Below are 115,343 nucleotides of genomic sequence, written 5' to 3' on the forward strand. Positions count from 1 at the left end.
CCTAGTGGAAACGACAGTGTCCGAACTGCCTAAGACCAACTCTTCCGTAGGGATGGATGTCGGGCTGAAGGATTTCGCTATCTTGTCAGACGGAACGGTATACGAAAACTTAAAGTTCTTTCGATCGATGGAGAAAAAGTTAGCGAAAGCAGAACGGATTCTTTCAAGACGGAAGGAATCGGCTCGTAAAAGGAAATGTCCATTGAGCGACGCGAAAAATTATCAGAAACAACGGATCGTAGTCGCACGCATCCACGAAACGATCGCCAATAAAAGAAAAGATTACTTGCATAAACGATCAACCGAAATCATCAAAAACCACGATGTCATCGGAATCGAGGATTTGCAGGTAGCCAAACTGCTCAAAAATCCCCAATTGGCGAAAGCAATAAGCGACGTGAGCTGGGCACAGTTTCGTTCCATGCTGGAATATAAGGCGAAATGGTATGGCAAACACGTGGTAGTCGTTGGAAAAACATTTCCTTCCAGCCAGCTTTGTTCGGGATGTGGGGCTAGAAATCAAGAAGTGAAGCATCTTGCCTTGCGTGAATGGGACTGTCCGAATTGCGGATGCCATCATGACCGGGATCTGAACGCGAGTATAAACCTTAAAAACGAAGCCATAAGACTTCGAACCGCAGGGACTGCGGGGATCGCCTAATCCATAACTAGTGGTTACGCTGGTATTCTTAGGAATCTCCCCCTTCTAAACGCAGTGAAAGTGGGAGTAGTTCAATTCGGAACGTTAGGCGCTTTACTTACATATGCTACATAAAAGGAAGTGATGAAAATGCGTAATGAAAAGCCGTTGCTGTTCATCTCCAGCCCGATTATTAGAAAATATCGGTATATACCTATAGTTGAAGAAGAAAGCACATCCGTTTTCGAGCCGGAACACTCAAGAGGATCAGAGGGCCCCGTAGTCTTACCTGTTACGGAAAATGTGTCGGTGCAAGAGTCGCCAGAGATTGAAAACGAATTAGTAGCTACTCAACTGATCCGCCAAAGCTTAGAGTACTTGCACCACCCATTCCGTAAAGAATTATATGCTCCATTAGAAATCATCACGGAAAAAGGCAGTATCAAAGGAAAGTTGCATGGTATAGAAAATGAAGTTGTCTGGATCAACTCGAACAAAGAAATAACCTCAGTCCGTATGGAAGAAATTTTAGATATCCTCTGGAAACAGCAATCATTCACTATTTAATTCTTACTATTAACAAGAGGCTGGTACAAAACCTCAAAAGGTATGAAGGAAAAGACACCTTCATACCTTTTTTAATTCACTGAAAATTATTTAAAAAGTTTAATTAGTTAGTAATCAAGAGTGTACCGAAGCGGAAAAAGGCCGACTCCTGCGGGATTCAGCGCGAATGTTGAGACCCCGCAGGTAGCGAGAGCCGTTACGAAGGACGGCTTTTGCGATTAAAAGCGGAGCGTTAAGAGCATGTATTTGCACTTAGCGACGAGGAGGCTCAAGCGCGCCCCGCGGAAAGCGCGCCTTTTGTAGCGTAGGGGAACGGACTGTTTTTTAAGTTTTGTCCAAGCCTCTTGTTTTTTCGTTGATGTAGAAAGCGTTCACCTGAAAGGTAGTTCAACGACGCCCCTGCATTCCATACATTTCTTTTGCTACATCAAAAAAGACGAACCCTATTACTGCAGGGTTCGCCATTTAGCATTGCAAGAAACAAATCAATCTTCATCGCAGAAATCGATAAACACATCATCGATACACTGAATGCCGCAGAAGCAGCTCAAATCAACCGTCAAGCATGTATTCGTAGGTCCAAAACCATTCACCTTACAAATTTTTTCATAACAGATTTTTCCGTCCGTCGTAATATCAAACGGGTGTCCGTTATACAAAGGCTGCAATACTTGAATGGTAGCACAGCAAGAATCAAACACGGTCTGTACACGGAAAAATACGGAAACACAGCTCGTATGCTTATGATGTGTCGATTTATGATTAGCTAGTGTCTCTTCTGCTGTCATTTTAGGATAATGCTTCCGTTTACCACCTCTAAATACGGCCTTGAAATAGTCCCCGTTACCCGTTAGCAAACTGAACACGCGTGTGTTGACGCGGCCTCTAACCGGGCTGACCAAACTGCCAAGCGGTGCCATGAAACAATCTGTATCACACTCTACACAATCCACTTCCGGACACGTATTCTGGACGCGTTGGATAAAGCGCACTACTTCACAAATACAATTCGACTTATGACAGCCATCATGTTTGCTGTCTTTTTTTTCACATCCCACTACTGTCCACCTCCTGTTTGTCGTTCTCTATACTTTATGCATGGGTAATCGACATGACAGGGCGCTTTCCTCAATATGCATAAATCCGACATAAAAGATACATGCTAGACAGAAGGGAGGCGTCGCATTTGAAGAAACTAAGTATAGTATTACTTATTCTTGGTCTACTCACTGGTTGTAGTGAGAAAGGAACGTATATTAAAAATACTACTCCATATGATGAACATTCGTTAGAGAATGTTTTGATGAGTAATGAACATGTCAAACTAGCAAAGGTACTGCTATATGAAGATGAGTTGCTAGCAGGGATTCGTGTCAATACGTTTTCCCGATTTCAAAAGAAAGCTATTGCCAACAAAATTCAAAAAAAATTGGAACGTGAGTATCCTGACTTAAAAGTCACAGTGTCGGCAGACAGTAAAATCTTATTGGAAACGGAGAAGCTGATCAATAAAAAAAGTGAGAAAAATTATCGAAAGAAAATTGATAAAATCAAATCAATCGAAAAGGAGCAAACCTAATGCAACAGGAAAAGTATGCCCAAATAGAGAAAGAGTTATCACCTAAACCACCCATTATGAAAAATGTCATTAAAGCTTTCTTGATTGGTGGTTTGATATGTCTAATTGGCCAATTTATTGCACTTTTTTATATTACGTACTTTGACTTTACGGAACGCACAGCGAGTAATCCAACTGTTGCCACAATGATTTTCATCGCCATGTTGTTAACGGGTTTTGGACTATATAAAAAGATTTCCCAATTTGGCGGGGCAGGTGCGGCGGTACCGATTACAGGATTCGGCAATGCCGTCGTCTCGGCTGCTATTGAACATAAATCGGAAGGATATGTACTAGGTGTTGGCGGGAATATGTTTAAACTAGCTGGTTCAGTTATTTTATTTGGTGTCTTTTCTGCCTTCGTTGTAGCGCTGATCAAGACTATCTTAGTGAAATTTGGTGTGGTCTCATGGTAAAACGGGGCGTGTTAACCTTTCATTCCAAGCCAAGTATTTATGCAACAGGTGTAACGGCAGGTCCATTGGAAAAAAAGAAAAGTGTGTTTGCGCAGCAATTCGACAAATCGTACGAAGATGAGCGTTGTGATTTGCCGACGAACGAAGACGGACATAAGCAGCTAATGTATGATGCTGTATTGATTGCACTGAGTAAGGCGAAGAAACAGCCGGAGAAAATTGATTTCTTATTAACTGGTGACTTAGTCAATCAAATGACGCCTTCTAATTTCACAGCCCACGCATTAGCTATTCCGTATATTGGTCTGTTTTCCGCTTGCGCTACTTCTGTTTCATCTATGATTACAGCGGCATTGCTCGCGGATGCGAAGCATGCAAACTGGATCGTGGCGGGTTCTTCTAGTCAACATAATGCAATTGAACGGCAGTTTCGATATCCGGTGGAGTATGGTTCACAAAAAGGAGCAACTGCACAGTGGACGGTCACAGCGGCTGGTGCTGTATTGATTGGACAACATAAACAAGGCACCCCAGTGATTGACTGTGCCACTGTAGGAAAAGTGATAGATATGGGGATGACGGATCCGTTGAATATGGGATCTGCAATGGCTCCAGCAGCCAGTGATACATTGATGAATCACTTAACAGGACATGGTAAAACGGTCGATGATTATGACACGATCATCACGGGGGATTTAGGAAGTAATGGTTTCAAAATCTTTAAAGCGTTGGCAAATGAAAATGGTTTACCGCATACGAAAAACTTTCGGGATGCCGGAGAAGAATTTTATGGTAATGATCCGTCCTTTAAAGCGGGAGCAAGTGGATCTGGTTGTTCAGCAGCGGTGTTTTTTTCCGATGTGTATCAAAAATTGCTGACCGGAGAGTACAAGCGGGTTTTATTACTAGCGACTGGTGCCTTACTATCCCCTTTGTCATTTCAACAAGGGGATACAATTCCGTGTATTGCTCATGCTATTGAACTCACAATGGAAGAGGTGACGGCACCATGATATCTATATACATTACATCATTTATAGTGGGTGGCTTGATTTGTGTCATCGGGCAACTGCTGATGGATGTCGCAAAGTTAACGCCTGCTCACACATTATGTTCACTGGTTGTAGCAGGATCGGTGCTGGATGGTTTCGGCTGGTATGAACCGTTTATTGATTTTGCTGGTGCTGGCGCTACGATTCCCATTACTTCATTCGGGAACGCATTGACACATGGCGCGATGGCGGAAGCCGAGAAACACGGCTTTGTCGGTGTAGTAACGGGAATGTTTGAAGTGACAAGTTCGGGAATCAGTGCGGCAATTATTTTCGGACTAATTGGTGCATTGCTCTTTACTTCAAAAGGAAATATTTAAACTACCAAAACGCCCTCTCCAATTCATTCTCCTCTGCATATAGTAGAGAAGAAAGAAAGGAGGGGTTTTTCATGTACGGATGTTATCCATCTCAAGGTGGTTACGGATACGGCGGAGGATGTGGCGAACGATATGGCGGTTCTTCATTCGTCTTGATTGTAGTTCTGTTTATATTATTGATTATTGTAGGCAGAAGCTATTTCTAAGGAGGAGAACTGCATATGAACGATTCATTCTTTAAAAAAATAGAATCTAAAACGGGTGTGCCGATGGAAGAAGTCTTCGCATTAGCGAATGCCATCCAATATGCCGATTTTAAAGATGAAAAACAAGTAAGAAAAATCATTCGAAAAGTTAGTCAAGTAGCTAAAAAAGACGTGCCACAATCAGTAGAAGATGAACTGGTTAACTCCATCCTGACAAGTGGAAAAGGATTGAATTTAAACGACATATCACAAATGCTAGGTGGTAAGTAAAATAAACTTACTAAAACATGTTTATACTTCTAGCTAACTGGGTAAACTACTAATGAAACTATATTTAATAGGGGGTGCACATCATGGGTTATATCCTACCAATACCAAATTACCAAGCGCAACAGTATGCAGAACGTATGAATAACGAACGTCATAATTTTGCTTATATCGGACGCGTAAATCCTGTGCGTCTGGAAAATGAGGAATCAAGCTATTGGGAAGATGTTCTGGCAGATGAGGAAAGACGTCGTGAAGAGCAGATGAAACAACGAAAAAATCGTGCACCTCAACCTTTAGTTAAAAATGGATTTATTGCGCCAAATCCAGCCCAATTCTCACCTGAAATTGCAGAAGTTGTAGGAAAGGGCCAATCGATTAACGCATATGTCTGACGCAAGGAAATACCCCTTACCACTAGAGTGGCAAGGGGTATTTTTTTCTGTGCAATCAGTCGTTTAACAAACTTTTCTCCATGGCGCGATGAGGAATATCAGCGTCCATGAATTCGGGCGATGTTACGACGTAGCCTAGCTTTTCGTAAAAAGGCACAGCATAGGATTGCGCATTCAGAATAAGTTTTTTCATAGAATTCTTTCGTGCATGTTCTTCTAATGTATTCATAATTAATTTTCCAAGATGTTTACCGCGATGTTCAGGTAAAATACAGATTCTCTCTATTTTACCGTGTGCATTTACCAGACCTCTCATGCGGCCGGCACCGATTGGTTGATCTACTTCATCGTAGACAACGAAGTGGATAGCTTCTTGATCGTGTTCGTCCAACTCAAGGATCAGCGGGACTCCCTGTTCTTCCACAAAAACTTTCTTGCGGACGGAATACGCATTCTGCCGACCTTTTTCATCTGAGACGATTTTTACTGTAATCTGCAAATCAAGACTCACGATCAAGACGGAACGTTTCATAGACTGTCCACGATCCGTCTTCTAGTTGATAAAGTAAATGAATCCGATCGATGACTTCCGTGTGGTCTACACCTACCATCTTCATTTGGTTAATCACATCATCGTGTTCACCAGAAGTCAGGTTTTGCGCAATTGTAACATGCGGAACAAAAGCATAATTGTTTTCATCGTGATAGAAGTTTACATTTAAATCCTTATGCAACGCGAGAATTTCATCGTTCGGTACAACTTTAAAGTAAATCGTGTTCGTCGTTGGTGCGAACGAGCCAACTTTTGTAACTTTCAACTCAAAAGGGCTGTTTTTAATGGTAATTTCTTTTAACGCATTTGCTACTTCTTCAATTTCCTTGTCATTCGCTTCGAATGGATCTTTCAGCGTCATATGAGGTGTGATCAGCGAATAATGCGGATCATATCTCATCCGATAGCCGTTTGCTAAATCTTGAAGTTTTTTTGAAGGGAATGCAACAATACCGTATTTCATTTAAGTTTGCCTCCTTGTGAATTGACTGAATTTTAGGTACATCTATTTTAGTATATCAGAAAATAGTCCAACATGTCTCTTTCTATTACTAAAGGCTATTTATTTCAATCAGCGCACGGCGAATATCAGGTTGCCATGATTTCCATGTATGATCTCCATCCAGCTCTTCATAATAGTGAGGAAATCTTTTTTCTTTAATGATTTTATGCAGCTCGCGGTTAGGTGTTAGAAAATCCAATCTGCCGTCAGCAGTTGTGGGTACATCAGTTTCTTTATCACCGATCACATGGTAAATAGAAAGGTTTGCAGGGGTTTGATTGGCTTTAACTGCTTCGAGTACGTGTTCATTAACGAATGGTGAATGCAATACTACATTTCCAAAGCAGTTTGGATATTTTAAAGCGGTCAATAAGGAAATCGATGCTGCCAGTGAATCGCCCATCAATATTCTTGAAGAGCCCATTTGGTATGTTGGGTAGGTTTCATCAATATACTGAATTAACTCGTGCGCTAAAAAGCGGATATATGCTTTGTGTCGATCACCTTCTGGATGATACATACGTCTGCGTTCTTGCACCGTTTTGTATGGGATTCCTACGATGATGACCGGTTCAATGATTTCTTCTTCCATTAATTCATCGGCAATTCGACCAATCCGTCCGAGTTGAAAATAATCTTTGCCATCAGATACGAGCATGACATTATGTTTGTATAAAGGGGAGTAGCGTGATGGCAAATATATCAATAGTTCCATTTCTTCTTGTAATTCATTACTGTAAAAACGAATTTCTTCAATTTTTCCTGGATTCATTTTGTAGGACCTCCATAATTAATGTACACTTACTAAATATCATACCGATAAATAACAGTGTAAAGCTAGTGAAAACTATTGCGCATGAAGAGAGAGAGGGGAAATAATATGGATGAAGGTAAAAACATTGTTCATTCGGACGTTGTGACTGCGGCAACAAAAGACGCGTTGATCCGTCGTGGGGTTAAGATTGAAGATATTGCAAAAATTGTGTATGAACTGCAAGTGCCTTATAACAAAGGTTTGTCACTCGAACAGTGTATCGACTCAGTAGAAAGCGTTCTTCGTAAACGTGAATTGCAACATGCCATATTGGTAGGAGTTGAATTGGATGAAATTGCTGAAAGAGGTCAATTATCGGGACCGCTTCAGCAAATCGTTGAATCAGACGAGGGGTTATTTGGAGTGGATGAAACGATTGCATTGGGTGCGGTATACACGTATGGATCAATCGCCGTTACTACATTCGGTCACTTAGATAAGAACAAAGTCGGCATCATCAACGAATTGGATACAAAAAAAGGAATTGGTATCCATACGTTCTTAGATGATTTAGTGGCAAGTGTGGCGGCTTGTGCGGCATCTAGAATTGCGCATAGAACGCGCGATTTGAAAGAAGCAGGCCTTACGTTTGAAGATGTACAAAATGGCAAGAGCTCATAATTAAAACGAACTGCTCTAGATCATCATTTCTAGCAGCAGTTTTTTTGTTGTAGATGAAATTAGTCAGTGCGTCTAGGATTACGGTTCTGTTATGAGGATGTGGTAAGCGGTGAGAGTGGAGAGTCCATTAGAACCACTACCTCAACCACGGCAGTCGCCTTCGCTGGAATAGGTGTTGGGCAACACCTGATAAAGGCTATATATTTACGGGGGTCAAGAGCATAAAAGGAACAGGAAATAATATATAAATTATTATTATATTGACAAGTTAAAGCGCTTTCATGGTAGAATGGTAGTGTCTATGACTACAAAATGTAAAGGGGAGATGGTCACATGAAGAAAAATTCACTTCGCCTACTGGCGTTAGTTTCCATGCTTGCGCTTCTTGTGCTCGCAGCTTGCGGTAACGATGAAAAAGCCGACGGGAACAAAGATGCAGACGGAAACAAAGATGAAGGTAAGACAGAGCAAGACTACAAGTTCTTGAGCTTACTTACTGGGGGAACACAAGGCACTTATTATCCATTAGGTGGATCTTTTGCTGAATTCATTACTGAAGAGACAGGAATCAAGACGACTGCTGAAGTATCTCAAGCATCTGCTGCGAACATGACAGCACTTAAAGATGGAGATGCAAACATTGCATTCGTACAAACTGACATCGCATACTACGCTTCTAAAGGTGAAATGATGTTTGATGGGGATGTAATTGACGACGTATCCGCTATTGGTGCACTTTATCCGGAAACAGTTCAATTGGTTACGTTGAAGAAAAACAATATCAAGACATTTGAAGACTTAAAAGGCAAAAGTATTTCAATAGGAGCGCCAGGTTCAGGAACAGCTGCTAACGCTGAGCAATTGCTTGAAATCCATGGTTTAGCTTTAAGCGATATCAAAGCACAAAACTTGGACTTCGGTGAGTCACAAGAAAGTCTACAAGCTGGACAAATTGACGCTGCATTCATTACAGCTGGAACTCCAACAGGTGCTGTTGAAGGTCTAAACGCTACTTCAGAAGTTTTCGTTATTCCAGTGGAAGAAGACAAAGCGGACGAATTAATCGAGAAATATCCATATTACACTAAAGAAATAATCCCTGCTGGAACGTATGGTTCCAAAGAAGAGACACCTGCAGTATCAGTAGGTGCAATGCTTGTGATGCAGAACGATATCTCTGAAGAACTTGGTTACCAGATTACAAAGGCAATTTATGAAAATGCTTCGAAAATCCAACATGCTAAAGGTGCTTTGATTAAAGCGGAAAACGGTTTGAATGGAATTGGTATTCCTGTACACCCAGGTGCACAGAAGTACTTTGACGAAGTGAACAAATAAACTGAGTAAGTTATCTGATAGAATCATGGGGGACGGTCAAGCGAGAGCTTTGTCCGTCCCATTCTTACTTTTTCAAATATAATTAGCGGAATACATAAACTATTTAGCCGTTTGTATGTAATGAAACAGAAAGGATTTAGCGGATGAAATCAAGAAAAATCGTTCTTCTGCTGACGTTTCTTATCGGAATTGTAATGCTGATCATCTGGTTTTATCCGTATAGACAAATGATCATACTTGAAGAGGTTCGGAGCGAACAACCAAAAGCGTATTATCTTCCATTACACGAGAATAGAAATTTTCAAATTCAATATATTCATTCAATCCATTTATCCAATGTGAAAGAGCAGTATCGCATTACCGACAATGGAAAGCTCCGTTTCGAATTTATGCAGTATGAAGATGTAGCCATCGGTTTGCCGGGTTATGCAGAGGAAGGCGAAACCCTGCAAGTAGAAGATGGTGTTTATACGCTTACATTCGAAAACCACGTAATAGACTCGTTTGTTCTCTACGTAGGGAGGGTGAATACAGATCTGTCTTTGCGATATGAGCAACAAGATTATCATCTAAAAGAATTTCTTCAAAAGGGGCATTCTTATGAATTTCATGTGGCGAAGGTTTCAAATTATAAGATGTTAAAAGGAGTCAGATTAAATGAAAAATAATAAAGATCGGGAAAAAGATATTCCCGCTATCTCTGATGAAGAAATGGGTACACTTTCTGAACAAGAACAACTCGAAATTCTTCAAAAGTACGACCCTGAATCCAATACGAGAGATCTGAAAGGTCTTATCGGGAAGATTGTATTTTTCGGTTTGTTAGCATTTTCAATTTTCCAGCTGTATACAGCGATTGGAAAACCATTTACAGCTCAAATCCAGCGATCGATTCACTTAGGATTTGCTCTATCACTTATTTTCCTATTGTTCCCTGCTAGGAAAAAGATCGGTGTGCGTCATGACAAAGTTCCGTTTTATGATATTATTTTATCCTTATTGGCGATAGCAGTTGGTTTATACTGGCCACTATTTATCGACGAACTAGTATTTCGTGTGGGGCGTGTATCCGATGTCGATTTAATTATCGGTATTTTAGCGGTTCTCCTCACACTAGAGGCAGCGAGACGTGCGGTAGGAATGCCGATCACAATCATCTCCGTAGTGTTTCTGGTTTATGCGTTCTTTGGACCTTATTTCCCAGGGTTCCTTGCACATAGAGGGCAAAGTGTGGAAAATCTCGTTCAACTCATGTTCTTTACAACGGACGGGATTCTCGGTACGCCCATTAGTGTATCCGCCACTTTCATCTTCGTCTTCCTGTTGTTTGGAGCGTTCTTAGTAAAGACTGGTGTTGGTAACTACTTTAATGACTTGGCGGTAGTATTGGCAGGACGTTTGACTGGCGGACCGGCAAAAGTCGCTATTTTCTCAAGTGCTTTGCAAGGTACAATTTCAGGTAGTTCTGTAGCAAATGTCGTGGGATCTGGTTCGTACACGATCCCGATGATGAAGAAGCTAGGGTACCGAAAAGAATTTGCAGGCGGAGTAGAGGCAGCTGCGTCTACAGGTGGGCAGATTATGCCACCCATCATGGGGGCCGCTGCATTCCTGATGGTTGAATTTATCGGCGGCGTTACGTATTGGGAAATTGCCAAAGCAGCAGCTATCCCTGCGTTGCTGTACTTCACCGGAATTTGGATCATGACCCATTTCGAAGCAAAGCGTGTTGGTTTGCAAGGGATGGATGCCTCGCAAATTCCTAATCGTAAAGAAACGCTAAAAAAGATTTATTTATTACTACCAATTATAGGTATTATTGTCTTCCTATTAATAGGTATTCCGACGATGAAAGCGGCTTTACTCGGTATCGTATTAACCATTGCAGTAAGTGCAATTAGTAAAGAAACGAGAATTGGCTTTAAAGATATGATTGAGGCGTTAGTAGATGGTGCCCGTACAGCATTGGCTGTAGCAGCTGCAACAGCTTGTGCGGGTATTATTGTCGGTGTTGTCGTCAAGACGGGTCTTGGGCTTAGCTTGGCAACCGGCTTGATCTCGGCAGCTGGCGGTAACATCTTGCTCACATTAATTTTCACGATGTTCGCGGCAATCATTTTGGGGATGGGCTCTCCAACGACGGCAAACTATGTTATTACATCTACAATCGCGGCCCCTGCTATCATTACATTATTGATGCTAGATGAGCCTACAGGTGCAGCTGTGCCGATTGTAGTGGCGGTATCTGCACACTTATTCGTATTTTACTTTGGTATCATTGCGGATATCACACCGCCTGTTGCACTCGCTGCCTTTGCAGCTTCTGGTATTTCAGGTGGGGATCCGATCAAGACTGGTGTCACTTCCGCAAAACTAGCAATTGCTGCATTCATCATCCCGTACATGTTCGTCTTTAATCCGGCGATGCTGATGCTCGACTCGAGTATACTAGAGATTGTTTGGGTGACTGTGACCGCCATTATTGGTATGGTCGCAATCGGGGCGGGGATCATTGGCTTCTGGTATAGTAAACTGAACTGGATTCTGCGAATTATCACGATATGTACAGGCATGTTGTTGATCTACCCAGAAACTATCACAGATATTATCGGTTTAGTATTATTCATCGTCTTGCTGGTGTCTCAGTGGATGGGTAATAAGAAAAATAATTCGCCAACATTGGCTTCAAATTAACTAATTTCTAAAAAGACTTGCCAGCTCGAAATGGAGCTTGCAAGTCTTTTATTTTACTGATGAAAGATAAGAATTTTCAGAAAGTTACAGGCGCTCTTACATCTCTACAAATCTAGTTGGGTGAAAAGAACTAGACTAAATAGAATTTTTACTAGAGGACGGGTCTAATATATATAAGGATTCCCGTCGAAACTTGAATTTTAAAACACATGATAAAATTAAAGTCAAGAAGCCGAAGGACCAAAAATCAGTCAAATTATTTTGGACTAATTACGCAGTTTTACCAACACGAGTTATGTATATACTACATATAAGCGAATCAGTCATAACGAATAAACTATATAGATCGGTACAGAAACCAATCAAATCAAAAAGGAGAGAAAATACTATGAGTACACAAGAAACATGGTGGGAAAACGTTTTTGAAGGGCACTTGGCACATGGTTTCAACAAAGAACGTATGAGTGAGCTGGATCATGAAGAGTTTTTATATTTTGAGAATGAATCAACAGAAGAACAATTAAACCCTATGCAGTAAGGAAATGGAGGAGCGTCTCTAAATAGTCTAATAAACGTCCATAAAAGTCGATAATTTTTCTAATGGTATAGAAAAATTATCGATTTTAATTTCTTTGTTTACAACAAGGAAAGATAATGTTATTATAGTATTTGTGCTTGAGAGCCTAACTAACTCATTTCAACATGCACATCCTAGTATGATCGATTCCGTAGCTCAGCTGGGAGAGCGCCACCTTGACAGGGTGGAGGTCGCTGGTTCGAGCCCAGTCGGAGTCATAGGTGCCAAACCTAAGTTATTTACCGTAGGAACACGGTTTATAACAATAAACAGTCCTATTAGACCGAATGTCTAGGGGCTGTTTTTTTATGTCTAGATTTTTTCACATGTACTGTCAAATGATATTCAAGCGCACCATCCGTCATGCGGTGTATAGTGATAATACGAGCACCTATTTAAATAAGCAGGAGGGCTAACATACAATGAAAAGAAAACAGATTACATCTAATGTACAAAAATATACAGTGGAAGAACAGATAGAGCTCTTGCCGTATTTATTGAAGGTTATGTCAAAAAGCAGTAGAAATTCGGTGAAATCCATTCTTACACGTGGCCAAGTTATGGTGGATGGTCAGATGACAACAAAGCATAATCAGCTATTAGCGCCTGGACAAAAGGTGGAAATACAAAGCAATAAAACGGCTATAAATGTCTCGAAATTAGTCGGTGTATCTATTCTCCATGAAGATGACGATATTATCGTGATCAATAAAGATGCAGGCATTCTTTCTGTAGCTTCTGAAAAAGAAAAAGATCAGACTGCCTATAGAGAAATCACAAAGTATGTGAAGAGGAGTCATCCTGAAAACCGAATTTTTGTTGTGCACCGTCTGGATAGAGATACATCGGGTGTGATGATGTTTGCTAAAAACGAAGAAACCCAGCAAGCGTTGCAAAGTACATGGAATGAATTGGTAAAGGAACGTTTGTATACTGCGCTTGTCGAAGGGAAAGTACGTACACAATCAGGAACTATTTCGTCTTGGTTAACGGAAAATAGTGCATTCAGAGTATATTCAAGCCCAACTGACAATGGAGGACAACATGCCATTACACATTATAGAAGAGTACAAGCGAATAAAAGTTGCTCATTGTTGGAAGTTCTTCTGGAAACCGGCCGAAAAAATCAAATACGTGTGCATATGGAAGAATTGGGTCATCCAGTGATGGGTGACAAAAAGTATGGTGCTACAGGCAACCCTTTGCGTAGAGTGGGACTTCATGCCACAGCTTTGTCATTTATACATCCACGTACAGGGGAATTAGTTCGATTTGAAGCGGAAGTACCGCAAATCTTCATTACGCGCTCAAAATAAATAATGGTTCATTTTGCAGTTCCTTAGGATATCCAAGGAACTGCTTTTTTATGTGATTTCATTCAAATGTATAGTTGAATGGCTAAATTGACAAAATATCTTGAATTGCATATACTAAAATTAATCAATCAAACGGACGGTTGAATGATGAAAAGGTAAAATGAACGAATTTTTGAGAGGACTGGTCACATGGCTTCTGAGAAAAATGTCTATCGCCTACAAAATTTATCGTGCACGAGTTGTGCTGCAAAATTCGAGAAAAATGTCCGGCAGATTGATTCTGTGAAAGATGTGCAGTTGAACTTTGGTGCATCCAAATTAACCGTTGCGGGAGAGGCTTCTATTTTACAATTAGAAGAGGCAGGTGCATTTGACGGTATTAAAGTGTTCCCAGAAAAACAGCGGATCAGTAAACAACATACGCCTTTTTGGAAAAAACGTGAAAATCAAACGACTATTGCTTCGTTAGTTTTGCTACTAGCAGGGTATGCAGTATCTACCGCAAATGGTGATCATAACTGGCTGTCGATCGCTCTGTTTCTCTCTGCCATTATAATCGGTGGATTCAGTTTGATGAAGGAAGGATTAACGAATCTTTTTAAACTTGAATTTGATATGTCTACATTGATGACAATCGCAGTCATTGGGGCTGCACTCATTGGTGACTGGGCAGAAGGTGCGGTCGTAGTGTTCCTCTTCTCTGTCAGTGAAGCATTAGAAAGTTACTCGATTGATAAAGCGAGAAACTCCATTACGTCATTAATAGAGATCGCCCCTACAACTGCAATTGTACTTCGCGGAAATAATGAATTTGAAGTAGATGTAGAGGATTTACGAATTAATGATGTGATTTTGATTAAACCGGGACAAAAGATTGCGATGGATGGTGAAGTGATCCAAGGTGACTCATCCGTTAACCAAGCCGCCATTACAGGTGAGTCTGTGCCCGTACACAAAGTACTTGGAGACGAAGTGTTTGCAGGTACCTTGAATGAGGAAGGTGCAATGCAAGTCCGCGTGACGAAACTAGCTGAAGATACTACGATTGCCAAAATCATTCACTTAGTAGAGGAAGCACAGGCGGAAAAAGCACCGACACAACAATTTGTCGATCGCTTTGCGAGATACTATACGCCAGCTATTTTAGTTATTTCTTTACTGATTATGATCATACCGCCACTTTTAATCGGTGGAGTATGGGGTGAATGGTTCTATAAAGGTCTTGTCGTATTAGTAGTTGGCTGCCCTTGCGCATTAGTCATCTCCACGCCTATTGCGATCGTTACCGCGATTGGGAACGCTGCACGCAATGGTGTATTGATTAAAGGTGGCATTCATTTAGAAGAAACGGGACAAATCAACGTGGTAGCATTTGATAAAACAGGTACGCTGACTGAAGGACGTCCGGAAGTAACAGATGTCGTGTCGGTTTCTTCATTAACAGAAGATCAAATAGTGCAACAAGCAGCTTCTATCGAGAAGTTTTCCCAACATCCATTAGCCTCATCGATTATGCGGGCAGCGGAGAAATTACCGCTTGGATTACTGTCGGTACATCAATTCCAATCCATTACAGGTAAAGGCGCAAAAGCTATGATTGGAGAGCGTGTAGTGCATGTGGGCAGTCCTAATTTATTCCGGGAAATGAACACAGTGGCAAAATCCATTGAACAGCAGATTTTAGCGTTTCAGAAACAAGGTAAAACCGTTATGCTCGTCTGGTCTGAAGCGGGTTTAGAAGGAATAATAGCAGTAGCTGATCAAGTGCGTAAAAGTAGTGTGAAGGTTATCCAGAAGCTTCATGAGATGGGTAAGAAGACGGTGATGCTAACGGGTGATAATCAATCGACCGCTCTAGCAATTGGAGGGCAACTTGGGTTATCGGAAGTCAAAGCAGAATTATTACCCGATCAAAAAGTCGAGATGATTAAATCATTAGGTCAATATGGTAAAGTGGCAATGGTGGGTGACGGAGTGAATGACGCGCCAGCATTAGCTACGGCAAATGTCGGTATTGCAATGGGAGGTGCGGGAACAGATACTGCACTTGAAACGGCAGATATTGCATTGATGGCAGATGACTTGGAGAAACTTCCCTATACGATCAAATTAAGCTCGCGCACGAAACAAATCATTGTACAAAATATCTCGATCGCTCTTGGTTTGAAAGTGCTTGCACTACTTCTCATTATTCCAGGTTGGCTGACATTATGGATGGCGGTCATGGCAGATATGGGTGCGACGGTCATTGTCGTATTAAATTCATTACGACTCATGAAAAGTAAAATATAAAATACGTAGAAACTTCAGTCGAATCAATCGTCTGAAGTTTTTTCTATTGAATAAAATGGTAGACTGATAACAACAACAATCATGAGGAGTGTGGATAATTTGGCAATGACCAGTCTGGAACTTGAAATGATTATGAACAAACAGAAGCAATATTATGTATCAGGAGTAACGCGTAGTATTTCATTTCGAAAAATGATGTTGGAAAAGCTATATAAAGCGATTCAAAAGCACGAGAAAGAAATTTCGGAGGCATTGCATGAAGATCTACACAAACCTCCGCTCGAAGCCTATGTAGCAGAGATAGGCTTTGTGTTATCCAGTATTACACATATGATGGATCACATGGAAGAATGGGCAGCGCCTGAAAAAGTTAAGACACCACTCCATTTACAACCGGCAACGAGCTTTATCGTGAAGGAACCATATGGCACTGTATTGATTATCGGACCCTTTAACTATCCGTTCCAACTGTTGATTGATCCGTTAATAGGCTCGATCGCAACGGGGAATTGTACAGTGTTGAAACCTTCGGAAGATGCGTTGCATACAGCTGCTGTCGTGGACAAAATCATTTCAAGTATATTTCCGTCGGAGTATGTAACCGTTGTGCATGGTCACAAAGAAGAAACACAACTGTTACTTGGCGCACCATTTGATTATGTATTCTTTACCGGAAGTGCAAAAGTAGGAAAAATCGTCATGAAAGCTTGTGCGGAGAGATTGACTCCGTTGACACTAGAATTGGGCGGAAAAAGTCCAGCCGTTGTCGATCATACCGCAGATATCAAAAAAGCGGCAGAGAAGATTGTTTGGGGTAAGTATATGAATGCAGGTCAAACATGTGTAGCACCAGACTATGTATTAGCTGACGTTTCGATTTACGATGAGTTGTTAACTGAAATGAAGAGCGCCATCCAACGTTATTACGGGAAAAATGCACAGAAGAGTGCTGACTACGGTCGCATAATTGCGGATCGTCATTTCGATCGGCTGGCGAAAATATTAGAGCAAGATCAAGCATATATCGTAGAAGGCGGCAAGACAGATGCTGCGGATAAATACATCGAGCCGACAATTTTAGCGCTTTCGGACTGGAATAGCGCAAGTATGCAAGAGGAGTTATTTGGGCCGATCTTGCCTGTTCTTCCGTATGATAATTTAGGTGTGGCCATGCAGCAAATTAGCATGTTACCTAAGCCGCTTGCTGCATACCTTTTCACTGAAAACGATGAGGCAGCCAATCATTTCATCGAAGTATTGCCTTTTGGCGGTGGTTGCATCAATGACACCATTTCACATGTGGCCAACATTCATTTACCGTTTGGCGGAGTAGGACCTTCTGGAATGAATCAATACCATGGAAAAGCAAGTTTTGAAACATTCTCCCATTCGAAATCCATGATGAAAAAGAGTACCGCAGTATCGGTGCCTATAGCATTTCCTCCATATAGAGGGAAATTGTCAGTAGTAAAGCGTTTCATTCGCTAACTGTAAGGAAATTCAAACTATTGAGATGCACTTTGCTGTCTTTTGACCAGCAAAGTGCCTTTGTGATCATCGATGATCTTGTTACAGATCAACATCATTTAAGTAACGGACAATAGGAGTAAATATTTCGGCATGATATAGAAACTTCATGCTATATTCCATGCTGGATGTGAAAAGAAAAGATGCGTATAATAGGAATGATAGATACATTCTATAACACTTCATTTTCCAGAATAAAAAGCCTTTTTGAATTACTATTCGCCTTTTTGTTATACTTACACGAGTTATTCACCAACGTATTGGAGGAAGCCAAATGAACACGAAAGATTTACTATCTGTACTACCTGTAAAAACAATTAAAGGGACATTACCTGAAAATATAACAGACGTAGCGGTCGACTCAAGAGCTGTTCAAGATGGAGGGGTATTTGTTTGTCTAAAAGGTTATACAGTGAATGGTCATCAATTCGTCAAGAGTGCATTGTTAAGTGGCGCACGTGTTATTATCGCATCAGAGCCTATCATAATAGATGAAGACCGTACAGCGGTCGTCTATGTCGAAAACACATCAAAAGCGATTGAACTATTGGCCTCTAAGTACTATCAGTATCCTTCGAAACGTATGAAAATGATCGGTGTTACGGGAACCAATGGAAAAACGAGTGTCGGCAACATCATTCATGACATGCTGCGACAGGCTGAAGAAAGGACAGCTGTTTCTGGTACGATTGGTTTTAAATTAAATGACATCCTCTATGAAACGGAAAATACAACGACTGATGTTTTGACTACTCAGCAGATGATTGCGCAAGCAGCAAATGAAGGTTGCGAATCGATGATCATGGAAGTGTCTTCACACGGATTAGTTGAAGGACGATTGGCAGGAACGGAATTTGATATCGCGATCTTCACTAACTTAACGCATGATCATTTGGATTATCACAAAACGATGGAGAATTACAGTGCAGCGAAAGGTTTACTGTTTGCACAATTGGGTCAGCAACTTGATCAACAAAAGTATGCAATCATCAATGCTGATGATCCATGGAGCAGTAAGATGATCGAAATGACATCATTCCCAATTTACACATACGGTATTCATGTGAAGTCTTCATTCCAAGCAACAGCGATTGAAATGCAGTCGAACTTTACGAAATTCCAATTGCATGCGCCAGATGGAACGTTCCCCGTTACGATGCCGTTGATTGGAGAGTTTAACGTCTATAATTCGTTGGCCGCAATTGCAGCGTTATATGCGAAAGGAATGGCCACAGAAGACATTTTACCGCTACTGGCGAATGTATCGACAGTGAAAGGCCGTCTTGAAAAAGTGGAAACATCTTTACCACTGACCATTTTCATCGATTATGCACATTCGCCGGATGCGATTGAAAAAGCGATCGCTACAGTGCAACCCTTAAAAAAGGAAGGCAACCGTCTATTATTCTTAATAGGAACGGGAGGTAATCGAGATCGTCTTAAGCGCCCAATCATGGGAGAAAAAGCGGCAGCAGCAGATTATGTTGTCTTTACGACAGATGATCCACGAGACGAGCCATATGAGTCGATCTTATCGGAACTTAGTGCCACTATGCCGCATAACCAGTACGCATGTATAGGGGATAGAGAAGAAGCAGTGCGTCATACTATTGAGCAAGCAAATGCGGGAGACATCATTATATTTGCTGGAAAAGGTCACGAAGACTTTCAAATTATCGGCAATACGAAATATGCGCATTCGGATGCAAACATTGCACTTGAAGAAGCAACCAAAAAGTTCGGTGACACACCCATCAATAAGTGAAGTGCAGTTTGAATTTGAGAGTTTATAGTTTTTTAGTCAATTCAATGAAAACCATTGAAATGCATTCCTATTCTCTCTATGATAGAAAACGTAAGCAAAAGGAGAGTACAATGGATGCAAAAAAATAGACATGATGAAATCACATCGCGGCGAACGTTTGCGATTATTTCTCACCCCGATGCCGGTAAAACGACAATTACTGAAAAGTTACTATATTTTGGCGGAGCGATTCGTGATGCTGGTACAGTTAAAGGAAAGAAATCAGGAAAATTCGCTACGTCTGACTGGATGGAAATTGAAAAACAACGTGGAATATCTGTCACTTCTTCCGTTTTACAATTTGACTATGCAGGCAAACGTGTCAATATTTTGGATACACCCGGACACGAAGACTTCAGTGAAGATACGTATAGAACATTAATGGCAGTGGATGCTGCCGTCATGATGGTTGATTCAGCAAAAGGAATCGAGCCACAGACCATTAAATTATTTAAAGTATGTAAAATGCGCGGAATTCCTATCTTCACATTCATTAATAAAATGGATCGCCAAGGTAAAGAGCCTTTGGAGCTAATGGAAGAACTAGAAGAAGTGTTGGAAATCCAATCTTACGCAATGAATTGGCCCATTGGTATGGGGAAAGAGTTCCTAGGCATTTACGATCGTTTCAATGAACGTATAGAGCTAGCGCGTCCGAATGCAGACGAGGAACGTTTCCTTCCAATCGACGAAGACGGCGAGCTTGCAGTAGAACACTCCATGAAAGAGACTTCTTACTATAAGCAAGCACTAGAAGATGTCATGCTATTGAATGAAGCTGGGAACGACTTTGATGAAGAACGTATCGCTAAAGGCGATTTGACACCTGTATTCTTCGGTAGTGCGTTGACTAATTTTGGTGTTCAGACATTTTTAGAAACATTTTTACAATTCGCACCTGAGCCTCAACCTAGGTTAACGAAAGATGCTGAATACGTAGACCCTGAGTCTGAAGTTTTTTCAGGATTTATCTTCAAAATTCAGGCTAACATGAATCCTGCACATCGGGATCGGATTGCATTTGTTCGAATCGTTTCTGGTGAATTTGAGCGTGGCATGACGGTAACGGTTCCGCGTCTTTCTAAAAACTTCAAGTTAACGCAAACGACTCAATTCCTTGCAGATGACCGCGAAACTGTCAATCAGGCAGTAGCAGGCGATATTATTGGGTTATATGACACAGGTAACTACCAAATTGGTGACACGGTCATCAGTGGTAAAGCAAACTTTCAATTTGAGGCGCTTCCACAATTTACTCCCGAGCTTTTTGTTAGAGTAAATGCTAAAAACGTCATGAAATCCAAACAGTTCCACAAAGGAATCTTACAGCTTGTGCAGGAAGGAGCTATTCAGTATTACAAAACATTGCATACGGAAGAAGTCATTCTCGGTGCAGTGGGGCAGCTTCAATTCGAAGTTTTCGAACATCGTATGAGAGCGGAATACCATGTGGAAGTCCAGATGGAGACAATGGGATCCAAAGTAGCGCGCTGGATTGAAAACGAAGAAGATGTAAAAGAGACCATGGCAGGACAGCGTGCATTACTCGTAAAAGATCGATATGATCACAAAGTTTTCTTGTTTGAAAACAGTTTTGCGATGCGTTGGTTCCAAGATAAATACCCGGATATCAAACTGTATAACCAATTATAAATTGTAAAATATATGGCCCGGACGGATTCATTATAATCCGTCCGGGTTATTTGTTAAAAATGTGAATATTTTTTGTGTGTATTCGCTATTATTCGAGCAAATTACGGTGATAATACGCTATTCAGGTGATATGGTGGAAAGATGAAAAGGTTTCTCCAGCTGGAGCGCTGAAAAAGAGAGGAATAGATCAATGAAGATTAGTAGTTTTTCGGTCAAACGACCCGTTTTTACGTTAGTCACTATGTTTCTTGTCATTATTTTAGGTGCAGTATCCTTCTTTAAAATTCCCGTTACCTTAATTCCTGATCTAAATCCGCCGGTAGCGGTAGTGGTTACGAATTATCCGGGTGCTTCACCAACGGAAGTAAGTGAGAAAATCACTAAACCGTTGGAAGAAAGTTTATCGACAGCTCCTGGCTTAAAGTCGATGCAGTCTTCTTCTCGAGAAGGAGCCAACTTAGTATTCTTACAATTTGACTGGGATTCTTCGATTGATGACGTCCAAATGGATATCCTCCAACGGATTGATCAAGTAGAAATGCCTGATGGTGCTAATAAACCACGTTTCATGAAGTTTGATCCCTCTCAATTCCCGGTCATCCAATTATCTTTGCGATCCGTCGATCAAGATACGAATATACGGAAGATTGCAGAAGAGCTAGAGAAAGAATTACGCCGTATTGAAGGTGTAGCCAGTGTCAACGTGTCAGGTAAAATCATTGAAGACGTTCAGGTTATTTTAGATCCTGATAAATTAAAAGAATTTAGTTTAACGCAATCCGATGTCGTGCAAGCAATACAAGCTAGTAATGTATCTATGCCAGGAGATCCGATTGACACGAGTGATGGTAGAAAGTTAACTACAAGAATCTTAAGTACTGTACAAAATATCTCGGATGTACGAGGTATCCAAATAGGCGCTAATCCTCAGACAGGTGACAAAATCAAAGTCTCTGACGTGGCGGATGTTGCTTTGTTGGAGCCGGAAGTACAGACAGAAACACGAGCCAATGATGAGCAAGCTGTATTATTGTCTGTACTTCAAGAATCAGGAGCAAATACTGCAACTGTATCTAAAGAGTTTAAAAAATCATTGGATAAGTTATTGGAGAAAGACGCATACAAGGATATTGAATCTGATGTGATGTTTGACCAAGGGGACTATGTACAGATTGCCATTGGCAATATTGGTCAGTCATTAATTCTTGGTGGTTTGTTCGCTATGCTCGTATTATTTGTTTTCTTACGTGGAATTAAGAGTCCCATCATCATTGGAGTAGCGATTCCATATTCGGTTATTGTAACATTTGTTCTCATGTATTTCGCAGACTTCTCGTTAAATATCATGACACTCGGTGCACTTGCTCTAGGGATCGGGATGTTAGTTGATAATGCCATTGTCGTAATAGAAAATATTGAGCGTCATTTAGCAATGGGGAAAACACCAACAGAAGCAGCGAAAGATGGTTCTAAAGAAGTGGGCGGGGCGATAACCGCGTCTACGTTAACTACTCTAGCTGTTTTTGTACCGATTATTTTCATTACGGGAATCATTGGTCAAATCTTCACGGAGTTCGCATTAACGATTTCATTTAGTTTATTTGCGTCGTTAGTTGTTGCACTGACTGTCGTGCCTATGCTTGCGAGCCGTTTGTTGAAAACACCTGATGAAGAAACACTCGAGAAAAAGAATCGTGTGAAGAAAAATCAGAGATTCGAAAAGTCCGTCGAGTGGGCTTTAGGCCATCGTCTACTCGTGTTACTACTCACAACCGCTTTACTAGTAGGAAGCGTATTCGGAATTCTAAAAGTAGGAACGGAATTCCTGCCTGCTACGGACGAAGGATCTTTCAGCGTCAATGTAAAGTTACCAAATGGTGCTTCACTCGATGCGACAAACGATGTAGTAAAACGAATTGAAGAAGAAATGAAGAAACAAGACGACGTGGAAGTGTATGTCAGTTTAGTCGGCGGAACTCAGCAAAGTATGGCCCAAGGTGGATCAGAAAGCAATATGGCAGAAGTGTATGTAAAACTGATCCCACTAGAAGACCGTGACCGCTCTGTCTTTGAATTTGTAGACAAAGTACAACCAGTCGTAGAAGATGAAATCGGCGATGACGCAGAAATCAGTTTCAACATGCAGACTGCTGCTGGCTCGAGTCCAAACACCTTATCATTCTCCTTACATGATACGAATGAGGAACGGTTAGGAAAAGCGGTATCAAAGCTTGATGAGAAATTGAGTGAAATGGATACTGTAACTGACGTCAAAAATGATTTGGTAGATACGGTAGAGGAAATAAAAATTGAAGTGGATCGTGACAAAGCTTCAGATGTCGGATTGGCTCCATATCAAATAGCGCAAACGGTTAGTGACGTTACGCGAGGTGTCTTTGCTTCACAAATCGTCTTTGAGAAAACAGGCGAAGTAGTTGGAGTGAACGTTAGCTATGATGAACGTTTCCGCAATAGTGTAGATAAGTTAAAGGAATTGGAATTAAAAACACCGCTGGATACGTTTGTTAAATTGAAGGACATAGCGGATGTGGAAATCGCAGAAGGTCCTGCAACGATTGTACGTGTAGATCAAGCACATTCAGTCGCATTTACTGTGAAATATCTATCCAATGAATCATTGGGAGATATGACGAAAAAGGTGAATGATATTGTAGAGGACCTCGATCTACCAAGTGAAGTAGAACTTTCATACGGGGGAGATCGCGAGTTATTTGAAAATGCGATTAACGATATGTTATTGGCGATTATACTGGCAGTGATATTGGTATATATCGTAATGGCTGCACAGTTCGAATCGTTTAAATATCCATTCGTTATCATGTTCTCTGTACCTCTTATGTTAATCGGTGTAGCCTTAGCGTTATTCTTCACGAATACACCAGTTAGTGTAACAGCAGTCATAGGTCTTCTCATATTGGTTGGGATTGTGGTCAACAACGGAATTGTGTTAGTTGATTACATCAATCAGCGTAAAGAGGCAGGACTTAGTTCGTATGATGCCATCATGTCGTCTGTACGTGACCGTGTGCGTCCAATCCTCATGACAGCCCTCACAACTATATTGGGCTTACTACCGTTAGCGCTAGGCCTCGGTGAAGGTTCGGAGTTGAACCAACCGATGGGGATTGCAGTAATTGGCGGATTGATCAGTTCCACGTTCTTGACATTGTATATTGTTCCCATCATTTACAGTTTGTTGGACCGGGAGACGCGTCGAGGTAGGAATACGCCGAAGAGAGAACACGCTGTAACGGAAGATCAGCCTGTTAAGATAACGGAAACTGTAACCGTGACAGTAACGGAAACTGTAACGGTTAGAGAAACCAAATAATGCATACTGCCGGCAAATGGAACTTTTCGTTTGTCGGCTTTTTTTATTATATTGAATAAATCATGTCAAGGAAAAGTATAGTGGTAGGAGTAAACTATACAATGGACAGTACCCACGCGATACGCTTACATGTACATCAAAATAGTTATGCATACTAAATTGAATAGCTCTACAGGCATCGCCTAAATCATTTGCAAATCAAAGTTATCATGTTATAATACTTTAAAAGTATCCGATAACTTAATAACTTTTGACGCAATGTCAAGGGGGAGTAGCTATAGGGAAACCTATTTCATAATCGTCAATACGTGACCGCCACAATGGTCATCGGTTATGATAGCTGGATTTTGAACGTAAAATTCCAACTTAGCGAGACCTTTGCCTAATTATTAGGTGAGGGTCTTTTTTATTTTGTAGAAAATAAGGAGGCATTATGTTGGATCCGATTTTATTAGAATATGCATGGGTACTCCTAGTATTAATTGTACTTGAAGGCCTATTAGCAACAGACAACGCGGTAGTAATGGCAGTAATGGTAAAACACTTACCGAAACTCCAACAAAAGAAAGCATTATTTTATGGTTTGCTAGGGGCATTCGTCTTTAGATTCACTGCACTATTTATGATTACGTTTTTAGTGAAGTTCTGGGAGATACAAGCAATCGGTGCCATTTACTTATTGTTTATATCCGGTAAAAATATATACGATAAAGTGACCCATAAGCCAGAAGGGCATCCGAATAAGAAACCTAAAAAACAATCCGGTTTCTGGATGACTGTGTTGAAAGTGGAACTGGCAGATATTGCGTTCGCTTTGGACTCTATGCTTGCGGCTGTTGCGCTTGCCGTAACATTGCCTGAGTTAGGTGACTTCCATATCGGTGGCATTAATGGTGGGCAGTTCGCTGTGATGTTGCTAGGTGGTATGATTGGTTTAGTCATGATTCGATTTGCAGCGAAACAATTTGTGGTAATGCTTGAAAAGTATCCAACCTTGGAAACTGCAGCATTCTTAATTGTCGGATGGGTAGGTGTAAAGCTAGTTGTATTAACGCTGGCACACCCTGCGCTTCTCATCATTCCAGAAGCATTCCCACACTCTACAATGTGGAAAACAACATTCTGGGTTGTGTTATTAATCTTAGCTATCGGCGGATATCTACTGGCCGTTGCCAAATCAAAAGTGAAAGCTAACAGATAATACGAAAGCAGTCTCTTCCGTTGAACGGAAGAGACTGCTTTTTTGTTGCCTCAGTTTAGAAGTGTATAAAGAGTGTAATGTTCTATATATAGCTATCTTTTCATTAAGGGATTTGATAAAGTAGGAAAATGAAGTTTCCGTTATGAAAGGAATTTGAAAAAGATGAGGCTTTCCAGGGAAGTTTTTCATAAGTTTACGCCAGCACAGATTATCGCCTTCTACTACTTTTTGGCAATTGCATCTTCTTTTGTCTTGTTAAACTTGCCGGGTGTCTATAAACCGGGCGTGAAGGTGGCCTTTATAGATAGTTTATTTACGGCTGTGAGCGCCGTGAGCGTAACGGGCTTGTCTTCTATTAGTATCGGAGAAACGTACTCTGTATTTGGTATTTGCATGATCATGCTCGTCCTTCAGCTCGGTGGTATTGGCATCATGTCATTAGGAACATTTTTCTGGCTACTTGTAAAGAAAAGAATTGGCATGAGAGAGCGGCAACTGATTATGGTGGACACGAATCAGTACACATTACAAGGTGTCGTTCAATTAATACGTCAAATCATCCAAATTATCGTAGCCATTGAGATTATTGGCGGTGGTATTTTAACATTATATATTTATCGTTCTTACAATTCATTTAGTGAAGCGTTGTTGAATGGCATGTTCATGGCGGTGTCTGCAACTACGAATGCGGGTTTTGACATTACGGGTTCATCGATGATACCGTATCATGATGATTACTTCGTGCAACTTATACTAATGATATTAATTATTTTAGGTGCTATTGGCTTTCCGGTTCTGATTGAAGTGAAGAGCTTCTTTTCGAAAAAAGTGCCGCATTTTCGCTTCTCCCTTTTCACTAAGATTACGACCGCGACATTCGGTATTCTGTTACTCGCAGGTACATTCACTATTTGGGTGTTGGAATCATTGAATTCATTTAAAGGAATGAGCTGGCATCAGCAATTTTTCACGGCGTTATTCCATTCAGTTTCTGCACGATCGGCGGGTCTTGTGACGTATGACGTAACGCAATTTAGTGAAGCAACAGATATTTTTGTCAGTGCGCTCATGTTCATTGGTGCTTCGCCCAGTTCAGTAGGTGGCGGTATCCGCACGACGACCTTTGCTATTGCGCTATTATTTCTCATTAACTTTGCGAAGGGGAATGACGTTATACACGTTTTTAAACGCCAAATTAAACTAATTGACGTATTCCGATCGTATGCAGTCATCCTCGTAGCGTGCTTTATGGTGTTGGCGGCATTATTGTTGCTATTACTTACGGAGCCTGGAATACCTGTAATCCCGTTGTTATTTGAAATCACATCCGCTTTCGGAACGTGTGGCATGTCACTTGGTATTACAAGTGATTTATCAGTGTTCGGTAAAGTGATTATTATGGTGCTAATGTTTATCGGTCGAGTAGGTTTGATATCGTTCATCTATACGATAGGTGGCAAATCGAATAAAACGCCTTATCATTACCCAAAAGAGCGTGTAATTATTGGTTAATAGGAAATATAAAACCGCAGCAAGCGAATTTTCGCATGCTGCGGTTTTATTATAGATAAACGGTGTCTAGTGCTTGTTCAGACAGATGGTAGTGCTGTGCTTCTTTACCTGGTGTGTATTGGACAATCAGATAACCGGGATCTTTTATTACGGATAGATCTTCTTTTAATTTAGCAGAGGTCTTTGTGATGAAAACTTGCTTTCGAATCGTTCTTTCAGTGTAATCCATTGACTCAAACGTATCACCAAGCAAATGTGGGGAACGTAAGAGTAATTGATAGACCTCTTTTAACTCTTCTTCAGGCACACCAGAATTCCACCAGATCTTTCTTGGCAAAAACTTTTGATGAAGTAAATAGTCCATCTTCAATAGACTTTCTGCTATAGAAGTATCGATTTTCAATACTTCTTTTAGGAAGCGTTCCAAGCGAGTGAATAAGTCTTCGAACTGATGACCGATTCGTGACCAACCTTGCTTCTCCCAAAATGCTCCGAATAATTGGAAGAAGTCAAATGGTGTATCGACCAATTCTGTGACAATATACTCCATAGAGTGTATGAATCGACCTGAATTCCAATATTTCTCGAGAATGTCTTCTGTTTGCTTAATCTTCAGCATATCATCAAAGGACAGGACATTATTTGATACAATTTCATAAGGGGCGGTGTCGATGTAACGATAACCATATTGCTCTGCCTGGATACGTAAACCGGTTCCGCGTAGTAGCTTCAAAAAGCCTAACTGTAATTCTTCAGGTCGTAAAGCAAACACTTCGTTGAACGTATCACGGAAAGATGCATAATCTTCTTCAGGCAGTCCAGCAATCAAATCAAGGTGCTGAGCAATTTTTCCGCCTTCTTTTACCATAGTGACCGTTCGCGATAACTTAGTGAAATTTTGTCTTCTTTTAACCAATTCATTGGTTAGGTCATTGGTAGATTGGACACCAATTTCAAATCTAAACAGGCCTTTGGGTGCATTGTCATTTAAAAACTGAATCACTTCTGGTCGCATGATATCACCGGTGATCTCGAATTGAAAGACGGTTCCAGGCAAATGTTCATCTATAAGAAACTGGAACATTTCCATTGCATAACTTCTACTAATATTGAATGTACGGTCGACAAATTTAATCGTTTTTGCGCCATGTTGCATCAAGTAGCGAATGTCTTCTTTTATGGCCTCTCGATTAAAGTATCGAACACCCACTTCGATTGAAGAAAGGCAGAATTGACAAGAGAATGGACAGCCGCGACTTGTTTCGATATACATTACACGATTTGTGAGATGTGGAATATCCTCCGGAAAACGAAAAGGGGAGGGCAGTTCCCGAAGATTCAATTTAGGACCTGGAGCTGTAATCTTTAATTTTCCTTCTGTACGATAGGCAATACCCTGTACAGAAGAGAGATCAGTTTGTCCATCGACTGCTCGAAGTATATCCTTAAACGTCTTTTCGCCTTCTCCTATCGCAATAATATCAATTTCCGGTACTCTTTTTAACCACTGATCATAGTCATACGTTACTTCAGGTCCACCACAAACTATAACGGTTTTAGGACTTGTCAGTTTCAGCATACGAATTACTTTTATAGTTTCTTCTATATTCCAAATATATACGCTAAAACCTACGACGTCTGGAGAATGTTGATATAGCTCCGAAACGATAGAGAGCGTAGGATCATGTATAGTAAATTCGGCCAGTTCACAATGAAATTCAGGTGCTGCATAAGCTTTCAAATAGCGAATTGCAATATTGGTATGTATATATTTAGCGTTTAATGTAGATAAAATGATGCTCATGACAAAACTCCTAATCTCAAAATAATATAAGTAGTTGAAAATAACAAAATAGACTATAAGCCTATGTGAACAAGTACGTCAATATGGCATAATAAGAATCAATCAGAATTTACTTCCAAACGAGAAAAAACATTACAAGTAAGTAATTGATAGTTGCTATTTTATGGGGGGGACTGCTACAGTGTCAAAAACACTAGATATCAATCGTTATCTAGAAAGTTCACTTTTTAAAATCGTCTTAGATGAAGAGGGCGATATACTTAATATGACGGAAGCTGTTAAATTACTCATGCCTAAAGATTTCATACCACACCATATATCTGAAATATTTGATCATAGTTTGTTGGAACAAATAGAGAAGCGTTTGTTTCTGTTGAAAACAGAAACGACAGCCGATCAAACTGTATTGACTGGTCATCTAATTATGCCGAATAACAATCGTGAACCCTGTTATATTATATACCAACAATATAACGGTAGGGCGCTTTTAACAATAAAAATAGGTGAACAAAATCATAAATTGCATCAACTTTATGAAAGTGCCTATTTAACGGCGACTATACCAATGGCGCTAGTGAATGAATCGGGGTATATCGTTTCAACCAATGATTTATTTTCAGAAATATTCCCAGATCAAAATTCTAGTGAACTGTTACATCTACAAGATCTTTTTAATTTAATGGTTCCAACCTCTTCTTTTTCTTTTGAAGAATATATTTTAAAAGCTCTAACACAAGGATCTTCGACAGTGAAAATGTCTTACACATTTAAGGAAATACAGCGTTACCAAGACGTTAGTTTGAAACTGGATTGTAAAACACAAATGTTCATTTTACGAATTGTAGATATTACTGAACAAGAACGTCTATTTGAGCAACTAGCGCACTCCGATCAATTAAGCACAACTGGAGAAATTGCTGCAAGCATTGCACATGAAGTACGCAATCCGATGACAACATTACAAGGGTTTCTTCAACTACTGGAACACGAAGTAACTGGAAATGCACAAATGTATGTAAACGTAATTCAAGATGAAGTCAAACGTATGAACGAAATATTGAACGAAATGCTCGCACTATCAAAACCAACTGTTGACGAAATCACTGTATTTTCATTATCCGTTTTAATAGAAGACGTACTTATATTGCTTCGCCCTAAAGCATTGTTGGATCAAATTCATTTAGTAAATGAATTTAATGCTACCGGGTCATTATTAATTAAGGCCAATCCTAACCGTATTAAACAAGTATTCATTAATCTTCTTAAAAATGCAATGGAAGCGATGAGTACAAATGATACGTTGTCTGTCTTGATAAGCGAAGGTGATCAGCAGAATGTAGATATCTTTATATCCGACACAGGGAGTGGAATGGAAAAAGAGATGCTTGAAAATTTATTCTTGCCATTTATTACAAACAAACCGGGAGGAACCGGTTTAGGACTTCCATTTGTTAAGAAAACCGTTCAAGAGTATGGTGGATCTATATCCGTTACTAGTGAGATCGGCAAAGGCACGGTTTTCCATTTATCATTTCCACAAATTTTCGTATCGTGATCAGAATGATTGAAAGTCCATATAAAAGAGGCCAATCCTATAAGGATAGGCCTTTTCTATATGGGTATATCACTTGATTGTAGCTGCCATATTCTTAAAGTCTGTTACATGTTCGTTGTCTTCTTGAGCGTAAATGCTTACACGAATTAACTTGTCTTCACGTTCGATGACATAGCCTGTAAAATAACCTTCAGGAGAATCAACTACTGCTCCTTTAACAGACAGGATATCATCAGCTTGTGGAAGATCTGTTTGCTCTGTTATCTCAACAGGTGTTCCACTGTTACTTGAAGCCGTCAACAATTCTTCCATATTTTCATAGAGTTCATCAAAAGTATAGGATTCCTCATCTTTAGGCATAGTTTCGATTCGCATGAATATTTCGCCGTCTTCTTCCAGATATAGACTATCTCTGCCTGGTTCTTCACTTGTAAGTTTATATCCAGGGAGTACCTTCATCGAGTAATCTTGTTCATCGCTTGTTGTTTCCACAGCATTTTTCATTGCATTGTCGTCTGTTCCTACTTCAGTGTCTGTTTCATTTTCTGCTTCATTCTCGGAAGAAGTGCTATCTTCCACATCCGTTACGGGAGCAGCAGGTTCTTCGATAGCATTACCTGTTGTATCCTTTTCCGGATCTGCATCAGATGTTCCGCATGCAGCAAGCATGATAGTGGCCGTCAGTGAAGTGAAAATAATACGCCATTTGTTGTTCATATGGTACCACTCCTTCTTATACTATTCTATTCTATTGGACGGATCACAGCGAGGAATGTTTCCTTCTTGCGAACTACTACTCAAAATGATATAACGTTTATGATTGATGACTGTTTTCTCCTGCATGACCGATTCATCGAAGTCTTTCATATACGTTAAGTCTACAATTACAGAGTTTTCGTTCACTTTTTCCACAATTCCTTGTAAGCCTTCCTTGAATTCTATAATATCACCTATTTCTGCAATCGTCATTCTAACCATCCTTTCTTCAATCATCATGTACTTTAAGCGAAACAATGAATCATACTATTGGGAATTCCTTTATAGTTTGCCCTATAATCTTTAAAACGTAAAGTCTTATTTTAAAAAATCAGGCAAATATACATATATAACTATTGTCACAAAATGTCGACAATCTTTCGGTTTAATAAAATTAAGTTGTTGGTATATTAAATAATAGAGTAATTATAAATGGAAGGTGTGCAACTAGTGCATAAATGCAATGTAGAAATTGAACGTGTGAGAAAACAACTAATCCAAGTCGCAGAAAAATATGGTATGAACGCTGAGAACACCATTGAACTTAGTCGTAAATTAGATGTATTGATTAATGAATTCAACGAGAAAAAAGAAACACAATCACCTTGAATTAATACCAAATTGAATGTTTAACTTAAAATAAAAGTGGGAACAATATAAATGAACACAGCAACATTCTCATTTCCCCCTTTTGTGGACCAATCTTGTATTGGTCCTCTTTTTTATGTCTGCCCAATTGTAAAAATATTTGAACTTCTGTACGATGGACATAAACATATATCATGAGGAGTGGGAATATGCAAAAAGAAAAAATTTCATTTATTGGTACAGGTGTGATGGGTTCTAGCATTATTAAGCATTTGCTTAACGCATCTTATGAAGTAACCGTATACACTAGAACGAAAACAAAGGCCGAACCATTGATGGCTTTAGGAGCTAAATGGGCTGATCACGTGGCTGAAGCTATTAAAGATGTGGACATTATTTTCACGATGATTGGCATGCCAGCCGACGTGGAGGACGTGTATTTTTCCCGTCAAGGTATATTTGCAAACAGTCGCCCTTCTCAGACTGTAGTGGATATGACAACTTCAAGTCCAGAGCTAGCCGTTGCCATTGCAGAAAAGGCTGCATCACTACAAATAAATGCACTTGATGCACCTGTATCTGGTGGAGATATAGGCGCTCGAAATGGCACACTTTCTATCATGTGTGGGGGTCAAAAAGATTTATTTGAAAAGCTGTTACCAGTTATGTCTGTTTTCGGCAAACAAATTGTCTATCAGGGACAAGCGGGAGCTGGGCAACACGCCAAAATGTGTAATCAAATTACTGTCGCTGGAAATATGATAGGAGCATGCGAAGCGATTGCATACGCTATGAAGTCAGGTCTTGATCCGGACACCATGTTACAATCCGTCACTTCGGGTGCAGCGAATTCCTTTAGTTTATCGGATCTGGGTCCCCGAATTATTAACGAGAATTATGAACCAGGATTTTATGTAAAACATTTTGTAAAGGATTTAAATATTGCCTTACAGGAAACAGAAAGACTGAACCTGAAATTGCCGGGATTGCAGCTAGCTCGCGATATGTATACGGAATTACTCGCAAAAGGTTATGGGGAAAAAGGAACACAAGTTTTGATTAAAAAGTATATAGAGTGAAATATAAGCAAATCATAGGAGCTTCTTTATATATGTCGTCTTAAGAATCCAAACGAACAAATTGCGAATGATTTATTGAATGTTAAGTATGCATACTTACTCACTTATTGCACATGCTCATTCATATAGTATGTGCGAAAAGGAGGGAGTTATGATGTGGGATATTTGGTTGTGGCCTATGGTGTTTGTAACCGTCATTATGCTAGGGATCGGAATAGCTGGGGTAGGAAAAATGAGTCGTGCATTCCAGTTAAATGAAAAGGATCGTATACCGAATGTTGTAGCGAAGCATCCATTTACAATGAATCCCTTACTGTGGATTATCATTGTCGCTTCAGTTTTTATCTTTATCATCATTTTTTATTACTGGGCCTCTTTCTATTAAAGAAAGAGGTTTTTTGTTTTGTGAATCCGCTTTCTTTTGAGGTGAGAGATGGATTTTTGTGGTATGATGGATGGGAAGCAGTGAACGGACTTTTAGGTAAATGTATGTAGATGAAGAACAGAAGGAGCGATCACCTATGGTTTCTATAAACAATAAAGATTTTCTTACCGCACCCATCGTAGACCAAATTATTTCTTCGGAAAAAGTTGCTCACGTGCAAATTGGCAATAACGCAGAGCATGCGCTACTTGTTTTGACGAAGACTGGCTATTCCGCGATCCCTGTACTGGATAATCAGTATCATTTGAAAGGGCTCCTTGGGATTGGGATGATTACAGATTCCATTTTGGGCATGGAACGTATTGAATATGAGAGATTAGAAGATATAAAAGTAGATGAAATTATGGATACAAATCTACCAACGATTCGTGTCAATGACCGTTTTCAACGTGCTGTCGATCTATTGATTGATCATCCATTTCTCTGTGTTACAGAAGAGGATGGAACATTTGCAGGTATTATTACACGACGTGTGATTATGAAAGAGTTTAAAAAATATATTTACAATGTATAATGTATGGATGTGGATAAAACAGTGAAGCGAATATATCGGTAAAATATAAAAGGGCTCCGATAAAGGGGTCTTTTTCTAATAGATGGAGTTGAAATAGCTGTGCGTAAAGAAACTAATCGGCCCTTTGTACTTGCTGCTGTTATGCTCGCTATGTTTGTGGGAGCAGTTGAAGCGACTATTGTTACCACTGCCATGCCGACGATCGCTTCCGAATTAGGTGGATTTTCACGATATAGTTGGATATTCTCATCTTATTTATTAATGAGTACCGTGACGGTCTTGATTTATGGAAAGTTAGCCGATTTATTTGGTCGAAAACCGATTTTTTTTATGGGCTTAACCATTTTTTTAATTGGTTCCATACTTTGTGGATTTGCTACCACAATGGAGCAATTAATTGTCTATCGTCTCATACAAGGTTTGGGAGCAGGAGCTGTTATGCCAATTGCGACTACAATTATTGGCGATATTTATTCAACGGAAGAACGTGCGAAAATACAGGGGTATTTGTCGAGTGTGTGGGGCGTTTCTGCAGTTTCGGGCCCTGTCATTGGCGGATTGCTTGTACAGTACGTAAGCTGGCAATATATATTTTGGGTGAACGTACCGCTCGGACTACTTTCAATGGGTGTCATTTATTTCTTTTTATATGAACCAAAAGAAACACAAAAAGCTTCTGTAGATTACAAAGGTGCTTTTTTTCTAACATCTGCTTTGGCGACCATCTTAATCTGGCTAGTAGAGGGAGGTCAAGGATTTGGACGTCTTTCAGCTTTCGGTATAGCATTGATCGTAGTTTCAGGGATTTCATTTTGGTTATTTTTTAGACAAGAAAAGTTGGCGAAAGATCCACTTATTTCTTTTGGTATATGGAAAAACCCCGTTATTTTATATGCGAATCTCGTCTCGTTGACTACTGGAGTTATTTTAATAGGGGTTTCTTCTTATTTACCTACCTACGTATCTGGAGTCATGGAACAACCAGCAATCATAGCAGGTTTCACATTAACTGCCATGTCAATTGGTTGGCCTTTAGCTTCCTCGTTGGCAGGGCACTTACTCATACGATTCGGTCCATTTCTCGTATCGTTTGCAGGTGGTGTGTCCCTTGTGATTGGCACCATGATGTTTGTCTTCATGAACGCGACGCTAGGGCCGGTATGGGCGGGGTGTTCAAGTTTCTTCATAGGTGTCGGAATGGGGCTGACCAATACATCCTTTATTGTGACGATTCAAGGAGCTGTGCCGCGCGCACAAAGAGGTTCGGCTACCGCAGCTAATATGTTCATGAAGAATTTTGGCAATACGATTGGTGCTGCTGTGTTTGGTGCCATTTTGAACGCTACACTCATTACCTATTTTGCCAAAGAAAAATTGCCCTACACGATTGATAATGTAAATACATTGTTAACCAAAGATGGTCGTTCGATGATTGCATCACAAGAGCTAATCAGTTTACAAAATGGTTTGGATAGTTCGTTGCACGGGGTGTATATTGCGATTGCCGTATTTGCAGTCATCAGCTTATTGTTGATTTTACGAATTCCACGAGGGAAGGTGCAAGATCATGTCAACAATTGAGTTGGATATCATCAAAGCTTTGGCTGAAGAAGGTAATATGCGCAAAGCGTCAGAGCGCCTTCATTTGTCTCAGCCTGCTTTGTCACAGCGCCTCCAGACGATTGAAAAAGAATGGGGCATGCAGTTGTTCATACGTTCGCAAAAAGGCTTGGAACCGACACCAGCAGGCGAACACGTCATCAGCTATGCGAAGGAAGCATTGGCGAAGAAAGATGAGACGATGGAATTGATTGCCTCACTCGAAGATAAAGTACATGGAACATTGAAGATTGCTTGTGCCTCTATAATCGGTCAAACTTGGTTGCCCCAAGTATTGAAAGACTATGTAGCACTTTACCCCGACGCTAAAATTTCATTGATGACAGGATGGAGTTCAGAAATTTCCAAAGCATTGTATGAAGGGGAAGCGCATATTGGTATTGTTAGAGGGCAAACAGACTGGAAAAGTAATCGCGTCTATTTATTTCGTGATCAGCTCTATCTAGTAGATTCTGAAATCTCTACAATTGATGAATTAAAAGACACCAACCGTCACTTCATTCAGTATAAAAGTGATTCAAACTATTACATGGAAATCCAGCGCTGGTGGAATAAGCACTTCAATCAAAATCCAAGCCGTCAAATCGTAGTGGATCAAATTGAAATGTGTAAGCAACTCGCGTTGAAAGGTATAGGTTATGCTATATTGCCTTCTATCACATTGTCAGGCGATGAAAAAGTCAATCTGATCCCGTTGCTCAATAGCGAAGAAGAGTTTGAGCTGACACGTGATACATGGCTGATTGGCTATAGTTCTACTTTTGAATTGAAGCAAGTGAAGGCATTTGTAGATATCGTGCAGGAATATGCAGAGTTATTAAGAAAAGGTAAATAAAAAGAGGCGGGGACAAAACCTCAAGAGGTATGAAGGAGAAGACACCTTCATATCTTTTTTAATTCACTGAAACTTATTTGTAAAGTTTAATTAGTTAGTAATCAACAGTGTAGCGTAGGGGAACGGACCGTTTTTTAAGTTATGTCCCAGCCTCCTTAAAAGAAGACAAACTCTAGGCGTTCTAGAGTTTGTCTTCTTTTTTTCTACGATAAAACGTTTCTAATTACTGCGGCTAACATGACCTGTATTATGGAGTTCTCGCAGATTCAATAAGTGGCTTGTTGTTTCTAGCCCAGTATAAAGCGAGGATAAAGCAGAGTAAGAGAATGATTGTGCCGACTATATAGGGAGACTCCATATTCCAGTCGAATATGTATCCAGCTGTAGCGGGTCCAATCATGTTTCCTAGACTCATATAAGCATTCATCATACCGGCTGCGTAACCTTGTTCTTTACCGGCTAGTTTCGAAACTAAGGTGTTGACTGCTGGTCGCAATAATGAAGTGGCGGTTGAGAAGATCGTTGACACCAAGAGAATAGTGAAGAATGTATTCACGAATAAAATGCCTAACATTGCGAAAGCAGCTAAGACTAAATTGACTAAAATAATACGCATTTCGCCAAAACGTTTGAACAAACGATCGATGACAAATGTCTGGATGATGACACCTACAAATCCGCCAACTGTAATAATGACAGCGATTTGAGCAGGCGTATAGTTATACTTATGATCCACATACAACGAGATGGTGGATTGGAAATTAGCTAATCCGAATGAAAATACAAACATGACAATCAGCATAATGAAATAAGAAGTTTGTGTAGATCTACGCATTTGTTGGAAGATGTTTTCGTTCATTGTGCTTCCTTGCAGTACAGGCTTAGGGTTAGGTAAAAGCAATAAGGACACGATCGCCGCTAGAATAGACGCGGATGCAGCGAAATAAAATGGGAAATATAAGCTGATTTTAGATAAAAAACCGCCAATTCCAGGACCAATCATAAAACCTAAAGACATTGAAGCGCCAAGTAATCCCATTCCGCGACCGCGGGTTTGAGTGGATGTAATATCCGCTACAAATGCCATAGTAGGCGGAATAATAAAGGCGGCACCTAAGCCGGAAAAGAATCGTGCGAGATAGAGCATCCATAGTTCAGTTGATAAACTAAAAGCTAATTGAGAAAGTCCATAGATAATTAAGCCGAAAATAATAATGCTTTTTCTGCCGTATTTGTCTGAAAGATTTCCTGCGATCGGAGAGAAGATAAATTGGGCAAAAGAGAACATGGCAATCAATAGGCCGAGTGCGCGTCCTGCGACTCCGAAAGTACCTAAGAATTCAGGCATAATGGGGATGATCAGGCCGACACCAGCCATTGCGATGAACATGTTGAACATTAAAATATAAAGTGCGATTTTTGTAGGTATTTTGTTCATTCGGCAGCTCGCTTTCTAAAAACTTTTTACTAATCGTATCATAAATAAATTGGCAATGTCTGTCTCATGCTTGCTATAGGGTATTATGAGGAGAAGGCAGAAAAAAACGACTCCTTTTAGAAAAGAGTCGATGATACAATTAATCTTCTTTTTTCATTTCATCTAGCACACGATTAACACGTTTTTCTAGCATTTTCATTCCACTACCGCCAGCTTGGAAATGGCGTAATTGACCATCTTTGTCAAAGACATAGTAGGCAGGGACATATTGGTTTTCAAATGCATCGTTTAACTTCAATTCGCTATCAACGAAAATAGGTTGTGTAATATCATGCTCAGCTGCTACTTCCTTGATTTGTTCCAAATCGACATCGTCTTCTGAACGAGGCATGTGTATGGCTACCACATTTAGTTCTTCTTTGTATCGATCTCTGAAATTGTTTACATCCGGCATCGCTTCTTTGCACATGTGACAACTTACAGACCAGAAGTGGATCAATGTCGGTTTTTCTCCAACAAGTTCCGATTTAGAAGTTTCACCATTCAACCAAGTAGTAGCACCTTGAAGTTCAGGCATTTGCTCACGTAATTTCATCAAGAATTCCTCCTAGCTAAGTGGGTGTATATAGTATGTGATAAAAAAATCCCCACGAATAGTGTAACGCGTGGGGATGGTTGTCCAAAAATTAAAGAGTTTTTTGACCTGGACGCCAGTTTGCTGGGCAAAGACCGCCAGTTTGTAGTGCCTGTAGTACACGAAGAGTCTCGTCCACGTCACGACCGATGTTGTTATGGAATACTGTCTGATACTGAAGTTCGCCTTCAGGATTGATGATGTAAAGGCCGCGTAATGCAATACCTTCTTCTTCGATCAATACACCATAGTCGCGTGAAACAGAGTGGTTAGTATCTGCTGCTAGTGGGTATTTTAGTTGTTCAAGACCATTGTCTTTACGATCAGTGTTGATCCAAGCGAGGTGAGTGTGGATAGTATCAGTAGAAACACCGATTACTTCTGCATCCAAGTCTTCGAACTCATCGTAACGATCCGACATTGCAGTGATTTCTGTTGGACATACAAAAGTGAAGTCCATTGGATAGAAGAAAAGAACTGTCCATTTGTCGTTCTTCATGTTTTCTTGTAAACTAACTTTACCAAAAGATTTGTCAGCTAGTACTGCTTCCATTGTGAAATCTGGAGCTTGTTTACCTACCATACGCTCAGCCATTATATAAAACCTCCAATTAGTCTTTTGTACAACAACATGACTGTGTTGCACAAGTATAATTAGAATAACAAAGTTTCATGTGAAATTCAATTAGAATGACTCGAAGATAATAATAATTATTATAAAGAGCGATACACTTCATATATTTAGGATTTGAGCATCTGATTACTCAAAGTCTTGTTTACAGTCAGAAGGTTTTACTGGTCGTGTTTGACATGTTTTGCAATTAGGATCACAAATCATTTCTCGCCATTCATTGCAATCTTTACAGTAACGTGCGTCAAATTCATCGCTATAATGTAATGGCTCCATGCACTCTACGCAATGAGAGGCCATCTCTTTCCATGTTCGGATTTTTTTATTATTTACTAGAAAAATTCCTTCTAGATGATTTTCTCTTGTTGCGGATTCGTTTTTTCGATTCCGCTTGGCATCAGAGTCCAAATAAAAAAATAAATGGTCTTCCAACTGAATCCCTCCTCAATATATGGTTTCATTCTACTATGTCATCTGCGAAAAAACAATAATCATGACTATTTTCCTGTAGGCTGTTTTCTGATTCTACTTATAATAGATAGTTGATTTCACCAACATTTTGTGTATAATGAGTGAGTTTACAACTGTTCATTCATTACAAGAAATAATATGTTTAGGCAAGGAGGAGACGTATTGACTACTAACCCGATTATTCGTTTTGAGAATGTTACAAAACGCTATAATGAATCTACAACTGTCCTCGATCGTGTTTCATTCGAAATGGAACGCGGTAAGTTTTATACATTACTTGGACCTTCAGGCTGTGGAAAAACGACTATTTTACGTTTAATTGCCGGATTTACGGAAGCGACAGATGGGGGAATCTTCTTTAATGGAAAGAAGATCAACTCCGTACCCGCAAATGAACGCCAAGTGAACACGGTATTTCAAGATTACGCATTGTTTCCTCATTTGAATGTGTATGAAAATGTTGCATTCGGTTTACGTATAAAAAAAGTGAATAAGAATGAAGTGGATCGCCGGGTAAAAGAAGCGTTGAAGTTCGTGAATCTAGATGGTTATGAAACCCGTGAAATTACCGAAATGTCAGGTGGGCAGCGTCAACGCGTGGCCATTGCTAGAGCGATCATCAATGACCCTGAAGTGATTTTACTGGACGAGCCATTGTCGGCGCTAGATTTGAAATTACGTTCTGAAATGCAATATGAATTGCGAGAGCTCCAGCAGCGTCTAGGCAAGACATTTGTTTTTGTTACGCATGACCAGGAAGAAGCACTTGCGATGTCCGATGAAATTTTCGTCATGAATAATGGAGAAATTCAACAGTCGGGAACACCAATTGATATTTATGATGAGCCCATCAATCGCTTTGTGGCAGACTTTATTGGTGAATCGAATATAGTAACTGGAAGAATCATTAAAGATTATCTAGTGGAATTTACCGGTAAACAATTTCCGTGTGTAGATGGCGGATTCTATCCTAATGAAAAAGTGGATATTGTCATTCGTCCTGAAGATTTGGAAATGACGACTGTTGAAAAAGGGAAATTAAGTGTCACTGTAGATACGCAATTATTCCGAGGAGTACACTATGAACTGTCAACGTACGATTCTGATGGTAATGAGTGGCTAGTCCATTCAACGAAACCAGCGGATGTAGGAACGTTAATCGGTTTAGATTTTGAACCAGCAGACATTCATGTTATGCGTTTGAATGAATCTGAAGCGGATTTTGATGCACGTCTGGAATCGTTTGGAGTGGCGGAAGATGAGGAGTAAAAATCCGTTACGTTTTATATATGCCACACCGTATGCAGCCTGGTTATTATTATTTGTGCTAGCACCGATTGCCGTTATTGTGTATTACTCATTTTTTGATTTGTCGGGCCATTTAACCTTGGCTAACTATCGAAACTTCTTTACATCGATCTATTTCAAATTAACGATAAGTTCGTTTTGGTACGCATTTCTCATAACTTTTTTTGCTTTATTGATATCCTATCCGACAGCCTACTTTTTAACGAAGACGAGGCATAAGCAGTTGTGGTTGTTACTCATTATTATACCTTCATGGATTAATCTGTTGTTAAAGACTTATGCATTTATCGGATTAATGGGGGTTTATGGGCCTATTAATGCCCTTTTGGAGACTGTCGGAATAGGCAGTCAGCAAATATTATTCACTGATTTCAGTTTCGTGTTTGTTTCCGTGTATATATTTATTCCATTTATGATATTGCCTATTTTTAATGCTTTGGATAAAATCAATCCTACTTTATTGGATGCATCGAAAGATTTAGGAGCGAATGCATGGGTGACATTCAAACGGGTGATTTGGCCAATGACTACGGATGGCGTGAAATCAGGTATACAAGTTGTGTTCATACCGGCACTCTCCCTATTTATGATTACCCGTTTAATTGCTGGTAATAAAGTGATTACACTTGGTACCGCGATCGAGCAACAATTCCTCGTTACACAAAACTGGGGAATGGGCTCTACGATTGCTGTCTTTCTCATCATCTTCATGTTCTTAATCATGGTACTGACTTCTGGTAAAAAGGGAGGCATCATTAAATGAAGAAACTGGGGATTTTGCCGAGAATTTATTTGGCAGCAGTCTTTGTAATTTTATATGCTCCTATTTTTTATCTCATATACTACTCCTTCAATTCGGGAGATGGGATGTCGCATTTCGAATCATTCACTTTGGATCACTATCAAGCGGTATTTCAAGATACGCGACTTCTAATTATTGTCTTAAATACAGTCATTATCGCATTATTATCGGCCCTACTGTCTACTACAATCGGTGTGATTGGTGCGCTCACCATTTACTTCATGAAAAATAAATCTGCACGTCAAGCGGTATTGTCGCTAAATAATATATTGATTGTCAGTCCAGATGTAATTATCGGTGCATCTTTCTTAATATTATTCACGTTGGTTGGTGTGAAATTGGGCTTTGCTTCGGTGCTAATTTCTCATATCGCTTTTAGTATACCGATCGTCGTCATTATGGTACTGCCGAAGTTATTAGAAATGAGTACGACGTTAATAGATGCAGCACGGGACTTAGGCGCTTCACGTAAAGATATATTGACGCGTGTCATATTGCCTTATATTAAGCCGGGGATTTTCGCAGGGTTCTTTCTTGCGTTAACCTATTCATTGGATGATTTTGCTGTTACTTTTTTCGTGACAGGAAATGGATTTTCTACCTTGTCCGTAGAAATTTATTCAATGGCACGCACGGGAATCACGTTGACAATCAATGCGCTATCCGGATTGATCTTCTTAATAACAATCATTCTAGTGCTTGGTTATTATATAATCGGAAATAAAGCAAAATCACCTCAGGGGGTGAAAAAATGAAAGGATTAATGAGTAGTGCGTTTGTGATCCTACTCGTTTCGGGTATCTTGTTGTTCGCTAATTATCAGCTCGAGCATAAGGCGGGGCGAGCAGGTAAAGACACGATTACAGTATACAACTGGGGAGAGTATATTGACCCAGATCTTCTGAAGCAATTTGAAGAAAAAGAAGGCATCAAAGTAATCTATGAAACGTTTGATTCGAATGAAGGTATGATGGGGAAAATTGAACAAGGGGGAACTGCTTACGATGTAACAGTTCCGTCCGAATATGCGGTGCAGATGATGAAAGAGAAAAATCTTTTACTGCCACTCGATTTCTCGAAAATTCCGAACGTTCAACATATCGATCCATACTTCATGAATTTGCCGTTTGATCCAAACAATCAATATTCAATTCCATATTTCTGGGGAACAGTGGGTATCGCATATAATGCATCCTTATTGGAAGGTCAGACGTTTGAGAGTTGGGAGAGTTTATGGGATGCTTCACTGCGGCAGAAGCTCATTTTGGTCGATAGTGCGCGAGAAGTGATCGGAATATCATTGAATTCACTTGGCTACTCATTGAATTCAACTAGTTTGCAGGAACTAAAAGAGGCAACAGACAAGCTAGAAACGATGGGTCCGAACGTTAAAGCGGTTATAGGCGATGAAGTCACGCAACTCATGATCAATAACGAAGCGTCCGTGGCGTTGACGTGGTCTGGTCAGGCGGCAGATATGATTTCTGAGAACGACGACATAAATTATATCGTGCCGAACGAAGGTTCAAACTTATGGTTTGATAATATTGTCATTCCGAAAACTTCTACGAATGTGGAAGGCGCATATAAATTTATTAATTTCATGCTTGATCCTGAAGTGGCAGCGCAAAACGCAGAATACGTGGGGTATTCTACACCAAATAAGGCGGCTTTGTCATTTATGGATGATGACATTACGGGTGATGAACGATTTTATCCTGATGAAGAGGCAAGAAAGAACCTGGAAGTGTATGAAAATTTAGGTTTAGAAACACTTGGAGTGTATAATGAGTTATTCCTGAAATTTAAAATGGGATTGCGATAAGACATGTGACTATTCTCAATGGCGAGGAGTAATGAGATGAAAAAGGAATTTGTAGTAATTGGCTTAGGTCGTTTTGGTGGTAGTATCGTTAAAGAACTTATTGAATTAGAAGCCGATGTTATGGCGATTGATAAGTCACAAGAACGCGTAGAGGAATTTGCGAATATTGCTACACAAGCTGTGGCTGTCGATACGACGGATGAAGCAGCATTGCGGTCGTTAGGCATACGAAATTTCGAACATGTGGTAATCGCAATCGGGGAGAACATTCAGGCGAGCATTTTGACTACGTTGATTTTGAAGGAAATCGGCGTACAGCGAATTACAGTGAAAGCCCAAAATGACTACCATGAAAAAGTGTTGCGGAAAATCGGAGCGGATCAAGTTGTTCACCCTGAGCGAGATATGGGAAAGCGCATTGCGAATAACTTGGTTTCGAATAATATTCTGGATTATCTAGAATTATCCGATGAATACTCTATCGTGGAGATTCAAGCTAATAATCACATCGCAGGCTCTTCGCTAATAGATTTGGATATCCGTGCCAAGTACGGTGTGAATATTGTAGCGATCAAGCGTGGAACACATATACTAGTCTCTCCTCAGGCGATTGAGCAAATAGAAGTGAACGATGTGTTGATTGTGATCGGTTCTGATCTGGATATACATCGGTTTGAACGGAAGGCATTGCATTAATGAATAGAAAGTGCGAGAAGGGGAGAGCGCCGTTGATCGACGTTCCAGGCGTACCCTTTCCTATGGACTCGCGGTGAGCCAACCAGGTCGCAAGCTCCCTTTGGTTGTCTCACCTGTCGAGCTGATCCATCAGTCGCCGCCTTTCACTTAGGAACAACTAGTGTTGTTTTTCAACTTGGAACATCTAGTAAATGGTTAAAAGATCGTATAAAATATCCAAATAAAAAAATGAAGGCAACCCCTAATTTATAGGAGTTGCCTTCAGTCTAGAGCAAGTGCTAATGTGCGCTTGCTTTTTTGTATGCTTTTTAGAGTTCCATAATGACAGGAAGGATCATCGGCTTACGTTTCGTTTTCTCGTATAAATACGGAACGAGTGTATCGATGATATCGCCTTTTAGGTTGTTGACGGAATCAGGTTTAGCAGCCAGTTTGCGTTGTAATGTTTTCGAAAGCATATATTGTGCTTCATTGATCATAGCGCCTGATTCACGCATATAGACGAAACCGCGTGAGATCAGGTCAGGACCAGATACTAAACGGTTCTTTTTGGTGTCGATGGTTGCTACAACGATGACTAGACCATCTTCAGAAAGAATTCGTCTGTCGCGTAGTACAACGTTACCAATATCCCCAATACCGCTTCCATCGATGTATACATCGCCTGAAGGTACACGTCCGGCAAGTCTTGCTGTCGAGTCAGTGAGTGCGAGTACATCACCATTGCCCATAATGAAAATGTTATCAGGTTCAACATCACAGTCTATAGCAAGTTGGGAGTGCATATTCATCATGCGGTATTCACCGTGGATTGGCATGAAGTATTTAGGTTTGATTAAACGCAACATCAGCTTTTGCTCTTCCTGTGACCCGTGACCGGATGTGTGGATGTTGTTTAATGGACCATGAATAACTTCTGCACCTGCACGGAACAATGAATTAATCGCTTTGTTCACACTTAGAGTATTACCTGGAATGGGTGAAGATGAGAAGATAACGGTATCACCAGGTTGGATTTGGACTTGTCTATGCGTACCGTTTGCGATACGTGATAGTGCAGCCATCGGTTCACCTTGGCTACCTGTACATAAAATCATCACTTTATTAGCCGGAAGTCGGTTGAGTGATTGAGCATCTACGAATAAATCTTTCGGAGCATCAATATAACCAAGTTCGCGACCGATCGTGATGGCATTATCCATACTACGCCCGAAGACAGCGATTTTACGACCAAAAATCTGCGCTGATTCGATCACTTGTTGTAATCTATGGATATTTGAAGCGAATGTAGCGAAAATAATCCGACCGTCTACAGTGCGGAAAATATCATTTAGGCTTTCTCCAACTTTACGTTCAGACATCGTGAAGTTCGGTACTTCTGCATTTGTACTATCTGATAACAAACAAAGTACACCTTCACTACCAATTTTGGCCATCTTATGCAAGTTAGCAGGTTCACCGACAGGCGTAAAGTCGAACTTAAAGTCACCTGTATGAACGATGTTTCCGGAAGGAGTTTTAACCACTACTCCGAATGCATCAGGAATACTGTGCGTTGTTCTGAAGAATGATACGGCAGTTTTACGGAATTTGATAAAATCATCTTCTTCAATTTCATGAATTTCCGTTGTGCGCAACAAACCGTGTTCTTCCAACTTATTGCGAAGTAAACCAATTGCTAATTTACCACCGTAGACGGGAACGTTCACTTTGCGTAATAGATAAGGAATTCCACCGATATGGTCTTCGTGACCATGTGTGATGAAAAGGCCTTTAATCTTATCAATATTGCGTTCGAGATAAGTGTAATCTGGAATTACATAGTCAATACCAAGCAATTCATCTTCAGGAAACTTAATTCCGGCATCAATAATGATGATTTCATCTTGGAATTGTACACAATACGTATTTTTACCGATTTCACCTAGTCCGCCTAGGGCAAAAACGGCTGTTTCATTGTTTTTAATAGATTTCATTGATTAGACCTGCTCAACGTGAAAGTCTGGGGAGGCTTGTTCATATGCTAAATGCTCGCCCTCCAGCTTTTGTACGTATTCAATCATAAGATCGCGATCTTTAAGTTGATCGCGGACTTCTTTTTCTGATTCAGCTTCTACATACAAGCTGAGTGTGTTCTCGCGGACTGGAACTTCATGTACGTTTAAATGGTAATATACTTTAAAAATCATGTTTAACTCTCCTTTTTACGTTCCTAATAATACATATCATCAATAATAGCATGCAATTTCCCTAAAATAAAGAAAAGCCCACCAATTTAGTTGGCGGGCGTAAATGTCTAAGCAATTGTCTTTTTACCGAGCAGGCCATTAAGTCGTCTTAGCAGTTTGCGTTTTAGACGTTTGTACATGGCATCATCACTCCTTGACAAGACTGTAACAGAAAAACTTCATCCTGTCAAGTGTAAGAGCTTTACTCTCTGTCGAATGCTGTTGCGCCGGGGACTTCCTTGTAAGGGGCATTCGCATCAATATGATCATAAAACATAATACCGTTCAAATGATCGAGTTCATGCTGGAATGCAATGGCGGGTAATCCCTTTAGACGTTTTTTGATTACGTTTCCTTCTTTATCAAAAGCTTTTACGGTGATTCTTGCATACCGGGGAACATAACCAGGCACTTCACGATCTACTGATAAACAACCTTCACCGGTTTCTATATAGGTCTTTTCAACGGAATGGCTAATGATTTTCGGGTTAATAGCTATAAAGTTTTCCAATAGAACTTCGCCGTCCGGGATATGCAGAGCGAAGATTCTTTTAGATGCATTGACTTGTGGAGCGGCCAAACCGATGCCGGATCGTAAGCCGTATTTTTTACTCAACTCATCATTTTGGCTGTTGACGACATATTCCAACAGATCATCGCATAATTGACGGTCTTCATTACTTAAAGGAAAACTCACCTCTTTTGCTTTTAATCGCAACGTTGGGTGACCCTCCCGGATAATATCATTCATTAAAATCATTTCTACTCTTCCTCTCGGATATATTAGGTATAGTACAATCTACGATAAAATAGTAACTATTGTGCATGAAGGGTATATAATCGTAAAAACCAATTTCCTCTTATACAGTATAGACGAATGAGAAAAATGGTGAAAGAAAAAAGTATATAAAGTGTCTGGAGGGTTATTAATGAAGAAAGTAATTTGCGTATTGTTCATCTTCCTTCTACTAACTAGTTGTTCCAAAGAGACTGAAGTAACTCAACAACTTACAGATTTACTCGTGGTTCTGAATGAAAAAGAAAAACAAGGGAACAACTTTGGAAAGAAGTTACACGAGAAGGAGCAGAATGAACAAGTCTTGTTTATTGAGACAATGGAACTGACTCAACAGCAATATCAAGAAGTGAAACAACGAGTGGTTGCGATGAAAAAGTCTGCACATGAACGGGCTCAACTGTTAGAAAAAGAGGAAAGTGCTTTACACGAGTCGAAGAAAGCGATAGACCGGATGTCTGAGTGGGTAGAGCGTATGGAATTACATGATTCACTAGATGAAGTAGTTGAAGTATTGTATGAACGTTCTGAAATACAAGAGACGTTCATCATGCAGTATAAAAAACTTATAGATAGTCAGACGCAATTATATACGCAAATTGAAGATCCATCCATCCGCGAGCATGAACTTCAAAAGCATGTTCGTGATGTAAATGATTTAATCACTTCTAGCCAACAATCACTTATAGAATTCAATGAAGCAACTAGGGAAGTAAACAGGTTAGTGGCCCGCGCTTTGAAAAGTTTAGAAAACAATAAAAAGGAAATATAAAGTAGTGAGTAGGTAGGATTAAAAGCGACAACTAGTACGCGATAGGTATTTGATAAAGGTTCATCATTTCAGTTGTTATATGAATGTTCATTGATGACTTTCATAGATATAGATTGGCCAGTATGACCCAATAAAAACAGCTCTGTACCAATACAGAAACGATATTGTGTTAGTACAGTATGTTTTTAGAAAAATATAAAAATGATTAAAAGTCTTTGATTACAATGGTTGACCAAGCGCTCAGTATTGCGTATACTAGTAATTATAAGAAGTTGTATCAATTTTATTTAAAAAAGATATAATACAGATACGAAGGAGAGATCAAGATATGGTAGCTAAAAAAGGTAATCAGTATGACCCGGTGAAAGCGCTTCAACTGATTGAAAGCCAATTTGATATGGTGCAAATATTGAATGAGGAAGGAAAGATCGTCGATAAGGACTTAGATCCGAAACTTCCCGATGAGGAATTAGTGGAATTGATGAATCGCATGGTCTATACACGTATCCTTGATCAACGATCTATTTCTTTAAATAGACAAGGGCGTCTAGGATTTTACGCTCCTACTGCAGGGCAAGAAGCTTCCCAGTTAGCTTCTCAATATGTGTTGGAAAAAGATGATTTCATTCTCCCTGGATATCGTGACGTTCCTCAATTATTATTCCATGGCTGGCCATTGTATATGGCATTCCTATGGTCGAGAGGACATTATGCAGGAAGCGTGATTCCTGATGGACTTAATATTTTCCCACCGCAAATCATTATTGGTGCACAATATGTCCAGGCAGCTGGTGTAGGTCTAGGCTTTAAGAAAAAAGGTCAAAAATCAGTCGTCATTACATACACAGGTGATGGCGGAACTTCGCAAGGTGATTTCTACGAAGGATTGAACTTTGCAGGGGCATATAAAGTGCCTGCTATCTTCGTCATTCAGAATAACCAATATGCAATCTCTACACATCGTGATGTACAGACTGCTGCAAAGACCCTCGCTCAAAAAGGTGTAGCGGCAGGCGTGCCAAGTGTATTAGTAGACGGAATGGATCCATTGGCGGTATACGTTGCAACACGTGACGCAAGAGAACGTGCAGTTAATGGAGATGGACCAACGTTGATCGAAACAATGTGTTACCGTTACGGACCTCATACGATGGCTGGTGATGACCCAACACGCTATCGTACATCTGATGTGGATAATGAATGGGAAAAACGTGACCCGATTGTGCGCTTTAGAACGTATTTAGAAGCCAAAGGTATTTGGTCTAAAGAACAAGAGGAAAAAGTAATTGAACGAGCGAAAGAAGAAATTAAAGAAGCTATTAAAAAAGCGGATGCACAGCCTAAACAAAAGGCGACAGACTTTATGAAAATTATGTATAAAGGCGATATGCCATTTAACTTACAAGAACAATTGGATGCGTATGCTGGAAAGGAGTCGAACTAATCCATGGCAGAATTAACAATGATTCAAGCGATTACAGATGCGCTTCGTACTGAGCTAAAGACAGATGAAAACGTATTGCTATTCGGTGAAGACGTAGGCGCAAACGGAGGTGTCTTCCGTGCGACGGAAGGCCTCCACAAAGAATTCGGCGAGGAGCGGGTTTTTGATACGCCGCTAGCCGAATCTGGTATTGGTGGATTGGCAATTGGACTAGCACTTACTGGCTTTCGTCCCATTATGGAAATTCAATTCTTTGGTTTTCTATTTGAAGTAATGGATTCAGTGAGTGGACAAATTGCGAGAATGAACTTTAGAACAGGCGGCCATTTTAATGCGCCGATTACGATCCGTGCGCCATTTGGTGGAGGTGTAGCCACTCCTGAAATGCACGCGGACAGCCTAGAAGGTTTAGTAGCATCACAACCTGGTTTAACAGTCGTTATCCCGTCGACTCCGTATGATGCAAAAGGATTGCTTATCTCTGCAATCAAAAGTGATGACCCTGTAATTTTCTTGGAACATATGAAACTCTACCGTTCATTCAGACAAGAAGTTCCTGAAGAAGAATATTCTATTCCTTTAGGCAAAGCTGATGTGAAGCGTGAAGGTAAAGATTTGACCATTGTCACGTACGGTGCAATGGTGCAGGAAAGCTTAAAAGCTGCTGAAGCGCTTGAAAAAGAGAATTACTCAGTGGAAGTAATCGATTTACGTACGATTCAGCCACTCGATATAGAAACAATTATACAATCTGTTGAAAAAACAAACCGCGCAATCGTCGTACAAGAAGCGCAGCGACAAGCGGGAATTGCTGCTAACGTAGTAGCTGAAATTACTGAACGCGCTATTTTGAGTCTAGAAGCTCCAGTGATGCGTGTGACTGCACCAGACACGGTATATCCTTTTGCAGCGGGCGAAAACACATGGTTGCCTAATGCCAAAGACATTGCAGCGAAAGCAAGAGAAGTTCTAACATTCTAAATAACTGTTGGACAATCCAGGAAGGGTGAATTACGTGACTTATGAATTTCGATTACCAGATATTGGTGAAGGTATACACGAAGGGGAGATCGTTAAGTGGTTCGTAAAACCGGGCGATGAAATCCAAGAAGATGATACATTATTAGAAGTACAAAATGATAAATCCGTAGTTGAAATTCCATCACCTGTATCAGGTACAGTGGAAGAAATTTATGTTACTGAAGGTACGGTAGCAGTTGTTGGAGATAAATTAGTGCGTTTTGATGCACCAGATCACGGTATTCCAGATCATGAAGACGATGAAGAAAGTGCGGACTCTTCTGAAGAAGCAAGTGCAGAAAAATCTCATGAACAGGTAGGGGAAGCACTTGGTAGTGTAGATTCCAAGAAACCTGAACAGGCATCTGAAGAGCAGCAATCGACAGAACCGCAAAAAGAACAAAACATCGAGACAACTACTAGTGAGGTAGATGAAAATCGCCGAGTAATCGCGATGCCATCCGTTCGTAAATATGCACGTGAACAAGATGTAACGATAGCGCAAGTGGCTGGGAGTGGAAAAAACGGCCGTGTATTAAAGGAAGACATAGATTCATTTAAAGCGGGAGATCAACAACAATCGGTTGAAGAAACGACCCAATCGCAGCCGACCGAGGAAACACCTAGCACTTCAGAGAAGAAAGCTCCTGTTTTTGAAGGTGAATTCCCAGAGACTCGTGAGAAACTGTCTCCTATGCGAAAAGCAATCTCAAAAGCAATGTCAAATTCAAAACACACAGCAGCACATGTTACACTGTTAGATGAAGTAGATGTTACAGCACTTGTTGCACATCGGAAAGAATTTAAAGCGATTGCAGCAGAGAAAGATGTGAAGTTAACATATCTTCCGTATGTAGTAAAAGCGCTCGTAGCCACATTGCGTGAGTTCCCTCAACTGAATACGTCACTAGACGATGCGACAGAGGAATTAATTCAAAAACACTACTACAATATCGGAATTGCAGCAGATACAGATCGCGGTCTAATGGTACCAGTTGTTAAGAATGCTGATCGCAAGTCCATGTTTGCCATTTCGAATGAAGTGAATGAGCTAGCTGGAAAAGCGCGCGATGGAAAACTTCAAGCGGCGGAAATGAAGGGTGCATCATGTACGATCACGAACATTGGTTCCGCAGGTGGACAGTGGTTTACACCGATTATTAACCATCCAGAAGTAGCTATTTTAGGTATCGGAAGAATTTCTGAAAAACCAATTGTAAAAAATGGTGAAATTGTAGCTGCACCTATGTTAGCATTATCATTAGTATTTGATCACAGAGTGATTGATGGCGTAACGGGGCAATTAGCGTTAAACTATCTTAAGGAATTAATAAGTAATCCATCACTTTTATTAATGGAGGCGTAAAGCAATGGTAGTAGGAGATTTTCCAATTGAAGTTGACACACTTGTAGTAGGTTCAGGCCCAGGGGGATATGTAGCGGCAATACGCGCAGCTCAACTTGGTCAAAAAGTTACCATCGTAGAAAAAGATACAATCGGCGGTGTTTGTTTAAACGTTGGATGTATTCCTTCTAAAGCGATGATTTCTGTTGGACATCGCTTTGTGGATGCTCAGAATGCAGATGGTATGGGAATCACTGCGAAATCTGTCGAACTAGACTTTTCTAAAGCTATGAAATTTAAGGAAAGTGTTGTTTCTAAGTTAACTGGCGGCGTATCAGGTTTGCTTAAAGGGAATAAAGTAGAAACAGTTGCAGGTGAAGCGTATTTCGTAGATGCGAACACTGTACGTGTCATGACAGACAACTCTGCTCAAACATATAAATTCAACAACGTTATTATCGCAACGGGTGCACGCCCAGTTGAAATCCCTTCATTCAAATTTACAGACCGTGTAATCAATTCTACAGGCGCTTTAAGTTTGAAAGAATTACCGAAAAAGCTTGTCGTTGTTGGTGGCGGCTATATTGGTACAGAACTTGGATCTGCTTATGCTAATCTAGGATCTGAAGTAACTATTCTTGAAGGCGCGGATGATATCCTTGCTGGTTTCGAAAAACAAATGACGCAAATCGTTAAAAAAGGCTTGAAGAAAAAAGGCGTTGAAGTAGTTGTGAAAGCATCTGCTAAAGGCGTTGAAGAAACGAAAGACGGCGTCGTAGTAACATACGAAGCTAAAGGTGAAGAAGTAAAAATTGAAGCGGACTACGTTCTGGTAACAGTGGGCCGTCGTCCGAATACAGATGAAATCGGCTTGGAAGGTCTTGGCTTGAACATGACTGACCGCGGTTTGATCGAAGTGGACAAGCAATGCCGTACAAATCTACCGAATGTATATGCAATCGGTGATATCGTAGCGGGACCTCAGCTTGCGCACAAAGCGTCTTACGAGGCGAAAATTGCAGCGGAAGCTATTTCTGGAGAAAAATCTGAAGTGGATTATATGGCTATTCCAGCTGTATGCTTCACCGATCCGGAATTGGCAACTGTAGGCTTAAACGAACAACAAGCAAAAGATGAAGGTTATGACGTAGTAAGCGGTAAATTCCCGTTTGCAGCTAACGGCCGTGCCCTTTCATTGGATGCTACAGAAGGTTTCGTGAAGCTTGTCGGTCGCAAAGAAGACGGTTTATTACTAGGCGCTCAAATCGTTGGGGAAAATGCTTCTGACATGATTGCAGAGCTTGGTCTAGCGATTGAAGCGGGTATGACTCTTGAAGATATTTCTATGACTATTCATGCTCACCCTACACTCGGTGAGATTTCTATGGAAGCAGCAGAAGTAGCTCTTGGTAAGCCGATTCACATGATGATGAAATAAAACAGCTAGAATTGAACAGCCCATGGGATTTTTTCTCATGGGTCTTTTTACATTATGAAAAATGGGGGATTTTCATGTGGGAAACTAGAGTGACAAAACTGTTTGGAATTGAATATCCAATAGTGCAAGGGGGACTTGCGTATCTGGCTTATTCAGACCTTGCTGCTGCCGTTTCGGAGGCGGGTGGACTTGGCCAAATTACAGCGATGAGCTTGACTTCACCTGACGCATTGAAAGAAGAGATTCGCAAAGTTCGCGAAAAGACAGATAAACCATTCAGTATAAATTTTGCAATTGGTAATCATGGTAGATCCTACGAAGCGATGGTGGAAGCTGCATTAGAAGAAAAGATCGATATTATATCGGTTACCGGGGGAAATCCCGCGCCGCTTTTTGACATGTTAACCGGTACTAACGTCAAGAAGATGGTGTTGGTGGCTGCTAGAAGACAAGCGCAAAAAGCCGAAGAGATTGGTGCGGATGCTGTCATAGCGGTTGGACAAGAAGGTGGAGGGCATTTAGGCCGTGACGATATAGGTACGATGGTCTTAATTCCGAGGATTGTAGATTCTGTTAGTATACCGGTCATTGGTTCAGGTGGTATTGGTGATGGACGGGGCTGGATGGCAGCACAAGCACTAGGGGCAGAAGGAATCGAGATGGGTACTCGTTTCATAGCGACAAAGGAATGTGTGGATGCATCACCTGCTTATCTTGAAACTCTTTTAGCGAGCAGTGAACAAGATACAACGATTATCAAACGCACGATTGGTGCACCTGCTCGTGCATTGACGAATGACTGGACAGAGAAGATTCTGAAGTTGGAAGCGGAAGATGTTGGTTACGAAGGACTGAAAGCATTTATTAGCGGGGAAGCAAATTGTAAATTCATTCACGATGGTATGAATGATCAAGGCTTTGGTTGGGGTGGCCAAGTAGCGGGTATGATTGAAGATGTTCCAAGCGTTGATGAATTGTTTGAACGAATGAAAAAAGAAGCAATAACTATTCGAAAAAAATGGAGTGTCGGATAAGGAGAGAAGTAAATGGCAGGTTATCAATATCCACTACGTGCGGATTGGTCAACAGAAGAGATCGTGAAGGTGATTGATTTTTTCACAAAAGTAGAGCAAGCCTATGAATCGAGTATCGAACGAGACGAATTCATGAGATATTATCGAGCTTTCAAAAGTGTTGTTCCATCCATGGCCGAAGAAAAAACGCTATGCAAGGAATTTGAGGAAAGCAGTGACTATGTTGCATTTCGCGTAGTGAAAGCGGCAAAAGAGAGCCAACCAGGCGAACTGCTAAAGGTGAAAAATAATCAAAGCAAAAGACACCCATTTTAAAAGGTGTCTTTTGCTTTGATTTCACTTCCTAATAGGCCTTTTACAAAACGCACTGTTGATCGAACGTGGAAGCATCCGCCTAGTATGTCGATCCATGGTGTGTTCCCACATGCAATTTTTATTTCAATCTAAAGAATGAATAACTACGTCATAAACAGGCAATAACTTCGTGAACGTATCCTCTGCATACTCATAAAATTGCTCTTCACTCATTTTGGATGCTTCATCTCTTAAAAGGTGACGACCAACTAAAAACTCCGCTTTTTTCACCGTTTGTAGACGATCCAACAATTTTTCGAGACCTTCTACACCTGCTTCACTAATATGCTCGGCTTCTGGCTTCATATGGTCTCCGGAAACTATAAAATCTTTTGGTAGGGAAGTCATAACTTCCAAGTCTTTTTCTAAACGTGTAGCAATCCCTTTTTTATCGGGATTTTCATAAATAATTGCCAGTACAATGAATAAATGAGTGCTCCACAAGCCAATCTGAAAGTGAGGTAACGCTTTATAGCCTCTCTTAGCGGGAGCGAATGCTACCCAGCTATCCCGTGGCGGATTGACAGTTCGCCTCGCGTGTTTTGCAACATGTGGAAAAAACTCACCCGTACCGTGGGCGGAAAGGCGGTGTGCAAAATGATTTCCTAATTCTATGAATTTCGGTTGTACCTTTTCCTGCAAAGCTTTCATGCGATTATCCAAGCCATCAATGGTAAAAACGTCAAAATCATTTGATGACCAATAAGACTGAAACAAGAAAATCTCCTCCAGTTTGTAGTGACTACGTTTATCTTATCAGTAATTGGGGAATAATTTAAAATAACAAGGCTTCTAACCACTAAAAGTCGGAATTTTCGCATATCTTACTAATAAGACGGTTGGAGTCAAATATTAACTTAAAAGGGGTGCTACTTATGAAACAGGTCGTTCATTTTATCCGAAAAGAAGATGTTGAGAGAGAATATGTGAGAACTTTACAATTGGAATTGGATTATGAATTAGCTACTCTATACGACGCACTGCAAGACCAAGACACAGTTCAAGTTGATAAAAGCAAACTACGATTGACGGAAATTCACAATGAAATGGAGACACTTAATGTTTTTTCGATGTAAGCATGGTTTAATAAAAGACATCCCCATTCACTTCAGAAATTGAAGGAAATGTGACGGGGTGTCTTTTTACTTAATATCCTATCACTGTTATCTCTTTTGTTCCGTTGCCTCTGTGTTATACTAGCGATAGTCGGAATGGGAAGAGGTGGCAGAATGAATCTTAATGCGATAGATCGATATGCGAAATCGTTAATCAAAGAGGCTGGCCACAAAATACGAGTGTCTTTTTTTAGTACAATTGACATCGATTCAAAGGCAGACGCTAATGATTTAGTTACCAATATCGATAAAGAAGTGGAAAGCTTTTTTGTAGAACGGGTAAAACAAGACTTTCCTGAGCATAAAATGGTTTCGGAAGAGGGATTTGGAGATAAGATATCTTCGCTTGACGGAATAATTTGGTTCCTTGATCCAATTGACGGAACGATGAATTTTATCCATCAGAGAAGGAACTTTGCGATTTCCTTGGGGATTTATGTAGACGGCGTGGGGATGCTGGGCTACATATATGATGTAATGCGGGATGAGTTATACCATGCAGCGAAAGGTGAAGGTGCTTATTTCAATGATGAGCGTCTACCCCAGCTGGAAATCACACCACTTGAAGAAGCGATCATCGGCATCAATGCTAGCTGGGTTGCGCCAAATCATCGAGTGGAAAATGAAAAAATTATTGAGCTCGTCACACGTTGCCGTGGGACACGATCATATGGTTCGGCTGCGATTGAGCTAGCATATGTTTCGTCGGGAAGAATCGACGCGTATATTTCTATGCGGCTGGCGCCTTGGGATATAGCTGGGGGAATCGTCATTGCGCAAGAAGTAGGAGCTGTAGCAACGAACTTAGAAGGTGTGAGACCACATCTACTCGGATCTGACACATTTATTGTCACACGTCCGGGATTACATGAAGAGATTTTATCGAAATATATCCGACTAAAATAAAAAAGGGGCTGTTTGTTAAACCAAAACGGTTTAATATACAGTCCCTTTGAGTTATTTATAGCGTGCCTTCTCTACGCATACGTGCTTTCGTTTTAAATCCGTAACCCATTATTAAAATAAGGGCGACAATGGCAAGGACAACAACGAATAGACTACGCATACCTACTCCAATACCAATTGCGGACATGGAAAGTACGGCACCGAGTGAATAAATTACGAAAATCCACTTAATGTCTTTCAAAAAAATCCCTCCATATAAATTAAAATATTATTTAATTAGACTATCTTGTGCTATAATAACACAGTTGAACATCTGAAATAAAGATAAACGGAGTGAAAAAATGACAAACGAACGTACTGATCTTAGAAATATTGCAATTATTGCCCACGTAGACCATGGTAAAACGACATTGGTCGACCAATTACTAAAACAATCCGGTATTTTCCGGTCGAATGAACATGTAGATGACCGCGCAATGGACTCAAACGAACTAGAGCGTGAACGAGGAATTACGATCCTAGCTAAAAACACTGCTATTGAATATAATGACACAAAAATCAACATCTTGGATACACCAGGTCACGCTGACTTTGGTGGCGAAGTAGAAAGAATCTTGCGTATGGTAGACGGCGTAATTTTAGTTGTTGATGCATTCGAAGGTTGTATGCCACAAACTCGCTTCGTACTGAAAAAAGCTCTGGAAACAAACCTAAAGCCAATTGTTGTTGTAAATAAAATTGACCGTGATTTCGCAAGACCGGAAGAAGTAGTAGACGAAGTACTTGAATTATTCATCGAACTTGATGCGAATGATGAACAATTAGAATTCCCGGTTGTTTATGCTTCAGGATTCAATGGTACTGCGAGTCTTTCTCCAGATCCTGAAACACAAGAAGACACATTACGTGTTCTTTATGAATCCATTTTGGAAAACATTCCATCACCAATCGACAATCGCAACGAACCACTTCAGTTCCAAGTATCTCTACTGGACTACAATGATTACGTTGGTCGTATCGGAATCGGACGTATCTTCCGTGGAACGATGAAAGTTGGAGAGCAAGTCGCAGTTCTTAAGCGTGATGGATCTGTAAAAACATTACGGGTAACAAAACTATACGGTTTCCTAGGCTTGAAAAGAGTCGAAGTTGAAGAAGCGTACGCAGGTGACCTCGTAGCCGTTTCGGGAATGGGTGACATTGATGTCGGTGAGACAGTTTGTCCAACTGATCATCAAGAAGCGCTTCCTGCACTCCACATCGATGAGCCGACGCTTCAAATGCGTTTCTTAGTTAATAACAGTCCGTTCGCTGGACGCGAAGGGAAATGGATCACTTCACGTAAAATTCAAGAGCGTTTAGATCAACAGCTTGAGACGGATGTTTCATTACGAGTGGAACAAACAGATTCTCCGGACGAATGGATCGTATCTGGACGAGGAGAACTTCACTTGTCTATACTTATCGAAAATATGCGTCGTGAAGGTTTCGAACTTCAAGTTTCTAAGCCACAAGTTATCATTCGCGAAATCGATGGCAAGCGTAGCGAGCCTTTTGAACGCGTTCAAATTGATGTACCGGAAGAACATACTGGATCAATCATCGAATCTATTGGTGAACGTAAAGGTGAAATGTTGGATATGATCAATAACGGTAACGGCCAAGTGCGTTTAATTTTCTTGGTACCCGCTCGCGGATTGATCGGTTATACAACAGACTTCCTTACATTGACTCGTGGATACGGAATCTTAAACCATACGTTTGACAGCTATAAACCAGTTACTACTGGTAAAATCGGTGGCAGACGTCACGGAGTTCTTGTGTCTATGGAGAATGGAACAGTAACTGGTTATAGTGTTATGCAACTTGAAGACCGTGGAACCATGTTTGTGGAGTCAGGTGCAGAAATCTATGCTGGTCAAGTAGTAGGAGAAAGTAACCGTGATAGCGATTTGACGATTAACTTAACGAAAATCAAACATGCTACTAACGTCCGTTCAGCTTCGAAAGACCAAACTGTTACAACGAAAAAGCCACGTCTTATGTCGCTTGAAGAAGCACTGCAATATATTGCTGATGACGAGTACTGTGAAGTTACACCAGAATCTATTCGTATACGTAAAAAAGTTCTAGACAAAAATGAACGCGAACGTATAAATAAAAAGAAAAAACTTGGCGAATAATAAAGATAGAAGGGAATGTATGGAATGAGAGTAGAAGATTCAGAAATGGTCTACAATCGGTTGTCGGGAACCGCTCGCATTATTTATGAATATGCGCCAAATTTCACGACAGCCGGCTATATTCTGTTTGCGCTCGTTTTCATCATGTCTGCTATTGTGTATAAGCTTGGATTTGCAAGGAAGATTGGCTTTGGTCGAAACGTTATCATTTATACGTTCCTATTTATTGGATGTATCATACTAACATTCTTAGCTTTCTTTCTTCCAATCGTAGAAGGACTGTTTGTGGCTGCTGCTATTCTTATTATCTATCGTGTTCGACGAATGAATGAACACAAAAAAGACTCCGTTACTGAGTAACGGAGTCTTTTTTATTCGATTAAAAATCTTTTTCAGTCGGATCTGAGCTGCGGTGGAAAACAAAGTTGCCAGTTGCAATACGCTTCTCTGTTAAATTACTGATCCGCTCTCTACAAGTAGGGCACATATACGTATGAATAGGCCGGTTTCGTAATTTCTTGGCAAGCGGATTATCATCCTCTAATTGATCGTTTTGGTCACATATGACACATTTAACGCGCATTGGAATTTCTCCTTCAATCCACTTGGATAGCCTGGACATAACGAATCGGTGAATCTTGATTCGATCCGTCTTTAAACAGTACATGTACAGGACCGTCTTCTCGAAGAGGTTTGCCATTATGACTGAATTTGAAAATGACGTTGTTTGCTTCCTCAAGTGGATACGTGTATTTTTCGTCTTTTGTAATGAGTGTAAATGTTGTTGCATTTGCAGATGGAACAGCATTGTGTATGAATGGTTTCAATACAATACCGAAGCTGTTTGACAACATTTTATCTTTTTCATATCTTTTTTCACTTTTTAAAGTAGGTGGGTACGTGGCACCTTCCATGATTTCTCTAGACCAGTGTTTACCCATTCTTTCTTTATACTCTTCCATTTCATCTTTTTCAATAAAATCCTCTGAGAAGAATTCATCCAGATCAATACGGCGATCATCAAATATCCAAACAGTAGGATCTAATGTAATTGCATGTTTCACGTTTCCGGTAATTGGTATAATAAGTTCCAAAATATATCCCCCTCAATCGATAGTCACTAGTTTTAGTATACCTTTTCATAGAAGAAGTGAAAAGGATTTCATTTCAGTTCGTTTTTTTCATTGGGTAACGCTTGCATTTTGTAAGAGCAAAAGATACAATTTAGACATTAACACCTTGCGGGAATAATGAATAATGGGGGCGTCTCCATGGAAATAGAAGTTCAAGATACGTACAAAGAACAGGCCATGAAACAACTGCAAATCGATGCAGAGAAAATTGCAAAGCTAATCAAAGTTCAAATGGATAATTTAACGATGCCGCAATGTCCACTATATGAGGAAGTACTCGATACGCAAATGTACGGATTATCCCGTGAGATTGATTTTGCTGTGAAGCTCGGACTAGTCGAACAAGATAAAGGCCGTGAAATAATCTCTGTTCTCGAAAAAGAGTTAAATATTTTACACGAACTGTATACAAATAAATAAATGGAAGACTCAAACTACTCCAACAGTTTGAGTTTTTTATTTAAGACGACGAGGTACAATGAAAATGAAGACTTATATGAATCGAATTTTACGCAATTTTGACTATCCATTATTTTTTGTCTATTTACTGCTCTCTTTATTTGGGCTGATTATGATTTACAGTGCAAGTATGGTGTGGGCTATGAATATTTATAACTTTGAACCATCCCATTTCTTTAGGAAACAAGTAACGAACTTAGCCATTGCCATACCAGCGTTTCTGTTGGTGTCCATTATTCCTTACCGGCATTATAGAAATAAGAAGTTCTTGTATAGTACGCTAATCGTCATGTTTACTTTACTGGTCATTGTAAAGTTCATCGGATTTGGTGATGCTGTAGGGGCGAAGAGTTGGCTTTCATTACCGTTTGGAATAGGGAACTTACAGCCGACAGAAGTAGCAAAAATTGCATTTATCGTATATTTCTCAGGTGTATTTGCGAATAAATATTATGCAGGTACATTGGATGAAATCAAAACTACTATTTTCCCGACATTTTCTGTTTTAACAGCTTCTCTTTTATTAGTACTATTGGAACCGGATTTTGGAGCCACCATGATTTTATTCCTTGTTGCTATTTCTGTCATCATGGCAAGCGGAATGCAAGTGAAGAACTATCTAATCATCAGTCGTTTTTTCGCTTTGCTAGGCGTGTTAATCGGGATTGTTCTGTGGATTAAGTGGGATACGGTCATGACTGTTTCGCGTATGGGACGCTTTCTTGCTTTTACAGATCCCTTTGAATACATACAAGGTTCAGGCCTGCAAATTGTCAATGGATACATTGCAATTGGTGCTGGAGGGCTCAAAGGTGTAGGCCTCGGAAACAGTATTCAGAAACTTGGCTATTTACCTGAGCCACATACTGATGTTATCATGGCAGTAATCTCTGAAGAAACTGGACTGCTTGGAACGACGCTTGTTCTTGGAGGTCTCTTTTTCATCGTGATGAGAGCGTTTACGGTTGCACTGCGTACAAAAGACGCACATGCAAGAATGCTCGCAGCTGGTGTAGGTAGTTTGATTGCTATTCAAACACTGGTAAACTTAGGTGGATTGACAGGATTAATTCCGTTAACAGGCGTTACATTGCCGTTTATTAGTTATGGCGGTACATCTGTTGTGTTCTTGTCGATTGCGCTAGGTATTTTGATGAACGTTTCAATGTTTGTAAAATATGAGAGATCAGAGTAGAGGGGATTGATTTGTTAGTGGAGAAAAGAGAGATTAAGAAAGTACTTGTCGCAAATCGCGGCGAAATTGCAATTCGTGTTTTTCGAGCGTGTACAGAATTAGGGATCGCGACAGTTGGAATTTATTCAGCTGAAGATCGTGCTTCACTACATCGTTACAAAGCTGATCAATCGTTTATTGTGGGTGAAGGTAAGAAGCCAATTGATGCATACTTGGATATTGAAGGGATAATCGACATCGCAAAAAAAGCAAATGTCGATGCAATTCATCCGGGTTACGGATTCTTAGCGGAGAATGCTCAGTTTGCAGCACGTCTAGAAGAAGAAGGAATTATCTTTATTGGGCCGACGTCTAATCATTTAGAAATGTTCGGTGATAAAGTAAAAGCTAGAGAGCAAGCAATATTAGCTGATATCCCAGTCATACCAGGAAGCGATGGACCGGTTACTTCCGTAGAGGAGGTTGCGGCATTTGGCGAACAGCATAGCTATCCGATTATTATTAAAGCTTCGTTAGGTGGCGGTGGTCGTGGTATGCGAATCGTCGAATCACCGGAAGAAGTGCAGGAGGCTTATAACCGAGCGAAATCCGAAGCGAAATCAGCGTTTGGCTCTGATGAAGTGTATGTAGAGAAATACATTACGAACCCAAAACATATTGAAGTACAAATACTAGGTGATACATATGGGGAGATAGTCCATTTGTACGAACGCGATTGTTCTATTCAACGTCGCCACCAAAAGGTAGTAGAGATTGCTCCTTCTATTTCATTGACTGAAGAACTACGCCATGAGATTTGTAATGCTGCTGTTAAACTATCAAAAAATGTATCCTATATCAATGCGGGTACTGTGGAGTTTTTAGTAGCTGATGATTCTTTCTATTTCATTGAAGTCAATCCGCGTATTCAAGTGGAACACACAATCACTGAAATGATTACAGGAATTGATATTGTGCAGTCACAAGTGCTTATCGCTGCAGGAGAATCCCTTCATTCCGAACGAGTGAACATACCAGCGCAACAAAATATTCCGTTATTTGGTTATGCTATTCAATCACGTGTTACAACGGAAGATCCGTTGAATGACTTTATGCCTGATACAGGAAAAGTAATGGTCTATCGTTCAAGTGGCGGATTTGGAGTTCGTTTGGATACAGGCAATGCGTATCAAGGTTCTGTGATTAGCCCGTACTATGATTCTTTATTAGTAAAGGTTTCAACTTGGGGTTCGACCTTTGGGGATGCTGCAAGTAAAATGCACAGAAATTTGAAAGAGTTCAGAATACGTGGAATTAAAACGAATATACCTTTCCTTGAAAATGTCGTATGTCATGAAAACTTTTTATCAGGCAATTACAATACGAGCTTTATCGATGAAACTCCAGAATTATTTGCGTTTGCTAAGAAACATGATAGAGGCACGAAAGTTTTATCGTATCTTGGAAACGTTACCATTAATGGATTCCCTGGTATCGATGACTCAACACGTCCTGTGTTGCATCCGGTACGTATACCCAAAATTGATGATAGTATGCCGATACAAAAGGGAACAAAACAAATTTTGGACGAGCAAGGAGCAGATGGGTTAGTCGAGTGGGTGTTAAAGCAAGACGATGTACTGCTGACAGATACTACTTTCCGGGATGCACATCAGTCTTTATTGGCTACGCGTATGAGAACAAAAGAATTAACGCAGATTGCAACTGAAAGTGCTCATTTATTACCTGATCTTTTCTCATTTGAGATGTGGGGAGGCGCGACATTTGATGTAGCATACCGCTTCTTGAAAGAGAGTCCGTGGGATCGACTCGAGAAATTACGTAAGCAAGTACCTAATGTCTTATTCCAGATGCTCTTCAGAGGAGCCAATGCAGTTGGTTATACAAACTACCCAGATAACGTCATTCGCGAATTCATAAAAGAATCGGCTGCATCAGGTATAGATGTATTCCGTATTTTCGATAGCTTGAACTGGATCAAAGGTATGGAAGTTGCAATTGACGAAACACGGTCAACAGGAAAGATTGCAGAAGCGACAATTTGTTATACAGGTGATATTCTAGACGACAATCGTGCTAAATATACAGTCAACTACTACAAAGAAATGGCAAAAGAACTCGAATCAGTTGGTGCTCATATATTGGCGATCAAAGATATGGCAGGATTGCTGAAGCCTGAAGCAGCTTATCGTTTAGTATCAGAATTGAAAGCGTCAACAAGTCTGCCAATTCATTTGCATACACACGATACGAGCGGCAATGGTATTTATATGTACGCCAAAGCGATAGAAGCGGGAGTGGACATTGTCGATACAGCTATTGGTTCAATGGCGGGAATGACTTCACAACCTTCGGCCAATTCACTTGCGTATGCAATGCAAAACAGTGAACGTCATGTACGTGCAAATACAGAGTCGTTAGAGAAACTTTCGCATTACTGGGAAGATGTGCGAAAATACTATAAACCTTTTGAAAGTGGCATGAACAGTCCACACTCAGAAATTTATGTACATGAGATGCCTGGTGGCCAATATTCGAATTTACAACAGCAGTCAAAAGCAGTAGGTCTTGGAGAGCGCTGGGAAGAAGTGAAAAAAATGTATTCCCGCGTGAACTTCCTCTTTGGCGATATTGTCAAAGTGACACCATCATCGAAAGTAGTAGGGGATATGGCGTTGTTCATGGTGCAAAATGAATTGGACGAGCATACGGTCATTGCGAAAGGACAAACTATTGATTTCCCAGAATCCGTTATTGAGTTTTTCGAAGGCTCAATTGGTCAGCCATATGGTGGTTTCCCGAAAGAGTTACAGGAAGTAATATTGAAAGGGCGCAAAGCGATCACTGTACGCCCGGGTGAGTTACTAGAACCAGTAAACTTCCAAGACGTTCTAAAAAGGTTGACGGAAAAAATGGAGAAGCCCGCTACAATGCATGATGCGCTCGCTTACGTTTTGTATCCGAAAGTCTTTGAAGAATATATCGAAGTGAGAAAGCAGTTCGATGATGTTTCTGTTATCAATACACCAGAATTCTTGTATGGTTTACGTTTAGGTGAAGAAATCGAGATTGAGATTGAGTTCGGTAAAACACTTATCGTCAAATTGGTGTCGATCGGTGAACCCAATCCTGACGGAACACGCACGCTGTATTTCGAACTGAACGGACAGTCACGTGAGATCATTATCCAAGATTTCCAAGTGGAAACAAGAGATGATACAAAGCAAAAAGCCGATCCGACAAATGAAACGCACATTGCAGCTACTATGCCAGGAACTGTTTTACAAGTTGCAGTTTCAATTGGCGCGAAAGTAAAACGCGGCGAGCACTTGTTAATTACAGAGGCTATGAAAATGGAAACTACGATTCAAGCTCCATTTGCGGGAGTAGTCAAGGCTATATATGCAGGTCCTGGGGATTCCATCTCATCAGGAGACTTGTTGATAGAATTAGACCATTAAAAACAGCTTCCACATGTCGTTAAGACTGTGGAAGCTGTTTTTCTATATACTTATACAAAAAGCGTGTAACAACCTTTAAAACAGTTGTTACACGCCCCTCACTTACTTCTTCTGCCGGCTGCGAGAGACTAGAAGAACTAGATACGTTAATAAGCCAAATAATAAAGTGATGAACAAGGAATGTAGCAATGCGAAATAGAGATTTAATTTAGTCAGTACGACAATCATCCCTGTGGTCGCTTGTGCGAGTACTAGGCCAAATGCGGTAATCCAACCCCAGTAAATAACACGTTGATCACTATAATGTTTAATGGCTTTAACTGCGATGAACCCAATCCATACGACAATCAATGCTGCGGCTAAACGGTGACCCATCTGTATCCACTCATACATATTGTTCGGTAAGCTAAATTCGTTATTCCGGCATAAAGGCCAGTCAGAACATATAAGGCCCGAACTAGTATGACGAACAAGCGCACCCGTGTATATAACAAAGTAAGAATAAATAGTTACGCCAATTGTGTGGAAACGTAATGTTTTGTCTATGCGTATTTTATCTGTATCAAATTTCTGGTCTACTTCAAACACCAATAAAGTCAATAGGAAGACGGACGCAAAGGAAATGAGCGAAATCCCAAAGTGCAAGGCCAAGATAAAATCACCTTGTCCCCATAATACTTGAGCTGCACCGATCAATGCCTGTAGAATCAAGAAAAATACTGCCATGAAAGCTAAAAACTTTGTTTCGCGAACATGACCAAGTGCCCTCCACGACCATATAGCCAGTATGACGATGAAAATACCTACTGAACCTGTAACTATCCGGTGTGAGAATTCAATTAAAACTTCCGCTGTGATGTCGTCAGGAATAAGTTGTCCATTACAACCTGGCCAATGTCTTCCACACCCCATACCGCTGTCGGTTTTGGTAACTAGCGCTCCGCCGAGTAAGATTGCGAGCATTCCAATCGTAGAAGCTACCCCAAACCATTTTAAAAATCTGTTATATCGCAAGTACGAAACACCTTCTTCTATTGAATTGACCATCAAAAGGTCGATTTACGTAAAAAATTGCCTGAATTCCAAAAATGATTATATGGAGATGTATAGCTAAATCTCGATGGTTTCCGCGGAATTGAAGCATCTATTGCAAGCTTTATGATAACGAAAAAATAACAGAAACACAATGCAAGAAGCTAATAAACCACTGATGTATAAGGCTTTTCACAAATTGTTCATAAAATAGTCTCTTTAACTTCACAAATGAGTGCCAGAAATGCATTACTATATAGAAGGTGAATGATAAAGACACAAAGGTTGCATAAACCGCTATAAATTGAGAAATGGTCTGGAAATTCCGGACGATTTTAGATATAGTAGGGATAGGGTCTTTGCTGAAAACTTTGAAAGGAGGGTTATTATGTCAAACGGTCGAACGCTTTCGACAGTTGCAGATCCAAAAGTAGAAACCATTACCTTGTGGAAAGACTTTTTGGCGCTGATCAAAATAGGTATTGTCAACTCGAACTTGATCACTACGTTCACCGGTCTTTTTTTGGCATTTCAATTCACTGGTAAAAGTTTTCTCCATAACTTGGATCTACTGGTATTTGCAATTCTAGGTACTGGATTAATCATCGCATCTTCGGGCGCTATGAATAACTTGATTGATCGCGATATTGATCCCGTCATGTCGAGAACGAAGTCGAGACCGACAGTAACAGGTAGATTTAAAGCTCCCGCTGTGATGACGCTAGCTGTTACATTCCTGCTGGCTGGAGAAGTATTACTATTCTCTGCATCACCTATGGCAGGTTGGCTTGGCATCTTGGGTGTATTCGCTTATGTTGTTTTGTATTCCATGTGGTCTAAACGTAAGCACGTAAGCAATACCGTAGTAGGAAGTCTTTCAGGAGCAATTCCACCCCTAATCGGATGGGCAGCTGTTGATCCTACACTGCCAATGGGAGCGTGGGCGTTGTTTTTAATTATGTTCATATGGCAACCACCGCATTTCTATGCGTTGGCTATGCGTAGAACAGAAGAGTATCGGGCGGCTAACATTCCGATGTTACCAGTAGTTAAGGGGTTTGAGCGGACGAAGAAGTCGATGCTTATGTGGGTATTGCTACTATTTCCACTGCCTTTCTTATTACCACAGCTCGGTACCGGCTTTATAGTATTTGCAACACTGTTGAATGTAGGATGGCTTTATTTATCTATTAAAGGATTTAAGGCCAAGGAAGATTTGAAATGGGCGACGGGAATGTTCGTATATTCTTTAAACTATATGACAATCTTGTTTGTATCCATGATTATTTTCTCTATATTCATCTAACGCATCGGAATTCTTTCTTTAAAACAGGAATTCATCATAAAGGGGCACTCAGTCCTCCAGAGTAGAAAAACATTTTTTTAGAAAGAGAGGTATTAGTTAGCGATGATTAAAGGACTCAAAAAGTGGCGTCTCTTTTCTTTACTAGCGCTTTTCGCTGTGTTCATGGCAGGTTGTGGTAATGAAGAAATTTCAACCTTCCAACCAGCTGGACAAGTCGCTAATGACCAGTTCAAGTTGTTGCTATTAGCATCAGGAATCATGTTACTGGTTATCGTTGTAGTAGTAATTATTTACACTGTTGCATTATTCCGCTTCAGACGTTCCAAGTTGGGTGAAGATCATATACCAGAGCAAGTGGAAGGAAGTCACACACTTGAGCTGATTTGGACATTCATTCCAATCGTATTACTTTTGATTCTTGCTATTCCTACCGTTCACTACACGTATAAATTAGGTGATGTGAAAGCAATGGGAGCAGTTGATGAAGAAGGCAACGCTGAGAATCTAGTAGTAGATGTTACTGCGAAGTTATATTGGTGGGAGTTCGAGTATCCTGATCTAGGTATTGTTACGGCTCAGGAACTAGTAGTACCTACTGATGAAAAAGTTTACTTCAACTTGATCGCAGCGGACGTAAAGCACTCATTCTGGATTCCGTCAGTTGGCGGTAAGCTAGATACGAACGTGGAGAACGTAAATAAATTCTATCTGTCATTTGAGAAAGAATCCGATGGTTTGAAAGATGGCGTCTTCTACGGAAAATGTGCTGAGCTATGTGGGCCTTCCCACGCATTGATGGACTTTAAAGTAAAAACATTACCGAGAGATCAATTTGACAGCTGGGTTACAGCTATGCAAAAAACTGCAGAAGAACCTGTTGTTGCAAATGCTGACGGCGAAAAAGTCTTCTCTCAAAGCTGTATCGGTTGTCACGCAGTTTCAGGTGTAGGTGAATCTGGTGCACAAGGACCAAACTTGGCTTCATTCGGTGATCGTAATCGTGTAGCAGGCTTCCTTGAACACGATGAAGAGAACTTGAAAGATTGGATTCGTGATACACAGAAACATAAACCAGGCAACACGATGCCTTCATTCAGTAAAGATCAAATTTCTGATGAAGACTTAGATGCATTAGCTGAATACTTAATGGGCTTAAAAGTTGCAAAATAATTTTCAAACGGAAATTGAATAGGAGGTAACACAGTGAGTTCAGTTGCTCAAAAAAGTGGCTTTGGCGCAACACTATGGGATTGGCTGACAACAGTCGACCATAAGAAGATCGGAATTCTGTATCTCCTCGGGGGATTATTCTTCTTCGTTCTAGGTGGTATTGAAGCGATGATCATTCGTCTTCAGTTGATAACACCAAACAACGATCTCGTAAGCGCAGGGCTTTTTAATGACTTAATTACAATGCACGGAACGACCATGATTTTCTTGGCAGCAATGCCGATTCTCTTTGGCTTTATGAACGCGATCATGCCGCTTCAAATCGGAGCACGTGACGTAGCGTTCCCATTCATTAACTCATTAGGTTTTTGGATGTTCGCATTTGGTGGTTTATTCCTTAACATCTCTTGGTTATTCGGTGAAGTTCCAGATGCTGGTTGGACATCTTATGCATCGTTATCACTTCACTCACCAGGACATGGTGTTGATTTCTATGCAATCGGTTTACAAATCGCGGGTGGTGGTACGTTGATGGCAGGGATTAACTTCCTTGTAACAATCATTAACATGCGTGCACCAGGGATGACGTATATGCGTATGCCTTTGTTTACATGGACTACGTTTGTTGCGTCTGCAATGATTTTATTCGCATTCCCTCCGTTGACTGTTGGATTGTTCTTCCTAACGTTTGACCGTATGTTTAGTGGTAACTTCTTTGATCATACGATGGGCGGAAACACGATTATCTGGGAGCATATTTTCTGGATTTTCGGTCACCCTGAAGTATATATCTTGATTTTGCCAGCATTCGGTATTTTCTCTGAGATATTCTCTGTATTTTCACGGAAACGTCTTTTCGGTTACACAGCGATGGTATTCGCTACAGTGTTAATTGGTTTCCTAGGCTTCATGGTATGGGCTCACCATATGTTTACAGTTGGTCTTGGGCCGACAGCAAACGCAATCTTCGCGGTAGCGACAATGGCAATTGCTGTACCGACAGGTGTTAAAATCTTTAACTGGTTGCTTACAATTTGGGGCGGTAGTATTAAAGTTACGACTCCAATGCTCTATGCTTTAGGTTTTATTCCTTCATTCGTAATGGGTGGAGTAACAGGTGTAATGCAAGGGGCAGCACCACTTGATTATCAGTTACACGATTCTTATTTCATCGTAGCTCACTTCCACTACGTAATTGTAGGTGGGGTAGTACTTGCCATTTTTGCAGGCCTTCACTACTGGTGGCCAAAAATGTTCGGTACGATTTTGAATGAGTTTTTAGGTAAAATCACTTTCGTATTCTTCTTTATCGGTTTCCACCTGACATTCCTAATTCAACACTGGTTAGGTTTCTGGGGAATGCCACGTCGTGTTTGGACGTTCATGGATGGACAAGGTTGGAACCTTGCAAACTTTATCAGTACAATCGGTGCGCTTTTAATGGCAATTGGATTTACAGTCATGGTAATCAACATCATTATGACAACTGTTAAAAATGAGCGTGTTGGAAATGACCCTTGGGGAGACGGACGTACACTTGAGTGGGCGATTCCATCACCACCACCTTTCTATAACTTCCCTGCAACTCCATTAATCCGTGGATTGGATACATTGTGGGTTGAGAAGATGGAAGGTAGTAAGGAAATGATTACACCAGCTGAACCTATTACGGACATTCATATGCCACACGGTTCAATTATCCCAATGTTGATGAGTCTTGGATTATTCATCGCTGGATTCGGTGCAATGTTCCACCAGGAAACTTCATGGGGATTAGGAGTATTGATCTTTGGTCTTGCTTTCACGTTCGTAACAATGGCAACTCGTTCAGTGAAAGATGACCTTGGTTACTATGTTACAAAAGAACAAATCTTGCAAGATCAAGAAAATTTTAAAAGGGGGCGTAACTAATGGATTTGAATACAAAATTCACCCCTGAAACGTGGCCCACTCATCCAGAGAGAGCTACCTTGGAAGCAAAGAATAAATTCGTTGGCTTCTGGCTATTCCTTGGCGGAGAGACAATTCTCTTCGCTACGTTGTTCGCAACGTATATGGCTTTAAAAAACAAAGGCCCGAGTGGCTTTGGTTTCACAACGCAAGAACTATACACATTGCCGTTAGTATTTGTGATGACTATGCTTCTTTTAACATCGTCACTTACAAGTGTCTACGCAATGTATCACTTGAAGAGTTTCAACTTCAAAAAAATGCAACTATGGTTAGGTCTAACAGCATTATTAGGACTTGGATTCTTGATGTTAGAAGTATATGAGTTCTCTCATTACGTTCAAGAAGGATTTACTTTCAGTAATAGTGCGTTCAGTTCCGCGTTTTACACATTGGTAGGAACACACGGGTTCCACGTAGCAATTGGTTTAGTATGGGTCACTTTGTTGATCTTCCGTAACTCAAAGCGTGGATTGAATTTGTATAACGCAACTAAATATTATACATTTTCACTTTATTGGCACTTCATTGACGTAGTTTGGGTATTCATCTTTACTGTAGTCTACTTGATGGGAGTGGTCGGTTGATGTCAGAAGTTCAAATGATTAAAAGATCTCCTGCAGAACAGTCACTGTCTCAACGTCGAGCAAAAGAATCAATGCGCAGCCAAATTGCGATGTTTGCGCTGATGATTTTCTTAACACTTGTATCATTTTCTATGGTGTTTGCTCATCTAAATGACGTTGCTGGTTTCTCGAAATTTTTTGTTATTCCAACATTATTCCTCTTTGCAGCTGTACAAGTTGGTCTTCAACTATACTACTTCATGCATATGAATGAAAAAGGACATGGCGTACCACAAATGTTTATGTTTACAGGTGCAATGTTAGGATTCTTAATCCCACTAACATTTGTAACAATCGTTTGGTGGTAAGCAATAGAAAGGGCTTATGGATTCTTCCATAAGCTCTTTTTCTATTCACTTTTAGATGAAATTGTCAAAGTTCGTACATTGAGTTATGAGCTATATGCTCGTATAATAGGCATAGGTAAGAACTTTGTCGACTTCGTGCTGTGATCGAATATCAATTGTAAATAACTCTGTATTACACACAGAATAGATTTAGTGGGTTAATTATTAAAGGAGAGTGATTGTTTTGCCGTTAAGTATTTTTGGTTTTAGGGCTTTGTGGAGTCCTTATTTCTTAATAGCCATAGCACTTGGAATTGTTCTATATTATCTCATAACGGTTAAATGGCGAGATCGATTTGAGGGGTCACAGCCGTTAACGAAACGACAGGCCGTGTATTTTTTAGCTTCCATGCTGTTACTGTATATTGTCAAGGGCTCACCCATGGATTTAATCGGTCATATTTTATTTTCTGTCCATATGGCTCAAATGGCTATATTGCTTTTGATTGTAGCACCGTTCTTCATAATTGGCATACCGAACTGGGTATGGGAAAAACTTTTATCATTCACGATGTTCAAGAAAGTATTCATGCTATTAACTAAACCGCTCGTTAGTTTATTACTGTTTACATTTATGTTTTCGATGTATCACTATCCACTCATTCTGGATCAAGTGAAGTTGAGTTTGCCTTTACACACGCTGTTCACTATCACACTGTTCTTCTCTGCTATTTGTCTTTGGTGGCCAGTAGTGAATACAGTAAAAGGACAACCGCAACTACACGGTTTGAAAAAAATAGGATATGTAATATTGAGTGCATTGCTCATTACACCTGCTTGTTCGTTAATCATCTTCGTGGACGTACCGGTGTATGAATCGTATAGCAGTGGTGAAGCATGGCTGCAAGCGATGGCACTCTGTGTACCAAGCGGAACTTTAGCAGGTCTGTCTGGCCTTGGCATCTCGGGACCTGAACTATTCACAAATATGCCTACGCTGTATGATCAGCAATTAGGTGGAATCTTGATGAAAGTTATTCAAGAACTTGTTTATGTAGTCGTTATTGGCCGCATTTTCTATAGCTGGTCAAAGTTTGAAAAAGAAAATGCGGATGAAATTACACGAAAAGATTTACTCAAACGTCATAACTTAACTATGCATGGCTGATTGTGCAAGAGGGAGTTAGCGAGTAATAGGACTACCCTCAGCCCATCGGTACTATTTTCATCAGCTTATCTTCTATTTTGGTCGCGATTGGATGGTAGTTGATACGGCAAAGAAAAATGGGAGTATACCAAAAAACCATGTTACATCTGCTATCTGATTTTTTACAGTCATTACAAGGATCGTCATGTGCTTGTTGCTGTATGTCTTCAAGAAAAGTAGAGAAACAATTTCTGTATGTAAAGTGATTCGTAGTATTTCATATTTCATTTTTAGACTGAAGCCATACCCTAAAGGGAGGGCTTCAGTCTTTTATATCTAGCAAATTCATAAAGTCGTACGTTGTATATACGAAAAGGGATACCTCCATGGAGATATCCCTTTTCGTTTTAAATCTTGAAATTCAGTTTAATGATGCCTGCTTCTCTCGCTGTATTAAAAAGTATGACGAGCAATGGTCCAATGAAGAAACCGAGAATACCGAAAAGTTTCAAACCGATGAACATTGCAATCAAAGTAGGTAATGGAGACAATCCGATTTGTGAGCCCATTACTTTTGGTTCGACTGTTCTTCTGATAATCAAAAGGATTGCAGCTAATATAGCTAATTTTGTCCCCATTGCGATATCGCCTGAAACATACTGGTAGATCGACCAAGGCGCGAGAATTATAATCGAGCCGAGTATCGGAATGATATCAATAATCCAGATCACCAACGCCATCACTACTGCATATTTAGGAATGATTACGAGTAAGCCTATAAAGGAAACGGCTAGAATAATTAAGCTGACCAGCAATTGGGCTTTAACGAATCCTACTATGACGAAACGTAATCTGTTCATCATATAGTGGACTTTTTCTGCAGTAGCTTCAGTTAAATGAAAGTAAAAAGTTTTCTTCAAGTTTGGCAATTCCAACATGAACAAAAATAAAGCGATCATGAACACAATAAAGCTAACAAGGAAATTGGGGATATCCGATATTATGGCTAAAATTCGATCGTAACTTAAAAGTGTAATGATTGAAATCCGAATGGATTCGATAATTTCATTGAATTCGTTCTCCAGCATAGCCAAAATATCTTCGGGCATGCCTACTGTGTACTGAAATAGCTTGCTTTGCGTGTTAATCCATACACTTGAGAGAGAATTTAAGTGATTCGGAATCTCTTTTGTAAAATTAACTATTTTTCCGATGAGTGTAGTGACGGTATAGAAAAGAACAAGCACACTAATTCCAACAAATACGATAAAATTCACAATAACAGAAACTTTACGCTTCCACTTAAATCGTATTTCTACCCATTTAACAAGGGGATCTAAGAATAGTGCCGTAAGCAAAGCCAAAATAATAGGAATGGAAACGGGTAAAATAAAGAATATAATAACCAATAGTACGATGATACCGAATGCAATCATGATATTACGTTTTGTGAGCAATTTCAAAAGTGATCGTCCTCCACATAGATACTGTTTTTATTATAACCAAATTAGTGGAGTAATAGTAGAAAAAGCCGAAGAACATTTAGCTCTTCGGCTTTCCCATATCATTACAAACTATATTGCTTTAACTCGTCATATACCTTCTTTAACGTTAGTTCGCAATCCTTAACTAAGCTAGCAGGGAAGTCTTCTTCTTCGCCATACTCAACGCCGTGTGGGTAGTAGTGCTTTCCTAGAACAGGTTGCTTTAGACGAACCGTAGCTTTTCTACCATCGATATCGCCCTCAACCAGATCGCCGAAGACGCGCAAGTAGTATGTACCTTCTTTAACAATATACTTCTTATCGAAAGTTACACGTTCATAATCCCATTGTCCATCAATTTCAAGATTGTTCTTATTCATAATTTCTTCCATTACTCGTAAATCTGCTACAAGGCCTTTAAGGCCAATATTTTCAACATACATCTGTATATCCCCCTCTATGTTCGTCCTGACGAATACGTATACTATTATATCATAAAACAAATCGTTTTTAGTTGCAATGACAACATTGTGTCAACGCTTTCTTTCCTGTCCGATATAGGTGACTATAGTGTGTGTCTTCTGTACAATATAAGAATGTTACCAATTTAGAATTGATGTTCATTTTGAATAAATATTCACCGCAAAATGAATTCTTGTAATATGTAATATTATTATAGGAGTAGTATATAAAGAGTGGAAAGGAAGATAACATGTGGAGAGTAGGATGGAAGATTCTTGTTTTGCTTTTGATCGTAATGGGAGTCTTTTATTTCATGACTGATAAAATAAGTGAAAATTTGCCCCTAGAGTCACCGGTACAGCATGGTTCACCGATTGCCGTTCCTGAAAAAGGTCCATCGATAGGCGGAGAAGGTATGCCGAGACCCAATGAAGGCATGTCAGTACTTGTTGGGCAAAAAATTAATAAGCTGGAAGAACAATTTGGTAAACCTTCAAGGATTGAACCATCGAGTTTTCAGTACGAATGGTGGGTTTATACGGAAGAACCGCGTTTTATGGCAGGGGTTTTGAATGGCAAAGTGAACCAAATATATACTGCTGATCCTACAACAGATTTAGCTCCGTTTAAAATCGGACAAAACGTACAGGATATTCACCGCTTTACGCCAATTGAATCCGAGATTGACGTGACGATTAATGAAAATATTTATACATTTTCGTTAAATAGTGAAGATATTAAGAATCGGCTTCTTATACCCTATGAGAATTTGTATGTACAATTATATATAGATCAAGTAGATGGCGGGATCGAAGGTGTACGGTTCATCAATCCGACTACTTTGGTGAAACATCAGCCTTATGACATGACCTATCTTGGAGAAATGATGGAAGCGCCAAAGCCTTCATCTACTGTTCAGACTGAAGTGGATCGCGCGATGGAGCGACAGACATTTGAATTGACTAACCAATTGCGTGAAGGCCATCAACTGCCTCTTTTATCATATAATGATAAGCTGGCCACACTTTCAAGAAAGCATAGCCAGGAAATGATATTCCGTAAATATAGTTCTCATGATGAAGGACCTGGGGAAGTGTTTGCTGATCGATTAAAAGATGTTGGACTAACACCAAGCAAAGCAGGCGAAAACATAGCGTTTAATTATATTGATGCCATTGAAACTGTACATGGTTGGTTAAATTCTCCAAAACACCGGGATGTCTTACTGAATCCGAATTTCACGCATACCGGCATTGGTGTTTATAATAAATACTATACTCAGTCATTTATGGCGCAGACTGAATCGGAAAACTCCATACATGACGACTAAGGAAGAATCCATGTACCTTCCTCATTTGATGCGATGCCTCGTATATGAAGAGGCATCGCATTTTGCTTTGCATACACTGCTGCTTTTTCCTGAATAATGGGTCGATTACATTTTAGTAATGGAAGAAATTCATCGAATGTGAGTCTATCAAAACGCTTATAATCAGAAGTAGTATGAGGATCTGCTGACATGACGCCTGGTACATCTTTGAAAAACTCTACATGATGAGCTTGCAATGCAGAGGCTAATGCGATCGCTGTCAAATCACTGCCACCTCTACCGAGAGTCATAAACTTTCCTTGTACATTCATTCCTTGAAAACCGGGGACGATGATACATGAGTGCGTTTGAAGTGTACTGACAATATGTGTACTGTTAATTTTATCAATCGTTGCGTTACAGAAATCTCCCGATGTGCGAATGCCTGTATTTTGTCCATAGACAATTGTGTTATCTATACCTTCTGTAGATAATTCTGCAGATAATACAGCTGAAGCGATTAATTCACCGCATGCAGCGGCCAAGTCTCTGGCTTCCCCGGATTTTGAGAAGGAGTCCGTAAGAGTAAGTAAATTGTCTGTGGAATAGGCGTCGCCCCCTCTACCCATTGCAGAGACTACAACGATGACGGCACGGTATTTCGACAACGCTTGTCGAATATGCTGAATACACTTGGTACGTTGTTGTTGATTCTGCATGGCAATTCCGCCAAACTTCTGGATAATCATAGAATCCCAACTTTCTTCGTGACATTCTTCTTACGCCTTTCATAGAATACTTTATGCTTCGTTTCATTATATTCTCTGAAGAATAAAATGTTCGGGAAGGGGCGGGAGACCTTGCTTTTATCTGAATTACTAAAAGATTGGCCATGCACTATTTTACAGGGTTCAATTCGGCGAACGATCGATGGGATCACGGAATCTTCAAAGAGGGTCAAGAAAAACTATGTATTTGTAGCAAAGAAAGGCGTTAAGACAGATGGCATGATATTTATTGAAAAAGCGATAACAAATGGAGCCAAAACGTTGGTAATCGATCGAGATAACCTAGATCGAACACGCATACCAGAAGAAATTACGGTCGTTCTGATTCCTGATAGTTCGCTATTTATTTCCTATGCAAGTGCGAAGTTTTCAGATAACCCGGCTGAAGAATTATGCATCATTGGCATTACGGGAACAAACGGTAAAACTACAGTCAGTCACTTTACCGGGCAATTATTAAAAGAACTCGGACATAAAACAGCTGTTATAGGAACGACGGGTCTTTATATTGACGGTAAGCTCACAGAGACGATTCGAAATTCTATGACGACGATGCCGGCTGAACAATTACATCCTTTTTTACGTAAATGTATTAAGCAACAAGTGACCCATATTGTTCTTGAAGCGTCTTCAATTGGGTTATCCACCAATCGTTTAGCGCACTGCCCGTTAACTGTTGGTGTTTTTTTGAATATTGGGATGGATCATTACGCAGAACATGGAGGTAGGCAGCCATACATCGATGCCAAGAAACTACTCATTCCATTGGCTGATCAGCTTGTGATGAATGAAGATGACGAGACGTGTCGTGCTATAGGAGAGGAATTAACTACACCACCAATTTATTTTAGCAGTCGACATATTCATGGCACGCAACAACAAAAGGTTCTACTTGCTAATCAAGGTCATCATAACGAAATGAATGCAAGAGCGGCTATAGGAGCTCTCATGGCACTCGGTTATTCATTACGCGCAATAACCCCCCATTTGCATGCTTTGCGTCTTCCAACTGGACGTCTGGAGAAATACGAAGAAGCGGGTATTGAAGTGTATGTAGACTATGCTCACACACCAGACGCTTTGCAAGCGGTGTTGGAAGCCTTGTCTGAGTCCTCCAAACGGTTGATTACTGTATTTGGATGTGGTGGAGGGAGAGATCGTCAGAAGCGTCCACAAATGGGTGCGGTAGCGGCTCACTACAGTTCACACGTAATTTTGACTTCAGATAATCCAAGAATGGAAGATCCGTCACAAATTATTGTGGATATTTTGGCAGGCATGGCGGGATTTGCTACGCCTGTAGAAATCTTCATCGACCGTCACCAGGCAATCCAATACGCTGTCACACAAGCACAGCCTGGCGAGATTGTGCTCATTGCAGGGAAAGGACATGAACAAATCCAGCAAATAGAGAATCAGACGACGCACTTTTGCGATATGGAAGAAGTAAAAAAATCATTTTGTAATCGAAATGCCAAAAAGTAAAAGTCTAAATGAATAGTCGAGGAACTAATTTTTTGTTATGATAGTTGTGATAGGAGGTGCGGCAATTGGTGATGATGACAGATGAGTGGATGCGAGTCATCGATATGGCGGAAGAACTTTCCGATGTGCTGCTGTGTTCTGAAGTGGTGAAAACCTATCAAGACGCACATAACCGTGTATATTCAAACGTCGATCTGCGAAAAAAGATCATGGATTTCACTAAAATGAAAGAACAATATGAGGATGTGCAGCGTTTCGGGCGCTATCATCCAGACTATAAAGTAATTATGAAGGAAATTCGACTTCAAAAGCGTGAACTGGATTTGCAAGATGAAGTGGCTGCCTTGCGTCTGGCTGAAAATGACGTACAGGATCTGTTGGACGAAATTGGTATCTTGATTGGCCGGTCTGTTTCAGAAGCCGTGAAAGTACCAGCAGGCGACGGCACATTCTCTAACAGCTCTTGTGGCGGAGGTTGTGGTTCAGGCGGTAGCTGTTCTTGTTCGGCATAAATTATTTCATAAGAATGAGTAACCCCCTGCGGAAACAAATTTGCAGGGGGTTACTTTTTAAATAAAGTTAGTATCAAAGGAGCAGGCAAACGTTAAGTAGCATTTTGCGTGAAAACATGTCCACAGTAAGCATTCTAGTCACTTTGAGTCTTTAGTTTTCATTAAAGAATGTCAACAATTGTTTTGGATAACTGGTTATGAAACCATCGGCGTCCAATTTGGCTAGTTTTGGAAGTTCATCCGTTTCATTCAATGCGTAAAATACAGTTATATTGAGATCTTGTAAAAAGCGGACGAAGCCTTCTGAAGCAAGTGGGAACATACCAAGTTTTTCAGGCAGGCAGAATAGATCTGCGTTTGGCCGGTACAGATGACCGAACTTGCTCGTGTAAGCGACGTATGCTTTTTTTATTTCTTCACTTCCTGCACCTAAAGCAACAGAATTCTGCGCATACAGATTAAATCGATCGATTTGTTCATCGTATTGACTCGTCACTACAACACGTTCAGTAGCATCCATCTCTTTTAATAATCTCCACAGTTTGGAAGGGATTAAACTACCTTCATATATTGTAGGGCAATCATTCATAGAGACGACAAGTAAAAGATGGGGGAACTTTTCCAACAGTTCACGTAACGACACACTAGATAAATCACTATGCAAAGTATCAAGATCATGGGCATTATGATGTTTTGTCAGGATTTCATCTACCGCAGAGTCGGCTATTTCATTGGAAAGCAAAAGTTCTCGGTTAGGCACTAAAAGAATGTCTTCATCTTTCGTGAGTTGTATATCGACCGCGAATCCGTGAACACCTAAATCAGCAATCTCGGTATAAGCGGTAAGTGGGTCAACTTCTGTATTTTGGCACAGTTGTGCATCGGTTAAAATAGCTACTTCAGAAAAACTAAGCGCTTTCTTTTCAGCACGTGGTTCTTGTTTTGCTATCACTTTTGTAGCCGCCCATGCAGCCACACTTGCAGCTCCGACAGTTAATGCAACGTTTGTTTTCCTTCCCAATCTAAAACCTCCCCAATACTATAATGAGTTTTCACATTTTTGTTTAGCGATGTTTATACTTCAACTGAACAGAAAATACTTGTATCCAAGCATCTTGTAAAAAACAAAACAGCTTGGATTCAGATAAATGTCTTCTTAAGTGTAACCTATTCCAGAGAAGGTGTGCAAACAAAGATTGAGGACGGGCCTGGTTTCATATATACGCAAACATTTCATATGCAAGGTTGCAGGACTTTTCTCACCTATGGTATTGTATGAAGTAAGAAAGAGGGGGAGAATCATGATTGATCGACAAGGCATAATTGTCTATCTCCATCATTTAAAACAAGCAAAATCATTGCGCAAATTCGGGCATGTTCATTATATTTCTAAACGAATGAAATACGTTGTGCTTTACTGTGACATGGAAGACGTGGAAACGACAATCACTAAGTTGGAGCGTTTATCGGCTGTACGGAAAGTATTGCCTTCACAGCGTCCCTTTGTTAGCACGATATATGAAAATGCAAAGCCGGATAAAGCAAAAGAATACGATTATAAAACAGGTTTGTAACTTGCTGCCGCTTATTAATTTAGCGGCGGCAACAAGTGGTTTAAGCGTAAGATACCAGTAATATATTGGTAAAATAGCTCGTTCTCAGCAAATTCAGTTGAATGTTTTATTTCAACTTTGACAGGCTTTTTATTTAGCGACTCAGCATGCTCAACAAACAAGTCATAACGTTTCGATGGTTTGTCCGCAGAATAACGAATTCCTTCCCTGCAAATATAGATCGGCATGAAATGATTGTTTTCAGTTGCCGGTGTAAGAGAAACTGCTAATGACAATTGTTCATTAGATTTATATTTGGATGAAAAAATATAGGACTTATGAATTCGGTCGGCGTTTGTAGACATGATTTCGAGTAATTCATAGATGTCGCTATAGCCTTCCCCTAGTTCGATAAAACGTTGTTGGATCATAATCAAGCGCTTCCTTTCAGGCGATTAGTAATGGTTCGTGTCCATCATACCATGTGATGAGGTGTTGTACGTTGAAAGTTATTATAAGGATTTTATTTCTTTTGGCGGCAGTAAACGGAGGACTCGTTTATTTGCATTACAGCCAATCGGCCAATGCAAAGGGAGAAGGCGCGAATTCAAATACGTATCGTCAGGAAATCGAAGTCATCAATCGAGCGGATGGATTGTACATTCGTCACCACTTTTATAACTTGTCAGATGGTAGACACGAGATTATCTGGCCGAAAGGAAGTGTGGAGCACGGATGCGAAACTGAGGACTCCTCCGCATGCGCTCGACTCAATGATTCTCTTGTGGCATTTGAAGAAGGTGAAAGTGGTCAACAATCCGTTCAGTATAAATTGCTGAAAAAGAAACCGCTTACCGAGCGTAAACTATTTAAGGAGCCATTTGTGGTTCTTCGGGAGGCAAAGCCACTCACGACAGTTCTTCACGTGACAGATGAGCAAGGTATTGGTGGCATGTGGGTGTCTGGATTGGAACGTGTAGGAAAGGCAAATAAAGAGCGTATTACTTATCGTTTATATCGTGGCGTAGGATTTGTTAATGAGCTGTATTGGCAGAAACAGGACGTGCCACTTGCGTACTCTTCAAACAAGCTGACAATCTTCGGTGAAGGTATCGATAAAAAGTATAATGACCGACTGGTTAAAATGCTAGAAGCTATCGGCGGGAATCATATAAGTGTAGTGTTAGCTTCAAGTAATCAGCCGTTGTATGCGGAACGCTTTATTATAGAGAAAACGGACAATATGTCGCAAGTAATAAAACAAGTAGCCAGAATGAGTGTCCAGTCGCGTTTCACTTTCCAAACGGACGAGCCGTCCATAAGCAGTATGATAGCCTCTATACTTGTAGACGAGCCTATCGGAACAAAAGCGGAACAAGCAGCATTTACTCGTTTGAAAGAATCCATCTCTGCAGAGCAATACCAACAATTCCGTCAAAACATTCAGGAGACAATAGGTAAAAAAATATCTTCATCCGATTTGGATCGGTCGTTATCAAAGATACTAGCGTTCGACACGCACTATTTTCATAAAACGATGAAGGAGCAGCGGTATACCTATCCTTTTTTGTTATTGGATCCACGGACTGTATGGCTTGATGGGGAAGAAGTTCCGGAAGTGAAGGTACTAGTACAGGATGGTAAAAGTTTTTACCCTGCAGAAGAATTATTGTCCAAAATGGGCTATTCGATTCGTTCAAACGAGCAGTCGATTTATTTCGACAGTCCAAATCGCACCTATCGTTTTTCTAAAGTACAACCTTTCTACATTATGAATAATCGCAAATATGATTATACGGAAAAGCCTTATATCACAATCAATAAAACGTTATACTTTGATGAAAATTGGTTGCGCCGAATCTTCTTAGTGTTAATTGATAAATCGGATGAAACTATTTCTATCGAACAAATTGAAAAGTTACTAAAGGAGATGGAAAAAGAATGAGAGTCATTTCCGGTTCGAGAAAGGGTACGTCATTGAAATCCTTACCCGGGACGTCTACGCGACCGACATCAGACAAGGTAAAAGAGTCTATTTTCAATAAAATCGGTCCTTACTTCGATGGAGGAACTATTGTTGAGTTATTTGGCGGTAGTGGCTCCGTTGCCATTGAAGCGTTATCAAGAGGGATGGAACAGGCTATTGTATTTGAAAAGAATCCTAAAGCGTGTGCTATTATCAAAGTAAATACAGAAAAGTGCCGAATGGAAGAATGTCTGCGGATTGAAAAAAAAGATGCACGACAGGCAGCAGCGATTCTTAAGCAGAAAGAAGTCTCTATTGATCTGCTATTTGTAGACCCCCCCTATGCAACGGTTGAATACTATGATGTAATTAAAGATGTAATAACACAAGGGTTGCTAGCGGACGATGCAATTATTATTTGTGAACATGATAAACACATAGACTTGCCTGAACACTACGATACATATGGTCAAATCAGTTCCGCTGTTTATGGAAGTACTGCTATTACGATTTACAAGAAAAGAGGCTAACGACATGACACAAATCGCAATCGTACCGGGAAGTTTCGATCCGGTAACGAATGGACATTTAGATATTATAGAAAGAGCAGCAAAAACATTCCAAGAAGTCCGTGTTGCCGTAATGAATAACTCTTCAAAAAAACCGTTATTTACAGTGGAGGAGCGTGTTGCTTTGATTCAGGAAGCGATATCGAAATATGACAATGTCAAGATTGATACTTCTGCAGGACTGTTGATAGATTATGCACAAGAAGTTAACGCTTCGGTCATAGTTCGTGGGTTACGCGCCATTTCGGATTTTGAGTATGAAATGCAAATCACATCGATGAACCGGGTACTGGATGAAAGTATTGAAACATTCTTCGTGATGACAAAGAGTCAGTATTCGTTCCTTAGCTCAAGCATGGTCAAAGAAGTGGCACGTTACGCTGGAGATGTCTCCACGCTCGTACCCCCCCATGTCAATGTAGCTCTGATGAGAAAGTTCGGAAAGTTAGGATAAATAATTAAAAAATGATAAAAAAGGCTGGGACAAAACCACAAAAGGTATGAAGGAGAAGACACCTTCATACCTTTTTTAATTCACTGAAACTTATTTATAAAGTTTAATTAGTTAGTAATCAAGAGCGTATCGAGGCGGAAAAAGGTCGACTCCTGCGAGATTCAGCGCGAATGTTGAGGCCCCGCAGGTAGCGAGAGCCGTTACGAGCATGTATTTGCACTTAGCGACGAGGAGGCTCAAGCGCGCCTTTTGTAGCGTAGGGGAACGGACTGTTTTTTAAGTTATGTCCCAGCCACCTTTTGTGTAGCAGTAAGTTTACCAACGAACACTTCCCTTTGAAGCGCACATGCTCTCCCAAACAACTAGACGTGTCACAGCAGTAGTTTTCAATACTTGCTCAATAAATCCAAATGAACAATACAGGGACGAGTAACGTATTCCAGACCCTTGCAAACACGTAAGGAAGTATGCGAATACCAGCGCTCCTCGCGATCGTCATAACCTGCATATGAATACTCATACCGTTGATCGAAAGGATAGCCGCAATGAGCATCGGATAAATCGCATCATCGGCAAAATGCTCGGTAGCCGACTGGACACCTGAAGTCATCTCGAACACTGCGAGCAATAAAGTTTTGGTAACGCCCATATCCACAGTGATGATAGAAGATATGGAATGCGAAAGCACATTACTGAGGGAAGAGAAGAAAATGACCGTTGTGGCCACTAACAATATGACGGATGAACTGTCTTTAATAGAGCGCAGCAAAGGTGACGTTTTATGTTGTTGGGGGATGAATGGGACAGATGGCTGCTGATGCCGACTTCCCACAAGCGACATGGCCAATATGAAAAACACGATATTAGCCAGATGAATGGCGAGCAACAATTTCCAACCACTTGTCGTGCTGCCGAATAATTCGTTACCCACAAAGCCAATAATGAACATAGGTCCTGGTGCATGACAGGATGCGACAAGCAAACAACTTTCAGCGGCAGAGATCTCTCCATTTTTTTTCATTTCGCTAACGGTCACAGCTCCTACCGGAAAGCCTCCAAATGAACCTAGCACATAAGCTTTTATGTAACGACTCCATTGACTAGTGCCTTGTTTGCTAGGCATTTTCAATAACCACTGCGTTAAAATAATATATGGTAGCAAATAGGGAAGTAACGCATGAGTGAATAATTGGATGCCTGAAATGGCTCCTTCATGTGCGACATCTGGTTGCAAAATAAATAAAATAATTAGCGCCCAGATGAAGAGTACGTTACTCATTGTTCAATACGGCAGGGTCGTAAATAAAAAGCATCTGTCGCACTCCTTCCTAATTTTTGAAATACAAGAAAATCTACCGTAATATATATGTAGTATTCGTACAGGCTATTAATGGAGGTGAGCTTTTATGAACATGCGTAAGTGGGGAATCGCTGCGGTAATCCTACTAGTAGTGGCTTTTTTAGCACTTTATCCGTTAGATATGTATATTTCTCGACCCGGCGGAGCTTATGATTTGGCGCCACTCGTAGAAGTAGTAGGCGGAGATACTGACGATGTAGGAACATTTAGCTTGATGACAATTGCGATTGGCAAGGCGACACCTGTAACGTACGCTTGGTCAAAAATTTCAGATAAAATGAAGTTGTTGCCGGCCACGCAAGTGAGAAGACATGGTGAAAGTGATGCGGAGTATGGAGTGCGTCAGAAAAAAATGATGGCTGATTCTAAAACACATGCCATATCGGTAGCATTTGAGAAGGCAGGATTACCTATCAATAGAAAATTCACGGGAGTCTTTGTTGCAGGTGTATTACCGACAGGAGCTTCTGCAGGAAAGCTCGAAGTAGGAGATATCATTCGATCGATTGATCAACTAAAGCTTGCTTCAACAGAAGCATTTATGCGTGAAATCGGTGATATGCATGAAGGTCAGAAAGTGCATCTGCAAGTACAACGTGGACAACAGCTGTTGGATGTTCCGGTAGAATTAAAAGAACTTCCGGGGACGGACGGACGAGTAGGTCTTGGAATAGAGTTTGAAGAACAGATTAAATTGGAGACAGAACCAAAGGTTGATATACGTACAGAAGAAATCGGTGGGCCTTCAGCGGGTTTAATGTTCACACTGGAATTGATGAACCGCCTAGTGGATGTCGATTTAACGAAAGGCTATACTATCGCAGGGACTGGCGAGATGCATGAAGATGGGTCAGTGGGACGAATTGGTGGAATTGATTTTAAAATCATAGCAGCTGATCGTCAAGATATGGAGATATTTTTCGCGCCTGACGATGAATTACCGGAGGAAGTGAAACAGAAGAATCCGCAGCTTCTCTCAAATTATGAAGAAGCGAAAGCAACTGCGGATAAAATTGGCACAAAGATGAAAGTTGTACCGGTCAAAACGATTGACGATGCACTAAGTTATTTGGAAAAACTACAGGAAAAGTGAGTCATCACAGCAATATGGGCGGTGTTTTAAAATCAAGACCTGGCTCTTTGTGAATACCACACATATAAATATCCGTACTTTTACTATCTAACAAAAGTGATGGATCTTTGTGAGAACCTACCCGAGTGATAAGTGGCAAAGTCATTTCTTTTTTAACTGTGCGTAAATAACTTCGTCCGTTTGCAGACATACCTAATAGCCGTAAATAAGATGGACTCGTAATTTGTGCGCGGGTTGATTTTCGATAACCAATCAAAACATGTACTAGCATTCGTTGTATGCGCGTCCATGTGTAACGTTTGGATTTGACGGCATGCATAAATTCTTGAAATGTAGCATGTTCTTTTGCAGCGCGCCATAAAGCAAACTCAATACCTTCCGTAATATCTGCAATGGACGCTAATTGCTCAGGTCCTTCACGAAGAATTGTGTACCGAAGAAATGGGTAGAGATGATTCCAACTTTGATGAGGCTGTTGACGAAGAAGCTCAAAGGAAGTTGTAGGCATGAAAGACTGAACGTGCGCAACATCGGTCGCAAACAATTCCTTGCGTATTCCCGTTGCGCTAGCAATTGTATCCTCAGGTAATGCGGCATCATGATAATGTGTTCCTTTTCGCTCAAGCGTGACGGCGATCAATCTCGATTGAATTTCTTTTACGGCTTGCATATAATGGAATCCTAGAATGTTATTTGGCTCTGATAAATCAGCGAGTGGTTCTTCAGTGGTGCGTGAAATTGCTTCATATGCAATTCGCAATGCATTCGGATAACTGATCCCTTCCTGTATGGAACTCTTTATGGTTTTTTCATAAAGTTCTTTCTGTGTATTCATTGTGTCCAAACTATTCAAAAATGGTGCGATACGACCTTCTTCACTTCCGAAGCAAATATACTCGCAGCGGAGAGCGTCTAGGATTTGTACGGCCCCTTTCGCGAATTGAGGAGCATGTGCTGTGGAAAAAGCATATGGCAACTCGATGACCAGGTCTGCACCACTAGCAAGGGCCATGCGCGCTCGTGTCCATTTATCGACAATCGCTGGTTCACCGCGTTGAAGAAAATGTCCACTCATCACAGCAATCATAACATCTGCATCTGTTAGCCTTTTAGCTTCGTTGAGATGGAACAAATGGCCGTTATGAAAGGGATTATATTCGACGACAATACCAGTAGCTATCAATGAAATCCTCCTCTGTACTTGCGTATATTGAATTATACCGTTAAACTTGTTAAGGTGACAAGAAAATATCTTGACATCCCTTATTTAAAATACTATAATCAACATTGTTGTCTTGAGGTGATAGACATGAAATGGTCCATTCATCAATTACGGAAACATAGGCAAGGCCCGCTACTGTTTGACGAAGCAGTGAATTTGGATTCCGTGAAAAATAGGAATGAAGAAATTAGGGCAATTCAGCCTGTTCGAGTAAGTGGAACATGTACAATTGGTGAGAAAAAGTTAACATGCCAGCTTCGGCTAGAAGGTTCAATGATTTTGCCTTGTGCACGTACGTGGGAAGACGTCGATTATCCATTCTCCATTGAAACAGTTGAGCAATTCAGCTGGGACGACGAGACACTTCAGATGGATGATGAAATTCATCCGGTTGATGGGGAAACAATTGATTTTACTCCTGTATTGGAAGAACTGATTTTGCTTGAAATCCCGCTGCAAGTATTCTGTGAAAATGCAGATGAGATGCGACAGGTGGAAGGTAAAGGTTGGTCCTATACAACCGATGAAGAATTGGAAGCGCAACGACAAGAAGCAGAAGAAAAAGTGGATCCTCGTTTAGCGGGATTGGCTAATTTTTTTGAAACCGATAAAGAGTAAACCCTTATAAGGAGGTGCCCCCCAATGGCAGTACCAAAGAGAAGAACTTCTAAAACGAAGAAAAATTTGCGTCGAACTCATTTCAAAATTGAAGCGCCAGGTATGACTACTTGTAACAACTGTGGCGAAATGAAATTGGCACACCACGTTTGCAAATCTTGCGGACACTACAAAGGAAAAGACGTTGTAGGCGAATAATTTAGATTCTACACAACGAATGAAAGGCTACCTTGAGACCATGGCTCAAGGTAGTCTTTTTTGTTGTGCATAAAAATGGTATGCTAAAAGAAAAGGGGGAATTTTTTTGTCTTATTCTATAAAGATCGATCAATCAATTGCATATTTTACAATTAATCGTCCTGCCATGCGAAATGCGGTAAATTATGATGTCATGGAGGGACTCGAATTCTTTCTAGATAAAATCGAGGATGACCCTGAAGTTTCTTTTGCTGTCATTACAGGAGAAGGCGACTTGGCATTTTGTTCTGGTGGAGATCTTAGTGATTTTCACGGCTTTCAGACCGCGGAGGATGCGTTTCCGATGCTTAGCAGGGGGGCGAGTATTTTATATCGTATCGCGACATTACCGATGCCTACAATAGCGCTGGTAAATGGGGCAGCTGTTGGTGGCGGATGTGAACTGGCAACGGCTTGCGATTACCGATTGGTTGCATCACATGCAAGAGCTGGATTCATTCAAGGTACTTTGGCGATCACGGCTGGTTGGGGTGGAGCTACCCTATTATTCGAGAAAAACGGCCCACATGACCGTTTGCTTCAATTCACGGGCGGTGCTAGCATTCATTCACCTGAACACCTACTAGAGCTTGGCTGGGCGACTGAAGTGTATGAAGGGGATACGCAAGCAGCTCTTGATCAATTTCTAGCTCCCCAGCTTAAAGTACATAGAAATGTACACCGTGCGTATAAATCTATCGCCACTAGGAAGTGGGAGGCTAACGGGCTTGAACACGCCATGCAGGAAGAAGCTCGCGTCTGTTCCATTCTTTGGGAAAGTGACGCGCATCATGAAGCTGTCCAAAACTTTTTAACAAAAAGTAAGTAAACTTTCAGTCCCGACAGGCATACACTATCGGGACTGTTTAAAATGTACTTGAAAACGGTTTCATAGATAAGATACACTATCTGTAAAGAAGTTATTTTCAGCGAGTGTTTGCATTCGAAATGTGAGGAGTGATTGTATGCAAGATGTAAAAGCCACTATGGCAGGTACGATATTTCAAATTGAAGTAAAAGAAGGAGATCCTGTGACAAAGGGACAAGTTGTCGTCATTTTGGAATCCATGAAGATGGAGATTCCGCTAGAAGCTGAAGTAGATGGAACGATAAGTAAGATCCACGGTGCTGAAGGTGATTTTGTAGATGAAGATGAAGTGTTAGTTTCCATTCAATCGTAATGAAAGGAGGGAAGTTCCTTGACAAACGAATCAACAAATACGACGTATAATGAAAAACTTCAAAAAATCACTGCCCATGTTATGGCGGGTGGTGCAGAAAAATATCATGAAAAATTGGAAGAGCAGGGTAAGTTATTCGTCAGAGAACGGTTGCGCTTTTTATTTGATGACGGTAAGTATGCAGAGGATGGAAAATTTGCGAACTGTGAAGCGAAAGATCTACCTGCTGATGGAGTGGTTACAGCCACTGGGAAAATCAACGGTCAAACGGTTTGTGTTATGGCTAACGACTCTACAGTTAAAGCAGGTTCTTGGGGTGCAAGAACGGTAGAGAAGATTATTCGCATTCAAGAAACAGCTGAAAAGCTTCGTGTGCCATTACTATATTTAGTGGATTCTGCAGGTGCACGTATTACAGATCAGCTAGACATGTTCCCGAATCGTCGTGGAGCCGGTCGTATTTTCCATAATCAAGTACGTTTATCGGGTGTCATCCCACAAGTATGTCTTTTATTTGGGCCCTCTGCGGCAGGCGGTGCCTATATTCCAGCTTTCTGTGATATTGTCATCATGGTAGAAGGCAATGCATCAATGTATTTAGGTTCACCAAGAATGGCTGAAAAAGTTATAGGTGAGAAAGTGACGCTAGAAGAAATGGGTGGCGCACGCATGCATTGTACGGTAAGTGGATGTGGGGATGTGCTAGTAAATACTGAAGAGCAAGCGATTGTAGAAGCGCGTAGGTATCTATCCTACCTCCCAGCGAACTTTGAAGAGTCTACTAGAATAGCGGAACCCCGTGGGGTAAAGGAAGGTCGTTCGTTGGAAGAAATCATTCCCGAAAATCAAAATGCTCCTTTCGATATGTATGAGGCGATCGATCAATTAGTGGATAACGGTAGCTTGTTCGAAATCAAGAAGTTGTTTGCGCGGGAAGTCATCACTACACTTGCACGTATTGACGGACGTCCTGTAGGAATCATTGCCAATCAGCCCAAAGTAAAGGGGGGCGTGCTGTTTGTGGACTCAGCGGATAAGGTAACGAAATTCATTACATTATGTGATGCTTTCTCTATTCCGTTGTTGTTCCTTGCGGATGTACCAGGGTTCATGATAGGAACGAAGGTGGAACGACAAGGTATTATTCGTCATGGAGCCAAGCTAATTATGGCAATGAGTTCCGCCACTGTACCAAAAATTTCAGTTATTGTACGCAAAGCATACGGAGCGGGACTGTACGCGATGGCAGGTTCTGCATTCGAGCCGGATGTCTGTATTGCGTTGCCGACTGCGCAAATCGCTGTAATGGGTCCTGAAGCAGCTGTCAATGCGGTATATTCGAATAAAATCGAAGCCATTGCGGACCCAAAAGAGCGTATTGCATTTATAAAGAAGAAACAGCTAGAATATAAAGAAGAAATCGATGTCTATAAAATGGCTTCGGAACTTATCATTGATGAAATCGTTGCACCTCATAATCTACGGTCAGTGCTTGCTGAAAGATTCGAATATTATAAAACGAAAAAAATTGTGAATTCTTCGAGAAAACATCCTGTCTATCCTGTATAATAAAATGTACCAACAGAGACGCCTTCACTGGGTCTCTTTTTTAAGGAGGTAAACTATGCGATTTGTAGTGGTAGGAGCAGGATCCATTGGATTATTAATTGGTTCCTATTTAGCTCAACATCAGGCAAATGTCATCTTTTGGGTAAGACGTGAGGAACAAGTAAAACACTTACGTAGTGGTCTAGTAAGAGAGCCAGAAAACTTTACATATGAAGTAGATTCAACCATACATATTAAAGAGTTGCCGTTAGACGCATTATGGATTATTGCTGTCAAGTATGATGCGTTACACGCTGTATTATCCGAAATCAGTGCTCTACCTATACAACCGGATTTATTATTCATTCAAAATGGAATTGGGCATCTATCGCTGATTGAGCAGTATCCACTTGGACATGTGTCGTTCGCGACGGTCGAGCATGGTGCAAAGAGAATAGATGATCGGACAGTATCGCATAATGGTATTGGACCTATTAACATCGTGGGAAATGAAAAGATTGCTCCCACGATACAGTGGATGCAAGAAATAGATCCACATAATTTTCCCATTACTACACAACAAAATGCAAAACAGTTATTATTTCGTAAAGTCCTCATCAATTGTGCGATCAACCCACTAACAGCATTGTTGGAAATTAGGAATGGACAGTTATTAGAAAACCCCTACTTCCATTTATTATTCCGTCAGCTGTGTGAAGAGTTGCTCAATAACTTTGAAGAGTATAGCGATCTATTGAGTTATGACGATATAGAAGAGATATGCCGTAAAACAGCCGACAATCAATCTTCTATGCTGGTAGATAGAATAAAGGGTCGGAATATGGAAATTGAAACTATTTTAACGGCAGTGTTGAAAGAAATTAATCAAAAAGGCGGCGATGCTCCCTTTTTGCAAATGCTTGAGACTACACTGCTTGGAATAAACAGGAGTGAATGTGGCGGATGTTGACGAATATACTTGGAGCGTTATTATTGTTCCCTTTTATAATTTTAGTTGTATTAATTATCGTTGCAAAGAAAATAGGGTTACCTAAGAAGAAGAGGGTCGGTTGGGCAGTAGACTGGACTACGCCGTTTATGGTACTCACCGTTTTGATTTTGATTCGTGCAATTTGGGATGCTTGGCTTCCCATTTTGTTAATCGGAATATTGTGTTTGGTTGCTATCGGGTTTGCAGTAATAGAACGTTCGAGGGAAAAAGAGTTTCGGACGTCTTGGGTATTACGCAGAACGTGGAGAGCGTATTTTCTACTCTTAACAACAGCATACTTTCTACTGTTCATTACCGGAATTACAGTGCAGATCATCCGCTACGTGAACTAATGAGTCCTCATAAGCGTATCTATTCAACCTGATCGGATGAGGTGATATACTGGCTGTAGTATGGTACAAAAAGGAGTTTGTGAGATGGACTTGGACACAATGGAGTTGCCGAAAAAGAATAAATTGATGGAAGCGTATCGTCACGATCCACAATTTTTCCATAAATTTTTTGAATATGAAATGACACCTATAGGGTATGAAGAAAGAGCGGCAGAATTACAACGACGGTCTTTTCAAAGGGAACAGCTGGCTGCTACTGTAGAAAATTATATGAAGCCATTTGGAATATCAGACTTGGCTGCACGATATATTCAAGAGCTTTCTGAAGATGCGTTGGTAGTAATTGGTGGACAGCAAGCAGGGGTTTTGACAGGACCTTTATATTCTGTTCATAAAGCTATATCCGTGGTTTTATTGGCACAAAAACAACGAAAAGAATTAGGCAAACCTGTAGTGCCAGTGTTTTGGATTGCTGGGGAAGATCATGATATTAACGAAATCAATCATACATATACTGCGGAGGCAGGAAAAGCAATGAAGCGGCAGTTTAAACAGCCGACCATTTTAAAAACGATGGCTTCAGACACACATTACGATCAAAAAGAAATGACCGTGTATATTAGAAAGATTTTTAAAAGTTATGGAGAGACATCTTATACGCAAAAATTGTTGCGTGATGTGCTACAAACCGTAGAACAACAACAGAATTTCACAGATTTCTTCACTTCATTAATGAATGACCTATTTACTGCGCATGGATTATTATTTATGGACGCAGCTTATAAGCCATTGCGTCAATTGGAGTCACCTTATTTCTCACAGATGATTGAAAATACGGAAGCAATGGCGAAAAGCATTTACTATGCAGAACAACAGCTTCACACGTATGGTCATGCAAAGCCCATCGAATCGGAAGAACAGGATGCCAATCTGTTTTATGTTCATGATACAGGTAGGGTACTACTCAGAAGAAAAGATAGCAAATTCATTAATGAACAAGTAGGTGTATCTTTTACAGAACAAGAAATGCATACTATTGCGAAAAATGAGCCATGGTTGCTTAGTAACAACGTAGCCACAAGACCCATTATGCAAGATCTCGTATTTCCAGTATTGGCATTTGTCGGTGGACCTGGAGAAATAGCATATTGGTCTTTATTAAAAGAGGCATTTCACATAATGGGAATCAATATGCCGGTAGTCGTACCAAGGCTTTCAATTACTTTGGTCACTAGGCAAGTTCAGGAAGCGTTAAAGCTTACGGGTACTACCATGAATCAAGTAATGAATTACGAACTACCGGAACTACTGGAAAAATGGCAAGAACAACAGCGAGATGAGCAATTCAATCGTTTGTTGGCAGAAACGAAGAATCAATTACAAATGCAGTACGAACAATTACAGTTACATCTAGAAGCGACAGATCCGGGACTGCTACAATTGCTCGATAAAAACCTGCAATTCCATAATAGTCAGTTTGAATATTTACAGAGGAAAAAAGAGCAGTCGATTTTGCTTAAGAACCACGTGCAATACGAACGTTTTCACATTATTTCGCAACAGCTATTTCCGGAAGGCTCCCTGCAAGAGCGTCTCTATTCGCCATACTTTTATATGAACCAGTTCGGTGAAGGATTGATTGACGAGCTACTGAAACAACCTTATACGTATAATGGATCGCATCAGTTAGTCTTTTTATAAGAAACCACTCAAACCCGTCATTCGTTCTATACATGGCGGGTTTTGTTTGCGTGTAAAAGATTGGTAAGCAAATTTGTTGTGGTAGGGATTGTCGTTTCAGAGGTGATGTATTTCCGGAATATCGCAGAGAATTAATCGTCTAAGTGATACTCCTCTTATGTTTCGCTTTTTCCGGATGAACTGAATGTGAAATTGAACGTAGATCAGTTTAAATGCAACACAATCCCCCATACTAACTTCGATAAAAGATCTGTAGTCCACTCCGCTTTCTCGGCAGACAAAAAGCAACTCTAACGACAGCTTCTAGCCTTCGTACTCACTTGTAGACTTTCCAATTGATAGTGAACATTCTCAAAGGTGCTAACTTGAGAAAATTGCGAAAAAAGTAGTTTTTACGAGATACAGAAGAGAAAATAAATTAGAAAGAAGTACTATTGACACATTTTAAAAATTATGCGAAGAAAAATGGTGTAGTGGGTGGAGGAAAGTGGGGGGATGTGGTACATTATTTCATACAGTGGGGTGAATTATATGTTCATGGGTGAGTATCAGCATTCAATCGATATAAAAGGTCGACTGATCGTTCCTTCAAAATTTCGGGAGCAATTAGCAGAAGGCTTTATTTTAACCCGTGGACTGGATAATTGCTTGTTTGGATATCCACTGGATGAATGGCAAAAGCTTGAAGAAAAATTGAAAGCATTGCCGGTTACAAAGAGAGATGCACGAGCATTCACTCGTTTTTTCTTCTCAGGAGCAAGCGAAGCGAATCTCGATAAGCAGGGGAGAGTAAATATACCCGCAAACCTACTAGAATTCGCTAAGATTGAAAAGGACTGTATGATTATCGGCGTATCCAGCCGGATTGAAATCTGGTCTACAGAACTATGGGAAGCGTATTACGAGGAATCTGAAGAATCATTCAATGACATTGCAGAAAACCTTATTGATTTTGAATTTTGAAAGCAGGCGGAATAACCATGTTTAACCACACGACAGTATTACTACATGAAGCCGTTGAAGGCTTGAATGTAAAAGAAGATGGCATTTACGTGGACTGCACACTTGGTGGTGCAGGTCACAGTGAAGAAATTGTCAAACTTCTATCATCCGAAGGACAACTAATTTGCTTCGACCAAGATATGACGGCTATTGAAGCAGCACAAAAAAAACTATCAAACTATACTGCACAAGTACACTTCGTCCATGCAAACTTTAAAGACTTGAAAAGTGAATTAGCGAAATTAGGGATCTCTCATGTAGATGGGATTTTATATGACCTAGGAGTTTCATCTCCGCAATTGGATACACCCGAGCGAGGCTTCAGTTACCATCATGATGCACCGCTAGATATGCGTATGGATACCTCTGCACCATTGACAGCTTTTGAAGTAGTCAATGAATGGTCGTATTCAGATTTGGTCAGAATATTCTTCCGCTATGGTGAAGAAAAGTTCTCGAAACAAATCGTTCGCAAAATTGAAGAAGCACGTGCTAATGCACCTATCCGTACAACAGGTGAACTGGCTGAGCTTATTAAGATGGGTATTCCGGCTGCTGCGAGAAGAACCGGAGGTCACCCCGCGAAACGTGTGTTCCAGGCTATACGAATTGCGGTAAATGATGAGTTGGGAGCAGCTGAACAATCTTTGACCGATGCACTCACGTTATTGCGAGAAAATGGTCGGATTAGCGTAATTACCTTTCATTCACTTGAAGACCGTTTATGTAAAACTATTTTTAAGGAAGCATCTTCCATGCCGGAGTTGCCGCCAAACTTACCAATTATACCTGAGGGCATGGATCCGGAATTCCGTCTTATTACACGAAAGCCGGTCATCCCTACAGATGAAGAAATAAAGTATAATAAACGTGCCAGATCAGCGAAATTACGAATTATAGAGAGAAATTAGAAAAGGGGAATAGAGCAATGGGACTAGAACAACGGAACCTTAATACGTCACTGACACCGGAGATAGAACAACATACAGACTTAAATCAGCCGCAGGTTGTCCGTCGTGTAAAAAAACGTTTTTCTAAGGGTGAAAAGATATTGTTTACTTTATTTGCGGCATTTACAATTGGATCTTCTTCAATGCTTTTACAGACACATTCAGATATAAACGCTGTAAATAAAGAAGTGCAGTTGATGAATTCCGAAATTGAAGATACTGCAAAACAGAATACTGAATTGTCCATTCAAGTAAGTGACAAATCCACGTACGAACGTATTTGGAAAAAAGCACAAGAGAGTGGTTTGAACCTTAACGAAAGTAACGTAAAGGTCGTACCAGGACGATGAAGAAGTTTCGCTTTCAATGGGGAGCCTTTCTAATGTTTGTAGTATTCGGAGGGCTCTTTTTCATATTATTCGGCAGAATCCTTTTTATTCAAATGACCGGCCAAGTAGATGGTAAAGAGTTAGCGAAAATCGCTGCGAACCAATATGAAAAACATGCCGTCTTACAAGCAAACCGCGGGGCAATTGTAGATCGAAACGATGTGCCGATTGCATCGGATACGTTAAGTTATCATGTAGTTGCTGTTCTTAATGAAGCGGCTAGTAAAAACAGCAAAAGAAAATATCATGTTGTTGATTATAAAGAGACGGCTAAAGTACTGGCTAAGTATTTACCTTTAAAAGAACGTGAAATTTACGATAAAATGAAAAATGCTAGAGAAGGCGCGTGGCAAATCGAGTTTGGACATGCGGGTAAAGATTTGAACCGTGAAACGGTTTTGAAAATGAAGGAAGAACTCGATAGAAAAAAATTATCGGGTATTTTGTTTGTGGAAGGTAAAAAACGATTCTATCCTAACGGTCGATTCGCATCTTACTTAGTGGGCTTTGCTCAAAAAGAAGAATTGGAAAACAATCTTACCGTCACCAAAGGGAAAATGGGGCTTGAGAAAACATATAATGAGCAACTAACTGGTATCGATGGAAAAGTGAATTATCAATCGGATGGTTGGGGATATTTATTGCCCACAGCTAGCAAACAAATTACAGAACCCAAAGATGGCCAGACGATTAAGCTTACTTTGGACAAGACGATCAGTAACTTTGTAGAAGAAGCAATGGATCAAGTAGAAGAGGAGTATTCTCCAAAGAAAATGATGGTTCTCGTATCTAATCCTAAAACCGGTGAAATCCTGGCAATGAGTCAGCGACCGACATTTAACCCGATGACGCGAGAGGGTCTGACGGAAAACTGGTTGAATGATGCAGTTGAACAGACGATTGAACCAGGTTCCCCTATGAAGATGTTCACATTGGCTGCTGCAGTAGAAGAAGGTAAATGGGCACCGGACGATTACTTTAAATCTGGCTCTTATCGGATCTATGACCGAGTGATCAGAGATGTGAATGTAGACGGTTGGGGTACGATTACGTTTATGGAAGGGTTGCAACGCTCCTCTAACGTGGGAATGGCATATCTTCTGGAAAGAATCGGCGATCAGAAATTCATTGAATATGTTCATAAGTTTGGCTTTGGTAAACAAACTGGAATTGATTTGCCTAATGAAGCGGCAGGTGTAGTACTCGACAATTATCCGGCTGAACGACTAACGACTTCCTATGGGCAAGGTTCTACAGTTACACCATTACAAATGGTACAGGCTGCTTCTGCTATTGCGAATAACGGTGTCATGATGAAACCATATGTAATTGACCAAATCATTGATCCGAATACAAATGAAGTGCTGGAGAATCATGAACCTGAAGAAAGTGGAACACCGATTTCCGCAGCAACAGCCAAAGAAGTGCGGGAAATCCTTGCGACAACAGTGACATCAGAAAATGGTACTGCACAAAAGTATCATCTTGAAAATTATGCAGTAGGCGGTAAAACAGGTACGGCGGAACTTCCCAAAACAGATGGAAAAGGGTATATGTCTGGCCCCGGGAACTATTTATATTCGTTCCTTGGAATGGCACCGATTGATGATCCGCAGCTTCTGATTTATGTAACTGTTCAGCAACCTAAATTAAAAGCTGGTGAACAAGGGTCTGATCCTGTATCCAAAGTGTTTAATCCAATTATGGAAAATAGCTTAAAATATTTGAACATTGCTCCTGATGATGAACAAGTGATTCCTGTCAAAAAAGTTGGGGATTATGAAAGAGAAGACGCAGAAACAGCAGCTTCTCTAGCGGTGGAAGATGGTTTCCAAACTGTATTAATCGGAGAAGGTGGCAAAGTAACGAAACAAATACCAAAAGCCGACACGAAATTACCGGAGGATTCAATTATTTTGTTGGAAACAAAAGGGGATACGACATTCCCGGATATGACAGGTTGGTCTAAAAAAGTGGTGCTCTCATTTATGAACCTTTCGAAGTTAGACATTCGAATCAACGGAGAAGGTTACGTTGTGGGACAAAGCGTAACAGAAGGAACAGTAGTAAACAAAAAAGATCCGATTGTTGTTGAACTTCGGACGCCTGAACAGCAGTATAATAAAAAGAAAAGTAATGAAGATAAGGAACAGAACGAAGAAGTGCAAATCATGGGAGGCTAATGAATAGCGCATGATTTCACAGCATACCTTGATAGAAAAAAGGTAGTGAGTCATTGCGTTCATTTATTGATATGCAGTCCAAAAAACGTTTACGTGCAGTCTTCCTAGGCTTTCTTATCTGTCTATTACTTGTCATAGGAAAACTATTTCATGTCCAAATCGTCAAGCATGAATGGCTGACCGAAAAAGCAGAAGAAAATTGGGACATCGAAATTCCTTTCGGTGCCATGCGTGGAAATATTACGGACCGAAGCGGTAAGTTGATTGTTGGTAATAAACTAGCACCCACACTGTATTTCATGCCAGCTCAAAATCCTGACATTTCTAGCGACATACCTGCAATTGCCAAAATCCTTAACATGCCGCCGGAAACGTTAGAAGAAAAACTGAAGAAAAAAACCTATATGGTGAAATTAGCTCCGGAAGGAAAAAACATCACGAAGGAGCAGGGAGATGAAATTACTAAACTACAAGTAGCTGGCTTGTATGTAGGTGTAGATTTCGTCCGCCATTATCCATATGACGATCTGTTGGCACGTTTAATCGGTTTTACTGGCTATGATGGCAACGGCTTGGCGGGTATTGAGTATGCGTATGATGAAATTTTAAACGGAACAGGGGACAAAGTGCGACTGTTCACGGATGCCAAAGGAATTGCATTGCCTCATGTAGAGGATAGTTTTGAACATGGGAAAAATGGATCCACCTTGGAACTAACTATCGATTTGAAGATGCACCAAATTGTGGAACGCGAACTGATCCAAGCAATGGAGAAGTATGATGCAACACAGGCACTGGCAATCATAATGAATCCGAAAACGGGCGAATTATTGTCACTGGCCTCCGTACCTGGTTTTGATCCACGGGAATACCAATCAGCCGATTCCACTATCTATAACCGGAACTTGCCTGTATGGATGACATACGAGCCAGGTTCCACATTCAAAATTCTTACCTTGGCGGCAAGTTTGGAAGAAGACGTCATCGACTTGGAGAATGAAAACTTTTATGACCCTGGTTATAAAGTCGTTGCAAACGCTAGATTACGGTGTTGGAAACGAGAAGGACATAAAGATCAAACATTTTTAGAAGTTGTAGAAAACTCATGTAACCCTGGTTTCATTACGATGGGGCAGCGACTCGGTAGTGAAAGATTAGATCGCTATATTCGTGAATTCGGTTTTGGTAGCTCGACAGAGTCAGGCATTGCTGGAGAATCGAAAGGTATTTTGTTTTCCAAAGAAGCATTTGGACCGGTAGAGCAGGCAACCACTGCGTTCGGGCAAGGAATCTCAGTCACACCCATCCAACAAGTGCAAGCAGTTGCCGCAGCAATTAATGGCGGTAAACTCTATAAGCCCTATATCGTCAAATCGATAAAGGACTCTGAAGGCAAAACGTTAAAAGAATTCGAACCTGAATTAAAAAGACAAGTAATTAGCGAGGAGACATCAGCTAAAGTGCGGCATGCGCTTGAATCGGTTGTAGCAAATGGATCGGGGCGTAATGCATTTGCGGATGGACTTCGGATCGGCGGTAAAACAGGGACAGCACAGAAGGTAGAGAATGGTCGCTATAAAGATGGTGATTATATCGTCTCCTTCATTGGTTTTGCGCCTGCAGATGATCCGGAACTGCTCGTATATCTAGCTATTGATAGTCCAAAGAATTCCATTCAATTCGGAGGAGTCATCGCTGCGCCAATTGTCGGACGGATTATTGAAGAAATCGCTCCAATTGCTAATATTGAAAGAAGAAAAGAACAGTTGGAAAAAGAATACCGATGGGGAGACGCGATTACATTCCGTTCACCCGATTTACTTGGAATGAATGAAAAAGAATTACTGTCACAAAATTACACGTTCAAAGTTAAGTGGCATGGAAAAGGCAAGAAAGTCATTCGACAGTTGCCTGCTCCCCATACTTTGATGACCGTGGAAGACACGATTCATTTGTACACAGAATAGCAGTGCTTCACTGACACGCAATTGATAGTAGAAGGAGAACTTGACATGACACTCGGCACCACAGTCACGATAATCGCTGTCGCATTTTTCGTATCAGCGATTATCGGGGTGATCATCATCCCATTACTTAGAAGGTTGAAATTTGGTCAAAGCATACGGGAAGAGGGCCCGCAAGCGCATTTAAAGAAAGCGGGTACGCCTACGATGGGCGGGCTCATCTTCCTTCTTTCCATATTGATTTCAACACTCACTTTATCTTACATAAACGACACATTAACTACTCATACGATTGTGTTATTGATCGTGCTGGTTGGTTTCGGAATCATCGGCTTCCTAGATGACTTTATTATCATCGTGGCGAAGCGCAACTTAGGGTTGACATCACTTCAGAAATTAATCGGTCAGATTATCATTGCGATTGTCGCCTTTTTCTTACTGAAACTAGGACCATTCGAAACTAGCGTAATGATTCCTTTCACAGAAATTGGAATAGATTTAGGTGTGTTTTATGTGGCATTTTTGGTCTTTTGGCTTGTAGGTTTTTCAAACGCCGTGAACTTAACGGATGGCTTGGATGGTCTGGTTGGTGGTACATCAACTATAGCATTCTCTGCATTTGGTGTATTTGCTTTAGCATATGAGCAAAACGATATTGCGTTATTTGCATTTGTAGTAGCAGGTGCAATGCTTGGCTTTTTATTATTCAATATCAAACCAGCAAAAGTATTTATGGGGGACACAGGTTCATTGGCACTAGGTGGCGCACTCGCTATGATTTCGGTATTGATCAAACAAGAATTATTGTTGTTGATCATCGGAATTGTATTTGTAGTAGAAACGCTATCTGTCATCATTCAAGTCATCAGCTTTAAAATGACTGGAAAACGCGTCTTTAAAATGAGTCCTATTCATCATCACTTTGAATTATCAGGCTGGTCTGAATGGAAAGTAGTGATTGTGTTCTGGGGTGTGGCATTGCTTGCTGCCCTGGTACCGGTCTTCTTGGAGGTCATGTAGATGAAGAATACAGAACAATTCATAGGAAAAAGAGTACTTGTAATTGGTCTTGCGAAGAGTGGAGTGGCAGCAGCTGGTTTGCTTCATCGTTTAGGTGCAGAAGTTGTGGTTAATGACTCTAAACCGCTAGAAGGCAATGAAGAGGCAATGGAACTTCAAACCGAAGGAATTGAAGTGATTGGTGGGGGACATCCAAGTGATTTACTAGAACGGAATTTCGACTTCATCGTGAAGAATCCGGGGATTCCTTATAGTAATTCGTTGGTAGCGAGTGCTGTTGAGCAACATATCCCGATTTGGACCGAAGTGGAATTAGCAGGTATTCTCAGTGAAGCACCGATTATTGCCATTACGGGTTCAAACGGTAAAACTACAACCACCACATTGCTTTATCACATGCTCAATATGGCAAAGAAAAAACCGTTGATTGCCGGCAATATTGGAACGGTTTCTTGTACAGTGGCGGAAAAAGCCCATGCGAATGAAGTAATCGTACTCGAAGCTTCTTCATTCCAATTAGCTGGAACAGAAAGCTTTGCACCGCGAATTGCAATATTTACGAATTTATATGAAGCGCACTTGGATTATCATGGAACGATGCAAGAGTATTTGGATGCAAAATTGCAAATGGCTCGCAATCAAACTTCGGAAGAATACTTGATTTTTAATGCGGATCAAAAGTTAATCAAAGAATCGGTAGAATCATTTGAAGCTCAAAAAGTTCCTTTCACAGTACTTGGAAAAACCAATGAGGGTATCTCGGCAGATGAAGACTGGATTTATTGGCTTGGTGAACCTTTCATAGAAATTAAATATATTAAATTACCGGGTCGCCATAATTTAGAGAATATCTTATCAGCAACAGCAGCGGCCATATTGTCAGGGTGTGAAAAAACAGCGATAGAAAATGTCTTAAGTTCTTTCACTGGTGTTCGCCACCGTATGCAATTCGTTCGTGAAGTGAACAGTCGTACCATATACAATGATTCGAAAGCGACAAATACATTAGCGACAAAAAGTGCGCTTTCCTCATTTAAGAAGCCAATTGTTTTGATTGCGGGTGGACTTGACAGAGGGCATTCATTTGAAGAATTACGACCGTTTATGAAAAATGTTCGCGCAGCCGTGACGATAGGGGAGACAGCAGAGCGTTTTGCAGAGTTTGCGAAGTCTTGTGGTGTAACGGAGACGGCACAGGCATCGACTATGCAGGAGGCTGTTGAGAAGGCGTATGCGTGTAGTTGTGAAGACGATGTGATTTTATTGTCGCCTAGTTGTGCAAGTTGGGATCAATACAAGAACTTTGAAATTCGAGGCGACGAATTTATTGATGCTGTTATGAAATTGTAAATTCGTTGTAATAGTTTGTGAGTAAAATGGAGAACTGACTGATTAACTTGAGGAAGGATGCGAACGCTGGAGAGAACCTACCGAATAATCTTTTTGACAACCGCCTTACTATTGTCTTTGATTGGATTAGTTTTTGTACAATCGGCAGGATCTTATTGGGGAGAAGTTCATTATCAAGATTCTTCTCCGTTTATTGTCAAGCAAGGCATTTATATGATTATTTCCTTGGCAGTTGCTTATGTGCTAGTCAAAAGTCCGTTAACATCACATCCCAAATTCTGGACGTATTGCTATATCGCTTCAATTCTTATGTTGATAGCTGTATTGATCCCAGGTATTGGAGCGGTGAGAAATGGTTCTCAAAGCTGGATCGCGTTCGGTCCGATCAGTTTACAACCGGCAGAATTCGTGAAGGTGGCTTTACTTGGGAAGTTAGCCAGCGGTATGAAGAAGCATAAAGAAAAGTCTTGGCAATGGCAACATTTTGCCTGGATTTTATTACCTGCCACTTTGATTATGTTGCAACCAGACCTCGGATCGGCCGTCATCATGATCGTGTCTGCTTTTGTCATTCTTTTCTTGGCGGGCTATCCATTGTCATTCTTTATCTTTCTTTTCGTCTCAGGAATCGGTGCTTTTATCGCACTCATTCTAGCTGCACCGTATCGTTTGGATCGAATTAAATCCTACATTGATCCGTGGAATGACCCTCTCGGTACGGGATTTCAAAGTATTCAATCCTTATTTGCAATTGCCCCAGGCGGATTATTCGGTCACGGCTTCGGGAATAGTCGTCAAAAGTTTTTGTACTTGCCTGAACCTCAAAATGACTTTATCTTTTCAATCATTGCGGAGGAAATTGGCTTTATTGGTGCAGCGTCTATCGTATTGCTGTTTATCTTGTTGTTCGCTTCTGCATTCGGCATAGCGATTCGGCTGAACAACTGGAATTCTTTTTTAATTGTCACCGGTATGGTGTCCATGGTAACTTTCCAAACATTTTTAAATATGGGAGTCGTTTCAGGGTTGCTGCCTGTGACAGGGGTGACGTTGCCTTTCATTAGTTATGGAGGATCCTCGCTGTTGACCACTTGGCTTGCCGTTGGAACAATTTTACACTACTCTGCGAATAAAAGGGCAGGATGAAGGGAGAATAGGATGTGGAAAAAATAATAGATATTGAAGATCGGATTCCATCCATGCGTAAAAAACGCAGAAGAAAGGCCAATATGAGCTTTCTTTTGCTAGTCGTGATATTCGTCCTTGTTCTTCTTGCCTTGTTGTATTTCCAATCTTCATTAAGCGATGTTTCGAATATATCCATTAATGAGACTGTTTTACACGAAGGTAAGGAGTATAAAGATCAGAGTGGATTGTATAAGGGGCAATCACTATGGGGGTTCCGTGCTAAAGATATAGAAAAAAATATCAAGAAAATTCCTGGCGTGAAGGATGCTCAGGTGAACCGTGATTTTTATAATGATGTTTCTATTCATGTTACAGAATGGGAACCGGTTGCCTTTATAGAGAATAAAGGACAATATGATCTATTGTTGGAAAATGGTGAACGCTTAGAAACTACCGATCCAGATATCCTTTCGCATGCCCCCATTCTATCAGGTTTTACCGATCCTGAAGTAACGGAACGAATGATCAATGAACTACAAATGATGGATAGTACAGTTTTCGAACTTCTGTCAGAGCTTCGTTATCAAGGAGAAGAAAAAATTGACGTATTTATGAGTGATGGATATGAAGTTCATGCGATAATTCTAGGTTTCGCTGATAAAATGTCCTACTATCCGGATATCATCGCTCAATTGCCTAAAGAAGAAAAAGGCGTTCTAGATATTGAAATTGGCGTGTACTTTAAAACCTATACAGATTTCTACAAAGAACCAGTACCGATAGATGTGGAGATCCCACAGCCTACTGAAGAGTCAAATACAACAAAAAATAAACCGGTCGATGTAGAAACGAATAAGGAGGAAGAAAGTGAGCAAAAAACTGAAGAAAACTAGAGAGAAACGCGGCAAGCAATTAGTGCTATCCATCGTATTTCTAGTCCTAGGCTTCATGCTTGCGTTTTCCTACCGTACAATTGGCAGTGAGCAACAAATGCTGGATTTAGAGCAAACCAATTTATTTCAGCAAGAAGAACAGTATCGGGCAGATTTAATCGAACAGCAAGAAAGAAATAAGGAATTGACGAATGAATTACTAGAGAAACAGAAAAAAGTGCATTCGTTTGAACAGGATTTCTCCGACAAAGAAAAAAATCATGCGGTCCTTGTAGAAAAAGCACGAGATTTACGATTGTTGCTTGGCGATATACCGTCAAAAGGTGCGGGGATAAAAGTGACATTGGAAGATGCGGACTATGATCCTTCAATACAAAATCCGAATGATTATATCGTCCATGAGAGTCACGTTTTACGTGTAATCAATGAATTGAAAATCGCAGGTGCGCAAGGAATGACAATCAACGGGCAACGGATTAATTCGAATTCGTACATAAAATGTACAGGCCCTGTTATTATGGTTGATGGTAGAACATTTCCAGCACCTTTTATTATAGAAGCAGTAGGAGATCCGAAAGTGCTATCACCGGCGCTACATTTAAAAGGCAGTGTTATAGATGGCTTGTTGAGAGATAATATCGTCGTCACATTAGAAGAAATGAAGGAAGTTCAACTACCTGCGATTCGTGACGAAGTATGAGGGATTGTGGGGGGGTAGAGTGAAGCAAAAAACACACTGGAAGTTCACGTTGATTCTCGGTATAGTGGGATTTGTATTGGCTTTACAATATAACACGATGAATACCACATCTCCGCGAGACACACGGGATTTATGGGCTATACGTAAAGAATTATCAAGTGAAAAGAAAATCCATTCTGAACTTTTAGAAGAAATCAGAGGAATTGACCAGACGCTTGCTGCTTATAACGCATCACCCGAAGCGAATGCAGCAAATGTGTTGCAAGATACATTGGATAAATTGTATAAACAAGCGGGATTCATGCCGACCACTGGTCCAGGATTTGTAATAGAAGTCGCGCCATCTCCAGAAAGTATTGCGCTTGGTTATGAAATAAAGCCAGTATCATCTGAACTGCTGGCTTGGTTTATTAATGTGGTGAATCAACAACAAGGTAATGAGTTGGAGATTGACGGCAAACGCTTTACTACATTGAGTTGGATTCGGGATATCAATGGTAATCTGACAGTCAGTGGGGAAGTGGTTTCTACACCACCTTTCAAAATTAAAGTCGTTTCTCCTTCGAAGGAAGCAAGTGAAGAGTTGTATAATCAATTATTGACAACTACTATTCAAGATGAGTTTTATTTGGACGACTTAATTTTGACCATTAGTGAACCAATGGACCGTATTACGTTACAAGGCTGGACGGGCGGTTTTGAAAATCGATTTTTAAAAGAACAAACAAAGGAGTAATGACAATATGTGGCTACCCTTACTTGGGCTCCTCCTTGGCGTTTCACTAGGTTTGCTCTCGGATATACAGATCCCGCAAGTTTATAATAACTATTTAACTATTGCGATTCTCGCTGCATTTGATACACTATTTGGTGGAATCAGAGCCTATCTTCAGCAAGTGTATGACGATCGAATATTCGTCAGCGGATTTTTCTTCAATATACTTTTAGCAGCAGCACTTGCTTTTATTGGTGTACACTTAGGTGTTGATTTATATTTGGCAGCAGTTTTCGCTTTTGGTGTACGATTATTCCAAAACATCGCGGTCATCAGAAGAATTCTGCTCGCAAAATGGACGGGGAGAAACAAAAATTCCGACACAAATACGTAATATTACATGTTTTTAGAAGAGGGTGTTGAAAATATTTAGACAAAGCAGTCATAATACAATAGAATGGAAGTTACTAGTTACATTAAGGAGGTGTCAATAATTGAGTAAATCAAATCATTACGTATCACTTGATATAGGATCATCCACAATTAAAGTCTTAATTGGGGAGATGGATCAAAATGCCCTGCATGTAATCGGTGTAGGAAATGTTCAGTCTGCTGGAATTCGCAAAGGAACAATTATTGATATTGATGCCACTGTCCAGTCAATCCGTAAAGCGATTGAACAGGCTGAAAGAATGACAGGCTTGAAAATTGAAGAAGTAGTTCTTGGCATACCTGCAAATGGCGTCCAGTTCCAAAACGTCAAAGGCGTTGTGGCAGTGAACTCTGAAAATCGTGAAATCACAGATGATGACCTAGAAAGAGTTATGAAATCATCACAAGTAATGAATGTTCCACCCGAAAGAGAATTCGTCAATTTGGTGCCAAAGCAATTTATTGTCGATGATTATGATGAAATCACAGATCCCCGTGGTATGATGGGAGTAAGATTGGAAATGGACGCAACGTTAATTACGACGTCCAAAACTCAACTACATAACATTTTACGCTGTGTAGAAAAAGCTGGTTTACAAATACGCGAAATTTATTTGCAGCCATTAGCGGCAGGTACATTCGCATTATCCGAAGATGAAATGTATCATGGAACTGCCTTTATTGATATTGGCGGAGGATCAACTACGGTTTCGGTGTTTGCTGAAAATCGTTTGATTAGTACATCTGTATTACCTGTTGGCGGAGACCATATTACAAAAGACCTGTCGATCGTCTTAAAAACACCTACAGAACAAGCAAGAATGATTAAGCATCAGTATGGACATGCCTATTATGATGATGCTTCAGACGAAGAATTATTTGAAGTACCAGTAGTAGGGTCAGATGCAAAAGATCAATATAGCCAGCGATATATCTCTGATGTTATCGGTTCACGTCTTGAAGAATTGTTCGAATTGATTCTCGAAGATTTGTATGCAACAGGCATCCGTGACTTGCCTGGAGGTATCGTCATCACAGGCGGTACGGCTAAACTGGACGGAATTTTACAGTTGGCTCGTGATGTCTTTAAAACAAGAGCTAGATTGTACACACCAGAATATATTGGTGTCCGTGAGCCAATGTATTCTACTGCGGTTGGCTTGATTCGCTATGCGTATATGGAAGATGTGTTCTTCGGTTATGAAGAAGAGCAGGTTGGGGCACCTCAAACGCCAGATTCCATTTATGAAGTTGCGGAACCTGTAGCTCGGCCAGTTAAACCGAAGAAAGAAAAAGGTCAAGGATTCATGAAACGCGCTAAAAAAGTATTCGACAATTTCTTTGAGTAAAACATTATGTTAGACGGGGAATTGCAGATAATTTAGAGGAGGAAAATCAATGCTTGAATTTGAGACGAACATAGATGCATTAGCAGTAATTAAAGTTATTGGAGTGGGCGGCGGCGGAAACAATGCGGTAAACCGTATGATTGAACATGGAGTGCAAGGCGTAGAGTTTATCGCGGTTAACACGGATGCTCAAGCATTGAAATTATCATCGGCTGAAATCAAACTACAAATCGGTGAAAAGCTGACTAGAGGACTAGGCGCTGGCGCTAACCCTGAAGTAGGTAAAAAAGCAGCTGAAGAAAGTAAAGAGCAGATCGAAGAAGCTTTACGTGGAGCAGATATGGTCTTCGTTACAGCTGGTATGGGAGGCGGAACGGGTACGGGTGCAGCACCAGTTATTGCTCAAATCGCCAAAGATATTGGTGCATTAACAGTAGGCGTTGTCACACGTCCGTTCACTTTTGAGGGGAGAAAGAGATCTACTTCGGCAGCTGGCGGTATTGCAAGCATGAAAGAAGCAATCGATACGCTAATTGTTATTCCGAATGACAAGTTGCTAGAGATTGTAGATAAAAACACTCCTATGCTTGAAGCGTTTAGAGAAGCTGACAATGTATTGCGCCAAGGTGTTCAAGGTATCTCGGATTTGATTGCAGTACCTGGATTGATCAACCTCGACTTTGCTGACGTGAAAACAATTATGTACAACAAAGGTTCTGCATTGATGGGTATCGGTATGTCTACCGGTGAAAATCGTGCAGCGGAAGCAGCGAAAAAAGCTATTTCTAGTCCATTGCTTGAAACATCAATCGATGGAGCCAAAGGTGTCCTAATGAATATTACAGGTGGCTCGAACTTGAGCTTGTTTGAAGTACAGGAAGCGGCCGATATTGTTGCCACTGCTTCAGACGAAAACGTTAACATGATCTTCGGTTCTGTCATCAACGACGATTTGAAAGATGAAATCATCGTAACAGTCATCGCGACAGGATTTAACGAAGAACAATTAGCTCCATCAAGACAACGTGGTGCTGGTGTAACGGGGGGCGTTCGTCCACAACGACCTGTACAACAGCAACCGCCAACACAAAGCAGGTATGAAGAGCAACCACGTTACGAACAACAAGCTGAGCCAAGACAGCCACAGGTTAATCAGCATCAGCACGAAGAACAACTGGATATCCCTACGTTCTTACGTAATCGTACGCGTCGTAAATAATAAATAGAACTAGCTTCCCGCAAGAGATGAAATTCTCATGCGGGAAGCTTTTTTGATTTCAACATCCCGTGATGACTCTACGCATTTAAAAATATGTCGAAGTTTTTATTGGAAACAAACCAAAGCCCGACAGGTTTTTCATTAAAGCCATGATAATCTGTTTGTAAGGAGGCCGGCATATGTATGGAGAACTGATGATAGGGATCAATATGCTCTTTAACTACGCCATCCTATCGTTCACTAATAAAGTGGGAAATCATCAAACGAGCAAAAGGAGGTTATGGAGTGCGGCATTTCTCGGTGCCTTCTTTATTACATTGTTCCCGTATTCTTTGCTAGCGATGATCTTCACTTTTTTAGGAATGACGTATATTGCATTTGGACAAACGTTTAGTAGTTGGAAAAGTTCGATCCTCGCTGTACTGATCGCAGCTTTCTTCGCAGGGGGAATGTTGACCTTGATCTATGCTCAGATAAGTGTCAGCGTAAATCAGAGCTTTTTATTCGTAGCGATTGGTCTAACATATCTATCGTTATACATCGTGAAGCATAAATGGATTGACACACGCATGATGAATAAGTTAATGAGTTTCACGCTTGACTCAGAATTAAATTTATGGGGACAATCTATTCCGCTTAAGGTATTCATCGATACGGGTAATCATTGCGTAGAACCATTGTCAGGAGATCCTGTACATTTTATCGGCTTTTCGGCAATCAAAGAACAGCTGCCAGTCGACTTCGCTTCAGCACTAGTGTCCTGGAACCCTGAAAAATCTCCAGACTTGGCCAGTTTCCCTGCTACTTATCAAAAGAGTCTTCGGTTAATACGATTGCAGACTGTTCAAGGTGCTTCGTGGGCTGTCGGAATCAAGTATGATAGCTGGTTGCTCGAAGGAGAGTTATTGCCTGTAGGATATATCGTCTTGACGAAAGAACAGCATCAATACCCTCAAGGTGCAGCGGCTATTTTGCAAATGAGTGCGATGGATGTACTAAAAGAAGAAGGGAGAACGGCTATATGTTGATAGTAGTAAAGAAATGGGTTTCTTATATTGCGGGATTCTTCAGACGAAAAGGCGGCATATTTTATATTGGTGGACATGAATCTCTTCCTAAGCCTCTCGATAAAGAGCAGGAAGCTAAAATGATTGCTGCATTAATGAATGGAGATGCTGCGGCACGGGATACATTGATTGAAAAGAATTTACGTCTCGTTGTCTATATCGCAAGGCGCTTCGATAATACGAACACGAATATTGAAGATCTTATTAGTATAGGAACTATCGGATTGATCAAAGCAATCGAAACATTTAAAGCGGATAAAAATATTAAGCTTGCGACATATGCTTCCCGTTGTATTGAAAATGAAATTTTAATGCATTTGCGTAAAACGAATCGAATTCGTTCAGAGATCTCATTTGATGAGCCGTTAAATTCGGATGCCGATGGCAATGAGTTACTTCTTTCAGATATCTTGGGGACGGATGAAGATATTATTATAGACGATGTTGAGAAAAAGCTGGAGCGGCAGTATATGATCGATGCCATTTCCATTTTAGATGAAAGAGAACGTTATATTATGGAGCAACGATTCGGACTGATGGGAACGAATGAAATGACACAAAAAGAAGTGGCGGATCTTCTCGGTATTTCACAGTCTTATATATCTAGATTGGAAAAGAAAATCATCTCTGAGCTTCGAGATCGACTAAATCAGCCAATTTCATAACTGGACTTATCGGCAGAAATTGGCGATTCGTGAATTCGCATATTCTAAAGAGTTGAGGACACACTACTCTGTACACTCACCTATAGAATGCGGAGGAAGAGCCAATGGTACGTACAAGAGTAGAAATTTGTGGCATCAATACGTCCGAGCTGCCTTTATTAACTGCAGATGTGATGAAAGAGACATTCATCCGTTTGCAAAGCGGTGACGAATTTGCTAGAGATGAATTGGTATTTGCGAATTTACGTCTCGTACTTAGCCTTGTTCAACGCTTTAACTATCGTGGAGAGCAGGCTGATGATTTATTCCAAGTTGGTTGTATTGGGTTGTTGAAAGCCATAGACAATTTTGATTTAAAACATAATGTCCGGTTTTCCACCTACGCTGTGCCGATGATCATTGGAGAAATCAAGCGACATCTTCGTGATCATCATGCCGTTCGTGTATCCAGATCGTTGCGTGATATCGCTTATAAAGCCATCAGGGCAAAAGAACAGTATGTCAACGAACATCAACACGAACCAAGAATTTCAGATCTCGAGAAAATCACCGGCATACCGGAAGAAGATATACTCTTCGCCTTAGATGCCATACAAGACCCCATGTCATTGCATGAGCCAATGAACAGCGATGGCGGTGATCCAATTTATATGATGGATCAGCTACATGATCAAAGAGTATCAGAGGATCGCTGGATGAACTACGTATCCATTAAAGATAAAATGAGCGAGCTGGACGAACGTCAACAGCTAATCGTATCCAAACGATTTTACCTCGGTCAGACGCAAACTGAAATTGCCAAGGAGCTTGGGATATCGCAAGCGCAAATTTCGAGAATTGAGAAGCATGCGATGGAGCAGATTCGGCTTGGAATTGAGCAGAAGAAATAGTAATAGCGATTAATATACAGCGACTGTCCTTGCCACTTGAGAGTGGGGAGGGCAGTTTTTGTTTTTGTTGGCGAAGTGAGTGGGTGAGGGGAAGGCAACGTTACTCTGCGTTCCAGGCGGACGCGTTCGGGAGGGCCCGCGGTGAGCCAACCAGGTCGCGTAGCTCCCTTTGGTTGTCTCACCTGTCGGGCTGATCCTCCCCGAGTCGCCGCCTTCCACTCCGATTCACTTTTGTTTTTTCTGGATATAGATGGGAGGAGATATAGTCAAACCCAAACCCAAACCCAAACCCAAACCCAATACGCAAGCGCTCATAGATTCGTCTAAGTGATCATAGCAACTTCACGACCGCTCAATGATCTCAACAAGCGATCATATTCATTAGGTGAACGCTCTTAGAAGCAATTAAGTGATCATACCTGCGTTGTAAGCGCTCATTGAGCTTCAGGCCTTTATAGATTTTGAATTTAAATAAGTAATAAGGCGCCACTAAGTCACTAGCCAATTTCAATGACGTTTAAAACTAATCGCAGTCTCACGGTAGGATTGCAGTGGAAGAGGTGGCGACTCCTGGGGATCAGCACAATCTTGAGACCCTGGACTGAGCGAGAGCCGTTGCGAAGTACGGCTTTTGCGAGTAAAAGCGAAACGTTAGGAGCACATCTTTGCACGTAGCGGTGGAAGCGGCTCAAGATTGTGCCCCCGGAAAGCGTCCACCTCTGCAACGGAAATCCCAACCCACTAGTCTTATTTCTCTGTATATTTACTAATTGGTGAAGTGATTTTTCACGTTCTCATTAAAATGCCCTATGCATAGTATGAAAGAAGGAGGGGAAACTATGCGTTTTTCCAGCTTACAGAAAAAAGAAGTGATTGAACTGAAAAAAGGGTCTTTCCTCGGTTTTGTTCAAGATGCTACAATTGACATCGAAAAAGGAGAAATTGCGCAACTTCATATAGGAGAACTTGAACGCTCCTTTTTCTCAGACAGCAAGTCAAAAGGTGTTCAAAAAATCAATTACAATGACGTCATGACGATTGGTAAAGATATTATCTTGATTGAGAATAAAAGGCTCAATAAATGACTTATCGTTGATATATAGTGCCCAAATTGATACAATGAAATAAAGCTGATGAAAAGTAGTGATAATATGGGACAAATAGAACAACGACTAGAAACTATACAAAATCAAATAAACGAAGCATGTGAAACGTCAAATCGCAGCTCGGATGACATCACGTTAATAGCCGTCACGAAGCAAGTATCTTCCGCTAGAGCGCAATCGCTACTAGATATTGGGATTAAGAACTTAGGAGAAAATCGCCTCGAAGGATTGCTTGATAAACAAGAAACGATTGAAGATCCAGTCAATTGGCATTTTATTGGTAACTTACAGACGCGCAAAGTAAAAGAATTAATCGACACGATTGACTGCCTTCATTCGCTTGACCGTATGAGCCTTGCGAAAGAAGTGAACAAGCGGGCAAGTAAGCCGCTAGATTGTTTTGTACAAGTCAATGTTTCAGGTGAAAAGTCTAAATCAGGCATTACACCGGATGAAGTAGATCTATTCTTTGAACAATTGGCGGCTTATGAAAACATTCATGTAATTGGACTGATGACGATGGCACCAAACACGGATGATGAATCAGTAGTTCGCAACACATTTCGTTCTTTACGTGAACTACGAGATCGAATCGCAACAAAAGGATTACCCTATGCACCGTGTACAAAACTGTCCATGGGTATGTCCAATGACTTTACAATCGCAATAGAGGAAGGTGCAACTCATATACGCATCGGCACTGCATTGGCCGGATCAGAAAGCGAGGAAACTGAATGAGCCTTAAAAAACGATTGGAAAAAATGTTTTGGGTACAGGAAGAAGATTTAGTTCAACAACCGAAACCTCAAAGTAAACTTACAAAAGGTGAACAAGCAATGGCTCGCAAAGAGATGAAGAAGCTAGGAGGTAAGAAACGAGCTGTCAATGGTCGTCTTCAAGCCTCTCCGCAAAAACCTTCATCTACACAAGCCCCTGTGATTAGTCTACAAAGTCTTCAAAAATCATCAAAAGTCATTCTACTGGAGCCGCGTTCTTATGCAGAAGTAGAGGACATTGCAGAACATCTGAAGAATCGCCGTTCTGTCGTCGTGAACTTACAGCAGATAGAGCGTGATCAAGGATTTCGTATCATTGATTTCTTAAGTGGTACAGTTTATGCCCTTGGTGGCGACATTCAACGAATTGGCGCAGATATATTCCTATGTGCACCTGACAACGTAGAAGTAGCTGGTAAAATTACGGAGTTTCTATCTGAACAACAAGAACGATAGGCTACGAAACTTAGAGCTTTCAACCAATGAAAGTTGAACAATTTGAATGAGGTGTACATGTTATTATGATCGCATTATTAAACAACTCGTATTTATTTATTTCTGGGGCCTTGCAATTATATTCTATTCTGTTGGTCATTTATATTTTAATGTCATGGGTTCCTTCCACAAGAGAAACAAAATTTGGGCAGCTTATAGGAAAAGTAGCTGAACCCTATTTAGGCTTTTTCCGTAAGTTCATACCTCCATTTGGTATGATTGATTTTTCACCGATTGTTGCATTGCTGTCTTTACAATTAATCAGCAGAGGGATTGGACAGATATATTTGATGATCTTCCAAGCATTAGTAAGTTAAGTATATCCTAAACTGAATTCGGAAATCCTCACAAGGTGAGGATTTTTTTATATAAGGAGAAGAAATAGAATGGATTCAATATTTCAACATTTTCGTAAAGAAGAACAACCGTTTATTGAAAAAGTGAATAGTTGGGTGAAAGAAGTGGAAGATACGTATGCACCCAAGCTAACAGAGTTTATGGATCCACGTCAGCGGTTCATAACGGAATCCATGGTGAGGAATTCAGATCTCACTTTGACAGCAGAAGGTGGCTTTAACGAGGCTGAACGACAGCGTGTGCTAATCTATCCAGATTATTACACCCCAACTAAAGAGGATTTTCAAATCAGTGTATATAAAGTGAATTATCCACAAAAATTCGTCACAATGAAACATTCCGAGCTCCTTGGTTCCTTACTGTCTGTTGGAATTGAGCGTTCACGATTTGGTGATATTCGACTAACTGAAGAGACAGTGCAATTTGCGGTTGCTCAGGAGGTATCTGAATACATTCACGTCCATTTCACGCAAGTAGGTAAAGTGAAAATTTCAGTAGAGCCAGTTCCAAATACGGAAGATTTTATTAACGTAAAAGAAGAGTGGACGGAAGATCTGCATATCGTTAGTTCATTGCGTTTGGATACCATTGTAGCAACAGTAACAAACAGTTCAAGAGCTAAAGCTTCGTCTCTTATTAAGGCGGAGAAAGTTAAAGTGAATTGGGCTATGATTGATCAACAAGCGTTTGAAGTGGAAGAATATGATGTCCTGTCAATTAGAGGGTATGGCCGCTTTAGAATCACGAGTATCGAAGGACGTACAAAGAAAGATAAAATTCGAGTGATGATCGGTGCACTAGTCTGAATTGAATCCTTGATAAATTAAGAAAAGTAGTGTTTAATCAAGTAGTAAACACAATCACACTGTAAACTATGTAAGCATACTGAAAGGAGAAAGCGTATTATGGCTTTAACCCCTACGGATATACATAACAAAACGTTTAATACGAAATTTCGTGGCTATGATGAAGATGAAGTGAATGCATTTTTAGAACAATTGATGAAGGATTATGAAAACGTCCTGAAGAAAAATGAAGAACTTGAAAAAACGGTTTCTGATAATGAAGTGAAGATTACTCACTTTAATTTAATAGAAGAAACGATGCAAAAATCCATTCTGATTGCACAAGAGGCTGCAGAAGATGTTCGGAAAAATGCTATTCAAGA

At 40.5% G+C, this 115,343-nt stretch carries 119 protein-coding genes and 1 tRNA gene (1 of these 120 running past the window's edge); 94 read left to right on the forward strand and 26 right to left on the reverse strand.

From position 1 onward, the window contains the following. Positions 1 to 661, forward strand: a 661-nt coding sequence (locus tag CSV77_RS00005; protein WP_144034645.1) for an RNA-guided endonuclease TnpB family protein, incomplete at its 5' end; no start/stop codon positions are given. 129 nt (positions 662 to 790) lie between these two features. Beyond that, the gene (locus tag CSV77_RS00010) at positions 791 to 1,207 is read left to right on the forward strand and encodes a hypothetical protein (protein WP_099671865.1); all 417 of its coding nucleotides are present in this window, start codon (positions 791 to 793) and stop codon (positions 1,205 to 1,207) included. Positions 1,208 to 1,692: 485 nt separating this feature from the next. On the opposite strand, the gene CSV77_RS00015 is transcribed toward CSV77_RS00010, so the two are convergent. After that, the gene (locus CSV77_RS00015; protein WP_099632417.1) at positions 1,693 to 2,265 is read right to left on the reverse strand and encodes a CotY/CotZ family spore coat protein; all 573 of its coding nucleotides are present in this window, start codon (positions 2,263 to 2,265) and stop codon (positions 1,693 to 1,695) included. 128 nt (positions 2,266 to 2,393) lie between these two features. Between CSV77_RS00015 and CSV77_RS00020 the strand changes: the two genes are divergently transcribed. The 7 genes from CSV77_RS00020 (at position 2,394) to CSV77_RS00050 (ending at position 5,481) form a co-directional block, all read left to right on the forward strand. Beyond that, on the forward strand, positions 2,394 to 2,786 hold the full coding sequence (locus CSV77_RS00020; protein WP_099671866.1) for a hypothetical protein: 393 nt from the start codon (positions 2,394 to 2,396) through the stop codon (positions 2,784 to 2,786). Next, positions 2,786 to 3,241, forward strand: coding sequence for a stage V sporulation protein AC (gene spoVAC / locus CSV77_RS00025; RefSeq protein WP_099632415.1), 456 nt, complete (start codon positions 2,786 to 2,788; stop codon positions 3,239 to 3,241). The genes CSV77_RS00020 and spoVAC overlap by 1 nt, the downstream gene beginning before the upstream one ends. After that, entirely contained in the window at positions 3,235 to 4,254 is a 1,020-nt protein-coding gene (locus CSV77_RS00030; RefSeq protein WP_099632414.1) for a beta-ketoacyl-[acyl-carrier-protein] synthase family protein, read from the forward strand. The genes spoVAC and CSV77_RS00030 overlap by 7 nt, the downstream gene beginning before the upstream one ends. Then, positions 4,251 to 4,613, forward strand: a complete 363-nt coding sequence (gene spoVAE, locus CSV77_RS00035; protein WP_099671867.1) for a stage V sporulation protein AE — start codon at positions 4,251 to 4,253, stop codon at positions 4,611 to 4,613. The genes CSV77_RS00030 and spoVAE overlap by 4 nt, the downstream gene beginning before the upstream one ends. A gap of 71 nt (positions 4,614 to 4,684) precedes the next feature. Next, the gene (locus tag CSV77_RS17225) at positions 4,685 to 4,819 is read left to right on the forward strand and encodes a YjcZ family sporulation protein (RefSeq protein WP_085133067.1); all 135 of its coding nucleotides are present in this window, start codon (positions 4,685 to 4,687) and stop codon (positions 4,817 to 4,819) included. Between the two features lie 15 nt (positions 4,820 to 4,834). Beyond that, on the forward strand, positions 4,835 to 5,089 hold the full coding sequence (locus tag CSV77_RS00045; protein WP_099632411.1) for a stage VI sporulation protein F: 255 nt from the start codon (positions 4,835 to 4,837) through the stop codon (positions 5,087 to 5,089). A gap of 83 nt (positions 5,090 to 5,172) precedes the next feature. After that, positions 5,173 to 5,481, forward strand: a complete 309-nt coding sequence (locus CSV77_RS00050; protein WP_099632410.1) for a hypothetical protein — start codon at positions 5,173 to 5,175, stop codon at positions 5,479 to 5,481. A 55-nt stretch (positions 5,482 to 5,536) separates the two neighbouring features. Here CSV77_RS00050 and CSV77_RS00055 read toward each other — a convergent pair whose 3' ends face one another. The 3 genes from CSV77_RS00055 to CSV77_RS00065 all read right to left on the reverse strand — a co-directional run bounded on the left by CSV77_RS00055 (position 5,537) and on the right by CSV77_RS00065 (position 7,308). Next, positions 5,537 to 6,013, reverse strand: coding sequence for a GNAT family N-acetyltransferase (locus tag CSV77_RS00055; protein WP_099671868.1), 477 nt, complete (start codon positions 6,011 to 6,013; stop codon positions 5,537 to 5,539). Further along, complete coding sequence (locus CSV77_RS00060) at positions 5,982 to 6,497, reverse strand: YjcG family protein (RefSeq protein WP_099632408.1); 516 nt, start codon at positions 6,495 to 6,497, stop codon at positions 5,982 to 5,984. The genes CSV77_RS00055 and CSV77_RS00060 overlap by 32 nt, the downstream gene beginning before the upstream one ends. A gap of 88 nt (positions 6,498 to 6,585) precedes the next feature. Then, positions 6,586 to 7,308, reverse strand: coding sequence for an alpha/beta hydrolase (locus CSV77_RS00065; RefSeq protein ID WP_099671869.1), 723 nt, complete (start codon positions 7,306 to 7,308; stop codon positions 6,586 to 6,588). 108 nt (positions 7,309 to 7,416) lie between these two features. Here CSV77_RS00065 and CSV77_RS00070 point away from each other — a divergent pair, with 108 nt between their 5' ends. The 14 genes from CSV77_RS00070 to CSV77_RS00130 all read left to right on the forward strand — a co-directional run bounded on the left by CSV77_RS00070 (position 7,417) and on the right by CSV77_RS00130 (position 27,237). After that, a complete protein-coding gene (locus tag CSV77_RS00070; protein ID WP_099632406.1) occupies positions 7,417 to 7,971 on the forward strand; it encodes a phosphatidylglycerophosphatase A family protein in 555 nt (184 codons plus the stop codon). A gap of 333 nt (positions 7,972 to 8,304) precedes the next feature. Further along, a complete protein-coding gene (locus CSV77_RS00075) occupies positions 8,305 to 9,309 on the forward strand; it encodes a TAXI family TRAP transporter solute-binding subunit (protein WP_099632405.1) in 1,005 nt (334 codons plus the stop codon). A 143-nt stretch (positions 9,310 to 9,452) separates the two neighbouring features. Further along, on the forward strand, positions 9,453 to 9,977 hold the full coding sequence (locus CSV77_RS00080) for a DUF1850 domain-containing protein (protein ID WP_099671870.1): 525 nt from the start codon (positions 9,453 to 9,455) through the stop codon (positions 9,975 to 9,977). Next, a complete protein-coding gene (locus tag CSV77_RS00085) occupies positions 9,967 to 12,003 on the forward strand; it encodes a TRAP transporter permease (RefSeq protein WP_369802707.1) in 2,037 nt (678 codons plus the stop codon). The genes CSV77_RS00080 and CSV77_RS00085 overlap by 11 nt, the downstream gene beginning before the upstream one ends. A 388-nt stretch (positions 12,004 to 12,391) precedes the next feature. Beyond that, positions 12,392 to 12,541: a hypothetical protein gene (locus CSV77_RS16975; RefSeq protein WP_180960147.1), complete on the forward strand. Its 150-nt coding sequence runs from the start codon at positions 12,392 to 12,394 to the stop codon at positions 12,539 to 12,541. Positions 12,542 to 12,725: 184 nt separating this feature from the next. Further along, positions 12,726 to 12,798: transfer RNA gene (locus tag CSV77_RS00090), tRNA-Val, on the forward strand. A 204-nt stretch (positions 12,799 to 13,002) separates the two neighbouring features. Beyond that, positions 13,003 to 13,896 carry an RluA family pseudouridine synthase gene (locus CSV77_RS00095; protein ID WP_099671871.1) on the forward strand — a complete coding sequence of 298 codons (894 nt, stop codon included), beginning with the start codon at positions 13,003 to 13,005 and terminating at the stop codon, positions 13,894 to 13,896. Between the two features lie 189 nt (positions 13,897 to 14,085). Beyond that, a complete protein-coding gene (locus CSV77_RS00100) occupies positions 14,086 to 16,188 on the forward strand; it encodes a heavy metal translocating P-type ATPase (RefSeq protein WP_099671872.1) in 2,103 nt (700 codons plus the stop codon). 99 nt (positions 16,189 to 16,287) lie between these two features. After that, complete coding sequence (locus tag CSV77_RS00105; protein ID WP_099671873.1) at positions 16,288 to 17,676, forward strand: aldehyde dehydrogenase; 1,389 nt, start codon at positions 16,288 to 16,290, stop codon at positions 17,674 to 17,676. Between the two features lie 313 nt (positions 17,677 to 17,989). Continuing rightward, on the forward strand, positions 17,990 to 19,480 hold the full coding sequence (locus CSV77_RS00110; protein ID WP_099671874.1) for a UDP-N-acetylmuramoyl-L-alanyl-D-glutamate--2,6-diaminopimelate ligase: 1,491 nt from the start codon (positions 17,990 to 17,992) through the stop codon (positions 19,478 to 19,480). Between the two features lie 114 nt (positions 19,481 to 19,594). Further along, positions 19,595 to 21,172, forward strand: coding sequence for a peptide chain release factor 3 (locus tag CSV77_RS00115; protein ID WP_099671875.1), 1,578 nt, complete (start codon positions 19,595 to 19,597; stop codon positions 21,170 to 21,172). A gap of 190 nt (positions 21,173 to 21,362) precedes the next feature. Continuing rightward, on the forward strand, positions 21,363 to 24,524 hold the full coding sequence (locus CSV77_RS00120; RefSeq protein ID WP_099671876.1) for an efflux RND transporter permease subunit: 3,162 nt from the start codon (positions 21,363 to 21,365) through the stop codon (positions 24,522 to 24,524). A gap of 436 nt (positions 24,525 to 24,960) precedes the next feature. Next, a complete protein-coding gene (locus tag CSV77_RS00125) occupies positions 24,961 to 25,725 on the forward strand; it encodes a TerC family protein (protein ID WP_099672226.1) in 765 nt (254 codons plus the stop codon). 162 nt (positions 25,726 to 25,887) lie between these two features. Beyond that, entirely contained in the window at positions 25,888 to 27,237 is a 1,350-nt protein-coding gene (locus CSV77_RS00130; RefSeq protein WP_099671877.1) for a TrkH family potassium uptake protein, read from the forward strand. A 49-nt stretch (positions 27,238 to 27,286) separates the two neighbouring features. Here CSV77_RS00130 and CSV77_RS00135 read toward each other — a convergent pair whose 3' ends face one another. Beyond that, positions 27,287 to 29,041: a B12-binding domain-containing radical SAM protein gene (locus CSV77_RS00135; RefSeq protein WP_099671878.1), complete on the reverse strand. Its 1,755-nt coding sequence runs from the start codon at positions 29,039 to 29,041 to the stop codon at positions 27,287 to 27,289. Positions 29,042 to 29,222: 181 nt separating this feature from the next. Here CSV77_RS00135 and CSV77_RS00140 point away from each other — a divergent pair, with 181 nt between their 5' ends. Continuing rightward, on the forward strand, positions 29,223 to 30,596 hold the full coding sequence (locus tag CSV77_RS00140) for an ATP-binding protein (protein WP_158231989.1): 1,374 nt from the start codon (positions 29,223 to 29,225) through the stop codon (positions 30,594 to 30,596). A 69-nt stretch (positions 30,597 to 30,665) separates the two neighbouring features. Here CSV77_RS00140 and CSV77_RS00145 read toward each other — a convergent pair whose 3' ends face one another. Together CSV77_RS00145 and CSV77_RS00150 are read right to left on the reverse strand one after the other, a co-directional pair. Continuing rightward, a complete protein-coding gene (locus CSV77_RS00145; protein ID WP_099671880.1) occupies positions 30,666 to 31,313 on the reverse strand; it encodes a hypothetical protein in 648 nt (215 codons plus the stop codon). A 21-nt stretch (positions 31,314 to 31,334) separates the two neighbouring features. Then, positions 31,335 to 31,565, reverse strand: a complete 231-nt coding sequence (locus tag CSV77_RS00150; protein ID WP_099632392.1) for a YkvS family protein — start codon at positions 31,563 to 31,565, stop codon at positions 31,335 to 31,337. A 237-nt stretch (positions 31,566 to 31,802) separates the two neighbouring features. Between CSV77_RS00150 and CSV77_RS00155 the strand changes: the two genes are divergently transcribed. The 6 genes from CSV77_RS00155 (at position 31,803) to CSV77_RS00180 (ending at position 36,433) form a co-directional block, all read left to right on the forward strand. Continuing rightward, a complete protein-coding gene (locus CSV77_RS00155; RefSeq protein ID WP_099675219.1) occupies positions 31,803 to 31,961 on the forward strand; it encodes an aspartyl-phosphate phosphatase Spo0E family protein in 159 nt (52 codons plus the stop codon). Between the two features lie 188 nt (positions 31,962 to 32,149). Next, entirely contained in the window at positions 32,150 to 33,019 is an 870-nt protein-coding gene (locus CSV77_RS00160) for an NAD(P)-dependent oxidoreductase (protein WP_099671882.1), read from the forward strand. A gap of 154 nt (positions 33,020 to 33,173) precedes the next feature. Further along, a complete protein-coding gene (locus CSV77_RS00165; protein ID WP_099671883.1) occupies positions 33,174 to 33,404 on the forward strand; it encodes a hypothetical protein in 231 nt (76 codons plus the stop codon). A 136-nt stretch (positions 33,405 to 33,540) separates the two neighbouring features. Beyond that, entirely contained in the window at positions 33,541 to 33,978 is a 438-nt protein-coding gene (cbpB, locus tag CSV77_RS00170) for a cyclic-di-AMP-binding protein CbpB (protein WP_099632388.1), read from the forward strand. A 141-nt stretch (positions 33,979 to 34,119) separates the two neighbouring features. Then, a complete protein-coding gene (locus CSV77_RS00175; protein WP_199203692.1) occupies positions 34,120 to 35,559 on the forward strand; it encodes an MDR family MFS transporter in 1,440 nt (479 codons plus the stop codon). After that, positions 35,546 to 36,433 (forward strand): transcriptional regulator CcpC, encoded by an 888-nt coding sequence (locus CSV77_RS00180; protein WP_099671885.1) that lies wholly within the window; start codon positions 35,546 to 35,548, stop codon positions 36,431 to 36,433. Before CSV77_RS00175 ends, CSV77_RS00180 begins: the two co-directional genes overlap by 14 nt. Positions 36,434 to 36,680: 247 nt before the next feature. On the opposite strand, the gene CSV77_RS00185 is transcribed toward CSV77_RS00180, so the two are convergent. The 4 genes from CSV77_RS00185 to CSV77_RS00200 all read right to left on the reverse strand — a co-directional run bounded on the left by CSV77_RS00185 (position 36,681) and on the right by CSV77_RS00200 (position 39,568). Next, positions 36,681 to 37,871, reverse strand: coding sequence for an MFS transporter (locus CSV77_RS00185; protein WP_099671886.1), 1,191 nt, complete (start codon positions 37,869 to 37,871; stop codon positions 36,681 to 36,683). A 139-nt stretch (positions 37,872 to 38,010) separates the two neighbouring features. Next, a complete protein-coding gene (locus CSV77_RS00190; protein ID WP_099671887.1) occupies positions 38,011 to 38,466 on the reverse strand; it encodes a TlpA family protein disulfide reductase in 456 nt (151 codons plus the stop codon). 91 nt (positions 38,467 to 38,557) lie between these two features. Further along, positions 38,558 to 39,100, reverse strand: coding sequence for a peroxiredoxin (locus CSV77_RS00195; RefSeq protein ID WP_099632383.1), 543 nt, complete (start codon positions 39,098 to 39,100; stop codon positions 38,558 to 38,560). Positions 39,101 to 39,265: 165 nt separating this feature from the next. Further along, a complete protein-coding gene (locus tag CSV77_RS00200; protein WP_099671888.1) occupies positions 39,266 to 39,568 on the reverse strand; it encodes a hypothetical protein in 303 nt (100 codons plus the stop codon). A 201-nt stretch (positions 39,569 to 39,769) separates the two neighbouring features. On the opposite strand from CSV77_RS00200, the gene CSV77_RS00205 reads away from it, so the two are divergent. The 5 genes from CSV77_RS00205 to CSV77_RS00225 are packed head-to-tail and all read left to right on the forward strand — an operon-like array spanning position 39,770 to position 44,238. Further along, the gene (locus CSV77_RS00205; RefSeq protein ID WP_099632381.1) at positions 39,770 to 40,876 is read left to right on the forward strand and encodes an ABC transporter ATP-binding protein; all 1,107 of its coding nucleotides are present in this window, start codon (positions 39,770 to 39,772) and stop codon (positions 40,874 to 40,876) included. Further along, the gene (locus tag CSV77_RS00210; protein ID WP_099671889.1) at positions 40,866 to 41,678 is read left to right on the forward strand and encodes an ABC transporter permease; all 813 of its coding nucleotides are present in this window, start codon (positions 40,866 to 40,868) and stop codon (positions 41,676 to 41,678) included. Before CSV77_RS00205 ends, CSV77_RS00210 begins: the two co-directional genes overlap by 11 nt. Further along, positions 41,675 to 42,472 (forward strand): ABC transporter permease, encoded by a 798-nt coding sequence (locus CSV77_RS00215; protein WP_099632379.1) that lies wholly within the window; start codon positions 41,675 to 41,677, stop codon positions 42,470 to 42,472. The genes CSV77_RS00210 and CSV77_RS00215 overlap by 4 nt, the downstream gene beginning before the upstream one ends. Then, the gene (locus tag CSV77_RS00220) at positions 42,469 to 43,542 is read left to right on the forward strand and encodes an ABC transporter substrate-binding protein (protein WP_099671890.1); all 1,074 of its coding nucleotides are present in this window, start codon (positions 42,469 to 42,471) and stop codon (positions 43,540 to 43,542) included. Before CSV77_RS00215 ends, CSV77_RS00220 begins: the two co-directional genes overlap by 4 nt. Positions 43,543 to 43,578: 36 nt before the next feature. Continuing rightward, positions 43,579 to 44,238 (forward strand): potassium channel family protein, encoded by a 660-nt coding sequence (locus CSV77_RS00225; protein WP_085428510.1) that lies wholly within the window; start codon positions 43,579 to 43,581, stop codon positions 44,236 to 44,238. Positions 44,239 to 44,546: 308 nt separating this feature from the next. Here CSV77_RS00225 and rnjA read toward each other — a convergent pair whose 3' ends face one another. The 3 genes from rnjA to def form a co-directional block, all read right to left on the reverse strand. Further along, a complete protein-coding gene (gene rnjA / locus CSV77_RS00230; RefSeq protein ID WP_099671891.1) occupies positions 44,547 to 46,214 on the reverse strand; it encodes a ribonuclease J1 in 1,668 nt (555 codons plus the stop codon). 3 nt (positions 46,215 to 46,217) lie between these two features. Beyond that, entirely contained in the window at positions 46,218 to 46,427 is a 210-nt protein-coding gene (locus CSV77_RS00235; protein WP_099632376.1) for a DNA-dependent RNA polymerase subunit epsilon, read from the reverse strand. A gap of 241 nt (positions 46,428 to 46,668) precedes the next feature. After that, positions 46,669 to 47,226, reverse strand: coding sequence for a peptide deformylase (gene def / locus CSV77_RS00240; RefSeq protein WP_099671892.1), 558 nt, complete (start codon positions 47,224 to 47,226; stop codon positions 46,669 to 46,671). Positions 47,227 to 47,395: 169 nt separating this feature from the next. On the opposite strand from def, the gene CSV77_RS00245 reads away from it, so the two are divergent. The 7 genes from CSV77_RS00245 (at position 47,396) to CSV77_RS00275 (ending at position 54,630) form a co-directional block, all read left to right on the forward strand. Then, positions 47,396 to 48,034, forward strand: coding sequence for a YkyA family protein (locus tag CSV77_RS00245; protein ID WP_099671893.1), 639 nt, complete (start codon positions 47,396 to 47,398; stop codon positions 48,032 to 48,034). 328 nt (positions 48,035 to 48,362) lie between these two features. Then, on the forward strand, positions 48,363 to 49,478 hold the full coding sequence (gene pdhA / locus CSV77_RS00250) for a pyruvate dehydrogenase (acetyl-transferring) E1 component subunit alpha (RefSeq protein ID WP_099632373.1): 1,116 nt from the start codon (positions 48,363 to 48,365) through the stop codon (positions 49,476 to 49,478). 3 nt (positions 49,479 to 49,481) lie between these two features. Then, a complete protein-coding gene (locus tag CSV77_RS00255; RefSeq protein WP_099632372.1) occupies positions 49,482 to 50,459 on the forward strand; it encodes an alpha-ketoacid dehydrogenase subunit beta in 978 nt (325 codons plus the stop codon). Positions 50,460 to 50,493: 34 nt separating this feature from the next. Then, positions 50,494 to 51,864, forward strand: a complete 1,371-nt coding sequence (locus CSV77_RS00260) for a dihydrolipoamide acetyltransferase family protein (RefSeq protein ID WP_099671894.1) — start codon at positions 50,494 to 50,496, stop codon at positions 51,862 to 51,864. A gap of 4 nt (positions 51,865 to 51,868) precedes the next feature. Further along, positions 51,869 to 53,281 carry a dihydrolipoyl dehydrogenase gene (lpdA, locus tag CSV77_RS00265; protein WP_099671895.1) on the forward strand — a complete coding sequence of 471 codons (1,413 nt, stop codon included), beginning with the start codon at positions 51,869 to 51,871 and terminating at the stop codon, positions 53,279 to 53,281. Positions 53,282 to 53,355: 74 nt separating this feature from the next. Then, a complete protein-coding gene (locus CSV77_RS00270) occupies positions 53,356 to 54,315 on the forward strand; it encodes an NAD(P)H-dependent flavin oxidoreductase (protein ID WP_099671896.1) in 960 nt (319 codons plus the stop codon). A 12-nt stretch (positions 54,316 to 54,327) separates the two neighbouring features. Then, positions 54,328 to 54,630, forward strand: a complete 303-nt coding sequence (locus tag CSV77_RS00275) for a UPF0223 family protein (protein WP_099671897.1) — start codon at positions 54,328 to 54,330, stop codon at positions 54,628 to 54,630. Positions 54,631 to 54,753: 123 nt separating this feature from the next. Here the strand turns inward: CSV77_RS00275 and CSV77_RS00280 are convergent, their stop codons facing one another. Then, positions 54,754 to 55,386 carry a YktB family protein gene (locus CSV77_RS00280; protein WP_099671898.1) on the reverse strand — a complete coding sequence of 211 codons (633 nt, stop codon included), beginning with the start codon at positions 55,384 to 55,386 and terminating at the stop codon, positions 54,754 to 54,756. Between the two features lie 158 nt (positions 55,387 to 55,544). Here CSV77_RS00280 and CSV77_RS00285 point away from each other — a divergent pair, with 158 nt between their 5' ends. Beyond that, positions 55,545 to 55,745 (forward strand): hypothetical protein, encoded by a 201-nt coding sequence (locus CSV77_RS00285; RefSeq protein ID WP_099671899.1) that lies wholly within the window; start codon positions 55,545 to 55,547, stop codon positions 55,743 to 55,745. 153 nt (positions 55,746 to 55,898) lie between these two features. Beyond that, positions 55,899 to 56,690, forward strand: coding sequence for an inositol monophosphatase family protein (locus tag CSV77_RS00290; protein WP_099671900.1), 792 nt, complete (start codon positions 55,899 to 55,901; stop codon positions 56,688 to 56,690). Between the two features lie 55 nt (positions 56,691 to 56,745). Here the strand turns inward: CSV77_RS00290 and CSV77_RS00295 are convergent, their stop codons facing one another. Continuing rightward, a complete protein-coding gene (locus CSV77_RS00295) occupies positions 56,746 to 56,931 on the reverse strand; it encodes a YlaF family protein (protein ID WP_099671901.1) in 186 nt (61 codons plus the stop codon). Positions 56,932 to 57,031: 100 nt separating this feature from the next. On the opposite strand from CSV77_RS00295, the gene typA reads away from it, so the two are divergent. Next, the gene (typA, locus tag CSV77_RS00300) at positions 57,032 to 58,873 is read left to right on the forward strand and encodes a translational GTPase TypA (protein WP_099671902.1); all 1,842 of its coding nucleotides are present in this window, start codon (positions 57,032 to 57,034) and stop codon (positions 58,871 to 58,873) included. 24 nt (positions 58,874 to 58,897) lie between these two features. After that, positions 58,898 to 59,233, forward strand: coding sequence for a YlaH-like family protein (locus tag CSV77_RS00305; protein WP_369802708.1), 336 nt, complete (start codon positions 58,898 to 58,900; stop codon positions 59,231 to 59,233). 19 nt (positions 59,234 to 59,252) lie between these two features. On the opposite strand, the gene CSV77_RS00310 is transcribed toward CSV77_RS00305, so the two are convergent. Both CSV77_RS00310 and CSV77_RS00315 read right to left on the reverse strand, forming a co-directional pair. After that, the gene (locus tag CSV77_RS00310; protein WP_085133126.1) at positions 59,253 to 59,456 is read right to left on the reverse strand and encodes a YlaI family protein; all 204 of its coding nucleotides are present in this window, start codon (positions 59,454 to 59,456) and stop codon (positions 59,253 to 59,255) included. 13 nt (positions 59,457 to 59,469) lie between these two features. After that, the gene (locus CSV77_RS00315) at positions 59,470 to 59,967 is read right to left on the reverse strand and encodes a hypothetical protein (RefSeq protein ID WP_099632361.1); all 498 of its coding nucleotides are present in this window, start codon (positions 59,965 to 59,967) and stop codon (positions 59,470 to 59,472) included. A 177-nt stretch (positions 59,968 to 60,144) separates the two neighbouring features. Between CSV77_RS00315 and CSV77_RS00320 the strand changes: the two genes are divergently transcribed. The 3 genes from CSV77_RS00320 (at position 60,145) to CSV77_RS00330 (ending at position 65,121) form a co-directional block, all read left to right on the forward strand. Next, positions 60,145 to 60,426 (forward strand): Fpa/YlaN family protein, encoded by a 282-nt coding sequence (locus tag CSV77_RS00320; RefSeq protein ID WP_085133128.1) that lies wholly within the window; start codon positions 60,145 to 60,147, stop codon positions 60,424 to 60,426. A gap of 64 nt (positions 60,427 to 60,490) precedes the next feature. After that, positions 60,491 to 61,660 (forward strand): FtsW/RodA/SpoVE family cell cycle protein, encoded by a 1,170-nt coding sequence (locus CSV77_RS00325; protein ID WP_099632360.1) that lies wholly within the window; start codon positions 60,491 to 60,493, stop codon positions 61,658 to 61,660. A gap of 17 nt (positions 61,661 to 61,677) precedes the next feature. Further along, positions 61,678 to 65,121, forward strand: coding sequence for a pyruvate carboxylase (locus CSV77_RS00330; RefSeq protein WP_099671903.1), 3,444 nt, complete (start codon positions 61,678 to 61,680; stop codon positions 65,119 to 65,121). 102 nt (positions 65,122 to 65,223) lie between these two features. On the opposite strand, the gene CSV77_RS00335 is transcribed toward CSV77_RS00330, so the two are convergent. Next, a complete protein-coding gene (locus CSV77_RS00335) occupies positions 65,224 to 66,168 on the reverse strand; it encodes a COX15/CtaA family protein (RefSeq protein WP_099671904.1) in 945 nt (314 codons plus the stop codon). Positions 66,169 to 66,541: 373 nt separating this feature from the next. On the opposite strand from CSV77_RS00335, the gene cyoE reads away from it, so the two are divergent. From cyoE to ctaG, 6 genes are all read left to right on the forward strand, one after another. Beyond that, the gene (gene cyoE, locus CSV77_RS00340) at positions 66,542 to 67,459 is read left to right on the forward strand and encodes a heme o synthase (RefSeq protein WP_099632358.1); all 918 of its coding nucleotides are present in this window, start codon (positions 66,542 to 66,544) and stop codon (positions 67,457 to 67,459) included. 102 nt (positions 67,460 to 67,561) lie between these two features. Beyond that, the gene (coxB, locus tag CSV77_RS00345) at positions 67,562 to 68,629 is read left to right on the forward strand and encodes a cytochrome c oxidase subunit II (RefSeq protein ID WP_099671905.1); all 1,068 of its coding nucleotides are present in this window, start codon (positions 67,562 to 67,564) and stop codon (positions 68,627 to 68,629) included. Between the two features lie 33 nt (positions 68,630 to 68,662). Continuing rightward, the gene (locus CSV77_RS00350; RefSeq protein WP_099632356.1) at positions 68,663 to 70,540 is read left to right on the forward strand and encodes a cytochrome c oxidase subunit I; all 1,878 of its coding nucleotides are present in this window, start codon (positions 68,663 to 68,665) and stop codon (positions 70,538 to 70,540) included. Continuing rightward, a complete protein-coding gene (locus CSV77_RS00355) occupies positions 70,540 to 71,166 on the forward strand; it encodes a cytochrome c oxidase subunit 3 (protein WP_099671906.1) in 627 nt (208 codons plus the stop codon). The genes CSV77_RS00350 and CSV77_RS00355 overlap by 1 nt, the downstream gene beginning before the upstream one ends. Continuing rightward, positions 71,166 to 71,513, forward strand: a complete 348-nt coding sequence (locus CSV77_RS00360; RefSeq protein WP_099632354.1) for a cytochrome C oxidase subunit IV family protein — start codon at positions 71,166 to 71,168, stop codon at positions 71,511 to 71,513. The genes CSV77_RS00355 and CSV77_RS00360 overlap by 1 nt, the downstream gene beginning before the upstream one ends. A 223-nt stretch (positions 71,514 to 71,736) precedes the next feature. Then, positions 71,737 to 72,660, forward strand: coding sequence for a cytochrome c oxidase assembly factor CtaG (ctaG, locus tag CSV77_RS00365; RefSeq protein WP_099671907.1), 924 nt, complete (start codon positions 71,737 to 71,739; stop codon positions 72,658 to 72,660). Between the two features lie 386 nt (positions 72,661 to 73,046). Here ctaG and ytvI read toward each other — a convergent pair whose 3' ends face one another. Beyond that, the gene (gene ytvI / locus CSV77_RS00370; protein ID WP_099632352.1) at positions 73,047 to 74,102 is read right to left on the reverse strand and encodes a sporulation integral membrane protein YtvI; all 1,056 of its coding nucleotides are present in this window, start codon (positions 74,100 to 74,102) and stop codon (positions 73,047 to 73,049) included. Positions 74,103 to 74,206: 104 nt separating this feature from the next. After that, positions 74,207 to 74,566, reverse strand: a complete 360-nt coding sequence (locus CSV77_RS00375) for a YugN family protein (protein ID WP_099632351.1) — start codon at positions 74,564 to 74,566, stop codon at positions 74,207 to 74,209. Positions 74,567 to 74,898: 332 nt separating this feature from the next. Between CSV77_RS00375 and CSV77_RS00380 the strand changes: the two genes are divergently transcribed. Next, complete coding sequence (locus tag CSV77_RS00380; RefSeq protein WP_158231990.1) at positions 74,899 to 75,915, forward strand: CAP domain-containing protein; 1,017 nt, start codon at positions 74,899 to 74,901, stop codon at positions 75,913 to 75,915. Here the strand turns inward: CSV77_RS00380 and CSV77_RS00385 are convergent. Next, positions 75,912 to 76,643: an amino acid kinase family protein gene (locus tag CSV77_RS00385; RefSeq protein ID WP_099671909.1), complete on the reverse strand. Its 732-nt coding sequence runs from the start codon at positions 76,641 to 76,643 to the stop codon at positions 75,912 to 75,914. The genes CSV77_RS00380 and CSV77_RS00385 overlap by 4 nt on opposite strands. Before the next feature lie 111 nt (positions 76,644 to 76,754). Here CSV77_RS00385 and CSV77_RS00390 point away from each other — a divergent pair, with 111 nt between their 5' ends. Then, the gene (locus tag CSV77_RS00390; RefSeq protein WP_158231991.1) at positions 76,755 to 78,167 is read left to right on the forward strand and encodes a UDP-N-acetylmuramoyl-L-alanyl-D-glutamate--2,6-diaminopimelate ligase; all 1,413 of its coding nucleotides are present in this window, start codon (positions 76,755 to 76,757) and stop codon (positions 78,165 to 78,167) included. Between the two features lie 68 nt (positions 78,168 to 78,235). Beyond that, on the forward strand, positions 78,236 to 78,679 hold the full coding sequence (locus CSV77_RS00395) for a YlbF/YmcA family competence regulator (protein ID WP_099672227.1): 444 nt from the start codon (positions 78,236 to 78,238) through the stop codon (positions 78,677 to 78,679). A gap of 151 nt (positions 78,680 to 78,830) precedes the next feature. Here the strand turns inward: CSV77_RS00395 and CSV77_RS00400 are convergent, their stop codons facing one another. Further along, a complete protein-coding gene (locus CSV77_RS00400; protein WP_099671910.1) occupies positions 78,831 to 79,700 on the reverse strand; it encodes a glycerophosphodiester phosphodiesterase in 870 nt (289 codons plus the stop codon). Between the two features lie 280 nt (positions 79,701 to 79,980). Here CSV77_RS00400 and CSV77_RS00405 point away from each other — a divergent pair, with 280 nt between their 5' ends. Beyond that, on the forward strand, positions 79,981 to 80,253 hold the full coding sequence (locus CSV77_RS00405; RefSeq protein WP_029052395.1) for a YlbG family protein: 273 nt from the start codon (positions 79,981 to 79,983) through the stop codon (positions 80,251 to 80,253). A gap of 14 nt (positions 80,254 to 80,267) precedes the next feature. Here the strand turns inward: CSV77_RS00405 and CSV77_RS00410 are convergent, their stop codons facing one another. Further along, positions 80,268 to 80,663 (reverse strand): DUF7147 family protein, encoded by a 396-nt coding sequence (locus tag CSV77_RS00410; protein ID WP_369802709.1) that lies wholly within the window; start codon positions 80,661 to 80,663, stop codon positions 80,268 to 80,270. A 71-nt stretch (positions 80,664 to 80,734) separates the two neighbouring features. Between CSV77_RS00410 and CSV77_RS00415 the strand changes: the two genes are divergently transcribed. Genes CSV77_RS00415 through coaD form a run of 3 tightly spaced genes read left to right on the forward strand, consistent with a single transcriptional unit; the run spans position 80,735 to position 83,221 of the window. Then, on the forward strand, positions 80,735 to 82,177 hold the full coding sequence (locus CSV77_RS00415) for a hypothetical protein (RefSeq protein ID WP_099671911.1): 1,443 nt from the start codon (positions 80,735 to 80,737) through the stop codon (positions 82,175 to 82,177). Further along, positions 82,174 to 82,728 carry a 16S rRNA (guanine(966)-N(2))-methyltransferase RsmD gene (gene rsmD, locus CSV77_RS00420; RefSeq protein ID WP_099632345.1) on the forward strand — a complete coding sequence of 185 codons (555 nt, stop codon included), beginning with the start codon at positions 82,174 to 82,176 and terminating at the stop codon, positions 82,726 to 82,728. The genes CSV77_RS00415 and rsmD overlap by 4 nt, the downstream gene beginning before the upstream one ends. 4 nt (positions 82,729 to 82,732) lie before the next feature. Continuing rightward, the gene (gene coaD / locus CSV77_RS00425) at positions 82,733 to 83,221 is read left to right on the forward strand and encodes a pantetheine-phosphate adenylyltransferase (RefSeq protein ID WP_099632344.1); all 489 of its coding nucleotides are present in this window, start codon (positions 82,733 to 82,735) and stop codon (positions 83,219 to 83,221) included. Positions 83,222 to 83,618: 397 nt separating this feature from the next. Here the strand turns inward: coaD and CSV77_RS00430 are convergent, their stop codons facing one another. Then, positions 83,619 to 84,500: a hypothetical protein gene (locus CSV77_RS00430; protein ID WP_099630832.1), complete on the reverse strand. Its 882-nt coding sequence runs from the start codon at positions 84,498 to 84,500 to the stop codon at positions 83,619 to 83,621. 127 nt (positions 84,501 to 84,627) lie between these two features. Between CSV77_RS00430 and CSV77_RS00435 the strand changes: the two genes are divergently transcribed. Further along, complete coding sequence (locus tag CSV77_RS00435) at positions 84,628 to 85,674, forward strand: SepM family pheromone-processing serine protease (RefSeq protein WP_099671912.1); 1,047 nt, start codon at positions 84,628 to 84,630, stop codon at positions 85,672 to 85,674. A gap of 4 nt (positions 85,675 to 85,678) precedes the next feature. On the opposite strand, the gene CSV77_RS00440 is transcribed toward CSV77_RS00435, so the two are convergent. Beyond that, positions 85,679 to 86,857: a nucleotidyltransferase gene (locus CSV77_RS00440; RefSeq protein ID WP_099671913.1), complete on the reverse strand. Its 1,179-nt coding sequence runs from the start codon at positions 86,855 to 86,857 to the stop codon at positions 85,679 to 85,681. 126 nt (positions 86,858 to 86,983) lie between these two features. On the opposite strand from CSV77_RS00440, the gene CSV77_RS00445 reads away from it, so the two are divergent. The 31 genes from CSV77_RS00445 to CSV77_RS00595 all read left to right on the forward strand — a co-directional run. Beyond that, entirely contained in the window at positions 86,984 to 87,514 is a 531-nt protein-coding gene (locus CSV77_RS00445) for a YceD family protein (protein ID WP_099630835.1), read from the forward strand. Positions 87,515 to 87,538: 24 nt separating this feature from the next. Beyond that, complete coding sequence (gene rpmF, locus CSV77_RS00450) at positions 87,539 to 87,712, forward strand: 50S ribosomal protein L32 (protein WP_099630836.1); 174 nt, start codon at positions 87,539 to 87,541, stop codon at positions 87,710 to 87,712. 106 nt (positions 87,713 to 87,818) lie between these two features. Then, positions 87,819 to 88,580 (forward strand): enoyl-CoA hydratase/isomerase family protein, encoded by a 762-nt coding sequence (locus CSV77_RS00455; protein WP_099671914.1) that lies wholly within the window; start codon positions 87,819 to 87,821, stop codon positions 88,578 to 88,580. A 136-nt stretch (positions 88,581 to 88,716) separates the two neighbouring features. Further along, on the forward strand, positions 88,717 to 88,932 hold the full coding sequence (locus tag CSV77_RS00460) for an acyl-CoA carboxylase biotin carboxyl carrier protein subunit (protein WP_099630838.1): 216 nt from the start codon (positions 88,717 to 88,719) through the stop codon (positions 88,930 to 88,932). An 81-nt stretch (positions 88,933 to 89,013) separates the two neighbouring features. After that, a complete protein-coding gene (locus CSV77_RS00465; RefSeq protein ID WP_099672229.1) occupies positions 89,014 to 90,501 on the forward strand; it encodes an acyl-CoA carboxylase subunit beta in 1,488 nt (495 codons plus the stop codon). A 55-nt stretch (positions 90,502 to 90,556) separates the two neighbouring features. Beyond that, complete coding sequence (locus CSV77_RS00470; protein WP_099671915.1) at positions 90,557 to 91,450, forward strand: ketopantoate reductase family protein; 894 nt, start codon at positions 90,557 to 90,559, stop codon at positions 91,448 to 91,450. After that, positions 91,444 to 91,824, forward strand: a complete 381-nt coding sequence (locus tag CSV77_RS00475; RefSeq protein ID WP_158231992.1) for a DUF3397 family protein — start codon at positions 91,444 to 91,446, stop codon at positions 91,822 to 91,824. Before CSV77_RS00470 ends, CSV77_RS00475 begins: the two co-directional genes overlap by 7 nt. Positions 91,825 to 91,908: 84 nt before the next feature. Then, positions 91,909 to 93,525 (forward strand): bacillithiol biosynthesis cysteine-adding enzyme BshC, encoded by a 1,617-nt coding sequence (bshC, locus tag CSV77_RS00480; RefSeq protein WP_158231993.1) that lies wholly within the window; start codon positions 91,909 to 91,911, stop codon positions 93,523 to 93,525. A gap of 531 nt (positions 93,526 to 94,056) precedes the next feature. Beyond that, the gene (gene mraZ / locus CSV77_RS00485; protein WP_099631023.1) at positions 94,057 to 94,488 is read left to right on the forward strand and encodes a division/cell wall cluster transcriptional repressor MraZ; all 432 of its coding nucleotides are present in this window, start codon (positions 94,057 to 94,059) and stop codon (positions 94,486 to 94,488) included. A 17-nt stretch (positions 94,489 to 94,505) separates the two neighbouring features. Continuing rightward, positions 94,506 to 95,438, forward strand: coding sequence for a 16S rRNA (cytosine(1402)-N(4))-methyltransferase RsmH (rsmH, locus tag CSV77_RS00490; RefSeq protein ID WP_099671917.1), 933 nt, complete (start codon positions 94,506 to 94,508; stop codon positions 95,436 to 95,438). 17 nt (positions 95,439 to 95,455) lie between these two features. After that, positions 95,456 to 95,827 (forward strand): cell division protein FtsL, encoded by a 372-nt coding sequence (gene ftsL, locus CSV77_RS00495; RefSeq protein ID WP_099671918.1) that lies wholly within the window; start codon positions 95,456 to 95,458, stop codon positions 95,825 to 95,827. Between the two features lie 32 nt (positions 95,828 to 95,859). After that, entirely contained in the window at positions 95,860 to 98,049 is a 2,190-nt protein-coding gene (locus CSV77_RS00500; RefSeq protein WP_233212148.1) for a penicillin-binding transpeptidase domain-containing protein, read from the forward strand. Between the two features lie 71 nt (positions 98,050 to 98,120). After that, on the forward strand, positions 98,121 to 100,016 hold the full coding sequence (locus CSV77_RS00505) for a penicillin-binding transpeptidase domain-containing protein (RefSeq protein ID WP_099631024.1): 1,896 nt from the start codon (positions 98,121 to 98,123) through the stop codon (positions 100,014 to 100,016). Positions 100,017 to 100,061: 45 nt separating this feature from the next. Then, complete coding sequence (gene mraY / locus CSV77_RS00510) at positions 100,062 to 101,033, forward strand: phospho-N-acetylmuramoyl-pentapeptide-transferase (RefSeq protein WP_099635673.1); 972 nt, start codon at positions 100,062 to 100,064, stop codon at positions 101,031 to 101,033. Then, the gene (gene murD, locus CSV77_RS00515) at positions 101,034 to 102,383 is read left to right on the forward strand and encodes a UDP-N-acetylmuramoyl-L-alanine--D-glutamate ligase (RefSeq protein WP_099630845.1); all 1,350 of its coding nucleotides are present in this window, start codon (positions 101,034 to 101,036) and stop codon (positions 102,381 to 102,383) included. A gap of 57 nt (positions 102,384 to 102,440) precedes the next feature. Further along, a complete protein-coding gene (gene ftsW, locus CSV77_RS00520) occupies positions 102,441 to 103,529 on the forward strand; it encodes a putative lipid II flippase FtsW (RefSeq protein ID WP_099630846.1) in 1,089 nt (362 codons plus the stop codon). Between the two features lie 14 nt (positions 103,530 to 103,543). Then, positions 103,544 to 104,404: a cell division protein FtsQ/DivIB gene (locus CSV77_RS00525; RefSeq protein ID WP_099671920.1), complete on the forward strand. Its 861-nt coding sequence runs from the start codon at positions 103,544 to 103,546 to the stop codon at positions 104,402 to 104,404. Beyond that, on the forward strand, positions 104,379 to 105,104 hold the full coding sequence (locus tag CSV77_RS00530; RefSeq protein ID WP_099671921.1) for a DUF881 domain-containing protein: 726 nt from the start codon (positions 104,379 to 104,381) through the stop codon (positions 105,102 to 105,104). Before CSV77_RS00525 ends, CSV77_RS00530 begins: the two co-directional genes overlap by 26 nt. 19 nt (positions 105,105 to 105,123) lie before the next feature. Continuing rightward, positions 105,124 to 105,840 (forward strand): DUF881 domain-containing protein, encoded by a 717-nt coding sequence (locus CSV77_RS00535; RefSeq protein WP_099671922.1) that lies wholly within the window; start codon positions 105,124 to 105,126, stop codon positions 105,838 to 105,840. Between the two features lie 7 nt (positions 105,841 to 105,847). Beyond that, positions 105,848 to 106,213, forward strand: a complete 366-nt coding sequence (locus CSV77_RS00540; protein ID WP_099630850.1) for a small basic family protein — start codon at positions 105,848 to 105,850, stop codon at positions 106,211 to 106,213. 169 nt (positions 106,214 to 106,382) lie between these two features. Beyond that, complete coding sequence (gene ftsA / locus CSV77_RS00545; RefSeq protein ID WP_369802722.1) at positions 106,383 to 107,600, forward strand: cell division protein FtsA; 1,218 nt, start codon at positions 106,383 to 106,385, stop codon at positions 107,598 to 107,600. A gap of 49 nt (positions 107,601 to 107,649) precedes the next feature. After that, positions 107,650 to 108,819 carry a cell division protein FtsZ gene (gene ftsZ, locus CSV77_RS00550; RefSeq protein ID WP_099630852.1) on the forward strand — a complete coding sequence of 390 codons (1,170 nt, stop codon included), beginning with the start codon at positions 107,650 to 107,652 and terminating at the stop codon, positions 108,817 to 108,819. Positions 108,820 to 108,998: 179 nt separating this feature from the next. Beyond that, entirely contained in the window at positions 108,999 to 109,847 is an 849-nt protein-coding gene (locus CSV77_RS00555; RefSeq protein WP_099671923.1) for a sigma-E processing peptidase SpoIIGA, read from the forward strand. Further along, positions 109,841 to 110,551, forward strand: coding sequence for an RNA polymerase sporulation sigma factor SigE (sigE, locus tag CSV77_RS00560; protein WP_099671924.1), 711 nt, complete (start codon positions 109,841 to 109,843; stop codon positions 110,549 to 110,551). Before CSV77_RS00555 ends, sigE begins: the two co-directional genes overlap by 7 nt. 104 nt (positions 110,552 to 110,655) lie before the next feature. Next, positions 110,656 to 111,441: an RNA polymerase sporulation sigma factor SigG gene (sigG, locus tag CSV77_RS00565; RefSeq protein WP_085133171.1), complete on the forward strand. Its 786-nt coding sequence runs from the start codon at positions 110,656 to 110,658 to the stop codon at positions 111,439 to 111,441. A gap of 839 nt (positions 111,442 to 112,280) precedes the next feature. Further along, positions 112,281 to 112,526, forward strand: a complete 246-nt coding sequence (locus tag CSV77_RS00570) for a PRC-barrel domain-containing protein (protein ID WP_099675178.1) — start codon at positions 112,281 to 112,283, stop codon at positions 112,524 to 112,526. A gap of 66 nt (positions 112,527 to 112,592) precedes the next feature. Then, positions 112,593 to 113,285: a YggS family pyridoxal phosphate-dependent enzyme gene (locus tag CSV77_RS00575; protein ID WP_233189523.1), complete on the forward strand. Its 693-nt coding sequence runs from the start codon at positions 112,593 to 112,595 to the stop codon at positions 113,283 to 113,285. Further along, the gene (locus CSV77_RS00580; RefSeq protein ID WP_143565313.1) at positions 113,282 to 113,779 is read left to right on the forward strand and encodes a cell division protein SepF; all 498 of its coding nucleotides are present in this window, start codon (positions 113,282 to 113,284) and stop codon (positions 113,777 to 113,779) included. The genes CSV77_RS00575 and CSV77_RS00580 overlap by 4 nt, the downstream gene beginning before the upstream one ends. A 65-nt stretch (positions 113,780 to 113,844) precedes the next feature. After that, complete coding sequence (locus CSV77_RS00585) at positions 113,845 to 114,135, forward strand: YggT family protein (RefSeq protein ID WP_099630857.1); 291 nt, start codon at positions 113,845 to 113,847, stop codon at positions 114,133 to 114,135. Positions 114,136 to 114,204: 69 nt separating this feature from the next. Continuing rightward, the gene (locus tag CSV77_RS00590) at positions 114,205 to 114,981 is read left to right on the forward strand and encodes a YlmH family RNA-binding protein (RefSeq protein ID WP_099671925.1); all 777 of its coding nucleotides are present in this window, start codon (positions 114,205 to 114,207) and stop codon (positions 114,979 to 114,981) included. 99 nt (positions 114,982 to 115,080) lie between these two features. Next, positions 115,081 to 115,343 carry the start of a DivIVA domain-containing protein gene (locus CSV77_RS00595; protein ID WP_099635912.1) on the forward strand. The gene runs 304 nt beyond the window's last position, so 263 of the gene's 567 nt are visible here — the first part of the coding sequence; the start codon lies at positions 115,081 to 115,083; its stop codon lies beyond the right edge, outside the window.

This window comes from Sporosarcina sp. P16b (assembly GCF_002743065.1).
GTDB lineage: Bacteria > Bacillota > Bacilli > Bacillales_A > Planococcaceae > Sporosarcina.

Excerpts from the sequence above, each read along its gene's own strand:
- CSV77_RS00010 (WP_099671865.1), top strand. The coding sequence starts at position 791 with ATGCGTAATGAAAAGCCGTTGCTGTTCATCTCCAGCCCGATTATTAGA.
- spoVAC (WP_099632415.1), top strand. The coding sequence starts at position 2,786 with ATGCAACAGGAAAAGTATGCCCAAATAGAGAAAGAGTTATCACCTAAA.
- CSV77_RS00030 (WP_099632414.1), top strand. The coding sequence starts at position 3,235 with ATGGTAAAACGGGGCGTGTTAACCTTTCATTCCAAGCCAAGTATTTAT.
- spoVAE (WP_099671867.1), top strand. The coding sequence starts at position 4,251 with ATGATATCTATATACATTACATCATTTATAGTGGGTGGCTTGATTTGT.
- CSV77_RS17225 (WP_085133067.1), top strand. The coding sequence starts at position 4,685 with ATGTACGGATGTTATCCATCTCAAGGTGGTTACGGATACGGCGGAGGA.
- CSV77_RS00045 (WP_099632411.1), top strand. The coding sequence starts at position 4,835 with ATGAACGATTCATTCTTTAAAAAAATAGAATCTAAAACGGGTGTGCCG.
- CSV77_RS00050 (WP_099632410.1), top strand. The coding sequence starts at position 5,173 with ATGGGTTATATCCTACCAATACCAAATTACCAAGCGCAACAGTATGCA.
- CSV77_RS00055 (WP_099671868.1), bottom strand. The coding sequence starts at position 6,013 with ATGAAACGTTCCGTCTTGATCGTGAGTCTTGATTTGCAGATTACAGTA.
- CSV77_RS00060 (WP_099632408.1), bottom strand. The coding sequence starts at position 6,497 with ATGAAATACGGTATTGTTGCATTCCCTTCAAAAAAACTTCAAGATTTA.
- CSV77_RS00065 (WP_099671869.1), bottom strand. The coding sequence starts at position 7,308 with ATGAATCCAGGAAAAATTGAAGAAATTCGTTTTTACAGTAATGAATTA.
- CSV77_RS00070 (WP_099632406.1), top strand. The coding sequence starts at position 7,417 with ATGGATGAAGGTAAAAACATTGTTCATTCGGACGTTGTGACTGCGGCA.
- CSV77_RS00075 (WP_099632405.1), top strand. The coding sequence starts at position 8,305 with ATGAAGAAAAATTCACTTCGCCTACTGGCGTTAGTTTCCATGCTTGCG.
- CSV77_RS00080 (WP_099671870.1), top strand. The coding sequence starts at position 9,453 with ATGAAATCAAGAAAAATCGTTCTTCTGCTGACGTTTCTTATCGGAATT.
- CSV77_RS00085 (WP_369802707.1), top strand. The coding sequence starts at position 9,967 with ATGAAAAATAATAAAGATCGGGAAAAAGATATTCCCGCTATCTCTGAT.
- CSV77_RS16975 (WP_180960147.1), top strand. The coding sequence starts at position 12,392 with ATGAGTACACAAGAAACATGGTGGGAAAACGTTTTTGAAGGGCACTTG.
- CSV77_RS00095 (WP_099671871.1), top strand. The coding sequence starts at position 13,003 with ATGAAAAGAAAACAGATTACATCTAATGTACAAAAATATACAGTGGAA.
- CSV77_RS00100 (WP_099671872.1), top strand. The coding sequence starts at position 14,086 with ATGGCTTCTGAGAAAAATGTCTATCGCCTACAAAATTTATCGTGCACG.
- CSV77_RS00110 (WP_099671874.1), top strand. The coding sequence starts at position 17,990 with ATGAACACGAAAGATTTACTATCTGTACTACCTGTAAAAACAATTAAA.
- CSV77_RS00115 (WP_099671875.1), top strand. The coding sequence starts at position 19,595 with ATGCAAAAAAATAGACATGATGAAATCACATCGCGGCGAACGTTTGCG.
- CSV77_RS00120 (WP_099671876.1), top strand. The coding sequence starts at position 21,363 with ATGAAGATTAGTAGTTTTTCGGTCAAACGACCCGTTTTTACGTTAGTC.
- CSV77_RS00130 (WP_099671877.1), top strand. The coding sequence starts at position 25,888 with ATGAGGCTTTCCAGGGAAGTTTTTCATAAGTTTACGCCAGCACAGATT.
- CSV77_RS00135 (WP_099671878.1), bottom strand. The coding sequence starts at position 29,041 with ATGAGCATCATTTTATCTACATTAAACGCTAAATATATACATACCAAT.
- CSV77_RS00145 (WP_099671880.1), bottom strand. The coding sequence starts at position 31,313 with ATGAACAACAAATGGCGTATTATTTTCACTTCACTGACGGCCACTATC.
- CSV77_RS00150 (WP_099632392.1), bottom strand. The coding sequence starts at position 31,565 with ATGACGATTGCAGAAATAGGTGATATTATAGAATTCAAGGAAGGCTTA.
- CSV77_RS00160 (WP_099671882.1), top strand. The coding sequence starts at position 32,150 with ATGCAAAAAGAAAAAATTTCATTTATTGGTACAGGTGTGATGGGTTCT.
- CSV77_RS00165 (WP_099671883.1), top strand. The coding sequence starts at position 33,174 with ATGTGGGATATTTGGTTGTGGCCTATGGTGTTTGTAACCGTCATTATG.
- cbpB (WP_099632388.1), top strand. The coding sequence starts at position 33,541 with ATGGTTTCTATAAACAATAAAGATTTTCTTACCGCACCCATCGTAGAC.
- CSV77_RS00175 (WP_199203692.1), top strand. The coding sequence starts at position 34,120 with ATGCTCGCTATGTTTGTGGGAGCAGTTGAAGCGACTATTGTTACCACT.
- CSV77_RS00180 (WP_099671885.1), top strand. The coding sequence starts at position 35,546 with ATGTCAACAATTGAGTTGGATATCATCAAAGCTTTGGCTGAAGAAGGT.
- CSV77_RS00185 (WP_099671886.1), bottom strand. The coding sequence starts at position 37,871 with ATGAACAAAATACCTACAAAAATCGCACTTTATATTTTAATGTTCAAC.
- CSV77_RS00190 (WP_099671887.1), bottom strand. The coding sequence starts at position 38,466 with ATGAAATTACGTGAGCAAATGCCTGAACTTCAAGGTGCTACTACTTGG.
- CSV77_RS00195 (WP_099632383.1), bottom strand. The coding sequence starts at position 39,100 with ATGGCTGAGCGTATGGTAGGTAAACAAGCTCCAGATTTCACAATGGAA.
- CSV77_RS00210 (WP_099671889.1), top strand. The coding sequence starts at position 40,866 with ATGAGGAGTAAAAATCCGTTACGTTTTATATATGCCACACCGTATGCA.
- CSV77_RS00215 (WP_099632379.1), top strand. The coding sequence starts at position 41,675 with ATGAAGAAACTGGGGATTTTGCCGAGAATTTATTTGGCAGCAGTCTTT.
- CSV77_RS00220 (WP_099671890.1), top strand. The coding sequence starts at position 42,469 with ATGAAAGGATTAATGAGTAGTGCGTTTGTGATCCTACTCGTTTCGGGT.
- CSV77_RS00225 (WP_085428510.1), top strand. The coding sequence starts at position 43,579 with ATGAAAAAGGAATTTGTAGTAATTGGCTTAGGTCGTTTTGGTGGTAGT.
- rnjA (WP_099671891.1), bottom strand. The coding sequence starts at position 46,214 with ATGAAATCTATTAAAAACAATGAAACAGCCGTTTTTGCCCTAGGCGGA.
- CSV77_RS00235 (WP_099632376.1), bottom strand. The coding sequence starts at position 46,427 with ATGATTTTTAAAGTATATTACCATTTAAACGTACATGAAGTTCCAGTC.
- def (WP_099671892.1), bottom strand. The coding sequence starts at position 47,226 with ATGATTTTAATGAATGATATTATCCGGGAGGGTCACCCAACGTTGCGA.
- CSV77_RS00245 (WP_099671893.1), top strand. The coding sequence starts at position 47,396 with ATGAAGAAAGTAATTTGCGTATTGTTCATCTTCCTTCTACTAACTAGT.
- pdhA (WP_099632373.1), top strand. The coding sequence starts at position 48,363 with ATGGTAGCTAAAAAAGGTAATCAGTATGACCCGGTGAAAGCGCTTCAA.
- CSV77_RS00255 (WP_099632372.1), top strand. The coding sequence starts at position 49,482 with ATGGCAGAATTAACAATGATTCAAGCGATTACAGATGCGCTTCGTACT.
- lpdA (WP_099671895.1), top strand. The coding sequence starts at position 51,869 with ATGGTAGTAGGAGATTTTCCAATTGAAGTTGACACACTTGTAGTAGGT.
- CSV77_RS00270 (WP_099671896.1), top strand. The coding sequence starts at position 53,356 with ATGTGGGAAACTAGAGTGACAAAACTGTTTGGAATTGAATATCCAATA.
- CSV77_RS00275 (WP_099671897.1), top strand. The coding sequence starts at position 54,328 with ATGGCAGGTTATCAATATCCACTACGTGCGGATTGGTCAACAGAAGAG.
- CSV77_RS00285 (WP_099671899.1), top strand. The coding sequence starts at position 55,545 with ATGAAACAGGTCGTTCATTTTATCCGAAAAGAAGATGTTGAGAGAGAA.
- CSV77_RS00290 (WP_099671900.1), top strand. The coding sequence starts at position 55,899 with ATGAATCTTAATGCGATAGATCGATATGCGAAATCGTTAATCAAAGAG.
- typA (WP_099671902.1), top strand. The coding sequence starts at position 57,032 with ATGACAAACGAACGTACTGATCTTAGAAATATTGCAATTATTGCCCAC.
- CSV77_RS00305 (WP_369802708.1), top strand. The coding sequence starts at position 58,898 with ATGAGAGTAGAAGATTCAGAAATGGTCTACAATCGGTTGTCGGGAACC.
- CSV77_RS00310 (WP_085133126.1), bottom strand. The coding sequence starts at position 59,456 with ATGCGCGTTAAATGTGTCATATGTGACCAAAACGATCAATTAGAGGAT.
- CSV77_RS00320 (WP_085133128.1), top strand. The coding sequence starts at position 60,145 with ATGGAAATAGAAGTTCAAGATACGTACAAAGAACAGGCCATGAAACAA.
- CSV77_RS00325 (WP_099632360.1), top strand. The coding sequence starts at position 60,491 with ATGAAGACTTATATGAATCGAATTTTACGCAATTTTGACTATCCATTA.
- CSV77_RS00335 (WP_099671904.1), bottom strand. The coding sequence starts at position 66,168 with ATGGTCAATTCAATAGAAGAAGGTGTTTCGTACTTGCGATATAACAGA.
- cyoE (WP_099632358.1), top strand. The coding sequence starts at position 66,542 with ATGTCAAACGGTCGAACGCTTTCGACAGTTGCAGATCCAAAAGTAGAA.
- coxB (WP_099671905.1), top strand. The coding sequence starts at position 67,562 with ATGATTAAAGGACTCAAAAAGTGGCGTCTCTTTTCTTTACTAGCGCTT.
- CSV77_RS00355 (WP_099671906.1), top strand. The coding sequence starts at position 70,540 with ATGGATTTGAATACAAAATTCACCCCTGAAACGTGGCCCACTCATCCA.
- CSV77_RS00360 (WP_099632354.1), top strand. The coding sequence starts at position 71,166 with ATGTCAGAAGTTCAAATGATTAAAAGATCTCCTGCAGAACAGTCACTG.
- CSV77_RS00375 (WP_099632351.1), bottom strand. The coding sequence starts at position 74,566 with ATGTATGTTGAAAATATTGGCCTTAAAGGCCTTGTAGCAGATTTACGA.
- CSV77_RS00380 (WP_158231990.1), top strand. The coding sequence starts at position 74,899 with ATGACTGATAAAATAAGTGAAAATTTGCCCCTAGAGTCACCGGTACAG.
- CSV77_RS00385 (WP_099671909.1), bottom strand. The coding sequence starts at position 76,643 with ATGATTATCCAGAAGTTTGGCGGAATTGCCATGCAGAATCAACAACAA.
- CSV77_RS00405 (WP_029052395.1), top strand. The coding sequence starts at position 79,981 with ATGATTGATCGACAAGGCATAATTGTCTATCTCCATCATTTAAAACAA.
- CSV77_RS00410 (WP_369802709.1), bottom strand. The coding sequence starts at position 80,663 with ATGATCCAACAACGTTTTATCGAACTAGGGGAAGGCTATAGCGACATC.
- rsmD (WP_099632345.1), top strand. The coding sequence starts at position 82,174 with ATGAGAGTCATTTCCGGTTCGAGAAAGGGTACGTCATTGAAATCCTTA.
- coaD (WP_099632344.1), top strand. The coding sequence starts at position 82,733 with ATGACACAAATCGCAATCGTACCGGGAAGTTTCGATCCGGTAACGAAT.
- CSV77_RS00430 (WP_099630832.1), bottom strand. The coding sequence starts at position 84,500 with ATGAGTAACGTACTCTTCATCTGGGCGCTAATTATTTTATTTATTTTG.
- CSV77_RS00435 (WP_099671912.1), top strand. The coding sequence starts at position 84,628 with ATGAACATGCGTAAGTGGGGAATCGCTGCGGTAATCCTACTAGTAGTG.
- CSV77_RS00445 (WP_099630835.1), top strand. The coding sequence starts at position 86,984 with ATGAAATGGTCCATTCATCAATTACGGAAACATAGGCAAGGCCCGCTA.
- rpmF (WP_099630836.1), top strand. The coding sequence starts at position 87,539 with ATGGCAGTACCAAAGAGAAGAACTTCTAAAACGAAGAAAAATTTGCGT.
- CSV77_RS00460 (WP_099630838.1), top strand. The coding sequence starts at position 88,717 with ATGCAAGATGTAAAAGCCACTATGGCAGGTACGATATTTCAAATTGAA.
- CSV77_RS00465 (WP_099672229.1), top strand. The coding sequence starts at position 89,014 with ATGGCGGGTGGTGCAGAAAAATATCATGAAAAATTGGAAGAGCAGGGT.
- CSV77_RS00470 (WP_099671915.1), top strand. The coding sequence starts at position 90,557 with ATGCGATTTGTAGTGGTAGGAGCAGGATCCATTGGATTATTAATTGGT.
- CSV77_RS00475 (WP_158231992.1), top strand. The coding sequence starts at position 91,444 with ATGTTGACGAATATACTTGGAGCGTTATTATTGTTCCCTTTTATAATT.
- bshC (WP_158231993.1), top strand. The coding sequence starts at position 91,909 with ATGGACTTGGACACAATGGAGTTGCCGAAAAAGAATAAATTGATGGAA.
- mraZ (WP_099631023.1), top strand. The coding sequence starts at position 94,057 with ATGTTCATGGGTGAGTATCAGCATTCAATCGATATAAAAGGTCGACTG.
- rsmH (WP_099671917.1), top strand. The coding sequence starts at position 94,506 with ATGTTTAACCACACGACAGTATTACTACATGAAGCCGTTGAAGGCTTG.
- ftsL (WP_099671918.1), top strand. The coding sequence starts at position 95,456 with ATGGGACTAGAACAACGGAACCTTAATACGTCACTGACACCGGAGATA.
- CSV77_RS00500 (WP_233212148.1), top strand. The coding sequence starts at position 95,860 with ATGTTTGTAGTATTCGGAGGGCTCTTTTTCATATTATTCGGCAGAATC.
- CSV77_RS00505 (WP_099631024.1), top strand. The coding sequence starts at position 98,121 with ATGCAGTCCAAAAAACGTTTACGTGCAGTCTTCCTAGGCTTTCTTATC.
- mraY (WP_099635673.1), top strand. The coding sequence starts at position 100,062 with ATGACACTCGGCACCACAGTCACGATAATCGCTGTCGCATTTTTCGTA.
- murD (WP_099630845.1), top strand. The coding sequence starts at position 101,034 with ATGAAGAATACAGAACAATTCATAGGAAAAAGAGTACTTGTAATTGGT.
- ftsW (WP_099630846.1), top strand. The coding sequence starts at position 102,441 with ATGCGAACGCTGGAGAGAACCTACCGAATAATCTTTTTGACAACCGCC.
- CSV77_RS00540 (WP_099630850.1), top strand. The coding sequence starts at position 105,848 with ATGTGGCTACCCTTACTTGGGCTCCTCCTTGGCGTTTCACTAGGTTTG.
- ftsA (WP_369802722.1), top strand. The coding sequence starts at position 106,383 with ATGGATCAAAATGCCCTGCATGTAATCGGTGTAGGAAATGTTCAGTCT.
- ftsZ (WP_099630852.1), top strand. The coding sequence starts at position 107,650 with ATGCTTGAATTTGAGACGAACATAGATGCATTAGCAGTAATTAAAGTT.
- CSV77_RS00555 (WP_099671923.1), top strand. The coding sequence starts at position 108,999 with ATGTATGGAGAACTGATGATAGGGATCAATATGCTCTTTAACTACGCC.
- sigE (WP_099671924.1), top strand. The coding sequence starts at position 109,841 with ATGTTGATAGTAGTAAAGAAATGGGTTTCTTATATTGCGGGATTCTTC.
- sigG (WP_085133171.1), top strand. The coding sequence starts at position 110,656 with ATGGTACGTACAAGAGTAGAAATTTGTGGCATCAATACGTCCGAGCTG.
- CSV77_RS00570 (WP_099675178.1), top strand. The coding sequence starts at position 112,281 with ATGCGTTTTTCCAGCTTACAGAAAAAAGAAGTGATTGAACTGAAAAAA.
- CSV77_RS00575 (WP_233189523.1), top strand. The coding sequence starts at position 112,593 with ATGGGACAAATAGAACAACGACTAGAAACTATACAAAATCAAATAAAC.
- CSV77_RS00580 (WP_143565313.1), top strand. The coding sequence starts at position 113,282 with ATGAGCCTTAAAAAACGATTGGAAAAAATGTTTTGGGTACAGGAAGAA.
- CSV77_RS00585 (WP_099630857.1), top strand. The coding sequence starts at position 113,845 with ATGATCGCATTATTAAACAACTCGTATTTATTTATTTCTGGGGCCTTG.
- CSV77_RS00590 (WP_099671925.1), top strand. The coding sequence starts at position 114,205 with ATGGATTCAATATTTCAACATTTTCGTAAAGAAGAACAACCGTTTATT.